108 protein-coding genes and 2 tRNA genes (2 of these 110 running past the window's edge) are annotated in these 114,363 nt (G+C 67.5%); 65 read left to right on the top strand and 45 right to left on the bottom strand.

The genetic code is table 11. The annotated features are described in order from the left end of the window. A protein-coding gene (locus tag ASD42_RS11980; RefSeq protein ID WP_063893589.1) for a hypothetical protein crosses the window boundary here: on the bottom strand, positions 1-364 show its 5' end (the start). 974 nt of this gene lie to the left of the window's left edge; the window shows 364 of its 1,338 coding nt (coding positions 1-364); its start codon is at positions 362-364; its stop codon lies beyond the left edge, outside the window. After that, on the bottom strand, positions 364-1,161 hold the full coding sequence (locus ASD42_RS11975) for a crotonase/enoyl-CoA hydratase family protein (protein WP_056814041.1): 798 nt from the start codon (positions 1,159-1,161) through the stop codon (positions 364-366). Before ASD42_RS11975 ends, ASD42_RS11980 begins: the two co-directional genes overlap by 1 nt. A 63-nt stretch (positions 1,162-1,224) precedes the next feature. Between ASD42_RS11975 and ASD42_RS11970 the strand changes: the two genes are divergently transcribed. The 4 genes from ASD42_RS11970 to ASD42_RS11955 all read left to right on the top strand — a co-directional run bounded on the left by ASD42_RS11970 (position 1,225) and on the right by ASD42_RS11955 (position 4,845). Continuing rightward, a complete protein-coding gene (locus ASD42_RS11970) occupies positions 1,225-1,830 on the top strand; it encodes a TetR/AcrR family transcriptional regulator (protein ID WP_056814038.1) in 606 nt (201 codons plus the stop codon). Positions 1,831-1,848: 18 nt separating this feature from the next. Next, positions 1,849-3,477, top strand: a complete 1,629-nt coding sequence (locus tag ASD42_RS11965) for an acyl-CoA dehydrogenase family protein (RefSeq protein WP_056814034.1) — start codon at positions 1,849-1,851, stop codon at positions 3,475-3,477. 49 nt (positions 3,478-3,526) lie between these two features. Continuing rightward, entirely contained in the window at positions 3,527-4,192 is a 666-nt protein-coding gene (locus tag ASD42_RS11960) for a nucleoside/nucleotide kinase family protein (protein ID WP_056814031.1), read from the top strand. Positions 4,193-4,269: 77 nt separating this feature from the next. Further along, positions 4,270-4,845, top strand: coding sequence for a potassium channel family protein (locus ASD42_RS11955; protein WP_084465421.1), 576 nt, complete (start codon positions 4,270-4,272; stop codon positions 4,843-4,845). Here ASD42_RS11955 and pgi read toward each other — a convergent pair. Further along, a complete protein-coding gene (pgi, locus tag ASD42_RS11950) occupies positions 4,814-6,457 on the bottom strand; it encodes a glucose-6-phosphate isomerase (RefSeq protein WP_056814028.1) in 1,644 nt (547 codons plus the stop codon). The genes ASD42_RS11955 and pgi overlap by 32 nt on opposite strands. Before the next feature lie 246 nt (positions 6,458-6,703). Between pgi and ASD42_RS11945 the strand changes: the two genes are divergently transcribed. After that, a complete protein-coding gene (locus tag ASD42_RS11945; RefSeq protein WP_056814026.1) occupies positions 6,704-8,161 on the top strand; it encodes an NAD-dependent succinate-semialdehyde dehydrogenase in 1,458 nt (485 codons plus the stop codon). 101 nt (positions 8,162-8,262) lie between these two features. On the opposite strand, the gene ASD42_RS11940 is transcribed toward ASD42_RS11945, so the two are convergent. Continuing rightward, on the bottom strand, positions 8,263-8,556 hold the full coding sequence (locus ASD42_RS11940; RefSeq protein ID WP_056816138.1) for a chorismate mutase: 294 nt from the start codon (positions 8,554-8,556) through the stop codon (positions 8,263-8,265). A 616-nt stretch (positions 8,557-9,172) separates the two neighbouring features. Between ASD42_RS11940 and ASD42_RS11935 the strand changes: the two genes are divergently transcribed. Then, complete coding sequence (locus ASD42_RS11935; protein WP_235569487.1) at positions 9,173-11,515, top strand: UvrD-helicase domain-containing protein; 2,343 nt, start codon at positions 9,173-9,175, stop codon at positions 11,513-11,515. Positions 11,516-11,529: 14 nt separating this feature from the next. On the opposite strand, the gene ASD42_RS11930 is transcribed toward ASD42_RS11935, so the two are convergent. Beyond that, positions 11,530-12,951, bottom strand: coding sequence for a DUF1731 domain-containing protein (locus ASD42_RS11930; protein WP_084787077.1), 1,422 nt, complete (start codon positions 12,949-12,951; stop codon positions 11,530-11,532). Between the two features lie 73 nt (positions 12,952-13,024). Beyond that, positions 13,025-14,065 carry a M23 family metallopeptidase gene (locus tag ASD42_RS11925; protein ID WP_056814023.1) on the bottom strand — a complete coding sequence of 347 codons (1,041 nt, stop codon included), beginning with the start codon at positions 14,063-14,065 and terminating at the stop codon, positions 13,025-13,027. Positions 14,066-14,582: 517 nt separating this feature from the next. Between ASD42_RS11925 and sucC the strand changes: the two genes are divergently transcribed. The 6 genes from sucC to purH all read left to right on the top strand — a co-directional run bounded on the left by sucC (position 14,583) and on the right by purH (position 21,813). Then, entirely contained in the window at positions 14,583-15,749 is a 1,167-nt protein-coding gene (gene sucC / locus ASD42_RS11920) for an ADP-forming succinate--CoA ligase subunit beta (RefSeq protein ID WP_056814020.1), read from the top strand. Positions 15,750-15,761: 12 nt separating this feature from the next. Further along, positions 15,762-16,679, top strand: a complete 918-nt coding sequence (gene sucD / locus ASD42_RS11915; RefSeq protein ID WP_056814017.1) for a succinate--CoA ligase subunit alpha — start codon at positions 15,762-15,764, stop codon at positions 16,677-16,679. 204 nt (positions 16,680-16,883) lie between these two features. Continuing rightward, entirely contained in the window at positions 16,884-17,909 is a 1,026-nt protein-coding gene (locus ASD42_RS11910; RefSeq protein WP_056814014.1) for a DUF5336 domain-containing protein, read from the top strand. 114 nt (positions 17,910-18,023) lie between these two features. After that, positions 18,024-19,538, top strand: coding sequence for a cell division protein PerM (locus tag ASD42_RS11905; protein WP_056814012.1), 1,515 nt, complete (start codon positions 18,024-18,026; stop codon positions 19,536-19,538). A 36-nt stretch (positions 19,539-19,574) separates the two neighbouring features. Continuing rightward, a complete protein-coding gene (gene purN / locus ASD42_RS11900; protein WP_056814009.1) occupies positions 19,575-20,255 on the top strand; it encodes a phosphoribosylglycinamide formyltransferase in 681 nt (226 codons plus the stop codon). Next, positions 20,248-21,813 (top strand): bifunctional phosphoribosylaminoimidazolecarboxamide formyltransferase/IMP cyclohydrolase, encoded by a 1,566-nt coding sequence (gene purH, locus ASD42_RS11895; protein ID WP_056814006.1) that lies wholly within the window; start codon positions 20,248-20,250, stop codon positions 21,811-21,813. Before purN ends, purH begins: the two co-directional genes overlap by 8 nt. A gap of 54 nt (positions 21,814-21,867) precedes the next feature. On the opposite strand, the gene ASD42_RS11890 is transcribed toward purH, so the two are convergent. After that, positions 21,868-22,311, bottom strand: a complete 444-nt coding sequence (locus tag ASD42_RS11890) for a hypothetical protein (RefSeq protein WP_235569386.1) — start codon at positions 22,309-22,311, stop codon at positions 21,868-21,870. A 169-nt stretch (positions 22,312-22,480) separates the two neighbouring features. On the opposite strand from ASD42_RS11890, the gene ASD42_RS11885 reads away from it, so the two are divergent. After that, complete coding sequence (locus ASD42_RS11885; RefSeq protein ID WP_056816130.1) at positions 22,481-23,038, top strand: LysM peptidoglycan-binding domain-containing protein; 558 nt, start codon at positions 22,481-22,483, stop codon at positions 23,036-23,038. Positions 23,039-23,243: 205 nt separating this feature from the next. On the opposite strand, the gene rpsR is transcribed toward ASD42_RS11885, so the two are convergent. Genes rpsR through rpmB form a run of 4 tightly spaced genes read right to left on the bottom strand, consistent with a single transcriptional unit; the run spans position 23,244 to position 24,259 of the window. Continuing rightward, positions 23,244-23,501 (bottom strand): 30S ribosomal protein S18, encoded by a 258-nt coding sequence (gene rpsR, locus ASD42_RS11880; protein WP_056814000.1) that lies wholly within the window; start codon positions 23,499-23,501, stop codon positions 23,244-23,246. A gap of 36 nt (positions 23,502-23,537) precedes the next feature. Next, complete coding sequence (gene rpsN, locus ASD42_RS11875) at positions 23,538-23,843, bottom strand: 30S ribosomal protein S14 (protein ID WP_056813996.1); 306 nt, start codon at positions 23,841-23,843, stop codon at positions 23,538-23,540. Next, a complete protein-coding gene (gene rpmG / locus ASD42_RS11870; protein ID WP_056813994.1) occupies positions 23,843-24,013 on the bottom strand; it encodes a 50S ribosomal protein L33 in 171 nt (56 codons plus the stop codon). Before rpmG ends, rpsN begins: the two co-directional genes overlap by 1 nt. A 9-nt stretch (positions 24,014-24,022) precedes the next feature. Beyond that, positions 24,023-24,259, bottom strand: a complete 237-nt coding sequence (rpmB, locus tag ASD42_RS11865; RefSeq protein WP_056813991.1) for a 50S ribosomal protein L28 — start codon at positions 24,257-24,259, stop codon at positions 24,023-24,025. A gap of 103 nt (positions 24,260-24,362) precedes the next feature. Between rpmB and mrf the strand changes: the two genes are divergently transcribed. From mrf to rpmF, 3 genes are read left to right on the top strand one after another with little or no spacing between them, the layout of a single operon-like run. Further along, entirely contained in the window at positions 24,363-25,667 is a 1,305-nt protein-coding gene (mrf, locus tag ASD42_RS11860; RefSeq protein WP_063893587.1) for a ribosome hibernation factor-recruiting GTPase MRF, read from the top strand. Beyond that, on the top strand, positions 25,664-25,930 hold the full coding sequence (locus ASD42_RS11855; protein ID WP_056813988.1) for a type B 50S ribosomal protein L31: 267 nt from the start codon (positions 25,664-25,666) through the stop codon (positions 25,928-25,930). Before mrf ends, ASD42_RS11855 begins: the two co-directional genes overlap by 4 nt. Positions 25,931-25,933: 3 nt before the next feature. Then, complete coding sequence (gene rpmF, locus ASD42_RS11850; protein WP_056813984.1) at positions 25,934-26,107, top strand: 50S ribosomal protein L32; 174 nt, start codon at positions 25,934-25,936, stop codon at positions 26,105-26,107. Positions 26,108-26,290: 183 nt separating this feature from the next. Here the strand turns inward: rpmF and ASD42_RS11845 are convergent, their stop codons facing one another. The 6 genes from ASD42_RS11845 to ASD42_RS11820 all read right to left on the bottom strand — a co-directional run bounded on the left by ASD42_RS11845 (position 26,291) and on the right by ASD42_RS11820 (position 31,991). Beyond that, the gene (locus tag ASD42_RS11845) at positions 26,291-26,515 is read right to left on the bottom strand and encodes a hypothetical protein (protein WP_056813982.1); all 225 of its coding nucleotides are present in this window, start codon (positions 26,513-26,515) and stop codon (positions 26,291-26,293) included. A 504-nt stretch (positions 26,516-27,019) separates the two neighbouring features. Next, complete coding sequence (locus ASD42_RS11840; RefSeq protein ID WP_056813980.1) at positions 27,020-27,796, bottom strand: MHYT domain-containing protein; 777 nt, start codon at positions 27,794-27,796, stop codon at positions 27,020-27,022. Next, on the bottom strand, positions 27,789-28,388 hold the full coding sequence (locus ASD42_RS11835) for a GTP-binding protein (protein WP_056813977.1): 600 nt from the start codon (positions 28,386-28,388) through the stop codon (positions 27,789-27,791). The genes ASD42_RS11840 and ASD42_RS11835 overlap by 8 nt, the downstream gene beginning before the upstream one ends. A gap of 4 nt (positions 28,389-28,392) precedes the next feature. Further along, positions 28,393-28,668, bottom strand: a complete 276-nt coding sequence (locus ASD42_RS11830) for a DUF742 domain-containing protein (protein WP_370585335.1) — start codon at positions 28,666-28,668, stop codon at positions 28,393-28,395. Positions 28,669-28,770: 102 nt separating this feature from the next. After that, the gene (locus tag ASD42_RS11825; protein ID WP_056813970.1) at positions 28,771-29,175 is read right to left on the bottom strand and encodes a roadblock/LC7 domain-containing protein; all 405 of its coding nucleotides are present in this window, start codon (positions 29,173-29,175) and stop codon (positions 28,771-28,773) included. Further along, a complete protein-coding gene (locus ASD42_RS11820; protein ID WP_056813967.1) occupies positions 29,172-31,991 on the bottom strand; it encodes an ATP-binding protein in 2,820 nt (939 codons plus the stop codon). Before ASD42_RS11820 ends, ASD42_RS11825 begins: the two co-directional genes overlap by 4 nt. Positions 31,992-32,282: 291 nt before the next feature. Between ASD42_RS11820 and ASD42_RS11815 the strand changes: the two genes are divergently transcribed. From ASD42_RS11815 to ASD42_RS11770, 9 genes are all read left to right on the top strand, one after another. Further along, positions 32,283-32,969, top strand: a complete 687-nt coding sequence (locus ASD42_RS11815) for a response regulator transcription factor (RefSeq protein ID WP_056813964.1) — start codon at positions 32,283-32,285, stop codon at positions 32,967-32,969. A gap of 9 nt (positions 32,970-32,978) precedes the next feature. Continuing rightward, positions 32,979-34,433, top strand: coding sequence for a sensor histidine kinase (locus ASD42_RS11810; protein ID WP_056813962.1), 1,455 nt, complete (start codon positions 32,979-32,981; stop codon positions 34,431-34,433). 92 nt (positions 34,434-34,525) lie between these two features. Further along, entirely contained in the window at positions 34,526-35,899 is a 1,374-nt protein-coding gene (locus tag ASD42_RS11800; RefSeq protein ID WP_235569385.1) for a S1C family serine protease, read from the top strand. Positions 35,900-35,946: 47 nt separating this feature from the next. Further along, a complete protein-coding gene (locus ASD42_RS11795; RefSeq protein ID WP_228537147.1) occupies positions 35,947-36,441 on the top strand; it encodes a MogA/MoaB family molybdenum cofactor biosynthesis protein in 495 nt (164 codons plus the stop codon). Continuing rightward, entirely contained in the window at positions 36,438-36,659 is a 222-nt protein-coding gene (locus tag ASD42_RS11790; RefSeq protein WP_056813948.1) for a hypothetical protein, read from the top strand. Before ASD42_RS11795 ends, ASD42_RS11790 begins: the two co-directional genes overlap by 4 nt. Positions 36,660-37,183: 524 nt before the next feature. Next, positions 37,184-37,864 carry an MspA family porin gene (locus tag ASD42_RS11785; protein ID WP_056813945.1) on the top strand — a complete coding sequence of 227 codons (681 nt, stop codon included), beginning with the start codon at positions 37,184-37,186 and terminating at the stop codon, positions 37,862-37,864. Between the two features lie 66 nt (positions 37,865-37,930). Further along, on the top strand, positions 37,931-38,590 hold the full coding sequence (locus ASD42_RS11780; RefSeq protein ID WP_056813942.1) for an MspA family porin: 660 nt from the start codon (positions 37,931-37,933) through the stop codon (positions 38,588-38,590). 340 nt (positions 38,591-38,930) lie between these two features. Next, complete coding sequence (locus ASD42_RS11775; protein ID WP_056813939.1) at positions 38,931-39,599, top strand: MspA family porin; 669 nt, start codon at positions 38,931-38,933, stop codon at positions 39,597-39,599. Positions 39,600-39,660: 61 nt separating this feature from the next. Then, positions 39,661-40,317 (top strand): MspA family porin, encoded by a 657-nt coding sequence (locus ASD42_RS11770; protein WP_056813937.1) that lies wholly within the window; start codon positions 39,661-39,663, stop codon positions 40,315-40,317. Between the two features lie 72 nt (positions 40,318-40,389). Here ASD42_RS11770 and mscL read toward each other — a convergent pair whose 3' ends face one another. The 4 genes from mscL to ASD42_RS11750 all read right to left on the bottom strand — a co-directional run bounded on the left by mscL (position 40,390) and on the right by ASD42_RS11750 (position 42,729). Beyond that, positions 40,390-40,836 carry a large conductance mechanosensitive channel protein MscL gene (gene mscL, locus ASD42_RS11765; RefSeq protein WP_056813934.1) on the bottom strand — a complete coding sequence of 149 codons (447 nt, stop codon included), beginning with the start codon at positions 40,834-40,836 and terminating at the stop codon, positions 40,390-40,392. Between the two features lie 148 nt (positions 40,837-40,984). Continuing rightward, a complete protein-coding gene (locus ASD42_RS11760; RefSeq protein WP_056816124.1) occupies positions 40,985-41,653 on the bottom strand; it encodes an SAF domain-containing protein in 669 nt (222 codons plus the stop codon). A 90-nt stretch (positions 41,654-41,743) separates the two neighbouring features. Next, positions 41,744-42,058 (bottom strand): FmdB family zinc ribbon protein, encoded by a 315-nt coding sequence (locus ASD42_RS11755; protein WP_056813931.1) that lies wholly within the window; start codon positions 42,056-42,058, stop codon positions 41,744-41,746. A 71-nt stretch (positions 42,059-42,129) separates the two neighbouring features. Further along, positions 42,130-42,729: a 5-formyltetrahydrofolate cyclo-ligase gene (locus tag ASD42_RS11750; protein ID WP_235569485.1), complete on the bottom strand. Its 600-nt coding sequence runs from the start codon at positions 42,727-42,729 to the stop codon at positions 42,130-42,132. Positions 42,730-42,883: 154 nt separating this feature from the next. Between ASD42_RS11750 and ASD42_RS11745 the strand changes: the two genes are divergently transcribed. The 6 genes from ASD42_RS11745 (at position 42,884) to ASD42_RS11720 (ending at position 49,195) form a co-directional block, all read left to right on the top strand. After that, positions 42,884-43,810 carry a UTP--glucose-1-phosphate uridylyltransferase gene (locus ASD42_RS11745; RefSeq protein WP_056816120.1) on the top strand — a complete coding sequence of 309 codons (927 nt, stop codon included), beginning with the start codon at positions 42,884-42,886 and terminating at the stop codon, positions 43,808-43,810. A 37-nt stretch (positions 43,811-43,847) separates the two neighbouring features. After that, on the top strand, positions 43,848-45,107 hold the full coding sequence (glp, locus tag ASD42_RS11740; protein WP_056813926.1) for a molybdotransferase-like divisome protein Glp: 1,260 nt from the start codon (positions 43,848-43,850) through the stop codon (positions 45,105-45,107). Between the two features lie 12 nt (positions 45,108-45,119). After that, the gene (locus ASD42_RS11735) at positions 45,120-45,770 is read left to right on the top strand and encodes a GNAT family N-acetyltransferase (protein WP_056816118.1); all 651 of its coding nucleotides are present in this window, start codon (positions 45,120-45,122) and stop codon (positions 45,768-45,770) included. 136 nt (positions 45,771-45,906) lie between these two features. Continuing rightward, the gene (gene sepX / locus ASD42_RS11730; RefSeq protein ID WP_063893635.1) at positions 45,907-46,914 is read left to right on the top strand and encodes a divisome protein SepX/GlpR; all 1,008 of its coding nucleotides are present in this window, start codon (positions 45,907-45,909) and stop codon (positions 46,912-46,914) included. 97 nt (positions 46,915-47,011) lie between these two features. Continuing rightward, a tRNA-Ala gene (locus tag ASD42_RS11725) sits at positions 47,012-47,084 on the top strand. Positions 47,085-47,605: 521 nt separating this feature from the next. Further along, on the top strand, positions 47,606-49,195 hold the full coding sequence (locus ASD42_RS11720) for a glycosyltransferase family 39 protein (protein WP_056813920.1): 1,590 nt from the start codon (positions 47,606-47,608) through the stop codon (positions 49,193-49,195). A 67-nt stretch (positions 49,196-49,262) separates the two neighbouring features. Here the strand turns inward: ASD42_RS11720 and ASD42_RS11715 are convergent, their stop codons facing one another. Beyond that, positions 49,263-50,747 carry an MDR family MFS transporter gene (locus ASD42_RS11715; protein WP_056813917.1) on the bottom strand — a complete coding sequence of 495 codons (1,485 nt, stop codon included), beginning with the start codon at positions 50,745-50,747 and terminating at the stop codon, positions 49,263-49,265. Between the two features lie 325 nt (positions 50,748-51,072). On the opposite strand from ASD42_RS11715, the gene ASD42_RS11710 reads away from it, so the two are divergent. Then, a complete protein-coding gene (locus tag ASD42_RS11710; RefSeq protein ID WP_235569384.1) occupies positions 51,073-51,999 on the top strand; it encodes an alpha/beta hydrolase in 927 nt (308 codons plus the stop codon). A gap of 327 nt (positions 52,000-52,326) precedes the next feature. On the opposite strand, the gene ASD42_RS11705 is transcribed toward ASD42_RS11710, so the two are convergent. Then, positions 52,327-54,612: a hypothetical protein gene (locus ASD42_RS11705; RefSeq protein ID WP_235569383.1), complete on the bottom strand. Its 2,286-nt coding sequence runs from the start codon at positions 54,610-54,612 to the stop codon at positions 52,327-52,329. Positions 54,613-54,802: 190 nt separating this feature from the next. Here ASD42_RS11705 and ASD42_RS11700 point away from each other — a divergent pair, with 190 nt between their 5' ends. The 7 genes from ASD42_RS11700 (at position 54,803) to ASD42_RS11670 (ending at position 62,829) form a co-directional block, all read left to right on the top strand. Beyond that, positions 54,803-55,246, top strand: a complete 444-nt coding sequence (locus tag ASD42_RS11700) for a GyrI-like domain-containing protein (protein ID WP_056813911.1) — start codon at positions 54,803-54,805, stop codon at positions 55,244-55,246. Continuing rightward, positions 55,243-55,683 (top strand): hypothetical protein, encoded by a 441-nt coding sequence (locus ASD42_RS11695; RefSeq protein ID WP_056813908.1) that lies wholly within the window; start codon positions 55,243-55,245, stop codon positions 55,681-55,683. Before ASD42_RS11700 ends, ASD42_RS11695 begins: the two co-directional genes overlap by 4 nt. 241 nt (positions 55,684-55,924) lie before the next feature. After that, entirely contained in the window at positions 55,925-56,605 is a 681-nt protein-coding gene (locus ASD42_RS11690; protein ID WP_156677428.1) for a hypothetical protein, read from the top strand. Beyond that, positions 56,602-58,731, top strand: a complete 2,130-nt coding sequence (locus ASD42_RS11685; protein WP_056813905.1) for an Rv1355c family protein — start codon at positions 56,602-56,604, stop codon at positions 58,729-58,731. The genes ASD42_RS11690 and ASD42_RS11685 overlap by 4 nt, the downstream gene beginning before the upstream one ends. A gap of 74 nt (positions 58,732-58,805) precedes the next feature. After that, the gene (locus ASD42_RS11680; protein WP_056816113.1) at positions 58,806-60,623 is read left to right on the top strand and encodes a putative bifunctional diguanylate cyclase/phosphodiesterase; all 1,818 of its coding nucleotides are present in this window, start codon (positions 58,806-58,808) and stop codon (positions 60,621-60,623) included. A gap of 9 nt (positions 60,624-60,632) precedes the next feature. Further along, positions 60,633-61,622 (top strand): GAF domain-containing protein, encoded by a 990-nt coding sequence (locus ASD42_RS11675; protein WP_056813902.1) that lies wholly within the window; start codon positions 60,633-60,635, stop codon positions 61,620-61,622. Between the two features lie 79 nt (positions 61,623-61,701). Beyond that, positions 61,702-62,829, top strand: coding sequence for a glycosyltransferase (locus ASD42_RS11670; RefSeq protein WP_056813899.1), 1,128 nt, complete (start codon positions 61,702-61,704; stop codon positions 62,827-62,829). A 16-nt stretch (positions 62,830-62,845) separates the two neighbouring features. On the opposite strand, the gene rsmI is transcribed toward ASD42_RS11670, so the two are convergent. After that, the gene (rsmI, locus tag ASD42_RS11665; RefSeq protein WP_268793516.1) at positions 62,846-63,676 is read right to left on the bottom strand and encodes a 16S rRNA (cytidine(1402)-2'-O)-methyltransferase; all 831 of its coding nucleotides are present in this window, start codon (positions 63,674-63,676) and stop codon (positions 62,846-62,848) included. Between the two features lie 191 nt (positions 63,677-63,867). Here rsmI and ASD42_RS11660 point away from each other — a divergent pair, with 191 nt between their 5' ends. Beyond that, complete coding sequence (locus ASD42_RS11660) at positions 63,868-65,472, top strand: dolichyl-phosphate-mannose--protein mannosyltransferase (protein WP_235569382.1); 1,605 nt, start codon at positions 63,868-63,870, stop codon at positions 65,470-65,472. Positions 65,473-65,595: 123 nt separating this feature from the next. On the opposite strand, the gene ASD42_RS11655 is transcribed toward ASD42_RS11660, so the two are convergent. Both ASD42_RS11655 and arcA read right to left on the bottom strand, forming a co-directional pair. Next, positions 65,596-65,964 (bottom strand): GntR family transcriptional regulator, encoded by a 369-nt coding sequence (locus tag ASD42_RS11655; protein WP_435830361.1) that lies wholly within the window; start codon positions 65,962-65,964, stop codon positions 65,596-65,598. Beyond that, on the bottom strand, positions 65,961-67,202 hold the full coding sequence (gene arcA, locus ASD42_RS11650) for an arginine deiminase (RefSeq protein WP_056813893.1): 1,242 nt from the start codon (positions 67,200-67,202) through the stop codon (positions 65,961-65,963). The genes ASD42_RS11655 and arcA overlap by 4 nt, the downstream gene beginning before the upstream one ends. Positions 67,203-67,355: 153 nt before the next feature. Between arcA and soxR the strand changes: the two genes are divergently transcribed. Both soxR and ASD42_RS11640 read left to right on the top strand, forming a co-directional pair. Beyond that, a complete protein-coding gene (soxR, locus tag ASD42_RS11645) occupies positions 67,356-67,841 on the top strand; it encodes a redox-sensitive transcriptional activator SoxR (RefSeq protein ID WP_056813892.1) in 486 nt (161 codons plus the stop codon). Between the two features lie 33 nt (positions 67,842-67,874). Further along, complete coding sequence (locus tag ASD42_RS11640; RefSeq protein ID WP_056813889.1) at positions 67,875-68,627, top strand: isocitrate lyase/PEP mutase family protein; 753 nt, start codon at positions 67,875-67,877, stop codon at positions 68,625-68,627. 54 nt (positions 68,628-68,681) lie between these two features. On the opposite strand, the gene metG is transcribed toward ASD42_RS11640, so the two are convergent. After that, the gene (gene metG / locus ASD42_RS11635) at positions 68,682-70,250 is read right to left on the bottom strand and encodes a methionine--tRNA ligase (RefSeq protein WP_056813886.1); all 1,569 of its coding nucleotides are present in this window, start codon (positions 70,248-70,250) and stop codon (positions 68,682-68,684) included. 1 nt (position 70,251) lies between these two features. Between metG and ASD42_RS11630 the strand changes: the two genes are divergently transcribed. The 5 genes from ASD42_RS11630 (at position 70,252) to rsmA (ending at position 75,919) form a co-directional block, all read left to right on the top strand. Beyond that, on the top strand, positions 70,252-71,106 hold the full coding sequence (locus ASD42_RS11630) for a TatD family hydrolase (protein WP_056813883.1): 855 nt from the start codon (positions 70,252-70,254) through the stop codon (positions 71,104-71,106). A 172-nt stretch (positions 71,107-71,278) separates the two neighbouring features. Next, positions 71,279-72,406, top strand: coding sequence for a resuscitation-promoting factor (locus ASD42_RS11625; protein ID WP_056813882.1), 1,128 nt, complete (start codon positions 71,279-71,281; stop codon positions 72,404-72,406). Between the two features lie 203 nt (positions 72,407-72,609). Further along, on the top strand, positions 72,610-73,761 hold the full coding sequence (locus ASD42_RS11620) for an alpha/beta fold hydrolase (RefSeq protein WP_056813879.1): 1,152 nt from the start codon (positions 72,610-72,612) through the stop codon (positions 73,759-73,761). Positions 73,762-73,845: 84 nt separating this feature from the next. Beyond that, a complete protein-coding gene (locus ASD42_RS11615; RefSeq protein WP_056813876.1) occupies positions 73,846-75,000 on the top strand; it encodes a lipase family protein in 1,155 nt (384 codons plus the stop codon). A 34-nt stretch (positions 75,001-75,034) separates the two neighbouring features. Continuing rightward, complete coding sequence (rsmA, locus tag ASD42_RS11610; protein WP_056813872.1) at positions 75,035-75,919, top strand: 16S rRNA (adenine(1518)-N(6)/adenine(1519)-N(6))-dimethyltransferase RsmA; 885 nt, start codon at positions 75,035-75,037, stop codon at positions 75,917-75,919. A gap of 280 nt (positions 75,920-76,199) precedes the next feature. Here rsmA and ASD42_RS11605 read toward each other — a convergent pair whose 3' ends face one another. Then, positions 76,200-76,406 (bottom strand): heavy-metal-associated domain-containing protein, encoded by a 207-nt coding sequence (locus ASD42_RS11605; RefSeq protein WP_056816104.1) that lies wholly within the window; start codon positions 76,404-76,406, stop codon positions 76,200-76,202. A gap of 151 nt (positions 76,407-76,557) precedes the next feature. On the opposite strand from ASD42_RS11605, the gene ASD42_RS11600 reads away from it, so the two are divergent. Next, a complete protein-coding gene (locus ASD42_RS11600; protein WP_056816101.1) occupies positions 76,558-77,493 on the top strand; it encodes a 4-(cytidine 5'-diphospho)-2-C-methyl-D-erythritol kinase in 936 nt (311 codons plus the stop codon). Positions 77,494-77,694: 201 nt separating this feature from the next. Continuing rightward, positions 77,695-79,485, top strand: coding sequence for an ABC-F family ATP-binding cassette domain-containing protein (locus ASD42_RS11595; protein ID WP_056813869.1), 1,791 nt, complete (start codon positions 77,695-77,697; stop codon positions 79,483-79,485). Here ASD42_RS11595 and ASD42_RS11590 read toward each other — a convergent pair. Further along, positions 79,482-80,327 (bottom strand): Abi-alpha family protein, encoded by an 846-nt coding sequence (locus tag ASD42_RS11590; RefSeq protein ID WP_056813868.1) that lies wholly within the window; start codon positions 80,325-80,327, stop codon positions 79,482-79,484. The two genes, ASD42_RS11595 and ASD42_RS11590, sit on opposite strands and share 4 nt — an antisense overlap. Next, positions 80,318-81,532, bottom strand: coding sequence for a hypothetical protein (locus tag ASD42_RS11585; RefSeq protein WP_235569380.1), 1,215 nt, complete (start codon positions 81,530-81,532; stop codon positions 80,318-80,320). The genes ASD42_RS11590 and ASD42_RS11585 overlap by 10 nt, the downstream gene beginning before the upstream one ends. 396 nt (positions 81,533-81,928) lie before the next feature. Between ASD42_RS11585 and ASD42_RS35235 the strand changes: the two genes are divergently transcribed. Together ASD42_RS35235 and ASD42_RS11575 are read left to right on the top strand one after the other, a co-directional pair. Beyond that, complete coding sequence (locus ASD42_RS35235; protein WP_082843540.1) at positions 81,929-82,801, top strand: Abi-alpha family protein; 873 nt, start codon at positions 81,929-81,931, stop codon at positions 82,799-82,801. 240 nt (positions 82,802-83,041) lie between these two features. Then, positions 83,042-83,608, top strand: a complete 567-nt coding sequence (locus ASD42_RS11575) for a nuclear transport factor 2 family protein (protein ID WP_082843539.1) — start codon at positions 83,042-83,044, stop codon at positions 83,606-83,608. A gap of 18 nt (positions 83,609-83,626) precedes the next feature. On the opposite strand, the gene ASD42_RS11570 is transcribed toward ASD42_RS11575, so the two are convergent. Then, a complete protein-coding gene (locus tag ASD42_RS11570) occupies positions 83,627-85,267 on the bottom strand; it encodes a peptide chain release factor 3 (RefSeq protein WP_131816979.1) in 1,641 nt (546 codons plus the stop codon). 482 nt (positions 85,268-85,749) lie between these two features. Here ASD42_RS11570 and ASD42_RS11565 point away from each other — a divergent pair, with 482 nt between their 5' ends. Next, positions 85,750-86,370: a 50S ribosomal protein L25/general stress protein Ctc gene (locus ASD42_RS11565; RefSeq protein WP_056813862.1), complete on the top strand. Its 621-nt coding sequence runs from the start codon at positions 85,750-85,752 to the stop codon at positions 86,368-86,370. Between the two features lie 23 nt (positions 86,371-86,393). After that, complete coding sequence (pth, locus tag ASD42_RS11560; RefSeq protein ID WP_056813859.1) at positions 86,394-86,972, top strand: aminoacyl-tRNA hydrolase; 579 nt, start codon at positions 86,394-86,396, stop codon at positions 86,970-86,972. A gap of 194 nt (positions 86,973-87,166) precedes the next feature. Here pth and ASD42_RS11555 read toward each other — a convergent pair whose 3' ends face one another. Next, positions 87,167-88,810: a fatty acyl-AMP ligase gene (locus ASD42_RS11555; protein WP_056813857.1), complete on the bottom strand. Its 1,644-nt coding sequence runs from the start codon at positions 88,808-88,810 to the stop codon at positions 87,167-87,169. A gap of 122 nt (positions 88,811-88,932) precedes the next feature. Next, positions 88,933-89,589, bottom strand: coding sequence for a lysophospholipid acyltransferase family protein (locus ASD42_RS11550; protein WP_056813855.1), 657 nt, complete (start codon positions 89,587-89,589; stop codon positions 88,933-88,935). 98 nt (positions 89,590-89,687) lie between these two features. On the opposite strand from ASD42_RS11550, the gene ASD42_RS11545 reads away from it, so the two are divergent. Beyond that, a complete protein-coding gene (locus ASD42_RS11545) occupies positions 89,688-90,248 on the top strand; it encodes a TetR/AcrR family transcriptional regulator (RefSeq protein WP_056813852.1) in 561 nt (186 codons plus the stop codon). On the opposite strand, the gene ASD42_RS11540 is transcribed toward ASD42_RS11545, so the two are convergent. Continuing rightward, positions 90,238-91,416, bottom strand: a complete 1,179-nt coding sequence (locus tag ASD42_RS11540) for an aminotransferase class V-fold PLP-dependent enzyme (protein ID WP_056813849.1) — start codon at positions 91,414-91,416, stop codon at positions 90,238-90,240. The genes ASD42_RS11545 and ASD42_RS11540 overlap by 11 nt on opposite strands. Before the next feature lie 122 nt (positions 91,417-91,538). Between ASD42_RS11540 and egtA the strand changes: the two genes are divergently transcribed. The 5 genes from egtA to ASD42_RS33765 all read left to right on the top strand — a co-directional run bounded on the left by egtA (position 91,539) and on the right by ASD42_RS33765 (position 96,940). Beyond that, on the top strand, positions 91,539-92,822 hold the full coding sequence (egtA, locus tag ASD42_RS11535; RefSeq protein WP_056816090.1) for an ergothioneine biosynthesis glutamate--cysteine ligase EgtA: 1,284 nt from the start codon (positions 91,539-91,541) through the stop codon (positions 92,820-92,822). Between the two features lie 82 nt (positions 92,823-92,904). Next, positions 92,905-94,239, top strand: a complete 1,335-nt coding sequence (gene egtB, locus ASD42_RS11530) for an ergothioneine biosynthesis protein EgtB (protein ID WP_056813846.1) — start codon at positions 92,905-92,907, stop codon at positions 94,237-94,239. Beyond that, positions 94,239-95,117 (top strand): class II glutamine amidotransferase, encoded by an 879-nt coding sequence (locus ASD42_RS11525; RefSeq protein ID WP_056813844.1) that lies wholly within the window; start codon positions 94,239-94,241, stop codon positions 95,115-95,117. The genes egtB and ASD42_RS11525 overlap by 1 nt, the downstream gene beginning before the upstream one ends. Then, positions 95,114-96,085, top strand: a complete 972-nt coding sequence (gene egtD, locus ASD42_RS11520) for an L-histidine N(alpha)-methyltransferase (protein ID WP_056813841.1) — start codon at positions 95,114-95,116, stop codon at positions 96,083-96,085. The genes ASD42_RS11525 and egtD overlap by 4 nt, the downstream gene beginning before the upstream one ends. Positions 96,086-96,193: 108 nt before the next feature. Then, on the top strand, positions 96,194-96,940 hold the full coding sequence (locus ASD42_RS33765; RefSeq protein ID WP_084465793.1) for an MmpS family transport accessory protein: 747 nt from the start codon (positions 96,194-96,196) through the stop codon (positions 96,938-96,940). On the opposite strand, the gene ASD42_RS34900 is transcribed toward ASD42_RS33765, so the two are convergent. From ASD42_RS34900 to ASD42_RS11485, 6 genes are all read right to left on the bottom strand, one after another. After that, complete coding sequence (locus tag ASD42_RS34900; protein ID WP_063915530.1) at positions 96,937-97,311, bottom strand: hypothetical protein; 375 nt, start codon at positions 97,309-97,311, stop codon at positions 96,937-96,939. The genes ASD42_RS33765 and ASD42_RS34900 overlap by 4 nt on opposite strands. 68 nt (positions 97,312-97,379) lie before the next feature. Then, positions 97,380-98,045 carry a DUF2461 domain-containing protein gene (locus ASD42_RS11505; protein ID WP_056813838.1) on the bottom strand — a complete coding sequence of 222 codons (666 nt, stop codon included), beginning with the start codon at positions 98,043-98,045 and terminating at the stop codon, positions 97,380-97,382. Between the two features lie 80 nt (positions 98,046-98,125). Further along, complete coding sequence (locus ASD42_RS34345) at positions 98,126-98,743, bottom strand: hypothetical protein (RefSeq protein WP_131816795.1); 618 nt, start codon at positions 98,741-98,743, stop codon at positions 98,126-98,128. A 211-nt stretch (positions 98,744-98,954) separates the two neighbouring features. Next, a complete protein-coding gene (locus ASD42_RS11495) occupies positions 98,955-99,935 on the bottom strand; it encodes a ribose-phosphate diphosphokinase (RefSeq protein WP_056813833.1) in 981 nt (326 codons plus the stop codon). After that, positions 99,932-101,422, bottom strand: a complete 1,491-nt coding sequence (gene glmU, locus ASD42_RS11490) for a bifunctional UDP-N-acetylglucosamine diphosphorylase/glucosamine-1-phosphate N-acetyltransferase GlmU (protein WP_056813831.1) — start codon at positions 101,420-101,422, stop codon at positions 99,932-99,934. The genes ASD42_RS11495 and glmU overlap by 4 nt, the downstream gene beginning before the upstream one ends. Positions 101,423-101,515: 93 nt before the next feature. Continuing rightward, positions 101,516-101,586, bottom strand: a tRNA-Gln gene (locus tag ASD42_RS11485). A 313-nt stretch (positions 101,587-101,899) separates the two neighbouring features. Between ASD42_RS11485 and ASD42_RS11480 the strand changes: the two genes are divergently transcribed. Next, the gene (locus tag ASD42_RS11480) at positions 101,900-102,538 is read left to right on the top strand and encodes a TetR/AcrR family transcriptional regulator (protein WP_194827177.1); all 639 of its coding nucleotides are present in this window, start codon (positions 101,900-101,902) and stop codon (positions 102,536-102,538) included. A 160-nt stretch (positions 102,539-102,698) separates the two neighbouring features. After that, positions 102,699-103,346, top strand: a complete 648-nt coding sequence (locus ASD42_RS11475) for a TetR/AcrR family transcriptional regulator (protein WP_056813825.1) — start codon at positions 102,699-102,701, stop codon at positions 103,344-103,346. A gap of 1 nt (position 103,347) precedes the next feature. Here ASD42_RS11475 and ASD42_RS11470 read toward each other — a convergent pair whose 3' ends face one another. Together ASD42_RS11470 and ASD42_RS11465 are read right to left on the bottom strand one after the other, a co-directional pair. Continuing rightward, a complete protein-coding gene (locus ASD42_RS11470) occupies positions 103,348-103,971 on the bottom strand; it encodes a TIGR03085 family metal-binding protein (protein ID WP_056813823.1) in 624 nt (207 codons plus the stop codon). Positions 103,972-104,029: 58 nt separating this feature from the next. Next, positions 104,030-105,289, bottom strand: coding sequence for a hypothetical protein (locus ASD42_RS11465; protein WP_156677427.1), 1,260 nt, complete (start codon positions 105,287-105,289; stop codon positions 104,030-104,032). Between the two features lie 219 nt (positions 105,290-105,508). Between ASD42_RS11465 and mfd the strand changes: the two genes are divergently transcribed. From mfd to ASD42_RS11445, 4 genes are all read left to right on the top strand, one after another. After that, positions 105,509-109,123, top strand: a complete 3,615-nt coding sequence (gene mfd, locus ASD42_RS11460; RefSeq protein WP_056813809.1) for a transcription-repair coupling factor — start codon at positions 105,509-105,511, stop codon at positions 109,121-109,123. Then, complete coding sequence (locus ASD42_RS11455) at positions 109,120-109,827, top strand: MazG family protein (protein WP_056813806.1); 708 nt, start codon at positions 109,120-109,122, stop codon at positions 109,825-109,827. The genes mfd and ASD42_RS11455 overlap by 4 nt, the downstream gene beginning before the upstream one ends. A 189-nt stretch (positions 109,828-110,016) precedes the next feature. Further along, complete coding sequence (locus ASD42_RS11450) at positions 110,017-110,502, top strand: hypothetical protein (protein ID WP_056813804.1); 486 nt, start codon at positions 110,017-110,019, stop codon at positions 110,500-110,502. A 38-nt stretch (positions 110,503-110,540) separates the two neighbouring features. After that, positions 110,541-111,116, top strand: a complete 576-nt coding sequence (locus ASD42_RS11445; protein ID WP_056813802.1) for a TerD family protein — start codon at positions 110,541-110,543, stop codon at positions 111,114-111,116. 49 nt (positions 111,117-111,165) lie between these two features. Here the strand turns inward: ASD42_RS11445 and ASD42_RS11440 are convergent, their stop codons facing one another. The 3 genes in view from ASD42_RS11440 to ASD42_RS11430 are tightly spaced (at most 37 nt apart) and all read right to left on the bottom strand, a layout consistent with a single transcriptional unit that may run on beyond the window. Beyond that, positions 111,166-112,557 (bottom strand): MATE family efflux transporter, encoded by a 1,392-nt coding sequence (locus tag ASD42_RS11440; RefSeq protein WP_056813800.1) that lies wholly within the window; start codon positions 112,555-112,557, stop codon positions 111,166-111,168. Positions 112,558-112,594: 37 nt separating this feature from the next. Continuing rightward, complete coding sequence (locus ASD42_RS11435; protein WP_056813798.1) at positions 112,595-113,629, bottom strand: PLP-dependent cysteine synthase family protein; 1,035 nt, start codon at positions 113,627-113,629, stop codon at positions 112,595-112,597. Positions 113,630-113,665: 36 nt separating this feature from the next. Further along, on the bottom strand, positions 113,666-114,363 hold the 3' portion of the coding sequence (locus tag ASD42_RS11430) for an alanine racemase (RefSeq protein ID WP_235569379.1). The gene runs 757 nt beyond the window's last position; the window shows 698 of its 1,455 coding nt (coding positions 758-1,455); its start codon lies off the right edge, out of view; its stop codon occupies positions 113,666-113,668.

The raw sequence follows: 114,363 nt of genomic DNA, 5'->3' as shown, positions 1-114,363 counted from the left end.
TGCCGAGTCCATCGGCCCAGGGCAGGATCGCGTTCTCGACGAGTGGCCCCACGCTGCTGGAAGTGCGGTCGTCCGGGCTCATCGGTGTTGTCGGCCAACCTGCTTCGGATGTCCCGACGGCGTTCGGGAGGAGGTCGAGAGCGTGCGCTCCGGTGTTGGGCTGCCAGGCGCGGCGGGCGCCGGGGACTCGCGGGTTGACGACTCTGCGACCCAACCAGCCGCGACGTAAGCGGTCGTGAATCGCTTGCAGGAGAGCGGGTTCCATCGCATCGGTGGTGCGCCAGAGCCCTTGGAGCGCGATGGGGGTGCCCATGCCGCGGTGGGTGCGCAGGAAGATCTCGTCGACGACCGTGAGACGGTCCATCAGCGGCGGTCTGCGCTACCGTGCCTGCCCTCACCCGCGGCGAAGCGGGCGGCGCCGTCGAGCGCACCGCCGGTCAGGGCGGTCAGGCCGTGCCGGAATTCGACGCGCAGCGCCTCTTCCTCGGTGTGGCCGTACTGGTCGTACAGGGCGGCGCGGTCGGTGCGCAGACATGTTTGGGGCAGCGCCGCGAGCTGGGCGGCCAGCTCCTCGGCGACGCGGCGGGCATCGCCGGTGGGCACGACCCGGGTGACCAGGCCCATCTGCAGTGCTTCGGGCGCGCTCACCGGGCGGCCGGTGAGGATCATGTCGAGTGCGCGACCTTCGCCGACGATGCGCGGCAGGCGCACGGTGCCGCCGTCGATCAGTGGGACGCCCCAGCGGCGGCAGAAGACGCCGAAAGTGGCGTCCTGCTCGGCAATGCGCAGATCGCACCACAGGGCCAGTTCGAGCCCGCCCGCCACGGCGTACCCGGAGACCGCCGCGATCACCGGCTTGGACAGGCGCAGCCGGGTCGGGCCCATCGGGCCGTCACCGTCCTCGGCGGCGTGATTGCTGTTCTCGGTGCCGAGGGCTTTGAGGTCGGCGCCGGAGCAGAAGGTGCCGTTCTCGCCCCACAGCACTGCCACCGAGGACGTGGGGTCGGCGTCGAAGGCGCGGAAGGCCTCCACCAGCGCGCGGGCGGTCGGGCCGTCCACCGCGTTGCGGGCCTGTGGGCGATCCAGGATCACCGTCGTGACCGGGCCTGCGTGCTCGACGCGCACGGAGGGTGGAGCCGGCTGACCGGTCGATGGTTCCATTCCTCGACCATACGGCCATGGCACCCTTGTGTGAAGAGGTGAATTAATGGTTCACTTCTTCACATGGTGTATCGCAGGACCCCGGCCGTGCAGGCCCGGCTCGACGCGCAACGGGCGCTGATCGTGCAGGGCGCCACCGGCGTGCTCTCGCGTGACGGGTTCGCCGGGTTGTCGATGGCCGCGGTCGCCGCCGAGGCGGGAATCGCGACCGGCACCGTGTACAAGCAGTTCGAGAACAAGGCCGAGTTGGTAGCGGCGGTGTTCGAGACGGTGGTCGCCCGCGAGGTCGACGCCGTGCGGGCCGCGGTGGCCGCCGGTGACGTGGTCGGGCGGGTCACCGCCGCGGTGGAGACCTTCGCCGGTCGTGCGCTGAAGAATCCGAAACTGGCCTATGTCCTGCTGGCCGAGCCCGTCGACCCCGCGGTCGACGCGCAACGGCTGGAATTCCGGCGCGCGTTCGCCGCGTCGTTCGAGACCGCTATCGCACACGGTGTCGCCGAAGGGCGTTTGCCCGCGCAGGACCCGAGCCTCACCGCCGCTGCCCTTGTCGGCGCGATCGGCGAGGTACTCGTCGGGCCGTTGGCGGCGGCTCCGCACGCCGAGACCGTCATTCCGGAATTGGTTGCTTTCGCCGTGCGCGCCCTTGGTGCGCGCCCGGAAACGTTGTAGTCGAAGGAGTTGCAGGACATGCCGACCCACGAAGTGTTCAACCAGGCGCCACCGCTGATCCCCTTCGACGGCGCGCGCAACCCCGCGCTGCTGGAAGGACTGCACCGCGAAGGGGCAGGCTGGGCCGAAGCGGAAGTGCGCGAACTCGGTGCGCTGGCAGGCGGTTTCGAGGCGCAGGAGTGGGGCAGGCTGGCCAACGAGTACCCGCCGGTGCTGCACACCCACGATCGGTGGGGTAATCGGGTCGACGAGGTGGAATTCCACCCGCACTGGCACGACCTGATGAAGGTCGCGGTGGCGCACGGCCTACACGGTTCGCCGTGGCTGGACGAGCGGTCGGGCGCGCACACCGCTCGCGCCGCCAAGTTCTTCACCTGGGGCGCCGCGGACGCCGGGCACATGTGCCCGATCTCGATGACCTACGCGGTGGTGCCCGCGTTGCGCCACAATCCCGAACTGGCCGCCCGCTTCGAGTCGCTACTCGGTTCACGCACCTACGATTTCGGCCTGCGCGAGCCGTCGACCAAGGCCGGGCTCATCGCGGGCATGTCGATGACGGAGAAGCAGGGCGGCTCCGACGTCCGGGCCAACACCACCACCGCCACACCACAACCCGATGGTTCGTACCGCATCGTCGGGCACAAGTGGTTCACCTCGGCGCCCATGTCGGACATGTTCCTCACCCTCGCCCAGGCCCCCGGTGGCCTGTCGTGTTTCCTGCTGCCGCGCGTGCTGCCCGACGGCACCCGCAACCCCATCCGCATCCAGCGACTGAAAGACAAGCTGGGCAACAAGTCCAACGCGTCCTCGGAGATCGAGTACGAGAACGCCACCGGCTGGCTCGTCGGCGCCGAGGGGGCAGGTGTGAAGACGATCATCGAGATGGTCAATATGACCCGCCTCGACTGTGTGATCGGCTCGGCCACCGGCATGCGGCTCGGCGCGGTGACCGCGATCCATCACGCCAGGCATCGAGAAGCGTTCGGCGCCAAGCTGATCGATCAGCCCGCGATGCGCAATGTGCTCGCCGACCTCGTCGTCGAATCGGATGCCGCGACCACGGTGATGATGCGACTGGCCGGCGCCACCGACCGCGCGGGCAGCGATCCGGCCGAAGCGGCGCTGCGCCGGATCGCACTCGCCATCACCAAATACTGGGTCTGCAAGCGTGCTCCCGCCCATGCCGCCGAAGCACTGGAATGTCTCGGCGGCAACGGATATGCCGAGGAATCGGGGATGCCGCGGCTGTACCGCGAGGCGCCGCTCATGTCGATCTGGGAGGGTTCGGGCAATGTGGCGGCGCTGGACGCTCTGCGCGCCATGGGACGTCAGCCCGAGACGGTCGAGGCGTACTTCGCCGAGGTCGGTCTCGCTCGTGGTGCCGATTCGCGCCTCGACGACGCGATCGACCGCGTCGGCAAGGAACTCACCGACCTGTCCGACATCGAATATCGCGCTCGACGCGTCGTGGAACTCATGGCACTGGTCCTGCAGGGCGCGCAGCTGGTGCGGCACGGACATCCCGCCGTCGCGGACGCCTTCTGTGCGACGCGACTCGGTGGTGATTGGGGCATCGCGTTCGGCACCCTGCCGGTCGGTGCGGACACCGGTGCGATCCTCGAACGCGGATTCGTCGACGTGCGCTGAGTCCGATGTGCTCACCGATATCCGGTGCGCTCGTCGGTAGGGTACCCAGGTGACCTGGGCGAGCGGGGTGCTGTCGGTGAGCGAACTGGCTCAACGGATTCCGACGCGCCGTGAGCGGTTCCTGCTCGGGATCGCCGGGCCGCCCGGCGCCGGGAAGTCGACACTGGCGCAGCGGCTGTGCGCCGAGTCGATCACGTCGGGGCGTCCTGCGGTGGTAGCGCCGATGGACGGCTACCACCTGCGAAATGAGGTGCTGCGGGCGCGGAACGCCCTGGCGCGCAAGGGTGAGCCGGATACCTTCGACGCGGGCGGGTTCGTCGCGGATCTGCGGTTGCTGCGGGAAACACCGGTCGGAGCGCCGGTGCCGTGGCCACTGTTCGATCGCGCGATCGACGAGCCGACCGACGGTGGCGTGGTCGTGTGTGACGAGCGGGTGATCATCGTCGAGGGCAACTACCTGCTGCTGACCGATGCCGAGACGCCGGGTTGGGCTGAGGTCCGCGGGCTGCTCGATGCGTGCTGGTACCTGGACGCGCCGCGTGGAGTGCTCACCGAACGACTCATGGACCGCCACACCGCCGGCGGGCGAACGCCGGATCAGGCACGGGAGAAGGTGACGGGGAGCGATCTGCGCAACGCCGATCTCATAGCAGCGAGTAGGGGCCGCGCTGACCACGTGTTGACCGCCGCGGGGCACGGCTACCGGGTGACCTGATCCGTTTCGAACGGGCTGCTCCGACCTGCTCGGCGCGTGTGCGCGGAAATCGGCGGCTTCGGGGCAATCATGGAGTGATGACGCGAGATCGGCGGTTCCCCCATCATGTGATGCGCAATGGTGCGGCGGCGTTTTGCTCGGTGTTGCTGTACTACAGCGTGCCAGTGGGTTGGGCGTTCGAGCTCGACGCGTGGCCGGGGCGGTTGCTGGGGGTGTGTCTGTTCCTGGCCGGGCTCGCGGGAATCGGCTGGCTGGTCTGGCGGCGGATCGATAACTACCTCAGGGCGCCGACCGCCATGGGTGCGCAGGTCGACGGATTACTGCTGCTCGTGTGCGTCGTCGGCGTGGTGTTCGCCCTGTTCTATTTCCGGTTGCAGCAGCTTCATCCGGATCAATTCGACGGGCTCGAAACCCGCACCGATGCGCTGTATTACACGCTCGCCACGCTCGGCACCGTCGGTTACGGCGATGTGCACGCCGCCGGTCAGGCGGCGCGGATCGCGACAATGGTGCAGATCGTGTTCGACCTGGTGGTGCTCGGCACCCTGCTCACCATCATCACTACCAGCGTGACCGGCCGGGTCCAAGCCGCGACTCGCGCCGCGCGGGAAGCGCGTGACGTCAGCGGCGGTGCGACCGATACCACTCGATGAGCTCGTCGGTCGACGAATCACCCACCGACACCGGCTTTTCCGGCTCGCTGAGCAACGGCATCAGGGCCAGCGCCTGCTGCTTACCCAGTTCGACGCCCCACTGGTCGAAGCTGTCGACGCCCCAGATGATGCCCTCTACGAACACCTGGTGCTCGTAGAGCGCGATCAGTTGCCCCAGCGCCGACGGTGTGAGCTCCGCTGCCAGGATCGTGGTGCTCGGCCGGTTGCCCGGCATCACCTTGTGCGGCACCAGTTCCGGGTCGGTGCCCTCGGCCCGGATCTCCTCGGCGGTCTTGCCGAAGGCCAGCACCTTCGACTGCGCGAACAGGTTGCTCATCAGGATGTCCTGCATGCTGCCGGTGCCGTCGCGGGTCGGCAGGTCGTCGGTGGACCTGGCGAAGCCGAGGAAGTCGGCGGGAATCAGGCGCGTGCCCTGATGCAGGAGTTGGTAGAAGGCGTGCTGGCCGTTGGTACCCGGCTCGCCCCAGAAGATCTCGCCGGTCGACGAGGTCACCGGAGTGCCGTCGGCGCGCACCGACTTACCGTTGGACTCCATCGTCAATTGCTGCAGATAGGCCGGGAATCGACCCAGGTCGTTCGAATAGGGCAGCACCACACGGGATTCGGCGCCGAAGAAATTCGAGTACCAGATGCCCAGCATCGCCAGCAGCACCGGCGCGTTCTCTTCCAGCGGTGCGGTCGCGAAATGCTTGTCTATGGCGTGCATTCCGCTGAGGAACTCCGCGAACTTCTCCTTGCCGATGGTCACCATCACCGAAAGGCCGATCGCCGAATCCACCGAATAGCGGCCGCCGACCCAATCCCAGAAACCGAACATGTGCGCGGTGTCGATTCCGAAGGCGGCCACCCGTTCCGCGTTCGTCGATACTGCGACGAAATGCTTGGCGACCGCTTCCTCGCCCAGCGCGGTGACCAGCCAGCGGCGCGCCGCGGTCGCGTTGGTGAGGGTTTCCAGCGTCGAAAAGGTCTTCGACGCGACGACGAACAGGGTGGTCGCCGGGTCGAGCCCGGCGAGCTTGGCGACCAGATCGGTGGGGTCGACGTTCGAGACGAAACGGGCGGCGATGCCCGCGTCGACATAGTGGCGCAGCGCGCGATAGACCATGTCCGGCCCCAGATCCGAGCCGCCGATGCCGATATTGACGATGGTCTCGATGCGTTTTCCGGTCGCGCCGAGCCACTCGCCCGAGCGCACCGAATCGGCGAATTCGCCCATCCGGTGCAGGACGTCGTGCACCTCGGCGTCGGCGTCGGTGCCGTCGATACACAGCTGGTCGCCGACCGGAAGGCGCAGCGCGATATGGCCGACAGCGCGGTCTTCGGAAGTATTGATGTGCTGACCCGAATACATCGCGTCGCGGCGCTGCGGCACACCGGCCGTGTGCGCGAGATCGATGAGCAGGCGCAGAGTTTCGCGGGTCACGCGATGTTTGCTGTAGTCGATGTGCAGGTCGGCCACCCGCAGCGTCAGTTCGCGGCCACGTGCCGGGTCCTCGGCGAACAGTTGCCGTAGATGCATCGGCGCAACGGTGCGGTGATTGCCGTGCAGTGCCTGCCAGGCCGCCGACGCGGTGATGTCGCTGCTGCTCACGACCCGAGGGTACCGCGTTATTTGCGCGCTGGCGCGCGGGTGTCCGCGGCCCCAAGGGGCCGCCGGTCAGGCACCGTTGCTTGCTCCTTCGTCGCCTACGCAACGGTGCCTGACCGGCGACCCGGCCGCGGACCGGCCACTTCGTGGCCGCCGCTCCCTAGGGGTCGCGGGTGTGGGGAGGGAAAGTGGTGATCGTCCGACTCGGTGTTCGGGTGTTGGCTGGGGCGGCGGGCTTAGGCTGGGCGCATGGTGTCTGAACGCGATGTACTCGAATTCGTACCCAAGGGGTTGTGGATCGGCTCCGGACCCGTCGAAGCCACCGGGGGTGGGACTTTCGACGTCCGCAATCCGGCCGACGGGACGGTGATCGCGCAGGTGGCGGACGCGACCCCCGAGGACGCGATGCGGGCGTTGGACGCGGCCGTCGCGGCGGGGGACTCCTGGGCCGCGACGCCGTCGCGGGAACGGGGCGAAATCCTGCGAACGGTGTTCGAGCAGCTGACCGCGCGGGCGGAGGAATTCGCGCTGTTGATGACGCTCGAGATGGGCAAGGCGCTCGCGGAGAGCCGCAATGAAGTCCGCTACGGCGCCGAGTTCTTCCGCTGGAACAGTGAAGAGGCGGTGCGGATTCACGGGCGGTATCTGAACGCGCCCTCGGGGACGGGGCGGATCATGGTCGCCAAGCAGCCGGTGGGGCCGTGCCTGGCGATCACGCCGTGGAATTTCCCCCTCGCCATGGGCACCCGCAAGATCGGGCCCGCGCTGGCGGCGGGCTGCACGATGATCGTCAAGCCCGCCTCGGCGACGCCGCTGACCATGCTGGCGCTGGCCAAGCTCTGCAGCGAAGCGGGCCTGCCCGACGGGGTGCTGTCGGTGGTCACGACGCAGCGTTCCGGGGCTGTCACGGGCCCGCTGATCGACGATCCCCGGCTGCGCAAGCTCACCTTCACCGGCTCCACCGAAGTCGGCAAGAAACTCGTTTCCGCGTCCGCGAACCGGTTGCTGCGCACGTCCATGGAATTGGGCGGCAACGCACCGTTCGTGGTGTTCGACGATGCCGATATCGACGCCGCCGTGGCCGGTGCGATGCAGGCGAAGCTGCGCAACGGCGGCGAAGCGTGCACCGCGGCCAACCGGTTCTACGTGCAGCGTGGTGTGGTCGCCGAGTTCACCGAGAAGTTCGTCGCCGCGATGGCCGACACCGTCGTGATGGGCCCCGGCACCGATTCCGCGACCACCCTCGGCCCGCTGGTGAGCGAGGACCAGCGCGAGATCGTGAGCGACCTGGTCGACGATGCTGTCTCCGTCGGCGCGCGGGTCCTGATCGGTGGCAAGGCCCCCAGCGGTCCGGGGTGGTACTACCCGGCCACGATCCTGGCCGATGTTCCGCCGACCGCCCGCATCCTGCGCGAGGAGGTCTTCGGCCCGGTGGCTCCGATCGTCGCCTTCGATACCGAGGACGAGGGCGTCGCGGCCGCCAACGACACCGAATACGGGCTGGTCAGCTACGTCTTCACCCGAGACCTCGATCGCGCGCTTCGGATCTCGGAGGCGATGGAAAGCGGCATGGTGGGCGTCAACCGTGGCGTCATCTCCGACCCGGCGGCCCCGTTCGGCGGGGTCAAGGAGTCGGGCTTCGGTCGGGAGGGCGGCACCGAGGGCATCGAGGAATACCTGAATACCAAATACATCGCCCTGACCTGAGCCGGGCCAAAAAATAACCGCCCCGGGGATGGTGTCGCACCCGGGGCGGCTTTTCGGAAGCGGCGAACTGGCTGGTCCGCCGCGAGGTCTGTGGTCTGGGGCTAGCGGCCGAGTCGGCCGCGGCCGAGGCGGAGCAGGAGCATGGCGAGGGTGTGGCCCTCCTGGCCGAGCTCACTGAAGCGCTCGAGCACCTTCATCTCACGGCTGTGGACCAGGCGCGTCCCGCCGGAAGCCATGCGGGTGCGGCCGATGATCCGGGAAATTTCGCTGCGGCGTTTGATCGCGGCGAGGATCGTGGCATCGAGCTGATCGATCTCGAGGCGGAGCTTGTCGATCTCGGCTTCGGACTGCGGCAAGGCCGAATCGGAGCCGGTGGTCGTAGCGGGGGTGCTCATCATTCATCTCCTCGTGTCAGAACTTGGATCGGTCAAACCGAACGGCCTGTTACCCGATCTGTTCCGTCACCCTGAAACTTTCCCGATGGGCGGTACATGATCCCCCGGGAGTACACACAAGTCGTACTCGCCGCCACGATATCGGATCGGCCTCCGATCCGGGCATGCGGAGAAGCGCTGACCATGTCGCCCAGTCTGCCATGGGGCGCTAGGTAGGCAAAACAGTTCAGTTTGTGAATTCGCTGAGAACGTTCACCAGCGCTGCTCGCGCCTACCTGGTCGAGTTCACCCGTAGTTTGCCGAGCTGCCGCCTGCCGGCCACCTCGGCGGCCGCAGTTCGCGGCTTGTCGGTGGCCGCCGGTAGCGTGGACAGACGATGGACATCACGGTCGCTCCCCACGCCTCAGCCACCGATCCCAGCGAACCGGCGCCCGCGCCGAGCGGTGCCGCGCTACCGCCTGCGGACGGTGGTGGAAGCGGTGCGTCCGCGCTGGCTCAGGCGGCGGCCAGGAACAGTGCCGAACAGTCCCAGCGCCGCCAGGAGCGCGAACAACAGCGCGCCGAGGAGATCGAGCGATTGCTCGACGGGCTCAACCCGCCCCAGCGTGCCGCGGTGATGCACGCGGGGTCCCCGCTGCTGATCGTGGCGGGCGCGGGCTCGGGCAAGACCGCGGTGCTCACCCGTCGAATCGCGTATCTGCTCGCGGCGCGGGGTGTGCGCACCGGCGAGATCCTGGCCATCACCTTCACCAACAAGGCCGCCGCCGAGATGCGTGAACGCGTCGCCGGGCTGGTCGGTCCGCGCGCGACCAGCATGTGGGTGTCGACCTTCCATTCCAGCTGCGTGCGCATTCTGCGGATGCAGGCGGCGCTGCTGCCCGGCTTGAATTCGAATTTCTCGATCTACGACGCGGATGATTCGCGGCGTTTGCTGACGATGATCAGCCGCGATTTCGAGATCGACACGAAGAAGTATTCCGCGCGGTTGCTGTCGACGGCCATTTCGAATCTGAAGAACGAACTGATCGGTCCGGAAAAGGCCGCCGCCGATGCCGAAGCCGACGACACCGAACTGCCCGCTCTGGTCGCCAGGGTCTACGCCGAGTACCAGCGGCGGTTGCGCACAGCCAACGCGATGGACTTCGATGATCTGATCGGCGAGACCGTGGCGCTGCTGCAGAACCATCCGCAGGTGGCCGAGTACTACCGGCGCCGGTTCCGGCATGTGCTGGTCGACGAGTACCAGGACACCAACCACGCCCAGTATGTGCTCGTGCGTGAGTTGGTCGGGCATCACAGCGAGTCGGAGGAACAGGCGGTCGAGCCGAGCGAGTTGTGCGTGGTCGGTGACGCCGACCAGTCGATCTACGCGTTCCGTGGCGCCACGATCCGCAACATCGAGGAATTCGAACGCGACTTCCCGGATGCGGAAACCATTCTGCTGGAGCAGAACTACCGCTCCACCCAGCACATTCTGTCCGCCGCCAACGCGGTGATCTCGCGTAACGAGGGCAGGCGCGAGAAGAAACTGTGGACCGATTCCGGCGAGGGTGAACTGATCACCGGCTACGTCGCCGACAACGAACACGACGAAGCCTCCTTCGTCGCCAAGGAAATCGACCGGCTCGTCGACACGGGCGATGCCAACTACGGCGACGTGGCGGTGTTCTATCGCACCAACAACAATTCGCGTGCGCTGGAAGAGATCTTCATCCGAATGGGCCTGCCGTACAAGGTCGTCGGTGGTGTGCGGTTCTACGAGCGCAAAGAAGTGCGTGACGTGGTGGCATACCTGCGCGTGCTGGAGAATCCCGAGGACGCGGTGAGTGTGCGCCGCATTCTCAATACTCCCCGTCGCGGGATCGGCGATCGGGCGGAGGCGTGCGTGGCGGTGCACGCCGAACAGCGCGGTATCGGTTTCGCCGCGGCGCTGCGTGACGCTGCCGATGGCAAGGTCGCGTTGCTGAATACCCGTGCGCAGCGGGCCATCGCGGGATTCCTCGATCTGCTCGACGAGATTCGGGTGGCGGGCAAGCGAGCCGACAGCGACTATCCCGATGTGGGGAACGTGGTCGAGGCGGTGCTCGACCGCACCGGATATCGCGGCGAACTGGAAGCCTCCGACGATCCGCAAGACGGCGCCCGGCTCGATAACCTCAACGAATTGGTCAGCGTCGCACGCGAATTCAGTTCCGAGGCGTTCAACAATGCCGAGGCGGCGCGCGAGGAAGGGCTGGTGCCGGAGGCGGGCGACGGTGAGCCAGAGCCGGGATCGCTGGCGGCTTTCCTCGAGCGGGTGTCCTTGGTCGCCGATACCGATCAGATCCCGGACGAGGGCACGGGTGTGGTCACCATGATGACGCTGCACACGGCCAAGGGGCTGGAATTCCCGGTGGTGTTCGTCACCGGTTGGGAGGACGGGCAGTTCCCGCACATGCGGGCGCTGGGTGATCCGAACGAGCTCGCCGAGGAACGCCGGTTGGCCTATGTGGGGATCACGCGGGCGCGGCAGCGGCTCTATCTTTCGCGCGCGGTGGTGCGGTCGGGGTGGGGGCAGCCGGTGTCCAACCCGGAATCGCGTTTCCTGCAGGAGATTCCGCAGCATCTGCTGGATTGGCGCAGGCTGGAGCCGGTGATCTCGCCGGTGCAGCGGGGGCGGCGTCGGGGTGAGGACAGCGGCTTCGATCGAGACTGGACCAGTGGGAACGGGTGGGATCAGCGGCCCGGCGTGCGTGGGGGATCCGGCGAGCGAAGGCCGGCGCCGGGCGGTGCGGTGAAGCGCAACAACACGGAGTTGGTGCTGGCCGTGGGCGATCGGGTCACCGACGACAAGTACGGGTTGGGGCGGGTTGTCGCGGCCGATGGTGTGGGTCCGTTGGCTACGGTGACCATCGACTTCGGGTCCGCTGGCAAGATCCGGCTGATTCCGCAGTTCAGTCGGACCATTGTGAAGTTGTGAGGTGGTCGGGCAACCTAACGGTCGAGCTCCCGGACGGCACGCGGAATACGCGGTGAGGCGGAACCGAGCAGGTCTGTCAGGGCTTCGTCGAGGGTGGGGTAGCGGAACTCGAAGCCTGCCTTGTGGAGGACTTCGGAGGTGGCGTGGCGGCCGGTGAGGCCGAGGGCCGGGTCGGTGCGCAGGGCTACCGCGCCTATCTTCAGGATCGCCGAGGGGGTGGGGGGTGATGAGGGACGGTGCAGGATTCGGCGGAGAGTGGCCATGAGTTCGGCGTTGCGGACCGGGAATTCGGTGGCGGCGACGACGATGCCGTCGGGGAGGGCGACGGTGGGGTCGAGGCCGAGGCAGGTTCGGACGATGGCCAGCCAGTCCTCGATGTGGATCCAGCTGAACCACTGATCGCCGGGGCCGACGCGGCCGCCGAGACCGGCCTTGGTGAGCTGGCCGAGGCGTTTGAGGGCGGGGGCGTCGGGGGCGAGAACGATGGAGGTGCGCAGCACCGTCCAGTGGTCGGCGCGCGCGGGATCGAACGCCTCCTCCCACGGCTGGGCCACGCCGGTCATCTGCGGGAGCCCGACCGGGAGGGGAGTTGTTTCGGTGCACCGGGTTTCGCCCGCGTCCGACCAGATGGCCGTGGTGCTGGCTTGCACCCAGTAGTCGACGGGGGTGTCGCGCAGGCCCGCGGCGGCGACCAGAGCGGCGGTGGAATCGACTCGGCTGGAGCGCAATTCGGCGATATTGCGTTCGGTCGGCCTGCAGTCGACCAGCTTTCCGGCGAGGTTGATCACCGCGAGCCGACCGGGTTCGCGCAGTTCGGCCGACCAGGAGCCGAGCGAGCGGCCGTCCCATTCGGTCTGGCGGAACGGGAGATCGGGGTTGCGGCGGCGGGTCAGCAGGGTGACGCGCTGTCCGCGGCAGGTCAGATCGGCGGCGATCTGGAGTCCGAGTGCGCCGGTGCCGCCCGCGATGACGACATTCAGCGCGCTGTCGACGGGGGCGAGTCCGGCCAACCGGGCCAGGCGCGAGAAGTTCACGCGCGCATCGGTTTCGATGAAGGGGCGAACGACGGTGCGCGCCGCACCGGCGGAGGGGCCGGTGAAGCGGAGTTCCTGGGTGATCTCGGTGCCACCGTCGCGGGGCGTCAGCCGCCAGGTGAGATGCATGGCGCCCGCGGGTTCGGGCTGCTCGATCCCGAGCTCACGATTCGGTTCGAAGGTGGTGACAGTGAACGCTTTTGCGAACCGCCTGTGGATCCGGGCCGAGACGTTCCCGTTGGGCAGATAATCGCCGGTGGCCCCGACAGCGAGCGGCGAGTGCATCCGCACCGATCGCACTCCGGGATTCCACTCCGGCCACTGCTCGAGATCCCCGAGCACACCCCACACCAATTCCGGTGCGAGCCCGATGAACTGCGTGTACTTCGTCGTACCAGCCATACCGCAACGCTAACCCCGCCCCTGACAGAGCGGAAGCGTGCTACTGGTCACGTAGAAGCGACTTCACGCCACGTCAGTCGCGCTGGGAGCCCAGGCTGATGCCGCGGGTGGCGAGCCAGGGGACCGGGTCGATCTTGTCGGTGCCGTTGAGCCAGACCTCGAAGTGGCAGTGCGGGCCGGTGGAGAAGCCGCGGTTGCCCATGGTGGCGATCTGGTCGCCCGCCATCACGCGCTCGCCCTGCGAGACGGTGGCGGTGTCGATGTGGCCGTAGATGGTGACGGTGCCGTCGTCGTGCAGGACGCGGACCCACATGCCGAAACCGGAGGCCGGGCCCGCTTCGATGATGGTGCCGTCGGCGACCGCGTAGATCGGGGTGCCGATCGGGCCGGCGACGTCGATGCCGAGGTGCTGGACGCCCCAGCGGGCGCCGAAGCCGGAGGTGTAGTTGCCCGAGGTGAACTTGGTGAACAGGGGCCGCAGCTTGGCGGATTCCTGGGCGGCGAGGTCTTCGGCGAACTTGGCGCCCTTGGCGAGGATGTCGTCGAAATGGCTCTTGTCGGCGACGGCGGTGGCGTCGAGTACCTGCGGCGAAGCGCCGGTGCCAGGGTCGCCGACGTCGGCGGTGCTCATCGACTGGGCGGCGATCTCGTGGACCTGGCCCGCTGCCTCGTAATCGATGCCGTGTGCGGGCTGGCCCGGATCGGCCATTGCCGCCTGACCCGCGGCGACAACAGCGCCCGCGGCGACGGCGATGACCGCGGCGCGGCCCTTCAGCGCGGCGGGCGGTGCGGGGACGCGGTGTGCGCCGCCGCGACGTTCGGCGCGGCGCGGCGCGGGGCGCTCTTCCGCGGTGGTCTCTTCGGCCACGGGCGCCCAGTCGGCGCTGTACGTGCCGGTGTCATAGGACTCGTCCGCGGTCCATTCGTCCTCGGCGGGCGTCCATGCCGCGTCGTCGGACCAGGTGTTCTGGTCGCGCCACGCATCGTCGGTCTGCGGCCATGCGGCGGCGGGGGCTCGACGGGCCTGCGGATGCGACGTGTATTCGTCGGCATACCGGTAACGGCGGTCGGAGCTGGTGCGATTTTCGACTGGAAGGGTGGAGCGGTGGTTCATCGGCCGTACCGAATCGCCAGCTGTTCCAAGCGAGTACTGAAGTACCTCAAGCTTGTCGTCCTCCTCAGTCCTGACTTGCCAGTCGTGACCTGGTTGTCGTGACCTGGTTGTGACTTCGACCGCATTGACGGTAACGAAGCGATTGCAGAGTGGCAAGCGCTGGTCGAAAACCTACACCTGTGTGTGACATTCGTCACCGTAACGCGGAGGAATAACTCACCGTTTTCCGGCATCTCGGGTGAGGTCTGTCGACGACATAACGTAGTAGATGCCGGGGTGTCCGGGCTTTAGGTGGCCCTACCTGCCAAGGCACTGGCAAACGGCGGAAAACTACTCGCCAGTAGCCTTGGCCAGCGGTTTTCCGGGGCTCCCGTTATGGGTCGTGACCTGCGCCACTTACTATGAACGTGGTCGTTTAGCCCTCCCCGTGACTAGCTACAGTCCGATCCGACCCGCTACCGACGTCGGGCCGCCAACAAAGACGTTGTCATAGCAACGCAGACGAGACGGTGAGTACATGGATCTCTTCGAATATCAGGCGAAGGAGCTCTTCGTTAAGCACGGAGTGCCTTCGTCCGAGGGTCGTGTTTGCGACACGGCTGAAGAAGCACGCGCCATTGCCGAGGAAATCGGCAAGCCTGTGATGGTCAAGGCGCAGGTCAAGGTGGGCGGCCGCGGCAAGGCTGGCGGCGTCAAGTACGCGGCCACTCCGGACGACGCGTTCACGCACGCGCAGAACATCCTCGGCCTCGACATCAAGGGCCACATCGTCAAGAAGCTTCTGGTCGCCGAGGCCAAGGACATCGCGGAGGAGTACTACATCTCCTTCCTGCTCGACCGTTCCAACCGCACCTACCTGGCCATGTGTTCGGTCGAGGGCGGCATGGAGATCGAAGAGGTCGCGGAGAAGACTCCCGAGCGTCTCGCCAAGATCGCCGTCGACGCCGTCAAGGGTGTCGACCTGGCCTTCGCCCGTGAGATCGCGGAGAAGGGGCACCTGCCCGCCGACGTGCTCGACGCCGCGGCCGTGACCATCCAGAAGCTGTGGGAGGTCTTCATCAACGAAGACACCACCCTGGTCGAGGTCAACCCGCTGGTGCGCACCCCCACCGACGAGATCCTCGCCCTCGACGGCAAGGTCACCCTGGACGAGAACGCCGAGTACCGGCATCCCGACCACCTCGAGTTCGCCGACGTCGACGCGACCGACCCGCTCGAGCTCAAGGCCAAGGAAAACGACCTCAACTACGTCAAGCTCGACGGTGAGGTCGGCATCATCGGCAACGGCGCCGGTCTGGTCATGTCGACCCTGGACGTCGTCGCCTACGCCGGTGAGAACCACGGCGGCGTGAAGCCGGCCAACTTCCTCGACATCGGCGGCGGCGCCTCGGCTGCCGTGATGGCCGCTGGTCTGGACGTCATCCTGGGCGACGCGCAGGTCAAGAGTGTGTTCGTCAACGTGTTCGGTGGCATCACCGCGTGCGACGCGGTCGCCAACGGCATCGTCGGCGCGCTCGAGGTGCTCGGTGCCGCGGCCACCAAGCCGCTGGTCGTTCGCCTGGACGGCAACAACGTCGAAGAGGGTCGTCGCATCCTCGCCGAGGCCAACCACCCGCTGGTGACGCTGGCCCAGACCATGGACGAAGGCGCCGACAAGGCTGCCGAACTCGCCGCAGCCAAGTAAGGAACCGTAAACATGTCCATCTTCCTGAACAAGGACAACAAGGTCATCGTCCAGGGCATCACCGGCGGCGAGGGCACCAAGCACACCGCGCTGATGCTGAAGGCGGGCACCAACGTCGTCGGCGGCGTGAACGCGCGCAAGGCCGGGACCACGGTCAAGCACACCGATAAAGACGGCAACGAGATCGAGCTGCCCGTGTTCGCCTCCGTCGCCGAGGCGATCGAGAAGACCGGCGCCGACACCTCCATCGCGTTCGTGCCGCCCGCCTTCTCCAAGGACGCCATCATCGAGGCCATCGACGCGGAGATCCCGCTGCTCGTGGTCATCACCGAGGGCATCCCGGTGCAGGACTCCGCCTACGCGTGGGCCTACAACGTCGAAAAGGGCGAGAAGACCCGCATCATCGGCCCGAACTGCCCCGGCATCATCACCCCCGGCGAGGCGCTGGTCGGCATCACCCCGAACAACATCACCGGCAAGGGCCCGATCGGCCTGGTGTCGAAGTCGGGCACCCTGACCTACCAGATGATGTACGAGCTGCGTGATTTCGGTTTCTCGACCGCGATCGGCATCGGCGGCGACCCGGTTATCGGCACCACCCACATCGACGCCATCGAGGCGTTCGAGAAGGACCCCGAGACCAAGATCATCGTCATGATCGGCGAGATCGGTGGCGACGCCGAAGAGCGTGCGGCCGCCTACATCAAGGCCAACGTGACCAAGCCGGTCGTCGGCTACGTCGCCGGTTTCACCGCGCCCGAGGGCAAGACCATGGGCCACGCCGGCGCCATCGTCTCCAGTGGTGGCGGTACCGCGCAGGCCAAGCAGGACGCGCTCGAGGCCGCAGGCGTGAAGGTCGGCAAGACGCCGTCCGCCACCGCCGCGCTCGCTCGCGAGATCTTGGAGAAGGCGTCTATCGCTTCTGCGTGATCTGAAATCTCACACTGTCGAAGGCCGCTTTCAGGTTTAACCTGGGCGGCCTTCGTCGATTCATCCACAGGTAGTGGTTTATCCACAGCCTGCATCGGTTGGTGATGACCGGGGCCGTGGCGTGCAGTAGCGTCAGGTATCGGATCAGGCACCAGTCAGTTCGACGCGACCGATGCGCACGACTCGACAAGGAGACGACGAGACATGTCATACCCGACCGGGGGCTCCGGGTACAACGCACCCGTGACACCCGCCGCGCCCCAGGGCCCGAGTACCGGAGCCGCCGCGGCTGCGCCATCGACCGCGACCGGTTCGGAAGGCAAAGGGCTGCCGTTCATTCTGACCGCGGCCGCAGCCGGACTCGGCGTCGTCACCTTCCTCCTCGGCTTCGCACCCTATGTCGGCTTCACCGCGCTGCGTGAGACCTCGACCGGCAGCATGTTCGAGTCCAGCAACGGCGCGATCGCGACGCTCATCCTGGCCGCTGCCTTGCTGGCCGGGCTGTCGTTGCTGCCCAAGCAGAATGTCCTCGGTGTCGCCGCCGCACTCGCGGTGGCCTCGTTCCTCGGTGTCGTCGTCTCGCTGATCAGTGTGGGCGAAGGCGTGGAACTGCAGTGGGGCGCGTTCGTCGTCGCCGCGTTCTCGTTCGTCGTCGCTGTGTTGCTGGTGCTGGCACTGCTGTTCGGGCTGGGGATCATCAAGGTGCCCGCGCCGAAACCGGCTCAGCCGCAACAGCAGCCGGGCCAGTACGGCCAGTACGGTCAGCAGGGTTACGGCCAGCAGGGCTACGGCCAGACCGGCGGCCAGCAGTACGGTCAGACCGGTTACGGCCAGGCCCAGACCGGTGGCCAGTACCCGACGCAGTCGCCGTCGCCGTACGGCCAGCAGAGCCAGCCGTCGGTCCCGCAGGCGCAGCAGCCGTCCTACGGCCAGCCGGGTCAGCAGGCCTACGGTCAGCCGCAGCAGTCGCCGTACGGCCAGCAGTACGGTGCCCCGCAGCCGCAGCAGCAGCCCTCGCCGTATGGTTCGGCGCCGCAGGCACAGCCTCGTCCCGACGAGAGCGCGACGCAGACCTTCGGTGGGCAGCAGCAGGGCCAGCCGTTCGGTGCGCCGACCTATGGTGCGCAGCCGTCGTCGCCGGGTCAGCCGCAGCCGTTCGGTGGCGAGCAGACCGCCGATCCGGCAGCCGACGCGACTACCGCGTTCCGTCCGAACGACGACAACAAGTAGAACCGACGGCTGCCGCACGGTGGTTCAGGTTCGATCGCGAGCCCACAGGTACGCCTGTGGGCTCGCGGCGCGCCTGACCCCCGGCCGCCGAGGAAGCTGCCACGCTGAATTGTCATGAGCTCCCGTAACGCCCTCGTGCGCCGGACCTCCGGGTCACGCGGCACCGGGGAGACAGTCACCGCACCACCGTCCGGGCCCGAGCCCGGTTGGTGGTCGCTCTCGCCCGAGCGGGCGCGAACCCTGCTGTTGGTCGCGGCGAGGCCGACGATCACCGCCTTGGCGGCGACGGTGCTGCTCGTACTCGTGGTCATGCTCACCACCGGCACCGATCTCACCAGTGCGCCCGCCGCGGTCGCCGCTACGTGGCTTGCCGCCCACCAGGTTCCGCTCACGGTCGGCAGGACAACGCTCGGCCTGCTCCCGCTGGTACCGACGGCCGTGCTGGTCTGGCTGGCCGCGCGCGAATGCGCGCGTGCGGTCCCGAACCGGCCGACCCCCGTCGAGCTGGGCTGGCTGACCGGTGCGGTGCTGGCCGGACCGCTGCTGATGACGGCCGTCTGTCTGGCCGTCACCGGCGACGCCGCGGGCGTCACGCCACTGGAGTCGGCCGGTCCGATCGCGGCCTTCGGCTGGGTGCTCGTGCTGTATCTGGTCGCGGCCGCCGCAGGCATCGGCAGTCGGGCGTGGAGTTCGCTCTGCGCGCTGGTGCCGATCGAGATCCCGGAATGGGCGGTCCTCGGCGCCCGCGCCGCGCGTCGCACCGTGCTCCGCATGCTCGGCTGCGCCGCTCTGGCCACCGTGATCTCCTTCTTCGTCCATCTGTCCCGGCTCGACGGCGCCTTCCAGCAGGCCCACAATGTCACCGATGTGCTGGGGATGACGTTGTTGTCCCTGCTCTACCTGCCGAATGTGGTGATCGGCGCGGCGGGGATCCTCAGCGGTGCCGCGGTGCTGTTCGGCGCCGGGTCGGTGGGTCTGTTCGGGGTCACCGGCGGACACATGCCGGTGCTGCCCGCGCTGATTCCCGTGCCGGAGGGGCCCGCGTCCGGGTGGTGGGCGGCGCTGCTGCTCGTCCCGCTCGGTGTGGGTGTGCTCGGCGGGATCGAACTCGGCCGTACCAGCGACGATCGGCCCGGCGCGCCGTGGGCGACCCTCACCTGCGCCGCGCTGTCCACGCTGACGTTCCTGGTGCTCGCGATCCTCGGCAGCGGTCAGCTCGGCGCCGTCGGGTGGGTCGGCGTCGATCTGCTGATGCTGGTCGTGCTGATGGTCACCTGGTTCGGGTTCGGCGGCTTCGTGGGCATGGTGTTCGCCCGCCGCTTCCTCGCGCCCGCCGCGCCGACCGAGGTCTACGACGAATACGACGCCGACGACTACGAGGACGACGACTACTACGACGAGGACGAGTACGACTACGAGGACGACGAGGACGCCGACGACGACGAGGACGCTGTCGAATACGACGATCCCGCAGTCGAAGTCGACGGCGAACTGGTCGAAGACTTCGATGACGACGTCGAAGTGAGCATCGCCGCACCCGGCTCGACCGACGAGCCGACCGACGACATCGTCGACGTCGAAGTGGTCGAGTCGGACCTGCCGGACGGTGACGAGACCCCCGGTCGCTAAGCTCGACCCGGCGCCTATCGCCATCGCCGCCGCCCGATCACACGCAGGAGTAGAGCGCTGACGTCCTCGTTTGCCCCGTGGAAGCCCGCCAGAACACCGGCCACCGTCGTCGTTCTGGCTTCGGGCACCGGCTCGCTGCTCAACGCACTGCTGGCCGCCGCACGCGAGCCCGGCTACCCGGCGCAGATCGTCGCTGTCGGCGTCGACCGGGACTGCCAGGCCACCACCCACGCCGATGCGGCGGGGGTGCCGCACTTCAAGGTGGGGCTCAAAGATTTTCCGGATCGCGAAGCCTGGAACGTCGCCCTCACCGAGGCCGTCGACGCGCACAAGCCCGATCTGGTGGTCCTCGCGGGCTTCATGAAAATCCTCGGCCCCGCGTTCATGGAACGCTTCGGCGGCCGTCTCATCAACACCCATCCCGCGCTGCTGCCGTCGTTCCCCGGCGCGCACGGGGTGCGTGACGCGCTCGCCTACGGCGTGAAGGTCACCGGCTGCACCGTGCACCTGGTCGACGCGGGCGTCGATACCGGCCCGATCCTCGCGCAGGAGACGGTCGCGGTGGTGCCCGGCGACGACGAGGACACGTTGCAGGAGCGCATCAAGGTTGTCGAGCGACGGTTACTGGCGGAGGTCATCGCCGCCGTCGCGACGCGAGGCATTGTCTCCGACGGACGAAAGGCAGAAATACCAGTGAGCGAGCACGCCGGTGAGTGAACGTAAGGCGATCCAGAGGGCGCTGGTGAGCGTCTACGACAAGACCGGGCTCATCGAGCTCGCCACCGGCCTGCACGCGGCCGGTGTGGAGCTGGTGTCGACCGGGTCGACCGCGGGCAAGATCGCCGAGGCCGGGATTCCGGTCACCAAGGTCGAGGATCTGACCGGTTTCCCGGAGACCCTCGACGGCCGGGTCAAGACGCTGCACCCCCGTGTGCACGCGGGCATCCTGGCCGACACCCGTCGCGCCGAGCATGTCGATCAGCTCGTCGAGCTCGGTGTCGAGGCGTTCCAGCTGGTGGTGGTGAACCTGTACCCGTTCACCCAGACCGTGGCCAGTGGCGCGAGCGTCGACGAGTGCGTCGAGCAGATCGACATCGGTGGACCGTCAATGGTGCGTGCCGCGGCGAAGAATCACCCGTCCGTGGGTGTGGTCGTCGACGTCACCGACTACGACGACGTGCTCGCCGCGGTGAAGTCCGGCGGGTTCACCCTCGCCGAGCGGACCGCGCTGGCCGCCAAGGCCTTCCAGCACACCGCGAGCTACGACGTGGCCGTCGCGAGCTGGATGGGCTCGGTCGCCGTGCCCGCCGTCGCCGAGGAGACCGAGCAGTTCCCCGGCTGGGTCGCCGGTTCGTGGGAGCGCGCCGCGGTGCTGCGCTACGGCGAGAACCCGCACCAGGCCGCCGCGCTGTACACCAGCAACGACGGCACGGTCGGGATCGCGCAGGCCGAGCAGCTGCACGGCAAGGACATGTCGTACAACAACTACACCGACGGTGACGCCGCCTGGCGTGCCGCGTTCGACTTCGACGAGCCCGCGGTAGCGGTGATCAAGCACGCCAACCCGTGTGGCATCGCCGTGGCAGGCGATATCGCCGAGGCGCATCGCAAGGCCCACGCCACCGACCCGGTCAGCGCCTACGGCGGCGTGATCGCGGCCAACCGTGAGGTCAGCGTCGAGATGGCCGAGCAGGTCGCCGAGATCTTCACCGAGGTCATCATCGCTCCGGGCTACGCGCCCGGTGCCGTGGAAGTGTTGCAGCGCAAGAAGAATGTGCGCGTGCTGGTGGCCGAGGCGCCGCAGCGCAAGGGTGTCGAGCTGCGTCCGATCAGCGGCGGTGCGCTGCTGCAGGACCGCGACGTCCTCGACGCCGCGGGCGACGATCCGGTGAACTGGACTCTCGCGGCGGGCGACCCGGCCGACGTCACCACCCTCGCCGACCTCGAATTCGCTTGGCGCGCCTGCCGTTCGGTGAAGTCGAACGCGATCCTGCTCGCCGAGGACGGCGCCGCTGTCGGCGTCGGCATGGGGCAGGTCAACCGCGTGGACTCCTGCAAGCTCGCCGTCGAGCGCGCGGGCGAGCGCGCGAAGGGCTCCGTCGCCGCCTCCGACGCCTTCTTCCCGTTCTCGGACGGGCCGGAGATCCTGGTGGCCGCGGGCGTTCGCGCGATCGTGCAGCCGGGCGGTTCGATTCGCGACAAGGACACCATCGAACTCTGCAAGCAAGCAGGCGTCACGCTGTACCTGACAGGCGCTCGCCACTTCGCTCACTGAGTCGACACCCGAACGGGTGCCGCGCCGAATCCTCGGCGCGGCACCCGTTTTCGGCTATCCGGCGTCGAGTACCTCGCGGGTGCCCAGTGGGGAGCTCAGGGGGATTGCCAAGCTGGCGAAGACGGCGTTCATGGTGCACATCTTGTTCACGGAATCCGCTCGCGTCCCGGAGCGCAGCGCGACGGTGACCGCCTCGGGAGTTTCGGTGACGGTGGCGTCCACGGCGTAGCACTCGGGGTTGCCGGTCTGGAAGTTGACGCTGATCGAGTTGTCGCTCAGTCGATTCCAGGATGAGAAGGGAATCGGATGCGGGTTGACGAGGGTGGGATCCGCGGTGAAGGGCAGGCCTAGGCCGGGATTCGGAACCTCGGGTCGGCTGTTGGTGGTCGACGTATCCGGTTGGGGCACAGCCTCCTCCGAGGAACCGCAGGCGGTGAGGGGTGCGATCAGCACGGCCACGGCCGCCGCCGCGACGGTGTAGCGCGACATCGTTCTCATGCTGCCAACCCTAGACGGCACCGCCCTACTGTGAACTTTCCGCGAACCCTGCGCATAACCCCTCCGTTTCCCCGCCGCGGCGACTAGATTCGGGTGCGATGCGACATTGTGGCAATCGGTCGGCATCTACTGTTGTGCTCTGCAATTGGCGATCTTCGAAAGGAACAACGTGGCCGACACGCTGCGCGTAGGCGAAGAACTTGGTCTGGGTCAGTCCCTGACCGGCGGTGCGTACACCCTGACTCTGCAGCCGGACGGCAACCTGGTGCTGAGTGAGCCCGACGGCAACGTCGTCTGGGCCGCCATGACGCATGGGCAGGACGCGCAGCGCGCGGCTCTGCAGCACGACGGCGACCTCGTCGTCTACAGCGGTGGCGGCGCGCGGATCTGGGCGACCGACACCAGTGGGAAGAACGTCGAGAAGCTGGTCGTGCAGCCCGACCGCAACGTCGTGCTCTACGGCACCGACGGTTCGGTCGCGTGGTCCACCGCCACCAACACCGACAACCCGCTGCCCGCGCCCGAGCCGGTCGCCGCCGCTCCGATCGCCGAAGAGGTTCCGCCGCCGCCGGCCGCGCAGACCTACACGGTCGAGTCGGGCGATACCCTGTGGGCCATCTCCGAGCGCTTCTACGGTGACGGCAACCGCTACCACGAGATCGCCGCGGCCTCTGGTATCGACAACCCGGATCTCATCAACGCCGGTCAGGTCCTGACCATCCCGTAATTTTGGCGGCCGGGGCCGCGTGTTCGCGGCCCCGAGGGGCCACCGGTCAGGTGCCGCGGCATGCTCCTTCGTCGCGTACGCCGCGGCACCTGACCGGCGACCCGGCCGCGAAAGGGTCGGTCGTAAGACTCCCTTTGTGGTTATTGAGTTCTCGAACAAGGGTGGCCCCGGAGCTGTTGCTCCGGGGCCACTTTCGCGTTCACGGCTACTTGGTCGTGGTGAACGGCAGCAGCGCCATCTCGCGCGCGTTCTTCACCGCGACGGCGACCTGACGCTGCTGGCGCGGGGTCAGGCCGGTGACGCGGCGGCTGCGGATCTTGCCGCGATCGGAGATGAAGGTGCGCAGCAGGTTGACGTCTTTGTAGTCGACGTACTCGATGCCCGCGGTGATCAGCGGATTCTTCTTCGGCTTGCGGCCCTGATCGGCCCGGGCCTTCTTGGACGGTGCTCGCTTCACTGCCATGGGATATTCCTTCTCACGAATCAGTTTGGGGAGTCTCTACCAGCTCGATTTGTGGACCCCCGGAAGCTCGCCCCGGTGGGCCATCTCGCGCACACGAACACGGGAGAGGCCGAATTTGCGGAGATAGCCGCGTGGGCGGCCGTCAGCAGCGTCCCGATTGCGCAATCGTACCGGACTGGCATTGCGTGGCTGGTTGCGCAGTTCGGCCTGTGCGGCGGCGCGCTCGGGCTCGCCGGTGCTGGGCTTGCGGATGATCTCCTTGAGCTCGGCGCGACGGGCGGCGAACCGTTCGACGATCTCGCGCCGCTGCTCGTTGCGGGCGATCTTGGACTTCTTCGCCATCAGCGCTCCTCGCGGAAATCGACGTGGCGGCGCACGACGGGGTCGTATTTGCGCAGGACCAGCCGGTCGGGGTCGTTACGGCGGTTCTTGCGGGTGACGTAGGTGAAGCCGGTATCGGCGGTGGACTTCAGCTTGACGATCGGCCGGATATCGGTCGATTTCGAGGCCATGTTCAGCTCCTAGATCTTGTCCCCGCGAGCGCGGATGCGGGCCACCACAGCCTCGATCCCGTCGCGGTCGATGGTCTTGATGCCCTTGGTGGAGACCGTCAGCGTGACGCGGCGGCCCTCGCTGGGCAGGTAGTAGGTCTTGTGCTGGATGTTGGGGTTCCAGCGTCGGCTGGTGCGCCGGTGCGAGTGCGAGACGGCTTTTCCGAAGCCGGGCTTGCGACCGGTGACCTGGCAGTGGGCCGACATGCGACCTCCTTCCATGGTTATGACAACCATTTTCGACAACGATTATTCCGCACTGTACAGTCGCCGTGAAGTAAATGAAAATCATTGTCGAAAGGGGTATCGGGTGCTTGACCAGTCGGACCGGAGAACGCCCGTGGTGCTGCTGGCCGGCTTCTCGGGACCCGCCATGGGCGGCGTCGAACACATCGCGAAAACGTTGAGCGCGGACGCGGGCACCGTGGTGGTGCATCACGACCTCGCCGAACTCCGTGAAGGCGTGGTGCGCCGCACGGTGCGCACCGCGGGCAACGTGAGCACCACGGTGCTCGAACTCGCGCACGGGTGCGTGTCGTGCACGCTGCGCGCCGATCTGCTGCCGATGCTGTGCACGCTCGCCACACGCGACCATGTCGAACGCATCGTGCTCGCGCTGGATCCCGGCATCGAGGCCGAGGCGCTGTGTCACGCGATCGAGAATGTCGTGGTGACCGGAGTCGCCGACCGCGTCGACGGGCCTGCCGGGCGTTCCGTGCGAATCGAGGCCGTACTCACCTGCCTCGACGGGCAGCAGTGGCTGGCCGACGCGACCGGTGACGAGGTGCTGGCCGATCGGGGCCTGGCTTCCGCCGACGACGAGCGCACCGTGGCGCAGGTGGCGGTCGGGCAGGTCGACTTCGCCGACGCGCTGGTGGTCCTCGCCGCGGGAGTCGACGCGCTCGATCGCGAACGACTCGGGGCGGTCCTCGACCGACTGGCGCCCGCGGCGCCGATCGCCTGGCTAGACGAATTACCCGGCTTCGACGCGATGGAGATCGGCGCCTTGCTGACCCGCGTGCCCGCCGATTCGCGCCGAGGCCGGATCTTCGACGCGCACGCGCCGTTGCTGCGCGGACAGCCGCCGCTGAGCACCGACTGTGGTGTCTCGATCGTCGAATTCGCCGCCCGCAGGCCGTTTCATCCCCAGCGGCTGCACGAGGCGCTCGACGTTCTGCTCGACGGCGTTGTCACTGCCCGCGGCCGGGTCTGGCTGGCGACCCAACCCGATCACGTGGTGTGGCTCGAGTCGGCGGGCGGCGGCCTGCGCGTCGGCGGGGCAGGGCGCTGGCTGGCGGCGATGAGTGCCGAGGAGCAGGCCGTCGTCGACGCTGATCGACGAGCGATGGCCGCGCTGGGCTGGGACGAGCGGTTCGGCGATCGTGATGTGTCGCTGGTGATCCTGGCCCACGACGCGGACCCCGTCGAGATCCGCCATGCCCTGCACTGGGCGCTGGTCGAGGACGACGAGCTGATGCTCGTCGAGCGGGCCCCGGAACGAGTCGCGTTGTGGGAGGACCCCTTCGGCGACTGGCACGAAGATCCCTGCGCCGACCCCACCGAGGCAACGGCTTCGGCGAGCGAGCGTACCAATCCGAGAGGAGAAACAGCATGAAAGCGGGCATCCATCCCGATTACCACCCTGTCGTGTTCGAGGACGCGAGCACCGGGAAACAGTTCCTGACCAGGTCGACCGCGAACAGCGACCGGACGATCGAATGGGCCGATGGGAACACCTATCCGCTCATGACCGTCGACGTGACGTCGGATTCGCACCCGTTCTGGACGGGCACCGCCCGCAACCTCGACACCCAGGGCCGGGTCGAGAAGTTCGAGCGCAAGTACGGAAAGCGCTCGCGCGCAGGCAAGGAAGGCTGAGTCATGGCGGTTCCCAAGCGGAGGATGTCGCGCTCCAACACGCGAAGCAGGCGCTCGCAGTGGAAAGCGGAAGTGCCACAACTGGTCCCGGTGACGGTGGCAGGTGTCGAATACCGAGTGCCGCGCCGAATCGTCAACGCCGTACGCAAGGGCATGATCGACCCCGCCCGGCTCTGAAAAAGAGATACGACAACGCCTGTCGGGAACCCGGCAGGCGTTGTCGTAATCAGCTCTACCGCTCTGGGTTTGCGGCCCGCCTCGGATCCGAGGGGCGAGACGTAACGGCGAAGCCGCAGTATCGCCCCTCGGATCCGAGGCAACCGGGGGCCGCAAACCCCGCGGCGCCAGCCGCTAAATAATTCAGCCTTCGCGTTCGGCGAGTGCCACCAGGGCCGCGGCGAGCTGGAAGAACTTGTTGTTGCCGAGGTCGGCGATGGTCTTGATCTTCAGCGCCTCGAGCAGCTGCTTGTCGTGCGCCTCGGTGAGGCCGGCCAGCGCCGACGGGGGAGCGGCGAGAATGTCGGCGAGCGTCTTGTTCTCGAATTCCTTGTCGAGGACTTTGTCGAGCACCACGTTGACGGCCATGCGAACTCCTTCGTACGAACCTTGGATGTGCCGGGCGAGACGAATGCGCCCTTCAGCGACCATAACTCGGTTGGCGCATCGTGTGGTGAGCTTCCGAGGGGTCGGCGGTTCGTTCCGCGCGCCCACCTGTCCAGGGGTCTTACCCCGACACTGTTGTGCCTGTTCACAGCCTTGCCGGAGGGGGTGGGGCAACTGCCCCGTTAACGGTGTGATGCGCGCCACTTGGCGCGGACCCACCGAAGGGCTTGCGGAACATTTGCTGAGAATCGAATTACCAACTCCTGGTTTGTTTCTCGCCACAAGAAAATTCCCGAACCACTGATGCGGAGTCCCTCACGGGTATGTACTCTCGTGCACGAGGGCGGGTTCTCCGAGTTAGGGGAACCCGCTCATCGCCACTTCAGGGGCGGTTTTCGCGGTAGTTCACCGCAGGTCGCGAGGGCTTCGATCAGCGGGGCGGAAGACCGGAAAGATTCCGACAAACCGGACGTTAGCTGGTTGGCCTCAGCGGGCCGGAACGGGCTGGCGTGCCTGGGCCGCGACGTCGCGCCGATCCGGCGCCACCAGCACCGCGGTGATCGGCACCGTCAGGCCGAGCGCACCGATCACGAACATCGGGAACACCAGGTCGAACAGCGGCAACCCGTCCGGTGTCCGGACAGCTGGATCGATCGAGAACTTCAGTGCGGCGAGGGCCGTGTAGTACACCGCGGCGACGCCTAGGGCGAACAGCACCGACACCAACACCCGCACCGGTACCCGCCGGACCACCTGGGCCACCCACAGCGTGGCGGTGCACAGCGCCATCGACACCAGTACCGACAACCCGACGAGGCCGAGCGACTCCTCGACGGTGCCCTGCACGGCGAGCGCGTCGAGGGTCAGGTAGGTCGACAGTCCGACGCTCAATCCCATCGTCAGTCCGCCGATGATCAGCCGCGGCACCTGTGTGGTCCGGCCGCTGATCAGCAATCCGGCGAGCACGCCGACCACCGCGATGGCCAGCGCCGCCGCACCGAGCGCGACGTTGTACCGCACGGTGCTGTTGTTCACCCGCATCGCGAGCAGCGCGACCGAATTCGCCAGCCACAGCCCGACCCCGCCGAGCGAGACCGCGGCCATCGTCAGCCAGATCAGCCGGAACCGGATCGAGTACTTCGCGTGCCGGATGCAGGCGAACGACACCAGCGCACCGAGCGCCGAAAGATCCAATGCGAGCCACGCGATACCGGTGCCGTGCGCGAAGGTTTCGGCACCGGTCGCGGCGAGCACATCAAGCACGCCTGCCCGCTCCTTCGAACTGCTGCGGCTCGAGTTGGGCAATGGCGTATTCGGTCACCGCCGCCAGTGCCTGACGGACCTCGACGGCGTTGCGCGCATCGATGTCGACGATCGGGATGCCCTCGCGCACCGAGAGCGCTTCGCGCAGTTCGGCGATGGGGAAGCGGGGAGCGTTGGGGAAGCGGTTCACCGCGATCAGGAACGGCAGTCCGCGCGCCTCGAAGAAGTCCACGGCGGCGAAACTGTCTTCGAGCCTGCGGGTATCGATCAGCACCACCGCGCCGATGGCGCCACGGATCAGGTCGTCCCACATGAACCAGAAGCGTTTCTGGCCCGGCGTGCCGAACAGGTAGAGCACCAGGTTTCCGGGCAGCACGATGCGGCCGAAGTCCATGGCCACGGTGGTGGTTTCTTTTTCCGGCGTCTCGGCGAGGTCGTCGATGCCATCGGAGAAATGGGTCACCATCGCCTCGGTGCGCAGCGGCACGATCTCCGACACCGCACCGACGAAAGTCGTTTTACCGGCGCCGAATCCGCCGGCCACAACGATCTTGGTCGACGCAACGCGTTGTTCTGTTGCCGGCGGGCGCATGCCATCAGAGGCCACGGAGTCCACGCAAAGTCCTCTCCATCAGTGATCGGCGTTCGTCGTAGCTCGCCTGTTCGGTCAGCGTCGAATGCACTCGAAGAATCCCGCCCACTACGAGATCGCCGATCATCACCCGGACCATACCCAGTGGGCGTCCAAGGTATGCGGCAATCTCGACGACAGAAAGCCGATGTGTGGCAAGACGCACGATTTCGATCCGCAAATCGCCTGCGGACCAGTCGTTGTGCGCTGTATAAGAGACCGTCTCGACGACTGCTTCCAAGGGCAGCGCTATCGCGGGCTCGGTGCGGCCTGAAGTCAGGGCATAGGGCCTGACTCGCGTCGTCGGCCGGTGATCGGATCCGTAAGGGCTCGACATCTCACCTCAGCCGGCGGAGCGGGCGGTGGCGGTAACCGCCGAGCCCACCCGGTCGACGAGCAACGCCATCTCGTAGCCGATACGGCCGATGTCGTGGCTCTTGTTGGCGAGAACGGCCAGGTGCGAACCGTTTCCGACGCTCATCACCAGCAGGTATCCACGCTGCATCTCCACGATCGACTGCATCACCTTGCCGCCGTCGAACAGGTGCGCCGCACCCATCGACAGGCTCGCCAGACCGGCGGTGACCGCGGCCAATTGCTCGGCGCGGTCCGCAGGTAGATGGGGACTGGTCGCCTGGAGCAGTCCGTCGGCCGAGACGAGCACCGCGTGCGAGACGCCGGGTACGTCGCGGGTGAAGCGGGCGACCAACCAGTTCAGATTCTCGTCTGTGGGGTGCGCGTTGCTCATTCGAGGCCTCCGTCGTTGTGCTGGATCTCGGCACGGCCGCTGCGGACGCCGCTGAGATGTCGGGTCAGGTTGTTGCGGATCTCCTCGGGGTCGCGATCGCCCGCTTCCTCCGCGGGGGTGAGCCCACCGGGGACGAGCTGAGCGCCCGGCTTGCGGATCGGCAGGCCGCCGCTCGTTCGCGAGGACGTGGGCGGGTGGTCCGCCTCGGCGGCGGCCGTCCAGCCCGCGTCGCCGGGGGCGCTCCACGACGCGCCGTTGCCACTGTCGGATTCGGCAGCGGCGGAAGCCGGTTCGACGAGCCACTCCGAGACCATCCGCTGGTAGATCGGGGTCGGTGCCGGGCCGGAAACAGGCTGCAAGCGAGTGCTCGTCGTCGGCAACGGGTCGGTGTCGATGGATCGCGACACCGGCTTCGGCTCGGGTTCCGGCTCCGGCTCGGGGTCTGGCTCCGGCTTCGGTGGCGCGGCGGGTGCGGACTGAGCGGCGAGCTCGGCCAGCGCGCTCGCGGGCACGCGCTGCGGCAGGCCGAAGGGCAGCGAGTCGGTGACCGTGGGCGGATCGGTGGGCACCGGGAGATCGTCGGAGTCGTGATCGTGCTCGGCCCACATGCCTACCGGTGTCGCGTCGTCGTCGGGGTCGACGCCGACCGGTTCCGGTGGGGGCGCCGGTACCGCGGCCGGAATGCGTTGTGGAAGGCCGACATTGGTGAGCGAGGAGTTGGGCGTGCCGACGCCGTTGGTCGGGACGAGCGGACTCGGACCCGACGGCGTGAATATCGCGGGCCCGGGCAGCGGAGAGGCGGGCAGGTCGAGATCGGTCACCGCGTCCAGCGAGACCAAGGGGCGCGGCCCGGTCGGCATGATCGGATTCGGCCCGGTGATATCGGCCGGAGTCAGTGCGTACGGGCCGATTCCGGCGGGCATGATCGGGTTCGGCCCGGTGGGCGGGCCCGACGACACCGGCGGCGACGGCGCGACGAGCGCGCTGGGCAGATGCACGCTGGCGGTGATGCCGGGCTGCGGCGCGGCACCGCTGGTACGGCGCAGGCTCACGGTGATGGTGTGGCGCTTGGCGAGCCTGCCGACCACGAAAAGACCCATGCGGCGGGCGGTTTCGATGGTGACTTCACCACCGGAGGCGAGTCGGTCGTTGGTCGTCTGCAGATCGTCGGCCGACATGCCGAGGCCGCGGTCGGTGATCTCGATCAGATAGCCGCTGTCGACCGCCCGGCCGACGATGACCGCCACCGACGTGCTCGGCGGGGAGTAGCGCAGCGCGTTGTCGATGAGCTCGGCGAGCAGGTGCTCGATATCGACCGCGGACTCACCGGCGACGACACCGTCGGGCACATTGCCGATCTCGACGCGCTGGTAGTCCTCGACCTGCGAGACCGCGCTCCACAGCATGTCCGACAGCGGCACCGGCGGCAGGTGGCCGCGGCGCAGCACGGTGCCCGCGAGCACGAGCAGGTTGTCGCCGTTGCGGCGCATGCGGGTGGCGAGGTGGTCGAGGCGGAACAGGGTCTGCAGGCGCGAGGGGTTGTCCTCGTCGTGCTCGAGTTCCTCGATGAGCGCGAGCTGCTGCTCCACCAGCGACTGGCTGCGCCGCGACAGCGTCTCGAACATGTTGCCGATCTGCAGGCGGAGGCGCGCCTGGTCGCCTGCCAGATTCAGGGCCTGCTCGTGGATCTCGTCGACGGCACGGGCCAGCTGACCGATCTCGTCGGTGGAATGCACACCCACCGGCGTGATCTCCGGCGTCGCCCCGCCGCTGCGGACCACGGCCAGCTCGTCGGGCAGCTTCACGTGCGCCACTTCGAGCGCGTCGCGACGCAGCCTGCGCACCGGCACCACCAGGGTGCGGGCCACGGCGAGCGCGAGCGCGAGCCCGGCCAGCAGCATGCCGAGCACCAGGGTGGTCTCGCGCAGGGCGCCGGTCTGGGCCGTGGCGGTATTGCTGTCGAGGGTGTGGTCGATGTTGTCGAGCAGCGCGGAGATGGTCGAGGCGTAGGTGTCGGCGCTGACCTGCAGCGTATTGAGCACCGCCGCGTTGGTGGTCGGGTCGCCGTTGTTCTGGCTGAACACGCTGATCCGGGTCTGCACCGCGTCGAGCAGCGCCGCCTGGCTGCCCGCGTGATCGGGCAGGATCATCCCGTAGGTCTTGATCATGTTCGCTTCGGAGCCGAGCTCGACGAGCATCTTCGCCCGCGCGCTCTGGCTGCGACCCGATTCGGGCGAGACGACCAGGGTGCGTTCGCGGGTGAGCACCCGGCGGGCCTGGTGCAGCGCGGTCAGCTGCAGGAAGTAGCGCTGCACGATGAAGTCCTCGACCTGGGGGGTCTTGGACAGCGCGTTGCCGATCCGTTCGCCGATCTCGTCGGTCTGCTCACCGACCATCGCGGGGGAGCCGCCGCGCACGGTATTGCGCAGGGTGGCGCCGGTGGTGGTGGCCGCGGTGAGTTCACTGGCGACGCCGGCGTCGATGCGGGCCGAGCGCAGCGCGCTCTGCACCTCGGCGAGCGCCTGGTCGTAGTTGGTGAGCGCGGCGTCGGTCTGCGGGTCGGCGATCGCACCCCAGTTGGCTGTCGCGGCCACGGCGAGTTGTTCGGTCGCGGTGGCGAATTTGACGACGGGTCGGATGACGGTGGCCTGTTCGGTCGCCGCGCCGAGTTGCGTCATCGTTTGCAGTTCGTTGTTGATCCGCAGCACGGCGAAGGTGGTCGCGAGCATCACCGGCAGCACCAGCACCACACCGACCTTGCGCGTTACCGACCAGTTGGACAGGCTGAATTGCCAGGAGCGCGATGCAGGTTCCATCCGCGTGCGTTGCCTCTGCTTCCACGTGTGACCCCGGCCCGCGCGGGGAGGTCGCGGAGCGATGCGAGCGCAGAACCAACTGGAGGTCTTCTTTTACCGCAGGAAAGATACCGTGCCGAGTGGGCAACGGCAATCCGGGCCACGCGGTCTGTAATTCGCCGAATATGCGCTGACACAACGACGATTCGTTGAGGTTTGTCAAGACCTACAACATACATCGCCTAGAACACGACGTTCGGCGCGCCGAGCCCTCTCAGTACGTTCTCAGTCGGTCACGGCAAACTACAGCACATGCGCATTCTGGTAGTCGACGACGATCGCGCGGTGCGGGAATCACTGCGCCGGTCTCTGAGCTTCAACGGCTACACCGTCGACCTGGCCGTCGACGGTCTGGACGCCCTGGAGAAAGTGACCGCAGCCAGGCCCGATGCGCTGGTTCTCGACGTCATGATGCCGCGCCTGGACGGCCTGGAAGTATGCCGGCGGCTACGCAGTACGGGCGACGATCTGCCGATTCTCGTTTTGACCGCGCGCGATTCGGTGTCCGAACGCGTGGCCGGGCTCGACGCGGGTGCCGACGATTATTTGCCGAAACCTTTCGCGTTGGAGGAATTGCTGGCGCGTTTACGGGCGTTGCTGCGTCGGCGAACGCCCGATCCTGGTGAAGCGTCGGAGGCGATGGTGTTCGCTGACTTGTCGCTGGATCCGGTCACCCGTGAGGTTTCGCGCGGCGAACGCGGGATCAGTCTGACGCGCACCGAGTTCTCGTTGCTCGAGATGTTGATGGCCAATCCGCGCCGGGTACTCACTCGCGGCCGAATCCTCGAAGAGGTCTGGGGCTACGATTTTCCGACCTCCGGCAACGCGCTGGAGGTCTATATCGGCTATTTGCGCCGCAAGACCGAGGCCGATGGCGAGGAGCGACTGATCCATACCGTGCGCGGCGTCGGTTACGTGCTGCGCGAGACCCCTCCGTAGGCGGGCGGCATGGCACCCAAGGAACCCGCGGTCGCCGTTCTCGGCAGGCCGCTGGACGCGAGCGAGATGCGTCCGCCGACCCCGCTGACCCGTTCGGTGTCGCTACGCTGGCGGGTGACGCTGCTGGCGGCGTCGGTGGTGCTGATCGCCGTCGCGGTGACCTCCATCGCCGCCTACGCGATGGTGGCGCGCGCGCTGTACGCCGATGTCGACGCCCAGCTGGAGGCCCGTGCGGCCACCATGATCAACAACAACTTCGAGACCGCCGGATTCCAGTCGATCGTGCTGGCCGGGCTGTTCTCCAACGATGTCGGCGTCGCGCTGATCTATGCCGGTCACAAGCCGTATATGCCGCCCCAGCAGACGATTCCGCCGGTCGGCGCCCAGGAGCTCGCCGTGGCCGACGGCAAGATCAACTCCTCGCTGCGCACCGTCGGCGACCAGCGGGTGCTCGCCGCGCGCACCCACAGCGGCGCGACGCTGATCATCTCGCAGAAGCTCTATCGCACCCGCGAGGTACTCGATCAGCTGGCCTGGCTGCTGTTCGTGGTCGGCGCGTGCGGTGTGGTGCTGGCCGCCGCGGCCGGAACCGCGGTGGGCCGCACCGGTCTGCGCCCGATCGCCCGCCTCACCGCGGCGACCGAGCGCGTGGCCCGCACCGACGACCTGACGCCGATCCCGGTGACCGGTGACGACGAATTGGCCAGGCTCACCGAGAGTTTCAACACGATGCTGCGCGCGCTGACCGAGTCACGCGACCGGCAGCGCCGGCTCGTGGCCGACGCCGGTCACGAGCTGCGGACCCCGCTCACCTCGCTGCGCACCAATATGGAGTTGCTCATCGCCTCGGGCAGGCCGGGTGCGCCCCGGCTGCCGGACGAGGACATGGCCGAATTGCGCGCCGATGTGGTCGCCCAGATCGGCGAACTGTCGACACTGGTCGGCGACCTGGTCGATCTGGCCCGTGAGGACGCTCCCGAAACCGTGTACGAGCGGGTGGATCTCGGCGAGGTGGCCGAGCGTGCGCTCGAGCGTGCGCGACGAAGGCGGGTGGGGATCACCTTCGTTGCCGATCTGGCCCCGTGGTTCGTCTACGGGCACGAGGCGGGCCTGGAACGTGCCGTCCTCAACGTCCTCGACAACGCGGCCAAGTGGAGTCCGCCCGACGCGGTCGTGCGCATCACCATGCGCCCGGCCGGTCCCGGTCTGCTCGAACTGGCCGTCGGCGACGCGGGCCCCGGTATCCCCACCGACGAACGCGAACTGGTCTTCGAACGCTTCTACCGCACGACCGCCTCGCGTTCGATGCCCGGATCCGGGCTCGGGCTCGCGATCGTCAAGCAGGTGGTGACCAAACACGGCGGCACCATCGCGGTGGACACCTCCGATCGTGGCGGCGCTCTGGTGCGCATCGTGTTGCCCGGGGAGGCGCCGACCGTGCTCGACGAGTCCGGCGCCGAGTGATCGGCGGAGTCACGGCGAACTGATAGTCCGATCTCAGGCGCCTCTCAGTAGCCGTCAGGAAGCTGGTCTGCAAGCGTGAGGAGACAGACACCATGACCGACGATCCCCAGCGGCACCCTGCTGACCGCCCTGCCGAGACCGGTGGGCAACCGGATCAGCCTCCGTTCGGTGGGCACCAGGGCGAGCAGCCGCCCTACGGCGGCGAAGCGGCCCACATGAGCCAGGCTCCCTATGGCGGGCCCTACGGCAACCCCGCGCCTTACGGCGGCCCCACGCCGTTCGGTCACCAGCATCCGCAGGGTGCTCCGGCGCCGCACGGCGTGGCGCCGCAGGCGTTCGGCCCCGCGCCGACTCCGCAGCGAAAGCCGTTGCGGCTCGGCCTGATCGCCGGAGCGACCGCCTTGGCGCTGGTCAGCGGTGGTGTCGGTGGGGTTGTCGGCGTGCTCGCCACCGACTCGAATTCCGCACCGGTGACCAACGCGCTCGAGGCGCCCAAGCCCGCGGTGAACAATGTCGCCAACGCGCCCGCCGGGTCCACTCAGGCGGTGGCGCAGCGGGTATTGCCCAGTGTCGTGATGATCAAGGTCGCGGGTAGCCGCGCGTCCGGAGAAGGTTCCGGGGTCGTGCTGTCCACGGACGGGCTGATTCTCACCAACAACCACGTCGCCGCGGGAGCGGGCGCCTCGGCGAAGATGGAAGTGGTGTTCAGCGACGGCAGCACCGCGCCGGCCACCATGATCGGCGCGGATCCGGTGTCGGATCTGGCTGTCATCAAGGTCAGCGGCAAGACCGGGCTCACGCCGATCGAGTTGGGTACCTCCGACGGGCTGGCGGTCGGCCAGCCCGTGATCGCCATCGGCTCGCCCCTTGGCCTGGCGGGCACCGTCACCACCGGCATCGTCTCCGCCCTCAACCGTCCGGTCTCGACCAGCGGTGAGGGAACCCCGAGCCAGGTGAACCCGGTGATCGACGCGATCCAGACCGACGCGGCGATCAACCCGGGCAATTCCGGCGGTGCGCTGGTCGACGGGCAGGGCAAGCTGATCGGCATCAACACCGCCATCGCCAGCCTCGGCGGCGAGGCGGCGGGCGGCGCCCAGAGCGGTTCGATCGGTCTCGGCTTCGCGATCCCGGTGGATCAGGCACGCCGGGTCGCCGACGAACTGATCAAGACCGGCCACGCCACCTACGCCCAGATCGGCATCAAACTGCGCCCGCAGGACACCGCCGCGCGCGTACTCGAGGCCACCCCCGACGGCCCTGCCGCCAAGGCGGGCATCCCGGCGGGCGCGGTCATCACCCGCCTCGACGACCGTCCCATCGACTCGGGCGACGCGCTGATCGCCGCCGTCCGCTCGCACCAGCCAGGAGACAAGGTGAAGGTGACTTACACCGACGAACAGGGCGGCAATGCCAAGACCGCCGAGGTCACGCTCACCGCCGCGGCGGCCGAAGGCGGCCGATGATGCGTTCGAACGCAAACCTGTCGTGCGTAAGCGCTACGGTGATGACCATGGACATCGATGCTCCCGTGGCAGGGCGCGCACTGGTTGTTGTCGTCGACGATCGGACGGCTCATGGCGGCGTGGATTCACTCGGCCCACTCGTCACCGAATTGCTCAACGAGGCCGGGTTCCTCGTCGACGCCTCGGTGACGGTCCAGGCCGAGGAGGTCGAGATCCGCAACGCTCTCAACACCGCGGTGATCGGCGGTGTCGACCTGGTGATCTCGGTCGGCGGCACCGGCATGTCGCCGCGCGATATCACCCCCGAGGCCACGACCCAGGTGCTCGACCGCGAACTGCCCGGTATCACCGAGGCGCTGCGCGCGTCGGGTCGCGTGGCGGGCTCGCTCGACGCCGGTCTGTCGCGTGGCGTCGCGGGCATCTCCGGCAGCACCCTGGTGGTGAACCTGCCCGGTACCCGTGCGTCGGTCCGCGACGGCATGGCCACCCTCGGCCCACTGGCCAGCAAGGTGATCGGCGAACTGTCCGGTCTGGACGAATGACATCCGATCCGCGCGACGCGGTTCCCGGCCCCGATGATCAGGGCCGGGAACCCGCGTCGGCGGACGAGCTCCGGCGCAAAGCCGCCGAGGCGGCGCGGCTGGCGAGGATCTTCGGCGATGTGCTGCCCGAGACCACCGGTGACGAGCGCGGCGACCGATCACGCGACTCCGGCGCGGACGAATGGTTACGGTCCCAGGTTCCCCCGCATCACGGGTGATCGGCCCGTTATCTACGTAGCCGCTACGTAATAGACGGTATCGGAATAGCCTATTTCAGCGCGAACGGGCACCGCCGACAAATACTCGAGACCACGCGAAAGCGTGGTCTTTTGTCGTTGGAAGGCCCGAATCGTTGCCCATGGCTATCTCCTGTCAAGGCGCCATGACAGGAGCCTTCGAGACTGCATCAATGCACGTCAAAGCATGTGGCGATGTACGAATGTGTGCCGCGCTTCACAGTGAAATTTACGAACTCTTTCGTTGCCATATCCGTGGAACGGCGTTTAATGTTCGCCATTGAGCCACCAACTATCGGTCCCCGCAGTACTCCCACTTCTGTGCGTTGAACTACCCGGTGGAGCCCTGGCTCGGGTTCGCCACACCGGCCCCGGCCGTATCGTCGAAATAACAGTTAGTTACGTAACGGCAACAAAGGGGCGACACACTGATCTGGGCCCTGTGAGGTCCACTTGTCCGGCTTCGAAAGTCGAGGTCGGCTGTTAGACACCTGATGAGGGGAAGTATGAGCGAGAACCGCACCACCGGTGTGCGCCGTGGCGTCCGTGCCGCGGGCGTCGGCGCTGCCGCGGCCGCCGTGGCCTTGGGCCTGCTGTCGACCGGTGCCGCCAATGCCGACACCTTCGTGCCGTTGCCGGACGGCCAGAAGGTCAGCCCTGCTGGCGTGACCATCACCCGCACCCATGAGTCCGCGCTGATCTCGCCGTCGCTGTCCGCCAATGGCGCGGGTCGCGTCGTGTGGGTCTCGGGCACCGCGGTCGCCGAGGTCAACGAGACCCCCGAGGGCGAGGTCGGCCCGTGGAACGGCCCGACCGGCCGCCCCGGTTCCAACAATTCCTCCACCCACGGCGCCTCCCAGCTGAACACCGGCTACATCGTCGGTTGCCAGGTGAGCATCGCCGATGACGCGATCGGCGCCGGCCTGTCCGGTGGCCTGAGCACCGGCGGCGTGACCGCCGGTGGCTCGATCGGCGTGAACCTGGGCCCGGGCGAGGTCAAGTTCGTGCAGATCAGCTCGAAGGACATCCTGAAGGCCGGTACGTACGCGATCGATTACCAGGACGCGGAAATCGAGATCCAGGGCTGCGCCGGCTACGCGCAGGCTCGGGCCTACACCGTGGTCGAGATCATCGGCGACCACTACTCGAAGACCACCCTGTACGGCATGCCGTTCAGCATCGGCTGACGTCTTTCGATCCGGCACGAATCTTCTTCTCGCTTCGGCGAACTCAATCCTCGAGGGACAAATCCTATGATCAACCGTAAGTTCATGGCGAAGGTGGCGGGCGTCAGCGCTGCGGCCACCGTGGCCGTCGGCCTGTTCTCGACGGGCGCGGCCAATGCCGATACCTTCGTTCCGCTGCCGGGTGGCCACATCACCAAGACGCTGTCCGACGGCACCGTGGTCGACATCGCCCTGGTCGGCGAGTCGGCCAACATCAACCCGTCGCTGGGTTCCACCCCGGTCCACCGCAACGCGTGGGTTTCGGGTAGCGCTCAGGTCTCCGTCTCCGACGGCGGCTCCGGCAAGATCTTCCCCGGCTACACCGTGGGTTGCCAGGTCAACATCGCGGGCGGCGGCGTCTCCGGCGGCGGCGACCTCGGCAGCGACTGGGAGGGCAACGTCGACGCGGGCGTGACCTCCGGCGGCGAGCTCTCGCTCGGCCCCGGCCAGTCGAAGTCGTTCTACGTCCTCGACCTCGAAAAGGCCGACGACTTCGGTTCGGAGTCGCACGGCAAGTCGAACAAGTTCAAGGACGGCTCGGGCTCGGTGACCTGGTCCGACGAGACCATCGGCCTGACCGGCTGCGGCGGCTACGCGCAGGCGCGCGCCTTCGTCTCCGTCGAGGTCGAGACCGACAACGTCATCTCCTGGGTGACCCTGTGGGGCGCTCCGTTCAGCCTCGGCTGATCTGTTCGCATCCCGCACTCGAAACGGGCCGGTCGCTCTGCGACCGGCCCGTTTTGTGTGCGCGAACTCCAGTAGCACTGGACATTACGAGTCAGTCTCACTATGTTGAACCCGAATCGACTGCTCTTGCAGTCGAAGTCACTTGCGTTTTCGTTCGCCGATCGGCTGAGCTCGCGCCGATCCGGTGACCAACAGCTTCTCGATCCACCTCCCGGCAGGGCGCATCTGTCCTGTTGCCAGCGGTGCATGTCCTGGTGACACACCCCAGCTGGGTCCGGGCGCAACACAGATATCGACCTCGATGGTCGAGGTCGGATTTGCGTATACCTCGAGGGGAAGAATGAGCGAGAACCGCACCAACCGCGGGCGTCGCGGCGCTTGGAGCGTAGGCGCCGCCGTGGCCGTGACGATCGGCCTGTTGTCTGCCGGTGCTGCCGATGCGGACACCGTCGTACCGTTGCCGGACGGCCAGAAGGCGGGCCCCGGCGTCACTTTGAGTCGTACCGGTGAGCGTGCCGTGATCTCCCCGTCGCTGGCCGCCAACGGCGCCGGTCGCGTCGTGTGGGTGTCAGGCAATGCCCGCGCCGATGTGCAGGTCACGCCGGAGGGCGAGGTCGGGCCGTACAACGGTCCGACGAACCGTTCCGGCTCCAATAATTCTTCGACGCATGGTGCGTCACAGCTGAATACGGGTTACATCGTCGGTTGCCAGGTGAGCATCGGCGACGAGGCGATCGCGGCCGGGTTGGCCGGTGGGGTATCGACCCTCGGCGCCTCGGCCGGTGGTGCGATCGGCCTTCACCTCGGCCCCGGGCAGGTCGCCTTCGTGCAGATCGATGCCAAGGACATTCTGAAGCCCGGCGTCTATTCGGTGGAGTACCAAGACGCGGAGATCGATATCCAAGGGTGCGCGGGCTACGCGCAGGCCCGGTCCTACTCGGTGGTCGAGATCATCGGCGACCATTACTCCAAGACCACGCTGTACGGCGCGCCGTTCAGCATCGGCTGATCATCGGCCGAATCGAAACTCTTTCTCGTTCACACGAATTCACCCTCGAGGGGTCACAGTGATGATCAACCGTAAGAGCATGGCGCGCGCAGCCGGATTCATGGCGGCGGCGACTATGGCATCGGGTTTGCTGTTCACGGGTGCGGCCGATGCCGACACCGTCGTTCCGCTGCCGGGTGGCCACATCACCAAGACGCTGTCCGACGGCACTGTCGTCGACATCAGCCTGGTCGGCGAGTCCGCCAATATCAATCCGTCCATGGGGTCCACTCCAGCGCATCGCAACGCATGGGTTTCCGGTAGTGCGCAGGTCTCGGTTTCCGGTGACGGCGGTGGCAAGATCTTCCCCGGTTACACCGTGGGTTGCCAGGTCAATATCGCCGGTGGTGACGCGCTCGGCGACGGTGGAGCGGAGGTCGTCGAGGGTCTGGGCTTCGGCGAGGTGAACACCGGCGGCGAGCTCACCGTCGGCCCCGGCCAGGCGAAGTCCTTCTACGTCCTCGATCTCGAAATGCCCGACGACTACGGCAATGAATCCCACAAGACCCGCAATGCCTTCAAGGGCGGGTCGGGCTCGGTGACCTGGGCCGACGAGACCATCGGCCTGTCCGGCTGCGGTGGTTACGCCCAGGCTCGTTCGTTCGTGAGCGTCGAGGTGGAAACCGACAACGTCATCAGCTGGGTGACCCTCTGGGGTGCGCCGTTCAGCCTCGGCTGAGCAATCACCAGGTATGAACTCGGGTCCCGCTCACCAGGTGAGCGGGACCCGATGCGTTGTGGGAGTGCCGGATCAGTAGGTTTTCTTACCGTCGGTATCCGACGCCGGTTCGGCCAGGTAGCTGTGCTTGCCGTTCGAGCGGCTGTGCTGTTCGGCGAGCAGGTCTCGGATCTGGATGAGCAATTCGTTTTCGCTGAGTTGCTCGTCGGCCGCGGAGAAACGCTTCTGCGCCCTGGTCGCGGGCACCACCAGGACGAAGTAGAGGATCAGCGCGACCAGCACGAAGTTGATCGCCGCGGTGATGATCGGCCCGATTTCGATGAAGGTGGCCGGTTTGTCCGCGATGAGCTGGAAGCCGAGCCCCATCTCGTTCGATCCGCCGAACACCGCGAGCAGCGGATTGATGATCCCCGTGGTGAACGCGGTGACGATCGCGACGAACGCCGTGCCGATGACGACAGCGACCGCCAGGTCGACCACATTGCCGCGGAGTAGGAAATCCCTGAAACCTTTGAGCATTGCCGATGTCTCCTTCGTACAGGAGCCGGCCCGGGGCGCTGCGCTCCATATCGAATGTTGCGAAACGGTCTGCTTGGTTCCTATCTGATGCTAACGAGACTTCGGGCAAATTTCTCGCGAACTTACCCGTGGGCGACAGAGGTGGCGGTCAGTGGAAGACGACAGTCAGTGCTGTCCGCAGTGACGCGCCGGCGACGGCGGTGGCGTATTCGGTGTCCAGTGCGAGCAGGACCACCCGTTCCGCCCCGCGCCGATCGCCCGTCGCGGTGACGAGCACGACCGCGGCATCGGTGGCCAGCGTCCGCGCGGGTTTGCTCGCCCCGGGCCCGCCCGCGTCCTCGACCCCGACGACATCGACTCGATCGCCCGCCCGCAACACATCAGCCACCGCGGCATCGGCCAATCGAATCGGCACGATCCGTGCATCGGCGCTACCCGCGGCCGCAGCGGCCAGCCGTGGCCCGACGACGCGCAGATCGGTGAAGGTTTCCCCGGCGTGCATGGCGCCGGTCAGTGTCGCGCCGAGCAGGGGAGCGGTATCGGCGACCGAACCTGTTGGCAGCGAACGGGATTCGTGTTGATCGACACGCAGATCGTCGGCGGCGAGCAGCCGGCCGGGTGCGAGATCGCGGGCAGCGACAACAACCGCGACCCTCGTGCCACCGGGATCACCACGCACGAACAGCACCACGGCAGCCACGGCGAGAACAGCGGCGGCGATACGTCGGGCGAGCAGCGCGTCGGCCCAGGCCGGACGGTTACCGAGGGCGAAGCGCCAGGAACTGCCACGTCCCAGATCGGCGAGACTGCGAGTCATGGCGAAAGCGTAGAACCGCGGCACGGCGGGAAACCCGCCGAAAGCCCCGCCTGTGGATAACTACGGGGCTGTGGACAACTGTGGAAAAGATCAGCTGGCGGCGGCCGGAGTGGAGCTGGTGGACGCGCTCGACGACGAATCGCCGTTGCTGCCGGACCCGTTGGTGCTCGACCCGTTGCTGCCGCTCTCGGACGAGGTCTTCGCCGGTTCGCTCGCGGTGGACGCGCCGCCACGGCTGTCGGTGCGGTAGAAACCGCTGCCCTTGAACACGATGCCGACCGAGTTGAACAGCTTGCGCAGCTTCCCGGAGCACTGCGGGCATTCCGTCAGTGTGTCGTCGGAGAAGGACTGAACGATGTCGAAGCGGTTGTCACACTCGGTGCACGCATACGAATAAGTTGGCACAGGATCCTCCGCAAGTCTCTCGTCGATCTAGCACTCTACCGCCGACACTGCCAACGTCGCGAATCGCCGTTTCATTCCGGCGAAACGGGGAGGTCGCGGCCCAGCTGTTGCAGCCCGCCACCTGGGGTGAGTACCCAACCCATCCGCCGATCGTGCGGTTCCTCGGGAAGCAGGTCGACCAGCTCATTATCCCGTACAACGGCGATGAGGCGCACGTCAGCGCGGACAGCGCCGAGCGTCCGGTCGTAATACCCGGCACCACGCCCGAGCCGGACGCCGCGTCGATCCACCGCGAGGGCGGGAACCAGGATCGTTGTGGCGTCGGCCACCACGGCGGGTGCCAGCGTCTCGGTGGCCGGTTCGAGCAGGCCGTAGCGGGCCTTGCGCAGCGAATCCGCGCCCTCGTAGCGCGCCCAGCTCAGCGGGCCGGGCTCGCCGGTCACCGGCAGCAACACCGTGGCGCCGCGCGCGCGCAGCACGTCGAGCATGCGCAGATCGCCGGGTTCGCCGCGGATGGGCACGTAGGCGCACACGACGTCATCGGGCCCGGCCAAGCGGGCTGCCGAGGAAGCGAGCGCGGCCGCGTCGACGGCGTGTTCGGTGGGCTCCACTTGTGCGCGAGTGGCCAGGATCTCGCCGCGCCACGCATATTTGGTGCGCTCACCGGGCATCTCCACAGCGACCACCATAGTCTGCACAGGCGCGCAGCGATCCGAAGTCTTTTGCGCACGGCCGGAGCGAAGGCGGAGGTACGCCTAAGCTCTTGCCGACGCCGGATCGTCGCGAGGAGGCGATCGGACGGCACTGAATGGATAGGGTATGCGCATGACAGACAAGACTTCCGGTTTCCGCACTGCGGTGGTACCCGCGGCCGGACTCGGGACGCGGTTTCTGCCTGCCACCAAGACGGTGCCCAAGGAGTTGCTGCCGGTGGTCGACACCCCCGGCATCGAGCTGGTCGCGGCCGAGGCCGCCGAATCCGGCGCCGACCGGCTGGTGATCGTCACCTCGCCGGGCAAGGACGGCGTCGTGGCCCACTTCGTCGAGGACCTGGTGTTGGAGAGCACCCTGGCCGAGCGCGGGAAGTTCGCGCTGCTGGAGAAGGTTCGCAAGGCCCCGGCGCTGCTCGACGTGACATCGGTCGTCCAGGAGGAGCCGCTCGGGCTCGGCCACGCGGTCGCCCAGGCCGAAGCCGTCCTCGACGACGACGAATTGGCCATCGCCGTCCTGCTGCCCGACGATCTGGTGCTGCCGTGTGGCGTGCTCGAGACGATGAGCCGGGTCCGCCGCGAGCGTGGCGGCTCCGTGCTGTGCGCCATCGATGTGCCGAAATCGCAGGTCAGCGCCTACGGTGTCTTCGACGTCGAGGAATGCGCCGACGGAGCCGAGACCGACGTGTTGCGCGTCAAGGGCATGGTCGAGAAGCCCGATCTCGCCGACGCGCCGTCGACCCTGGCCGCCGCCGGCCGCTATCTGCTCGACCGGGTGATCTTCGACGCACTGCGCCGGATCGAGCCGGGCGCCGGCGGGGAACTGCAGCTCACCGACGCCATCGCCCTGCTGATCGCCGAGGGCCACCCGGTACACGTGGTGGTCCACCGTGGGTCGCGCCACGACTTGGGCAACCCGGGCGGTTATCTTCGAGCTGCTGTGGATTTCGCCCTCGAGCGGGACGAATACGGCCCGCAACTGCGCGAGTGGCTGAAGTTCCGGCTCAGTCCGGAGTGGGATCCACAGTCGCCCGTCGCCTAAACGCGGTCAGGTACACCGCCATAGATTCAGGAGCTCGATGCGCTCGGTTGAGGATCAGCTGATCAAGGTCACCGCGGCTGCGGTCGCACCCCGGCCGGTCCGGGTGGCGATTTCCGAAGCCCAGGGTTTGCTGTGCGCGGAAGACGTCGTCACCGAACGGCCGCTGCCAGGCTTCGATCAGGCCGCCATCGACGGGTACGCGGTGCGCAGCGTCGACGTCACCGCCGCGGGCACCGATGTGCGCGACGAGGAGGGTGAGCTGATCGACCTCACCCTGCCGGTGGTCGGCGAGGTGGTGGCCGGTTCACGCCAGCCCATCCGATTGCAGCCGCGCCAGACCGTCCGGGTCGATACCGGCGCGCCGCTGCCGACCCTGGCCGACGCGGTGCTACCGGTGGAGTTCACCGACGGTGGGCGGGCCAGGATCAAGGTTTTCGAGCCGGTTCGCTCGGGCGACTACGTCCGCCGCATCGGTGACGACGTGCAGCCCGGTGACGTGGCTGTCCGGGCGGGCACGATCATCGGCGCGGCCCAGGTGGGCCTGCTCGCCGCGGTCGGCCAGGACAAGGTGCTGGTGCATCCGCGCCCGCGCCTTTCGGTGATCTCCATCGGTGGCGAGCTGATCGACATCGACCGCACGCCCGGTCCCGGCCAGGTCTACGACGTGAACTCCTATGCCCTGGCGGCGGCCGCGCGCGACGCGGGCGCCGATGTGAACCGGGTCGGCATCGTCAGCGCCGATCCGCGCCGACTGCGTGACGTGGTCGAAGGGCAGCTGGTGCGCTCGGAGGTCGTGGTGATCGCGGGTGCGGTCGGCGGCTGGGCCTCGGATCAGGTGCGCGAGGCGCTCGACGGCCTCGGCGAGCTCGAGGTCGACCGGGTGGCGATGCACCCGGGTTCCGTGCAGGGTTTCGGCCGGCTCGGGCGCGACGAGGTGCCCACCTTCCTGCTGCCCGCGAATCCGGTGAGCGCCTTGGTGGTGTTCGAGGTGATGGTCCGTCCGCTGATCCGGATCGCGCTCGGCCGCCGTCAGCCGATGCGTCGAATCGTGAGCGCGCGCACCATCACTCCCATCACCTCGATGCCGGGCCGCAAGGGTTACCTGCGCGCGCAACTGCTGCGCGACGAGACGACCGGCGACTACCTGGTGCAGCCGCTCGGCAACGGCAACGCGGGCTCCTCGCATCTGCTGGTGTCCCTCGCCGAGGCCAACAGCCTGATCGTGGTGGAACCCGACGACACCGATTTCCGCACCGGTGACGAAGTGCAAGTCGCGTTCTTGGCGCAGCGCGGCTGAAAAATGGAATCCATGAACGTATTCCGGGCCGGACAGCATCCCGGCTGGCCCGCCCGGCTCGGTCCGGTAATGGTGGCGGGCGGCAAGGTGACCCTGCGACCGGTGCGTTTTCGTGATGCCGCCGCGTGGAGCCGGATCCGGCTGCGCGACCGCGACCACCTCGAGCGCTGGGAACCGACCGGGCGCGGCAGTTGGGAGGCGCGCAATCACGCGTCGAACTGGCCGTCGCTGTGGACGAGCCTGAAGGCCGAGGCCCGGCGCGGGGCGATGATCCCGCTGGTCATCGAGGTCGACGGGCAGTTCAGCGGTCAGTTGACCATCGGCAACGTCGTTCGTGGTGCGCTGCGCTCGGGCTGGATCGGGTACTGGGTGGCCAAGGATCTCGGCGGTCAGGGGGTGGCGACCGCCGCGCTCGCGCTCGGCCTCGACCACTGCTTCGGCCCGGTCGGCCTGCATCGCGTCGAGGCGACCGTGCGGCCGGAAAATCTTGCCAGCCAGGCGGTTCTGCGCAATGTCGGCTTCCGGGAAGAGGGCCTGCTGCGCCGCTACCTCGATGTCGACGGTGCCTGGCGTGATCACCTACTGGTCGGTCTGACAGTCGAAGAGGTTATGGGCACTGTGGTAGATCGCCTGGTCAGGGAGGGTCGAGCGGCGCTGCCGTGAAATTTCTGTTACTCATGTGGCAGGTGTGCACGGCGCGCCTGCCACACGGGCGCGTCTGCCCGAATTAACCTACGGACGTCAGTGGTGCGTCCACAGAGGGACAACACGTAGGTGGGGACGGGAGGTGATGACCGCGATGCCGAATTCGATCCTGTGGATCGGACTGGTGGTGCTGTGGGTCTTCGTCCTGTTCCCGATCCTGGCGGACCGGCATCCCCGGATCCGCCGCACCACCGATGCCGCGCTCGCCACACGCGTGCTGCACCGTGGCGGGGCCGAACGACGGATCCGCATCGGCGCGGCGGGCGGTCACGAGAGTGACCCCGATTACCGACCCCGTGTGCTTCGCAAGCGCTCCCACCGAACTGATTCGGAGGATCGGATGACGACCGAAGAGCCCGTCACCGAAGATGACGACGAAAAGTTGACCCCCGCAGTCGAACTCGAGGCCGCCGAAGCCGAGGTGGACCACGACGACCTCGGAGAGCCCACCGCGACAGCCGATCCCGACGACGACGAAACAGAAGATGCCGCGGCGCAGCCGGTCTCGGCGGAAGCCGACGAGGACCCATTCGTCGCCGCGCGCATCCCACCCGCGCCCCCGGCCCGACTCGACGACCTCGTCGTCGAGGACGCCGAATTCGACGATGACGACGACTTCACCCCGTCGCGTCGCGGTCGCGGCGGCTACGACCCCGAGGCCGACGCGATCGCCCGCGCCGCCCGCTACAGCTTTCGCCAGCGCGCGGTCATGGGCCTGATCGTCGGCCTGATCCTGTTCGCCGCGTTCGGACTGCTGCTCAACTCGATGTTCTGGTGGGCGTGCGGGCTGTCGGCGGCGGTGCTCACGGGCTATCTCGCCTACCTGCGTAAGCAGGTCCACCTGGAGGAGGAGATCCGCCGCAGGCGCGCGGCCCGCCTCACCCGTGGCAAGCGCCAGGAAGCCGCTGAAGCCACTCCGGAGGCGGCTACCACCCGGCGCACCATGGACCGCGACACCGCACGCGCCCTGCGCCGTCGCTCCACTCTGCTCGACACCGACGACGAGGACCCGAGGTTCGAGTTCCTCGAAATCTTCGATCCGGCCACTTCTCGCGCACTCCGCAACCGGGTCGAAGACCTCGGTCAAGCCGTCGGCGAGTAACTGGTGCAACCACGCAAATCAGCAGGTCAGAGTACCGATTCGGTATCGGGGCGCAACCCCTGATACAGTGTCACAGCGCGGTTCGCCAGAGCCGCACGGGGCTATAGCGCAGTTGGTAGCGCGTCTCGTTCGCATCGAGAAGGTCAGGGGTTCGATTCCCCTTAGCTCCACCCCCAGAAGGGCCCGGTCACCGACCGGGCCCTTTCTCTGTTCCTGGCGAACATCCGCCGCCCCTCCGCCGTGGCGCGCACTCTAGGCGCGATACGAATAGATCGCATGCCCCCAATAGTTATGGCACGATACATTGATGAATATTTACTGGTGAGTAATAGTAGTTTTCATTCCCGGTGTCGGTATATGCAGAATTTCATTGTGAAAGCTTCATTTTGCTGTACAGCACTGGATTCAACTTATTCGCAAACTATATAAACCGTAATATCGGTCACGTTAGTAACGCTGACCAAGTGGTAGCCGATAGACCGAAAATGGCTATTACTGTGCAGGTCAATGCATTTGCGGACCCTGCTGAATGGCAGTAACGTTCCGGTAAATCACATGATCCGCGCAGGACCGCGAGCGCTCGCTCACCAAGTTCGCTGCCGGGGAGGAATCGTTTCACCAGCGAACAGATGTGACGTCACCATCGGGAGGGGCGTCGAACGCGTCTGTTGGAAAGCATCAGAGGCAGTTCATGACAGCGGTCATCGAGGTTCGTTCCGAGCCCGAAGAAATACCGAATACCCATCCGTCGTTCGCGTATCGTGGCGTCGCGCTGATCGCTTCGATCGCCGCGATCGCGCTGACGGCAACGGCGGGCCGTTACGACTACTTCGGTGACGAGCTCTATTTCCTCTCCGCCGGTCGGCGACTCGACTACACCTATGCCGATCAGGGCGTGGTGGTGCCGATGTTCGCGTGGATCGCCGACCAGTTCGCACCGGGATCGGTGACGGCCCTGCGCTTCCCGGCTGTCCTGATGTGCGTGGGTGCCGTAGTCGTGGCGGCACTGATCGCCTACGAACTGCGGGGCAGCCACCGCGTTCAGATGCTCGCCGCGGCCGCGTACGCGTTGTCGGGACTGGCGGCCAATCAGGTCGTGCTGAGCACGTTCTCCTTCGATGCCACCTTCACGGCCGTGATCACCTGGCTGTTCATTCGCTGGGTTCGCACGCGCCAGGACTGGCTGATCGTCGTAGCCGGACTGGTCGCCGCCCTTGATATGCAGGTGAAGTGGATGATCCCCATCGTCTGGGCGTGCCTGGGCACGGCGGTCATCCTGTGCGGTCCCCGCGACATCCTGCGCCGCCCCGCGCTGTGGGTGGCGACCGGCATTCTCGCTTCGTCCCTGATCCCGATTCTTTACTGGCAGTCACAACACAATTGGCCACAGCTGGCAATGGGTGCGGTCATCGGAGCCGAGCAGGACGCCACCGGTTACGGTCCGGTGGGATTTCTTCCGCAGTTTCCCATCTTGGCCGGCATCCTGGGCACATTGTTGCTCGCTATCGGACTCTGGGCGGCCTTCGAGCAGGAGTCGCTGCGCCCGTATCGATTTATCGCGGTGGCACTTGTGATCATGACCGCGTTTGTCATGTTCACGCATGGACGGCCTTATTATCCGGGCGGTCTCTTTCCCGCGATGTTCGCCTTCGGCGCCGTCGGCCTCTGGCAGTACGACCGGAAACGGTGGATGAATGTGGCGCTGGTTCCGATCGCCGGCATCTCGGTGCTGACGACCATCGTGACACTCACGGTGATACCCCTCGCGCCCAGTTGGCGCACACAAGCCGAGGACGCGATCGACCTCGGACTCCGAACGGCATTCTTCGGAAACACCAATTGGTCATTGATGGTTTCCGCGGTCAACGACGGCTACCGCACGCTGACGCCTGCGGAAAAGGCTGACGCCGTCATCGTCGCGCAGGGCTATCCGCAGGCAGGTGCGGTCGAACAGTTCGGCAGGCAGTACGGCTTGCCCGACACGTACAGCCCGAGCCGTGGCTTCGGCTTCTTCGGCCCGCCACCGGACTCGGCGACGTCGGTGGTCTACGTCGGGCTCGACACCGCCGAACACGAACTGCGCACCCGTTTCACCGAGGTGGAGCGCGTAGTCCACCTCGACGATCCCATGGGTATCCCGGGCATCGACCGCATGACCGCCGTCTGGGTCTGCAAGGGTCCGAAGCAGCAGTGGTCGACCATGTGGGATTCCATGACCACGCTGTATTTCGATCTCGGCCTCTGGCGAGACGGTCGGACCACCACCCGACCCACGCACTGAGCGAGGACGACACAAACGAACCCCCGGTCGCGAAGGCGGCCGGGGGTTCGTCGTTGGATCCGGGAGGTCAGTTCTTGACCAGCTCCGGCTCGTCCGCCTCGTCCTGCACGGGTGCGGCGTGCGGGTCGGTCGCCGCGCGGTTCGGCAGCAGGACCGCCATGGCGATCACGACCAGGGCCAGGGTGGCCGAGATCAGGAAGGCCAGGCGCATGCCGTCGAGGGTGGCGACGGCCGCCGGGGTGCCCTCTTCGATGAGCGAGGTGCTGCGGGCCGACATGACGGTGACCACCAGTGCGGTACCGAAGGCCGCCGCCACCTGCTGGATGGTGCCCAGCATCGAGCTGCCGTGCGAGTACAGGTGCATCGGCAGTGCGCCCAGGCCCAGGGTGAACACCGGAGTGAACGTCGCGGCCAGCGACACCATCAGCAGGATGTGCAGGCCGAGCAGCTGCCAGTACGGCATGTCCATCGAGATCTGGGTGAAACCGGCCAGCGAGGCCGCGATGCCGATCGAGCCGGGGATCACCAGCAGGCGTCCACCGAACTTGTCGAACAGCTTGCCGACGGTCGGGCCGAGCAGACCCATCGCCAGACCACCCGGCATCACCAGCAGGCCGGTCTCCAGCGGGCTCAGACCGCGCAGGTTCTGCAGGTACAGCGGCAGCAGGATCATCGAGCCCATCATCGCCAGGAACGCGATCGACATCAGGACCAGTGCCTTGGTGTAGGTGCCCTGCAGCAGGACGCGCAGATCCAGCAGCGGGGTTCCGTTGCGCTGCAGGCTGATCTGACGCAGCGCGAACGCCGCGATCAGCGCGACGCCGGCGGCGGTGATCAGTGCCGCGGTGGCGTAGCTGTCACCGTGGAACTTGCTCAGCCCGAACACCAATCCGCCGAAGCCGAGAGCCGCCAGCGCCACGCTGGGGAGGTCGAGCGTGCCTGGCTGCGGCTCGCCGACGTTCTCCAGCTGACGCAGACCCAGCCAGGTGACCAGACCGGCGATCGGCAGCATCACCACGAACAGCAGCCGCCACGAGTCGATGCCGGGGATGTCGATCTGCAGGATCAGGCCGGAGATGACCGGGCCCATCGCGGGCGCCACCGAGATGGCCAGGGTGACGTTGCCCATCACGCGACCACGGTCCCGCTCCGCCACGACGGTCATCAGTGTGGTCATCAGCAGCGGCATCATCACCGCGGTGCCGCCTGCCTGGATGACGCGGCCGACCAGCAGCACCGCGAACGTCGGCGCGAGCGCCGAGATCACGGTGCCCGCGATGAACACGCCCATCGCGGCCGCGTAGGCCTGCCTGGTCGTGACCCGCTGCAGGAACCAGCCGGTGGTGGGAATGATCGCGGCCATCGTGAGCATGAACGCGGTGGAGACCCACTGCGCGGCGACCTCGGTGACGTGGAGATCGCTCATCAACCGCGGAATCGCGTTGATCATGATGGTTTCGTTGAGGATGACGACGAAGGTCGCGAGCACCAGCACGCGGATGACGGTCGGTGTCTTGCCCTTCGTCGTCGGCGTGGATAGATCGGCTGGCATCGGGGTAACCTCCGGAGGACATGGGGTACGGCGGGGCGTGAGCTGTGGCCCGATGCCGAGTCGACGACGTCCCGGCACCACAAGAGAGAAGACGGATTCCGTCGGTCCAACTCATCGGGCGCCGGTCAGTATTCCGGGCGGGTACGACACAAATCACCTGGTTTTCCGGATTCGCGTCAGCGCGAATGGATCGAAAGTCGCAGGTCCCGGGGATATCGAAGCTAATCTCGGGCGGGATGGTGAGCCTGGTCACTGCCCGATTTCGACCTACGGCGCGCCGGTGTGTTCCCGGAGTGGCGCCCGAAATGCGGGGTATACCGATGAGGTGACTGCATCGAGAACGTGGCTTGCTGTGGTGTGCGCGATTGTTGCCGCTCTCGGGGGCGCGAAGGCATCGGCTGATCCGGGGGCCTATGTGGCGGGCGAGGCGCCGCTGGGTGGCAGGTCCGCGCAGATCGATGTGTACTCGCCCGCGATGGGGCGGGTCATCCAGAACAAGGTGATCAAGGCGGCGGGGGCAGGGGCGCCGACGTTGTATCTGCTCACCGGGGCCGGTGGTGGGGCGGACGGGATCTCGTGGTGGGACAACACCGACGTACGCACCTTCTTCGCCGACAAGTTCGTGAATGTGGTGATGCCGGTCGGCGGCGCGTACACGCTGTACACCGATTGGATCTCCGATGATCCCGGGGTGGGCCGGGTGCGGTGGGAGACCTATCTGACGCAGGAGTTACCCGGGGTGATCGACGGCGCGCTCGAGACGAGTGGGCGCAATGCCATCGCCGGTGTGTCGATGAGCGCGTCCTCGGCCCTGGATCTCGCGATTCGGAGTGGTTCGCGGTTTTCCGCGGTGGCGGCGCTGAGTGGTTGCCCGTGGGCGTCGGATCCGATGGGGATCGCGATGGCCAGCGCGCAGGCGGTGCGTGGCGGTGGGAATCCGGGGAATATGTGGGGGCTGCCCGGTGGGCCGGGGTGGCAGGAGCACGACGTCTTCGCCAACGCGGGGCGGCTCGCGGGGAAGGCTGTTTTCCTGTCCGCGGCGACGGGGGTTCCGGGTGCGCAGGACCGGGGTTTGCCGATGCCGCCGATCGAGGCCCTCGCGGGGGCGTGCACGGCTGCTTTCGCGGGGCGGTTGGGGCAGTTGGGGATTCCGGCTGTGCATGTGCATCGGCCGAGCGGGTCGCATACGTGGGGGCAGTTCCAGGCTGACTTGCATGAGGCTTGGCCGCATTTGGCTGCCGCTATCGGGTGAGAAGTAGTCCCGGACGGTTTGACGCTGTGTTTTTGGCGCGCTGGCGCGCGCGTGTCCGCGGCCCTGAGGGGCCGCCGGTCAGGCACCGGTGCTTGCTCCTTCGTCGCCTACGCACCGGCGCCTGACCGGNTTGGCGCGCTGGCGCGCGCGTGTCCGCGGCCCTGAGGGGCCGCCGGTCAGGCACCGGTGCTTGCTCCTTCGTCGCCTACGCACCGGCGCCTGACCGGCGACCCGGCCGCGGACCGGCCACTTCGTGGCCGTCCCTCCCTAGGGGTCGGGAGTGCGGTGGGTGGGTTCCTAGGGGGGCGGGAGTGATGGGGTGGGTTCCTAGGGGGCGGGAGTGCTGGGGGTGGGTTGTTGAAGACAGGGATCGGCTGGGGTGGGCTGAGTGGGGGATGGGTTCGGTGGGGGGGGTAACACGGTGACCAGTTGGGGGGTCGGGGGATTGCTCGAGGGGTGGGGTTCGGGGGTTTCGGGTGGGTTGTGCCGGCGGGTGCGGCGGAAAAACCACTGCAGGGTCGCGATGCCGATCAGGGCCAGCAGGGCGGTGGTGAGGCTGATGGACAGGCCGGGTGGGCGCCAGGTGACGGTGAGGGTCGCGTTGCGGGTACCGGGGGGAATGTCCACCGCGACGAAGGTTCCCGCGACGGCTCGGATGGGGATTTCGCTGTTGCCGAGGGTGGCTGTGTAGCCGGGCCAGGCCAGGCGGGACAACACGATTCGGCCGCCGGTCCCGGACGAGACGGTGGCGCGGTTGGTGAGGCCGGCTTCGGGCATCACGCTGGCGTGGACGCCGGATTCATGGGCGATCAGGTCGCCGGGGGACGGTAGTGGGTTCAGTCGTTCCAGTACCCAGATCTGGTGTTCGTGACCGGGGTAGTGGACGAACTTCCAGCCCGCGGGGACCGGGTCGTTTCCCGCGTTCGGATACTGACTGCGCTGCAGGACGATGCGATCCAGCCGCATCAAATCGACGATCGGTGTGTCAGTCGACGGTTCGACAGCGAAGACCCGCTTGTACGCGTCGGGGCAGGTGCCGCCGTCCCATGCCATGCACAGCAAGCCGGCGAAGGCCGCGTGCCCCACGGGGGTGTACCCGTTCACGTATTGCAGCCCCAGGTTCTTGGCGTAGCTGCCCAGTGCGATGGAGCCGTAAGTGCCTGCGAGCGTTCGCTCTTCGTCGCGCACCATGATCCGGTCCGCCAATTGCAGTGTGCGCCCGCCGAAATCGGGGAACGCGGCGGTCATGTCCGAGCGCTGCTCGGGGAATCCGTACGACATCGGGGTCCGCGGCGCGGACGCCACCTGGACGAAGGCGATCGGGAACGTCGCGACAATCGTCAACGCCGCCGCGGCGGCGATCCCGCGCGTGCGGGCCAACCACACCACTGCGGCCCCGAGACCGAGCACCACGAACACCGCGAGGGCATGCCGTTCGACGAGTTTCGGTGCGGCGGAGAACGATCGGATGAACAGCAACGCGATCAGCGCGCCCGCCGCCGCGTAACGCCGCCGCGACGACGAGAAATCCCCGTAGCGACTGATCAGCACACACACCAGCACCAGCAACGCGATCGCGAGCATCGGCAACACCCGCGCCGGCCACCGCAATGGACCGATCGCGCCCGGCCCGGCCGTCCACATCAGGGTCGCCACCGCGAACAGCGCGATCCCGCTCCAGGACGCGGCGGCGCGCGCGGCGGCCTTCCAGTCGATGAACGCGAGCGCGGGAATCACGAACCACGCGATGTAGACCATCGGTAGCGGCTGCACATGCCCCCACCACGCGGTGAACGCGGGCACGGTGCTCGGCAGGCTGGCATTGAGCGATTCCGACCACGGCACGGTCAGGAACGGGTCGTTGTGGATGGTGGAGACGTCACCGCGCCAGGTGGCCTGCGAGGACAGCAGGATCGGCAGATTCGCGATCATCGACGCGAGCACCGCGAGGCCGGACGCGGTGAGCAGGCGCAATACCGGCGCCCACCGACGCTGGTGCAGGTACTCGCCCGCGGCGACCGTCGCGATCATCAGCCCGGATTCGACTGCGGGAAAGGCGTATTGGATGGTCAGCGCGAGGTACAGGAACACGAACAGCGGAATCGGTCCGGTCCGCCCTCGGGCGTAGAGCACCGCGGAGGCCCACGCGTGCACCAGCCAGGCGGTGCCGGTCTGCGAGGTGAACCAGCTGGCTTCGTCGAAGAACAGGAACCAGCCGCTGAACGGAAACGCCACTCCGGCGACCGCGGCCCATGGTGCGCGGGCGCCGTAGGCCAGGCAGATGCGAAAGACGCCGAGCGCGGCGATCGCCGAGAACACGAATTTCACGGTGGTCGCGTACAGCGCGAGATTGTCGAAGGAGGGCGCCAGCACGTACACCAGCAACTGCGCGGGGTTGTAGAGTCCGGCCTCTTCGAGGCTGTAATTGCCCGCCATCCATTCCCACGGCACCATCGCCGGGAATCTGCCCGCCCGCAATTCGGTACCGAGCAACTGCCACATCGGCACGTATTGCGCCTCGGTGTCGTCGGTGTAGAAGTGCCGCGAATCCCCCAGCAGCACAGCGAGATATCCGACCAGCACGGCCGCGATGACGACACCGGCCCAACCCACGACTTGTTTTCGCGGTTCCAGCGCCGCGCGTACCCACACGAGCGCGGGAGCTTAGGGCATGGAGATGAATCGAACAATAGCGCCAGGCGTCCATTCGGCGGTGGTGGACATTTGTCCAGCTCAGATATGGTTAGGGTGGGGTTTGATAGCATTGCGCAACCCGAGCAGGACCCTTCGAGAGAGTCATCAATTGCAGTTCGAAATCGTCGAGCGGGACGAGACCTGGGTGGCCGGTCTTCCGGTTCGCAGTCCCAAACGCGCACTCGGTGAGCTGCGCGACCGTGACCTCGAAGCGGCATGGTCGGCGGTCTTGCATCAGGATCTCGGCGGGCCACTGGCCAGCGCCTACACCGATTACACCGGCGAGTTGAGCACCTACAACACCCAGATCGTGGGTTATCAGTGTGAATCACTCGACCAGGTGACTCGTGGACATCTGGCGGCTCGGCTGCCGCGCGGCGCGTACGCGCGCTTCTCCTCGGTCGGTAATTTCCCGCAGGTGATGACGGATCTGTGGACCCAGATCGCCTACGCCGAGGAGCACAACCAGATCAAGCGCACCTTCACCGGCGATTTCGAGTGCTACCCGCACGCCTACAAGATCGACCTGTACCTGGCGGTCGACCCGCGATGACCTATTCGATCGTGGTCCGTGGCGCGGCGCTGTACGGCGGCCTGGCCGTACCCCGGGTGCATCCGAGCTTCAAAGTGAGCAACAGCGATCTGATCGAGTTCCTCAAGGACCGACTGCGCGACCGGCCCGGCGCCGGCGAACCGCTGCACACGGTCTACGTCCCCGATCCGGCGGGAAATTGGAACGCGCTGGTCGCGCGCGAATACGCGACTCCGGCCGACGTGCCGGTGGGCGATCTCATGCTGCGCGTTCCCAAGGGCATCTACGCCCGTTTCGCGCCCAACGGTGACTATCACGACCCGGTGGAAGACGTGTGGGCCCAGGTCGACGACGCGACGGCGTCGGCCGAGATCTCCCGCGCCTACCGCGAGGAGATCGAAGTGTGGCACGGCCCCGACACGGTGGAACTGTTCGTGTCGATCACTGTCGATAGCTGAAAGTTAGCCGAATTCGAACCGATCGGTCTTGACTCGTTCACCTTTCGCACATTCACCCGTTCTGACCTGGGATTATTTCAACTGGCTCAGAAGGTTTCCGGAAAATTAGCCACTCGTATGGTGGATTCCTTCGTAATGACGGATACTGCGTAGGAAATCTTTGGCTGGTCGGACTAAGCCGACGTGGGTGTAGGTACGGAGTTGTATGAGGGTGTCGGCTCACACCGGCTCGGATGACCGGGTGGTTGGTGCGAATGCGGGCGGGTTGCGGTACCTCGACAGCAGTTCTGGATGTCATGTCCGCATCTGTTCCCCTCGGGAAGATCCGGCGCTGTGGAATCAGTACCTCGAGGGTGCGCTGAATGGTTACCGGCACTACGGAGTTCAGGACGCGCTCGACGTCGAATCGCTCGCCGACGGCAGTTCGACAACGGTATTCCTTGCCGCGATCGACCCCGACGGCTCGGTGGTGGCCGGATTGCGCGCTCATGGGCCACACGCGAGCGCCGATGACATCCCCGGATTCCGCCCGTGGCTCGGTACTCCAGGCGAGGCCGCCTTGCGTGCGTCTGTCGAAGCCAAGGTGCCGAGCGGGGTCGTGGAATCCAAGGGTGGGTGGTCCACGCGGTCGGTCCCGCGCAGGCCGGAACTCGGCGCGTTGGTGGCCCGCGGCGTCGTGCACGTCACCTGGTTGCTCGACGTGCGGTACGGCTTCGGTGTGAGCCCCCTGCACCAGCTCGATTCCTATCGATCGAGTGGAGCGCGACCCGATCCCGGCATTCCCGCAGTGTCCTACCCGGACGAGCGGTACACCACCGTGCCGGTGTGGTGGGACCTGTCCGATCTCTCGGCGGCGACGCCGGCACAGCTGGAGCTGATCGATGCCGAACGTGCGCAGCTACTCGAAGCGCGACGCTCATGATTCGAGATCTCGTGCCTGCCGACATCTTTCGACCGTTGGTGCTCGATGACGCTGTCCCTGCCGACGCGGCCGAGTTGGCCCGCATACGGGAATTCCCCGGAGTCGCGGTTATCGATCTGCGTCCCGCGATGCGATCGGAGCTGGCCCGGCTCAAAGCCGCACCCGAGGCGGATCCGGCAGATGATCGCTGGGTGTACTACCCGTGGCGGTCCTCGCTGGTCGCCATCGTCGGCGCTCCCGCGTTTCGCGCGATTCGGCAGGACCGTAACCGGAACAAGGTGACGATCGTCGAGCAGCGAGAGCTTCGCGGGCAGGCGGTCGGCGTCATCGGACAGAGCGCGGGGCACGAGATCGCCTACGTCATCGCGCTGGAGGGCACCTGTGGACTGCTGCGGATCGCCGACTTCGACACCGTCGAACTGTCGAATCTGAATCGCATTCCCGGTGGTCTGTTCGACATCGGGCTCAACAAGTGCGTGGTCACCGGGCGCAGGATCGCCGAACTCGATCCATACCTGCCTGTCGAGATCTTTCCGGCGGGCGTCGACGAGTCCTCGATAGACGAATTTTTGACCGGCCTGTCGGTGGTGGTCGAGGTGTGCGATTCCCTCGACGTGAAGCTCGCCGCGCGCGAGGCGGCGAGGCGCCACCGCATTCCGGTGCTGATGGAGACCAACGACCGAGGTCTGTTCGATGTCGAGCGATTCGATCTCGAACCTGATCGGCCGCCCTTCCACGGTCTGCTCGGCGAGACGATGGAGTCCGACCTGCGCGGATTATCGAACAGGGACAAGGCCCCGCATGTGATGCGGATTCTCGATCCGAATCAGCTCTCGGCACGACTAGCCGCCAGCCTCACCGAAATCGACGAGACGGTGACCACCTGGCCCCAGCTCGGCAGCGATGTCGGGCTCGGCGCGGCGATCATCGCCACCGCGGTGCGCCGGATCGGCCTCGACCAGGCGCTGCCGTCCGGTCGAATTCGCATCGACTTGGAGCGGGAGCTCGACGGACTCTGCGAACCCGATCGCGGTGACCGGATATTCACCGCCGACGCACCGCTCGTCGAGTCCGATGAGCCGCATACGCCGATCGCGCGCATTCTGCACAGCATCGAGCGCGCACCGTCGGGCGGGAATGCGCAACCGTGGGCGGTGCATGTCGACGGCTCCGTCGTGCACCTCGCTGTCGACCCGGCACGCACTTCCGGGATGGATATCGGATTCCGGGGCAGTGCGGTAGCTCTCGGTGCCGCCCTTTACAACGCCCGCGTAGCCGCCGCAGCTCAGGGTTTGCTGGGAACGCATGAGATCGTGCTCGGTGGTACGGCTCCGGTCTCCGCTCTCCTGCGGCTCGGTGCGCGCGCTGACCCAGAATTGGCCGCCGATTACCCGGGGATGCTCACGCGCGCCACCAATCGGCACCTCGGCGACGGTCGCCCTTTGGATCCGGAAGTGCTTGACGCACTGTCTGTTTCGGCTGCAGCCGAAGGTTCGATCGTGCACGGGCTCGTCGATCGCGCGGCGCTCGGCGAGGTCGCGGAACTGCTCGCCGAATCCGACCGCGTCCGCTACCTGACGCCCCGATTACACGCGGAGATGTTCGGTGAATTGCGCTGGCCCGCCGACGATTTACGTACGGGCCTCGATCTGCGAACCATGGAGCTGGCTGCCGACGAGCAGGCCAAGTTGGATATCGGCGCACGCGCCGATGTGATGGCCTACCTGCGGGATTGGTCCGGTGGTGTGGCACTGGGTGACTACGCGCACCAGCGCATTTCGTCCGGGTCCGCGCTGATCGCGATCACCTGCCCGGCCGGAATCGCCGCCGATCTGACCGACTATGTGCGCGGCGGTTCTGCCGTGGAGCGCGTATGGATTGCCGCGCAGAAGCTGGGCCTCGCGGTGCAGCCGATGTCGCCGGTTTTCCTCTACGCCCGTGACGACAACGATTTGCGCAACGTATCGGCAGGATTCACAGATACACTGGCCTCGATCAACAAACGGTTCTCCGCACTGATGGGAATTCCCGGGCACGAGACGGTCACGGCAGTATTACGACTGAGCTATGCGCCCGCGCCGACAGTACGGAGCGCCAGGCTCCCGGTACTCGGTCCAGGGAACTGACAGATAGCACGATCGGAGAAACGGTGCCTCGGCGAAACCTCGACTCGTTGGTGACGCAGGTCGCCTCGGAGTTGATGGGTGTCGACGCCACGACCATGGTCGCAGCCAGTGAACGCGTTCTCGCGAGCCTGGTTGACTACTTCGACGTGGAGTTCGCCTACCTGCGCCACACCGTTCGCGAGCTGCGCCAGACGGTGCTGATCGCCGAGTGGCCGCGCCGACCGTACGTGCCCGAGCCTGACCCGCTACGCGTCATCGAGTTCGCCGAGGCCGATTCGCTGTTTCTGGCCAGCGAGAACGCCGTCGAACCAATCCTCGTCAGCCGTGGTGACGAGTACCCCGACTACCAGGAAATGATCCGGCAGAGCACCGGTATGCCCTCGATGGTGACCGCGTGCGTTCCCCTGGTCTCCCGTGGGGTGTCCACTGGCGCGCTCGGCTTCGTCCGGCGCGGAGACCGTGCGTGGACCACCCGTGAGGTCAATGTGCTCAAGGCCATCGCCGCCTTGTTCGCGCAGTTACAGGCCAGGGTGGAAGCCGAGGACCGGCTGCGTTACATCGCCTCACACGACGATCTCACCGGCCTGGCGAATCGGCGCGCGTTGCTCGAGCACATGGAGGAACGGCTCGCGCCGGGCAACCAAGGTCCGGTCGCGACCTTCTTCCTCGATCTCGATCGACTCAAAGCACTCAACGACTTCCTCGGGCACAACGCCGGCGACAATTTCATTCGCACGCTCGCGGCCCGATTGCGCAAGAACTTCGCGCCAGAGGACATGATCGCGCGCCTCGGCGGTGACGAGTTCGTCATCGTGCCTGCCAAGACTATGGACGCGGTGGCCGCCGAACTGGAAGCGAACAGGATCCAGGAGCTGGTCGGACGCCGGGTCTCGGTCGGGCAGGAGTCGGTGAGCCGCGGGGTCAGCGTCGGCGTCGCACTCGGTGTGCCCGGTGAGACGACGGTGTCGGACGTGTTGCGTCGTGCCGACCACGCGTTGCTCTCGGCGAAATCCGGCGGTGGCAACGGCATCGCGGTGTTCACCGATGCCATGCGGGTCCAGTTCGAGTTACAGGACGACGTCGAGGTCAACCTGCGCAGCGCGGTGTCCGACGGATCGATGGTGCTGCACTATCAGCCCGAGGTCGACCTGCGCACCGGACGGATCGTGGCACTGGAAGCGCTGGTGCGCTGGCAGCATCCGACCCGAGGGCTGTTGCCACCGGGTGCGTTCGTGGCCGTGGCCGAGGCCACCAACCTGGCGGGCGAGCTCGGCCGGTGGGTGATCCGTTCGGCCTGTTCGCAATTTGCCGATTGGCGCCGCCGTGGGCTTGCCGCCAACGTGGTGATCCGGATCAATGTGTCGCCGGTCCAGCTGGTCAGCGCCGATTTCGTCGAGCGCATCGAGGACATTCTTCGCCTGTACGGCATCGATGGCAGCTCGGTCTGCCTGGAAATCACCGAACACGTCGTTGTGCAGGATCTGGTGCGAACCCGGCTCACCCTGCGCGGCCTCAAACGAATGGGCGTACAGATCGCCATCGACGATTTCGGTACCGGCTACAGCTCGCTCTCGCACCTCAAGGCGCTGCCCGTCGACGCCGTGAAAATCGATCGCGGTTTCGTGCAGCGCCTCGGTGACAGCGACGATGATTTGGCGATCGTGAAGTCGATCATCGGATTGGCCGGGTCGTTCGGCCTCGGCGTGGTCGGCGAGGGTGTGGAGACGCCGATGGCGGCCAGAACGCTGGTCGGCCTCGGCTGTTACCGCGCGCAGGGGTTCCTCATCGCCCGCCCGATGCCGGGCGAGGAAGTGGAATCGCACCTGCGTGAGGGCCGTATCCCGCTCGACCTCGACCTGCCGCGGGCTGGCCGCGGCGTGGCGTCGAGCTGAATCGCGGCGATGCCGACCGACGATTGGCTTCTGGTGGAGACCCTCGTTCCCGGTGGTGAACCGACGGTGGTTGCCGCGGGCGTGCACCCGAGGCATTGGTCCGGGCTCGGCTCGCTGCGTCGCGTTCTCGGCCCGTCCCGAGCAGGGATCGCGGAGGAGGCGGTGCGGCATTGCCAGGCGGGCGCAGGACCTCGACACGTGGTCGAGGCGGACACGGTGGTCGTGACCGAGCCGGTTCAGTGCGCTTTCGGCGGCGTCCACGGGGTGCGACTGTGGGCCGGGGCCGCCGATGCCCCGATCCCGCCACCGCGGCGGGTCGCCGCGTGGGATTGGGACGCCGACACCGAACTCGCCCATCACGGCCCGGGTTTGGAGGAACTCGTCTTCGCCAGGGATCCCGAGCAGGTGCGGGTGATCCGCACCCCGCCCGAAGCGTTCGGTCGGATGGCGCGCTTCGACGGGCGCATCGATTACTTCACGATGGTCGCGCAGCTCGACGACGGTGGACAGTGGCAGGGCGAGGTCGACATGGTCGGCGACGACGACGAGGTCCGCCACTTCCAGATGATCACCAGGGCGGTGCCCGCACACCGCCGGATCAGCGCGCTGATGCACGCGATTCCAGAGCTCGACACGGCACGGCCCGCCGCCGATCCCGACGCGGCCATGCTGCGCGCCGTCTCGCAGTGCAGCGGCGTCGGCGTCGGCATCATCGAGTTGACCAGCGCGCTGATCTACGAATGGGCCGGTCCACCGCTGCCGCCGCTGGATCGCTGGCTGGTGGAGCGCCCCACCATCGACCTCGACGATCTCGCCGTGCTGCGGACCGCCTGCCACGACCTGGCCCGCGCCCCCGGCACCGCCAGGCAGCTGTCGCTGCGGCTGCGGTTCGCCAACGGGGATTGGATGACGGCGCGGGCCGAATTGGTTGCCATGGGTGTGGGGCACGGGCTGCTGCGGGTGTGGTCAGCCGGTGACGGTTCGCCCGACGACCACTGAGCCGCATCTTTCGACGCTGTTCACCTCCCGTTCCTCGGGCGGGAGCCGTAGGTAACCCGCGCGGCGCGACGATCGGCGGGTGCGCATCGTGCAGCTAGCCAATTTCTATGGCCCGCGATCGGGTGGGTTGCGCACTGCCCTGCACCACCTTGGTGAGGGATATGTGGCAGCGGGGCACGAGGTGGTGCTGATCGTGCCGGGGTCGCGTCGTTCGGAAGAGGTGCTGCCCACGGGCGCGCTGCGAATTACCTTGCCCGCATTGGGGATTCCGTGGACCGGTGGTTATCGGGCGGCTGACCCGCGACGGGTGGCCGATGTGCTGTCCGGGTTGTCGCCGGATGTACTCGAGGTGTCGGACCGGCTCACGCTGCGTGGATTCGGTCGGTGGGCGGGGCGTCGTGGGGTAGCGAGCGTGATGATCTCGCACGAGCGCCTCGACCGGCTGCTCGGCCAGTTCCTGCCAGGGCCCGCCGCGCGCTGCTGCGCCGATGTGGCCAATCGGCGCACGGCCGCCGAATACGACATGGTCGTGTGTACCACTGATTTCGCGCGCGAGGAGTTCCTGCGGATCGGTGCGCCGAACGTGGAACTGGTGCCGCTCGGCGTCGACCTCGACCTGTTCAGTCCACGCCGCCGTGACCTCGGCCTGCGTGCCGCTCTCGGGGTCGACGGACATCCGATGCTGGTGCACTGCGGACGACTGTCGGTGGAGAAGCGCGTGGACCGCAGCATCGAGGCGGTCGGCGCCCTGCACCGGGCCGGGGTACCCGCCCGGCTGGTCGTCGCGGGTGACGGTCCTCGCCGCGAATCACTCGAACGCCGCGCCCGCACCCTGCCGGCCCTCCCCGGTGGTGAACCGGCGGTCCACTTCACCGGCTTCATCAACGAGCGCGCGATGGTGGCGAAACTCCTTGCCACCGCGGATGTTTCCTTGGCGCCCGGCCCGCACGAAACCTTCGGCCTCGCGGCCCTGGAAGCATTGGCCGCGGGCACCCCGGTAGTGGCCAGCCGTTCCTCCGCGCTCGCCGACATCGTCACCGCCGAATGCGGAGCCATCGCCGCGGACCGACCCCGGGCTTTCGCCCGAGCCGTCACCGACGTCCTGGCCATGCCGACCTCCGGCCGCCGCCTAGCCGCCCGCTCCCGTGCCGAACAGTTCGGCTGGCCGCGCGCGGTCGCGGGGATGCTCGCGGTGCTGGGGCGCTGAGGCCCCGGCGGCGTGGTCAGGCTTCGGCGGACCGGGCGGCCAGGACGGCGTCGTAGAGCTCGCGACGGGAGGCGCCTCGGCCCGCCGAGACTTCGGCGCAGGCGTCCTTGAGCCGCATTCCACCGGCCACCAATGTCTCGACCTCGTCGACCAATTCGGCGGGTTCGGCCGAAACCGGTTGGGAGCCTTCGAGAACCACGGTGATCTCGCCGCGGGCCCCGTCGGCGGCCCAGGCGGCCAGTTCACCGAGGGTGCCGCGCACGACTTCCTCATAGGTCTTGGTGAGTTCGCGGCAGATGGCGGCACGGCGGTCGGGGCCGAGGACGGTGACCGCGTCGGTCATGCACTCGGCGAGGCGGTGCGGGGCTTCGAAGAAGACGATGGCCCGTTGTTCGGAGGCCAAGGTGCGCAGCCACTCTCGGCGCTGACCGCCCTTACGCGGGGCGAAGCCGTCGAAACAGAAGCGTTCCACCGGCAGACCGGACAGGGCCAACGCGGTGGTGACCGCGGAGGGGCCGGGTAGGCAGGTGACCGGCAGATCGCGTTCGACGGCGGCGGCGACCAGGCGGTAGCCGGGGTCGCTCACCGACGGCATGCCCGCGTCGGTCACCAGCAGGACTGTCAGGCCGCTCGCGATATCGTCGAGCAGGGCGGGGATGCGGGCGGTTTCCACATGGTCGTAGAAGCTCACGACGCGGCCGGTGATCTCGACGCCGAGCGACTTCGCGAGTGATTTCGTGCGGCGGGTGTCCTCGGCGGCGACCACGTCGGCCGAACCGAGCGCGTCGCGCAGTCGCTGCGACGCGTCGCCGATATCGCCCATGGGGGTTGCCGCTAAGACCAACACAGTGTTGTCCCGCCTCTCCGGTATTTTGGGGCCGCAGGCGATCAGTACGGCGAGCGGTGCGTGCGATGAGCAGATGGCGCCCGATCCATTCTGTCAGGCGAGCGCGCGGGCCCTGTGCGCGCGTAGGTGGGGAAACGAGGGGGCGCAGTGTCGGGTCGGACTTCGGTGGGCGTACCGCCTACGATCGGGGCGTGATCCCGGTGACCGATGAGCGCGCGATGCCCCCGTCGCGTCCGGTGTCGGCGTTGGTGAGTCCCGCGCCGCTGCGCCCGGCCGCCGATTTCGGCCCGCTCGACACCGCGCGTGGCTGGCTGGTCACCGCGGTGCTCACCTTCATCGCCGCGCTGACCAGGTTCGCCAACCTGAACTATCCGACCGATGCGCGCACCCCCGTCTTCGACGAGAAGCACTACGCCCCACAGGCCTGGCAGATGGTCACCGGCGGCGGTGTGGAGGACAACCCCGCCTACGGCCTGGTGGTACACCCACCCGTCGGCAAACAGTTCATCGCCATCAGCGAGGCGATCTTCGGCTACAACGCGTGGGGCTGGCGCGGCACCGCGGCGCTGGCGGGCACGATCCTGGTGCTGCTCGTAGTGCGGATCGTGCGCCGGATGGCACGGTCCACGTTGATCGGCGCGTTCGCGGGAGTGCTGCTCATCGCCGAGGGGCTGACCTTCGTCTCCTCCCGTATCGGCATGCTCGACATCTTCATGTCGTTGCTGGTCACCGCAGCTTTCGGCTGTCTGATAGTCGACCGCGACGAAGTCCGCGAGCGCATGGCTCGCGCGGATCTGGCAGGCCGGGTCGGCGTCTCGGATTGGGGCCCGCGACTCGGCGTGCGCTGGTGGCGGTTCGGCGCGGGAGTGTTGCTCGGGCTGGCGTGCGGCACCAAATGGTCGGGCATCTACTACATCATGTTCTTCGGCCTGCTGAGCGTGGCCTTCGACGTGAGCGCCCGCCGCGCGTACGGGGTGCGCAGGCCGTGGCTCGGCACGATGATCCGCGACGTGGGGCCCGCGCTGTACGCGCTGGTGGTGATTCCGCTGGTGGTCTATCTGTCCTCGTACTGGGCGTGGTTCGCCAGCGAGAACGGAGTGTTCCGGTACGCGGTGGGCAATCAGGTCGGCAGCGGCGGCCCGTTCGCGTTCCTGCCCGACGCGCTGCGCTCGCTCTGGTACTACCAGGGCGAGACCCTCGACTTCCATTCCAGCCTCACCAATTCGGCGGGCAACCACCATCCGTGGGAATCCAAGCCGTGGACCTGGCCCATGGGCCTGCGCCCGATGCTCTACTACTACGCCGACGGCACGGTCACCGGTTGCGGCGAAGCGCAGTGTGTGAAGGCCGTGATGGCCGTCGGCACGCCCGCGCTGTGGTGGCTGGCGCTGCCCCTGATCGGCTGGATGGCGTGGCGTTCGATCGTGCGCCGCGACTGGCGCTACGCGGCGGTGCTGGTGGGCTACGGCGCCGGGCTGGTGCCGTGGTTCCTGACGCTGGACCGGCAGATGTACTTCTTCTACGCGGTGGTGCTCGCACCGTTCCTGGTGATGGGGATGGCGCTGGCGCTCGGTGACATCCTCGGATCGGCGCGGCCCGCGGGGCTACCGCGTAGTCCCACGGGCACCTATCTGCCCGCCCCGGTGAACGAGCGCTACGCCCTCGGCTTGCTGATCGTGAGCATCTATCTGGGCTTGGTGATCGCCAACTTCGTCTGGCTGTGGCCGATCCTCACAGGTCAAGCGATCACGCCGCAGAACTGGCAGGACCACCTCTGGCTGCCGAGCTGGCGGTAGGGCGCCTCCGCCTCTCCGGGTATTCAGGCCGGACTCAGGTTGTTGTCCAGTGTGGACGCGACCGGCGGGATCAGGTCGCGGAGTCAGCCCGTGCCCGGTGAGTTACCCATGTTCGGGCGTCGTTCAGGTGTTCAGTACTCGATGGACGAGATCTAGGGCGTCTGCGTCGTCCAGGCCGAGTCGTCGGGTGGTCGTGACATAGTCGACGGCGGCGCGGCTGGCTATGTCGCGGGTCGGGTCGCCGGAGGAGGCGATGAAAGAGCCCTGGCGGCCACGGGTTTCGAGGACGCCGTCGGCTTCCAGCTCACGGTAGGCGCGGGCGACGGTGTTGGGGGCGATGCCGAGGTCGGCGGCCAGCGCGCGGACCGTGGGAATCTTGGTGCCCGCGGTGAGCGTGCCCGCGCGGACCTGGTCGATCACGGCCGTGCGTAACTGCTCGTAGGGCGGCTGGGTGGAATCAGTGGACAGCTCGACGTGGAACACGGTGCTCACACCTCGTCTCGGGACAGCGGGCAGGACATGCAGCGGGGGCCGCCGCGGCCGGAGCCCAACTCCGAGCCGCTGATGGTGACGACCTCGATACCCGCCTCGGTCAGGCGCGAGTTGGTCATCTCGTTGCGTTCGTAGGCCACGACCACCCCTGGCTCGAGGGCGAGGGTGTTGTTGCCGTCGTCCCACTGTTCGCGTTCGGCGTCGGGTCCATCGCGGCCGGTGTCGATCACGCGCAGCTTCGGGATGCCCATCGCCTTGGCGGCGGCGGGCAGGAAGGGTTCGGGTCCGCTGATGCTGATGCGTTCGAGGTCACCGCGTCCGGAGAAGCCGTCCTCGCGGCGGATCGTGAACGCCTCCAGCGATTTCCGCACGCCGGGGTACATCACCACCGCGTCGGTGTCGACCATGGTGCAGACGGTGTCCAGATGCATGGTCGCCCGATTCTGCGCGATCGGCACCACCAGGACGGTGTGCGCGAGATCGTCGTCGAACAGGCTGCGCGCCAACGCTTCCGCGCCCGCGGGCGTGGTCCTCTCGCCGACGCCCACGGCGACAACGCCTTTGGCGAGCAGCAGCACATCGCCGCCCTCGATCGGCGCGGTATGCGATTCGTAGGCCCGTCGCACGCCGAGGAAGCGCGGATGGAACGCGTAGACGAGATCGGTGATGGAGGTCTCGCGGCTGCGGGCGGGCAGCGCCAGCGAGGTGATCGCGACCTTCGGGCCGATCCAGAACGAGGAGTCGCGGGTGAACAGCAGATTCGGCAGCGGATCGATGACGAAGTCGCTGCCGTGGTGCATGCGCCGCACCAGCGACGCGGCGTCGGGGCCGAACGGCAGCTCGTCGAAGGTCATCCCGGCCATCAGGATGTCGGCGAGCGCGGAGGCGTCGAATTTGCGCAGTTCGGCGGCGAGCTGGTCGGCCAGGCCGTGGCCGAGCCTGCGGGCGTGGACCGCCGCCGAGATGCCCTGGATCCTGGCTGCTCCACTGGCGCTGAGGGTTTCGGTCAGCAGATCTGCCAACAACAGCACTTCTACGCCGCGGTCGCGCAGTACGGTGGCGAAGGCGTCGTGTTCGGCTTGTGCGCGTTCGACCCAGGGGATTCCGTCGAAAAGCAGCTGGTCGTTGTTGCTCGGGGTGAGGCGGCGTAGTTCTGCGCCGGGGCGGTGCAGCAGCACCGTCCGTAGCTGGCCGACCTCGGAGGTGACGGTCAGGCGCGAGTCGGGGGCGGTTCCCATTGGCAAACCGTAATGCGAGGACGGCGTGTCTGCGAGCCGCAACGCGCTGGGTTCGGCCACGGTGTGCTCGCCTCTGACACGTGTTCCGCCCATTTTTCGTACACGACACGAATACCTGAAGTATTGTTTAGGTGGTAGTGGGAGGAGCTATAGATGACGATGGCCGATTGGCAAACGAAGGAGCTGACCCCCGGGCAGCTTTCCGATCGTAGTGGAGTTGCAGTGTCCGCGTTGCACTTCTACGAACGCGAAGGTCTCATATCGAGCCGTCGAACCAGTGGCAATCAACGTCGATATTCTCGCGAGACATTGCGTCGGGTCGCCTTCATTCGCATCTCGCAGCGGGTGGGGATCCCGCTCAGCGAGATCCGTTCGGCACTGGATCGTCTCCCCGAGGGACGCACGCCCACCCGTCGCGACTGGGAGACCCTGTCGACCACGTGGCGCGAAGATCTCGACGATCGCATCACCCAGCTGGTGCGCCTACGCGACAACCTGACCGGCTGCATCGGCTGTGGCTGTCTCTCGCTCGGCTCGTGCAAGCTCGTCAACGAGCACGACCGACTCGGCGCGGAGGGCCCCGGTGCGCGCGTGCTCGATGTCCAGCTGAACTGCCCGCCCAAATCCGGCTGCGTCTAGCTCTTGTCGGATGCCTGGGGCATCATCGCGGGTATGACTTCTCTGGATGCCAAGGCGAAGACTCTGCTCGAACTGCACCGTCCGGGAAATCCGGTGGTGCTGCCGACGGTGTGGGACGCGTGGTCGGCGAATGTCGCTGTAGCCGCTGGTTTTTCGGGATTGACCATGGGCAGCCATCCGGTCGCCGACTCGATCGGGCGCGCCGACGGCGAGGGCATGAGCTTCGATGAGCTCCTCGCCCGCGTCACCCAGGTCACCGGATCCGTCGAGCTCCCGGTCTCGGTCGACATCGAATCCGGCTACGGACTCGAACCGCTGCAGCTCATCGACGGCCTGCTCGCCGCGGGCGCCGTCGGCCTCAATATCGAGGACACGGTCCACAGCGAAGGCAAGCGCCTGCGATCGCCCGTCGAACACGCCGACCTGGTCCGTGGTCTGCGCGAAGCCGCCGACGCGGCGGGCGTGCATGTCGTGGTCAACGCCCGCACCGACCTGTTCCTGCGTCAAGACGGCGACGAGGCCGACCGCCTCGACCGCGCCATCGCCCGGCTGACTCTGGCCGCCGAAGCGGGCGCCGACGTTCTCTATCCCGTGGGCAAGCACGCCGACGCCGACCTGCGCAGGCTCACCACCGATCTGCCGTTGCCGGTCAACGCGATCGGCCAGCCGGGCGCACCGGCCAAGGACTACTTCGCCGAACTCGGCGTAGCCCGTATCAGCTTCGGCCCGTTCCTGCAGGCCGCGCTGGGCGCCGAAGCGACCAACCTGCTGGCCGCCTGGAAATAAGGCCCGGGCTCTAGGTGGCGCACGGCGAAAGGCCGTGCGCCACAGCTCGTTCGACTATTCCTTGGGCTCGATGTAGCGCGGGAAGACCGGTTCCGGCGCGGGCAGGTCGAGACCCGGGGCCAGGGGCGTGGCGATATCGGCGAAGGTGCGGCCTTCCTGGGCGAGCAGGTCCAGGATCTTGGCCGCGGAGCCGGGCATCACCGGCTGGACCAGGATGGCGACGATGCGGACCACCTCGAGGGTGACGTAGAGGACCGTCGCCATGCGGGCCAGGTCTTCTTCGGTGCCCGACTTGCGCAGTGCCCAGGGGGCATTGGCGGAGAAGTAGCGGTTGGTTTCGCCGAGGGTGAGCCAGATGGCTTCCAGGGCGAGGTGCATCTGCTGGACGTCGAACTCGGCGCGGCACTTGGCGAGCAGCCCATTCGCGCGGTCGAGCAGCGCACGGTCTTCGTCGGTGAACTCGCCGGGCGTGGGGGACTTGGCGTCGCAGTTCTTGTTGACCATGGTCAGGCTGCGCTGGACCAGGTTGCCGAACTCGTTGGCCAGGTCGCTGTTGATCCGGCCCGCGATGGCGTCGTTGCTGTAGCTGCCGTCCTGGCCGTAGGAGATCTCGCGCAGCAGGAAGAAACGCACCTGGTCGAGGCCGTAGGTGGACACCAGCGAGAGCGGGTCGACGACATTGCCCGTCGACTTCGACATCTTCTCGCCCTTGTTGTACAGGAACCCGTGCACGAACACCCGGTCCGGCAGCGCGATCCCGGCCGACATCAGGAACGCGGGCCAGTACACCGTGTGGAAGCGGGTGATGTCCTTGCCGATGATGTGCAGGTTCGCCGGCCAGAACTTCTCGAACGCGGCGGAGTCGGTGTTCGGAAAGCCGACGCCCGTCAGGTAATTGGTGAGCGCGTCGACCCACACGTACATCACGTGGTCGGGCTCGCCGGGGACCGGAACGCCCCAGTCGAAGGTGGTGCGCGAGATCGACAGATCCTTCAGACCGGCCTTGACGTAGCTGACGATCTCGTTGCGCCGGGTCGAGGGCGCGATGAACTCGGGGCGCTCCTCGTAGAGGGCGAGCAGCTTGTCCTGGTACTGCGAGAGCTTGAAGAAGTAGTTCGACTCCTCGGTCCAGGTGACCGGGGTCTTGGTCTCGGTGGACTCGCGGGTGCCGTCGGCGAGGAGGGTGGTCTCGTCCTCGTTGTAGAAGGCCTCGTCGCGCACCGAGTACCAACCCGAGTAGTTGTCGAGGTAGATGTCGCCATTGGCGAGCATCCGTTCCCAGATGGCGACGCTCGCGGCCATGTGGTCGTCATCGGTGGTGCGGATGAAGCGGTCGAACGAGATGTCGAGCGCCTTGTCCATCGACTCGAAGACGTCGGAATTGCGGGCCGCGAGCTCCTGCACCGGGATGCCTTCGGTGACGGCGGTCTGCTGCATCTTCTGACCGTGCTCGTCGGTGCCGGTCATGAAGAACACGTCGTAACCGTCGAGTCGCTTGAAGCGGGCGATCGCGTCGGTGGAGATGTACTCGTACGCGTGGCCCATATGCGGCACACCGTTCGGGTACGCGATGGCCGTCGTGACGTAGAAGGCGGGCGCCTCGGCGCCTCCGGCTGCACTCATGATGCCCATTACTGTAATCCGGGTGGCAAATACGAATCGTCCGGCTCCGCCTGTTCCGACGCCGCTCGCGCCCCTGATCGATGCCCACACCCACCTCGATGCCTGTGGCGCAACCGATGCCGCGTCGACCACGGCCATCGTGGACCGCGCCGCCTCGGCCGGTGTGGGGCACGTGGTGACCGTGGCCGACGATCTCGCGGCCGCGCAGTGGGCCGTGCGGGCGGCGCAGTGGGATCCGCGGGTGTACGCCGCCGTCGCGTTGCATCCCACTCGGGCCAACGCCCTCGACGACACGGCGAAGGCCGAGCTCGAGCACCTCGCCGCCGACCCGCGCGTGGTCGCGGTCGGTGAGACCGGCCTCGACTACTACTGGCCGGGCAAGCTCGACGGCTGCGCCGATGTCGAAACCCAGATCGAGGGTTTCCGCTGGCACATCGACCTGGCCAAACGCGTGCGCAAACCGCTGATGATCCACAACCGCGAAGCCGACCACGACCTGCTCACGGTGCTGCTCGACGAGGGCGCGCCGGACACGGTGATCTTCCACTGCTTCTCCTCCGACGCCACGATGGCCGAGGCCTGCGTGGCGGAGGGGTACGTGCTGAGCTTCTCCGGCACCGTGAGTTTCAAGAACGCGCACGAACTTCGAGAGGCCGCCAAGCTGGTGCCCGACGACCAGATCCTGGTGGAGACCGACGCGCCGTATCTGACCCCGCACCCGTATCGCGGTGCGCCGAACGAGTCGTACTGCTTGCCGTACACCGTCCGCGCGCTGGCCGAAGTGCGCGAACAGGACCCGCAGGCGCTGGCCGAGATCACCACCGCCAACGCGCGCAGGCTGTATCGGATTCGGTAGTCCGTTTCGTCTGTTCGGCAGGGGGCTGGACATTAAACGTGAGTCGGCTCACATTCGTGCGCTCACGTTGTTATCTACCAGCGCTGTCTATATCGAATTGTGATCTACGATCCCGCTGTTCGGGCGGCCTGGTGTTGTCTACCGCGCACCTCGTCGTTATCGTCCTGTAATCATGTCAGCTTTTGCGCGGATCAACTCGTCACGTTCACCGCTGCTGTTCGCAGCGGTGGCGGCCATGCTGCTGATTCTTCTCGTCGGCGCCTCGCTGGCGATCGTGAACCACAAGACGGTGGCGCTGGTCATCGACGGCGAACGGACCGAGCTCTCGACGATGTCGCGCGATGTGCGCGCCATTCTGGCCGACGCGGGCTACGAGATCGGCGAACACGACGAGGTGATTCCCGCCGCGGGCGCCAAGGTCGGCGACGGCGCCACGATCACTTTCAATCGTGGCCGCGAGATCACGGTCACCGTCGACGGTGTCGAGCGCATGGTGTGGACCACCGGCACCACCGCGGGCGACGCGCTCGCGTCGATGCAGATCCCGTCCGACACCCACGTGTTGCCGTCCCGCACCGAGAAGCTGCCTCTCGCCGGCGCGGCGCTGAGCGTGTACACCCCGCGCAATATCTCGCTGGTCGACGGCGGCGCCGCCCCGATCGATCTGCGCCTCGCCGCCGCGACCATCGGTGAATTCCTCACTGCCGCAGGCGTTCCGTTGAAGGACGAGGACTTCACCGAGCCCGCCGCGACGACGCCGCTCGCCGAGGGCATGCGAGTCGTCGTCACGCGCCAGCACACCGAACAGCGCACCGAAACCCTGCCCCTGGATCCCGTCGAAACGGTGATCGAGGACGTGACCATGAACATGAGCCGCACCGTGGTCGAGAACCCGGGCATGCCCGGTCTGCACGAGGCGACGTTCGCGGTGCGGATGGTCAACGGTGCCGAAGCCTCACGCGTGCAGGTGAATTCGAATGTGATCACGCCCGCGCAGCCCAAGACGATTCGTAAGGGCGCCAAGCCGGGCACCGAGGTGCCGCCGGTGCGCGACGGCGCTGTGTGGGACGCGCTGGCCAAGTGCGAGTCGACGGGGAACTGGGCGATCAACACCGGCAACGGCTACTACGGCGGCATCCAGTTCGATCAGAGCACGTGGGAACGGCAGGGCGGGTTGAAGTACGCGCCGCGCGCCGACCTGGCGAGTCGGGAAGAGCAGATCGCGATCGCCGAGGTGACGCGGGCACGGCAGGGCTGGGGCGCGTGGCCTGCTTGCACCGGACGCTTGGGAATCAGCTGATTTCGCAAGAACATGGGTAACTCCCCAGCCACCTCCCATCCGGTGCGCACCTGACGCAAGGCCGAGAACTAGCAATCGAGCTCCCGGACGGCACGCTGAATACCCGGAGAGGCGGAACCGCCGGTACAGTGCTCTCGTTTCGCCGGGTCTGCTGTGCTCGTGCGGTGGGGTCGGGTCGTTGAACGAGTCGACGGGTGGTTGGGATGTCTACGGTTTCGGCCTGGTGGCGTGCGATTGCCACGGTGGTGCTGTCGGCGGGGGTCGGGGTGTGCGCGCCGGTGACGGTGGCGCACGCGAACGCGCCGGGAACGGTGATCGCGGTTGTTCCGCAGGGCGACGGGTTCCATGGAATGTCGGGGGCCCAGGTCATCGACTACTGGACACGGGGCGTGGGCGGTGTGCCGCAGCCCGCGAGTGGCGCGCTGTATCTGCCGACCGGGGTCGCGCCCGCGGGTGGTTGGCCGGTCGCCACCTACGACCACGGGACCACAGGACTGGGCGCGGGCTGTGGCGGGCAGTCGGATCCGGCGGGTGCGCCGTGGCCGCAAGCGCAAGCGGGCCAGGACGTTTTCCTGCGGCATCTGGTGTCGAACGGGTTCGCTGTCGTCGCGCCGGATTATCTGGGTCTCGGCCGGTTCGACACCGGTCCGCATCCGTACCTCGGGATCGACACCGAGGCCACTGCCACGATCGATATGCTCCGGGCCGCGCATGCCGTGCGTGATGATCTGTCGCCGGTCTGGGTGGCGACGGGAATGTCGCAGGGTGGGCAGGCCGCGCTCGGCACCGCGCATCGGCAGGTGAGTTACGCGCCGGAGCTGGACTTCCGCGGCACCATCGCGATCGACCCGGAGTCGGACGTGGAGAAGGTGGCCACGCTGCTCGGGCCGGGCAACCCCGATCGCCTCAGCGGCGGAATCCTGGGGTTCTCGGCCAGCATCCTGGCCGGACTGCGAGCCGCTCGCCCGGACGCGCAGGTCGACAGCTACCTGAGCCCGCTCGGCCGCCAGGTCGTCGACGAGATCGGCGCCCTGTGCTCCGACGCCATCGACGACCGGGTCGCCGATCTCACGCTGGGCGAGATGCTCAGCCGCTCGCTCGGAGACGAGCCGTTGCGCTCGGTGATGGCCGACTACATGACCGTCCCGACCAGTGGGTACGACGCGCCGATCCTGCTGCTGGTCAACGCCACCGACCGCACGGTGCCCTCGCCGCTCCACGCGGCGCTGGCCGCGCAGTTCACCGCGGGCGGCGTGGACTACACACCGGTGGTCGGGACAGGCAGTCACTGCGAGCTGAATCCGGCGATGTGGGCCGCGATCGACGAGTTCTTGGGTCGGGTCGTCGCGGGTTAAGGGTTCTCTGTCATTCGGGGTCCCGACGATCGTTGATCTGTACACTCGTCCAAAATCTTGATCGCCTGGTAGAGAGACCGAACTGTGCTGAAGAACCCGATTCGGGCGACCGTTGTCGCCGCGCTGGCCGCGAGCGCTGTCACGGCCGCCGGCTTCACCCCGGCAACGGCCGAGACCCCCGGTTCACTCATCTCGGTGCAGGCCGAGCCCGCGGGCTGGCACGGGCTCGACAGGGGCTCCTCGGTCGAATACTGGATGACCGACTCGGCGGGCGCCCAGCGCCCGGCCAGCGGCGCGATGTTCCTCCCCGAAGGCGAAGCCCCGGCCGGTGGTTGGCCGATCGTGGCCTATGCCCACGGTACTTCCGGCTCCGGCCCGGGGTGCGGCGGTCAGGCCGACCCGGAGCTCGCGCCGCTGCCGCTGCACCGCGCGTCCGAGGACCGGCTGATCAAGCGGTTCGTCGACCAGGGCTTCGCCGTGGTCACCCCCGACTACCTCGGCCTCGGCCGCTTCGACACCGGCCCGCACCCGTATCTGGAAGTGCGCAGCGAGGCGACCGCGACGATCGACCTGGTTCGCGCGGCTCGTGCCGCCAGCCCTGAACTGTCGCGGACCTGGACCGCGGCGGGCACCTCCCAGGGCGGTCACGCGGCGCTGAGCGCGGCGCACGTGCAGGCCGAATACGCTCCCGAGTTGGACTTCCGCGGTACCGCCGCCATCGACGCCGCCTCCGATGTGGAGAAGATCCTGCCGTTGCTCGGGCCGGACATCCCCTCGGCACCCGGACTTTCGGGCACCACGTCGTTCGTCGTCAGCATCCTGGCCGGGCTGCGCGCCACGCACCCGGAACTCGATGTGGACTCCTATCTGACGGAGCGCGGCAAGGCGCTCGTCGACGACGCGGGCACCCAGTGCCTCGACGAGATTCTCGTCGCGACCAAGGGCGTGACCTCGGCCGATTTCCTGGCGCGCCCGCTCGCCCCGCTGCGTGAGCCGCTCGCGGCCTACATGATGCTGCCGACCAGCGGCTACGACGCCCCGATCCTGCTGACGATGAACGTCACCGACACGGTCGTGCCGTCCCCACTGCACGCGGCGCTGGTCGCCCAGCTCGCGGCCAACGGCGTCGATCAGCAGGTGGTCACCGGCACCGGCCAGCACGGCTCGGTCTCGCCCGAGCAGCTCGCCGCCATCGACGGTTTCCTCGCGCGCGTCAACGCCGCCCCGACACAGCGCTGAGCTGCCTCATCGGCGAGGTTGGTAGGTTCTAGCGGTGTCCGAACCAGAGAATTCCGCTCGAGGTAGCCGTGCCGCACTGCTCGGTCCCGTCGAGGTCCGGACGCTGGCCGAACGTTTCGGCGTCCGACCCACCAAGCAACTCGGACAGAACTTCGTGCACGACGGCAATACCGTGCGTCGCATCGTGTCCGCGGCCGGTGTCGGTGCGGGCGACACCGTGCTCGAGGTCGGTCCCGGTCTCGGCTCGCTGACGTTGGCGCTGCTCGACGTGGTCGATCAGGTGGTCGCCGTCGAAATCGACCCCGTGCTGGCCAACTACCTGCCCGAAACCGTCGCCGATCGCGCGCCCGGTCTGGTCGAGCGTCTGCGGGTGGTCGAGGCCGACGCGCTGCGGGTGCGCCCGGAGCAGTTGCCCGCCGTGCCGACCGCGCTGGTGGCGAACCTGCCGTACAACGTGGCCGTGCCCGTGCTGTTGCACCTGCTCGCGACGTTGCCGAGCATCATGGTGTCGCTGGTGATGGTCCAGGCCGAGGTGGCCGACCGGCTGGCCGCCGAGCCCGGTAATCGGGTGTACGGGGTGCCGAGCGTCAAGGCGGGTTTCTTCGGCAAGGTTCGTCGCGCGGGTCATGTGGGGACGCAGGTCTTCTGGCCGGTGCCGCGGGTCGAATCGGGGCTGGTGCGCATCGACCGCTATGTCGAACCACCGTGGCCGATGGACGAGGCGCATCGCCGCCGGGTGTTCGAGGTGATCGACGCGGCGTTCGCGCAGCGGCGAAAGACCTTGCGGGCAGCGCTGTCCGGATGGGCGGGCTCGCCCGTCGAAGCCGAGCGCAGGCTCGTCGCCGCGGGTATCGATCCGACGGCACGGGGGGAGACCCTCGAAACCGCGGCGTTCGTCCGGTTGGCGGCGACGACTTAGGTCCGCGAATCGTGGTTTCTCGCAGGGGAACCCGCAGTACACCGGCCGTTCATCGACATGGGTCGGGCGGTCCCTGTGAAAGCACTTGTGGATAACCTGTTTTCGCCGTGTCCGGAGTTGATCATGGTCGGCGGGTGGCGTTCCCGGTCGCACCCCGGAATTCGTGTCTCACCACGTCTGGGGATGGATGTGGATGACATTGTGGATGATTCGTCGGGCTGCGCGACAGGGGTGAACCGCCGGTGAACGGCTGGTCAGCCGTGCACCGGCGGCGCGGAAATCAGGCGCTGAGCGCGTAGCCCGCTTCGTCCACCGCGGCGGCCACCTCGGTATCGGCCAGTTCGCCCGCGCTGTCCACGCGAACGACACCGCTGGCGAGGTCGACATCCACACTGGTGACGCCGTCGATCTTGCCGATCTCCTGCTTGACCGAGCTCGCGCAATGTCCGCAGGTCATCCCCGTGACGGTGTAAGTGGTGGTGGCCATGGCCGACTCCTTCGCTTCGAACATACGGTCCAGGGGTATGTCCCCGACACGGACGAACATACCCCCCATGGGTACCTTGCGCAACCCCTTGTTCGAGCGGCGGGTGTTCGACGTGCGTACTAGTCGGCCGAACCTATTACGCTTGGTGATCGTGCTGTCAGTTGTGCCCAGCCCGGTCGTCGTGCGAGCTCCGTCGAAGGTGAACCTGCATCTCGGAGTCGCTGATCTGCGTCCGGATGGATACCACGACCTGACCACCGTCTTCCAGGCATTGTCCCTCGCCGACGACCTCCGCTTGGCCCCGTCGGCCTCGCTCGCCGTGCGGGTCACCGGCGAAGGCGCCGCCGAGGTGCCCACCGACCGCACCAACCTGGTCTGGAAGGCCGCGGTCCGCCTGGCGCACCTGGCAGGCCGTGCCCCGCTGGTCGAGATCGCCATCACCAAGGGCATCCCGGTGGCCGGTGGCATGGCGGGCGGTAGTGCCGACGCGGCCGCGACCCTGGTCGGGCTGAACGAGCTGTGGGACCTCGGCCTGACCCGCGACGAACTGTCCACGATCGCCGCCGAACTCGGCAGCGACGTCCCGTTCGCGCTGCACGGCGGCACCGCGCTGGGCACCGGTCGCGGCGAACGCCTGCTTCCGGTGCTGTCGCGCAATACCTTTCACTGGGTCCTCGCGTTGGCCAAGGAGGGCCTGTCCACCCCTTCGGTCTTCCGTGAACTCGACCGCCTCCGCGCCGAAGGTGAGCCGCCGCGTCTCGGCGACCCCCAGAAACTCATGCAGGCACTGGCCGCGGGCGACCCGCACACCCTCGCGCCGCTGCTCGGCAACGACCTGCAGGCCGCGGCCCTCTCGCTGAAACCGGAACTGCGCCGCACCCTGCGCGCGGGCGTCGGCGCGGGCGCGTTGGCCGGCCTGGTCTCGGGTTCGGGCCCCACCTGCGCCTTCCTCTGCGAATCCGAGGAAGTCGCGATCGGTGTCGCCGCCGAACTGGCGGGCGCGGGCGTGTGCCGCAGCGTGCGCACCGCGAGTGGACCGGTTTCGGGAGCGCGTGTGCTCGACAGTGAGACGCAGCCCAACCGCTGACGGACACGGCCGCCGCGGCAGGGGCCAGAGCGGCCAACGGCCGGTCCTCTATGATCACAGGCAACAGATCTTGTATGGACATGGGTAACTTCGCCGGGGACGGGCCCACTGATCCAGCAATCCAACGTAGGCCGCCGACGCACCGCCTCCCCGCGCCTGAGTCTGGCCAGAAGTCGCGGGGAGGCGGAACAGGCTACATCTATGTCCAACCTGATCAACCTGGAACAGGTCTCCAAGAGCTTCGGCGTCAAGCCGCTGCTGGATGACGTCTCCCTCGGAATTCACGCGGGGGAACGGATCGGGGTGGTGGGCCTCAACGGTGGCGGTAAGACCACGCTGCTCGAGGTCCTGACCGGACTGGAACCGCCCGACAAGGGCCGGGTGAGCCGGGTGGGTGGGCTGCGGATGGCCGTGGTCACCCAGCGTGGCGTGCTGCCGGAGGGCGCGAGCATCGGTTCGATCGTGTTCGCCGGGCTCTCCGATGATCTGTCCACCGTCGACATCGCCGACCATCAATGGGCCGCCGATTCGCGCGTGCGCTCGATCCTCGAGGGCATCGGCATCGCCGATCTCGGGCTCGACACCCTGGTCACCAACCTCTCCGGTGGCGAACGCCGCCGCGTCGCCCTGGCCGCGGCGCTGGTGCGCGACCTGGACCTGCTGGTCCTCGACGAGCCGACCAACCACCTCGACATCGAGGGGGTGCAGTGGCTGGCCGAACACCTGGTCGCCCGACGCACCGCACTCGTCGTCGTCACCCACGATCGCTGGTTCCTCGACACCGTCGCCAACCGCACCTGGGAGGTCGTCGGCGGCAAGGTGGAGGTCTACGAGGGCGGCTACGGCGACTGGATCTTCGCCCGCGCCGAACGCGCGCGTCAGGCCGACGCCTCGGAATCGCGTCGGCAGAACCTGGCCCGCAAGGAACTGGCCTGGCTGCGCCGCGGCGCCAAGGCCCGCACCTCCAAGCCGCGCTACCGCGTCGAGGCCGCCGAGGCGCTGATCGCCGATGTGCCCGCGCCGCGCGACTCGGTCTCGCTGGCCGCGTTCGCGCGCAAGCGCCTCGGCCGCGTGGTGATCGAACTCGAAGATGTCGCGCTCGCCACCCCCGACGGTCGTGTGCTGGTCGACGACCTCACCTGGCGACTCGCGCCGGGCGAGCGGGTCGGTTTGGTCGGTGTCAACGGGTCGGGCAAGACCACGTTGTTGCGCGCGCTGGCCGGGGAGACCGAACCCGCCAAGGGCAAGCGGATCCAGGGCCAGACCGTGCAGATCGGCTGGTTGCGTCAGGAACTCGACGACCTGCCCACCGATATGCGGGTGCTCGAGGCCGTGCAGCAGGTCGCGCAGCGAATCATGCTCGGCGACAAGGAGATCTCGGCCGGCCAGCTCGCCGAACGGCTCGGGTTCACCCCGGCCCGCCAGCGCACCCCGGTCGGCGACCTGTCCGGTGGTGAACGCCGTCGCCTGCAACTGACCCGCATTCTGATGGCCGAACCGAACGTCCTGCTGCTCGACGAGCCGACCAACGACCTCGACATCGACACCCTGCAGCAGCTCGAAGACCTGCTCGACAACTGGGCGGGCACGCTGGTGGTCATCAGCCACGACCGCTACCTGGTCGAGCGCATCTGCGACTCCACCTGGGCCCTGTTCGGCGACGGCAAACTCACCAACCTGCCCGGTGGCATCGACTCCTACCTCGCCAAGCGCGCCGCCATGGCGGGCAACGCCAAGCCGCTCACCGCGAAGACCGGTGGCACCTCGACGGATTCGTCCGATCGCCGCGCCGCCCGCAAGGAGCTGTCGAAGGTCGAACGCAGTATCGCCAAGCTCGACGAGCGCGAACAGAAACTCCACAAGGCGCTGGCCGACGCCGCGACGGATCCCGACAAGCTGATCAAGCTGGGAGCCGAACTCAAGGAAGTCGTCGCCGAAAAGGAAGCAGCGGAAGAACGCTGGATGGAACTGGCGGAGCTCGGCGAGAGCTAGGTCGCGGTCTCGCGACCGTCGTTGATCACGACGGGTAAACAGGTCTGGACGAAGTCGGCGCCGAATTCGGTGAGCAGGATGCTGCGGTAGGTCACCTTCGTGCCGAAACCGGGGCGCCGCAACGCTTCCCGCACCTGCTCCTGGGCCTCGATGACCTGGTAGCGGTGCGGGTTGCCGACGGGGTCGCGGGTGTACTCGATGAGCCCGAGCCTGCGCAGGTTGGGCAGGTATTGCGGCACCCGGTTCGGAAACCGCAGGCCCGCATGCTCACCCAGCATGGTGAGTCCGCTGATCAACCGCTCGCCACCGAACGCCCGCTGACGGCCGGTGCGCACATCGATGGCCGGTTGCGGCCCGTCGACGTGCAGGAATCGCAGAATCCGTGCCTCGTCCGGCGTGATCTCGGCGAGGATGCCGGGATAGGCCGGATGGGTGTCGGGCTGTGCGGCATGCGTGCTGGCGGACAGGCGAAGCAGTTCGGCGCCCTGCTCGCGCAGGGTCGGCGCGCCGTCGTCACCGCGGTGGTCGGCGCCCGTCGGCAGGCCGAGCGCGTGCCGAAGCCGGTCGCGTACTGCGGTTTCCGCTTCGGCGAGCACCTCGTTGGGCGGGTTGCCCGCCATGCTGCCGCGCACCACCGTGACGGTCACCCCGAGCGCGGTGTCCAGGGTCCACAGCGTCATCCCCGAGGCCGCGGTCAACGCGACCCGTGCCACGCCGGTCGCCGCGCGAACGGTGCGCACCGGTGAGACAGGCAGCAGGCCACGCTTGTCGCCTGATGCCTCTAGCGGCGGTACCGGTCGTCGCACCATGTCGGTGGACGGGGTCCCGTCGTCTACATCCATGTCGTCGCTACTCCTGTTCCGAAGACCAGGATGTGAGCGTATCCGGCAAGCAGTCCCAGCACACCGCCATGGACGAAAAGTAACCATTCGTCCTGTTTGATCGCCGAGCGCAGCATGTCCACGAAGTCATGGGGCGAAAGTGCGGACATTTGCCGGGCGATGTAATCGTTGACCTGCCTGCTCTGCTGAGCGTTGAACGCCGGGTCGGCGAACGCCATCGGCGCGATCGTCATGGCCTGCGTGGTGAGAGTTGTTTGCAGCGTGTCGTACTCGCGGCTGCCGAGCATGAATTTCACCGCAGGCCGCGCGGGCCCGAGCGCACGGTCGGCGGCCGGGCGCAGGGTGTCCTCCAGCATCTGCAGGGTGCGGTCCGAGCGCGGGCCGTTGAGCAGTTCGTCGCCGATATTGGCCACGGTGACGACCTCGGTGGACACCAATGCCGCGTACCCCGCGGTGATTTCGGGCTGGCGCTTGATCAGCAGACCCTGCCGCCACGGGCACCACCACTTCGGCGTGGCGGGCGCGAAGATCATATTGATCCCGATCCAGTTCACCACCCAGCCGATGATGATCCCGCCGACCGGCAGCACGACCAGTGCCGAGAGCCCGGTGGTGTGCAGCACCAGCACCAGTAGCAGCCCGCAGGGCGCGCCGAAGTAGAAGCCGAAATTCTGCATGAACCGCAGCTCCTTGGCGCCGAGCACCTGGAACAGCTGGTTGAGCAATTGCGGTCGGGCCTGGAAGTAGCGGATCACCATCTGCTTCACGTCGAGCAGCTGGTCGATATTGGCGCCGAGCTCCATGGTGAGATCGCGCAGGATCTCGGGCAGTTGCGAGCGCACCCGCTGATGGATCATCTCCCTGACCTGAACGGGCAGGTTGTACCAGAGCTGCGGGTGTTCGCGGCGCAGGATCACCTCGACGATGTCGCGGATCTGCGCGTCGGCCACCTCGGCCAGATGTTCGGCCAGCTTCTCCGGGTCGAGCTCGCGATAGAAGTCGGCGACGCTGCCCAGCTTGGACAGCCCCTTGTCGACCGCGATGCTGGCCATCTTGTCGGCGCGCGAGGGCACGATGCCCTGCCAGCCGATCCGGCCGTCATAGCTGAGCAGCGGCAATACCTGGATCCGCTTGGGCAGAAAAGGGAAGACCGCGCGCAAACCGGGCAGTCGGACTCCATGGAATTGAATCGGCTGGAACAGCATGAGAATGCCGGACCAGTTGGTTATGTAGCCGATAATTCCTGTGAAAAGAGGAATGGTCACAATTTCTAGCAGGAGTGTCGGGTGTAACCCGAACACACTCTCCAACACGACACGCCCTCCTGCCGATACCCGGTGACCACCGCCTCACCGAGAACCAAAATTTATCACCCCCGCGGCGAGGTGACCCTACTGTGAGTTGAGGAACTGGGTCCATTCGTCGTGCGTCAGACCACAGGGTAGTGTCTGAGACATCAGTCACAGAACCTGTCCCGAATGCCGTACTCACCCTTGCAAGTCGGAACAATGACCACCACCACATTTGGTGACAGCCCACAAACTTGCGCACAGGGGGCGCGGTGGCAGGACTGTTCACATGGCGAGACTTCGGAGTAGGACGTGACAGACGACAGGACCGGACAGGACCTGGCCCGTGCCGGTACCCGCGCCGTCGAGCGCAGCTCGGATGTCGAGCAGCGACAGATCAGTAATGAGGCACGGTTGATCCGTGGCGTTTTCCGCGCCGCCGGATTGGCCGCCGGTACCGCCGTGCGCGGCAGCCAGTGGGCTGTGGGCACCACCTACGAGGTCACCAAGGAACTGGCGCAGGCGGCGCTGGACGGCGAATCCTCCGCCGATATCGCCGAGCGCACCGGCAATGCCCTGCGCTCCATCGCCCGCAGCGCACTCGGCGTCACCGAGGGGTCGGTGCGCGAGATCGTCAGCTATGTGCCGACGCCCAACGGGGCATCGCAGCAGGCCATCACGGTCGGCCCGTACCTGCAGTCGGCCACCACCGATGACCTGCGGCGACGCGGCGACGCGTTGCTGGCCCGCTCGGCCGACGTGTACTTCACCGAGGACGTGCACCCGGCCTACGACCGCATTCTCGACGAGGTCGCTCCCGACGAGGCCCGCATCCTGCGGTTCATGGCCCTCAACGGTCCGCAACCTTCCGTCGACGTGCGTACCAACCGACCGCTCGGCATCGGCTCGGAGCTGGTGCAGGGCGATCTGACCTCGGTCCCCGAGCAGGCGGGCGTGCGCTACCCGGACCGCTCACGGTCCTACCTGATCAACCTCAACCGACTCGGTCTCACGCTCACCTCCGACGATCCGGTCGTGCTGAGCCGGTACATGGTGCTGGAAGTGCAGCCCGTCGTGGAGCAGGCGCTCAAGAAGGCGGGCCGTGCGCCCAAGATCGTGCGCAAGAGCCTTCGCCTCTCGGAATTCGGTGAGGATTTCTGCCGCACCTGCTTCACCATCGGGTAGCCCAGACAGCCGGGACGGCAGGCGCCGGAGGTCACACTCCGGTGTCAGCAGTGATAGCGATCTGATACAGAACGCGCGGCGAGCCGTTTCCGGTGGGATCGTGGAGAGATGGAGCAGGGTCCGGAATCTCCGAACGTGCACGTCGACGAACCTGTCGCGGCCGCGTGGACAGGCCCTACGCCGTTACTGCCCGGAGATGACACGCCGTTGGTCGCCGGGTCGAACTCGGGGGAGGCATGGATGGCGTCAGAGCAGCTGGACGACGACGAACAGCCCGTACCGATCGAGCGCCCGCCGGATCACCCCGACGACCTCATCGCGATCAGCAGGCTGAAGTACCGCTACCTGCGCAGCCTCGACACCAAGTCGTGGGACGAGTTCGCCGACACGATGATCCCCGAGGCCACCGCCACCTACAGCGAATACCTCCAGTTCGAGTCCCGCGAGGCCTTCCTGGCCTTCCTGCGCAACACCCTGGGGCCGCACGTGATCACCGAGCACCGCTGCGACCACCCCGAGGTCGATGTCGACGGTGACACCGCCAGCGGTACGTGGTACCTGGCCGACACGGTGATCATCCCCGAACACAACATGTGCCTGCGCGGCGCCGCGTTCTACACCGACAGCTATGTGCGCTGCGACGACGGACATTGGCGTATCTCGCACACCGGATACGAGCGCACCTACGAGGTGGTGCTCTCGCTCAGCGACCTGCCGAGCCTGCGTCTCACCGCGAGCCGCTGGGGAATGATCGCGCAGGAGAATCACATCTCCTCGGTGGAACGCAATCCGGGACCGGCCGCGTAGCGGCCGACCCAGACAGCCCTAGTCCGCGGTCGCGACCAGCGGTTCCAGCGTGAGCTTCGGGTGTTCCTTCTCGATGTACTGCAGCCGCCACTTGTCGCTGAACAGCGCCAGGATCACGCCGTCGGTGCGGGTGAACACCTCGACGCCGCGCTGGCGATCCAGCTCGGGCGCCGACTCCGCGTCGGTGCGCCGGGCCAGCGTGAAGGGGAGGAAGTCCAGCTGCGTCTCGACGTTGAACTCGCCCTGCATCCGGGCGGTGACGACCTCGAACTGCATCGGACCGACCGCGGCGAGCACCGGGGTGGCGTCACCGCGGGCGTCGTTGCGCAGCACCTGCACCACGCCCTCGGAATCGAGCTGGTCGATGGCCTTGCGGAACTGCTTGTACTTGCCCGCGCTCTGCGCGCGCAGCGTCGCGAAATGTTCGGGCGCGAAGCTCGGGATCGGCGGGTACTCCACCTTCTTCTCGACGAACAGCGTGTGGCCCGGTGCGAGCGCGGTGGCGTTGACCAGGCCGACCACATCGCCGGGATAGGCGGTGTCGACCGTGGTGCGCTCGCGGCCGAAGACCGTCAGCGCGTACTTGGTGGCGAACGGGCGACCGGTCTGCGCGTGAGTCACCACCATGCCGCGTTCGAACTCCCCGGACACGATCCGCATGAACGCCAGCCGGTCGCGGTGGGCGGTATCCATCCCCGCCTGCACCTTGAACACCACCGCGCTGAACGGGTCACCGGTCGTGCGTTCCTTGCCCGTCACATCGGCACGCGAGCCGGGCGCGGGCGCCAGTTCCACCAGCGTCTCCAGCAGTTGGCGCACACCGAAATTCAGCATGGCCGAGGCGTAGATCACCGGCGAGGTCTGGCCTGCCAGGAACATCTCCTGATCGTGGTCCTGTCCGGTCGCCGAGAGCAGTTCGCTCTCCTCGGCCGCGGTCGTCCACGCCTCGCCCTCGCGCGCTTCGGCCTCGGTGGAATTCAGGTATTCCTCGGGGGCGATGGTCGCGCCACCGGCGGTGCGGGTGAAGTGGATGTACTCGCTCGCCTCGCCCTCGGGCCCACGGCGCAGCAGGCCACGGAAATCGCCCGCGATGCCGACCGGCAGGAACAGGGGAGTGGGCGTGAGGCCGATCCGCTCGCTGATCTCGTCGAGCAATTCCAGCGGGGCCTGACCCGGTCGGTCCCATTTGTTGATGACGGTGATCACCGGGATGCCGCGGTGGCGACACACCTGGAACAGCTTGAGCGTCTGCGGTTCCAGGCCCTTGGCCGCGTCGATCAGCATCACCGCGGCGTCGACGGCCGTGAGCACCCGGTAGGTGTCCTCGGAGAAATCGGAGTGGCCTGGGGTGTCGACCAGGTTGATCACATTGTCGATATCGGATCCGGCGGCCCGGTAGTTGAACTGCAGCGCGGTCGAACTCACGGAGATACCGCGCGCCTTCTCCATCTCCATCCAGTCCGACACCGTCGACTTGCGACCGGCCTTACCGTGGATCGCGCCCGCCTCGGAAATCATCCGCGCGTGCAGCGCCAGTGCTTCGGTGAGCGTCGACTTACCCGCGTCGGGGTGCGAGATCACGGCGAACGTGCGCCGGCGGGCCACCTCGGCGGGCAACCCGCGTGGGGTGGGGGCGACGTTCTCTCCGGACTCGGACAAAGGGGAGCCTTTCGGTGGGGGCAGCCTTTCCAGGGTACGAGGGGCTGAAGGGGTGGTCACAGGGGGGATCAATTGTTCGGTAGTCCCAGGAGGTTTGACGCTGTGTTTTTGGAGCGCTGGCGCGCTCGAGTCGCGGCCCCTGGGGGTCGCCGGTTAGCCACCGGGGCTTGCTCCTTCGTCGCGTACGCCCCGGCGGCTAACCGGCGACCCGGCCGCGACCGGCCACTTTGTGCCCGCTGCTCCCTATGGGTCGCAGGTGCGGGGTTCGGAGTGCGGTCATGGCGGTTTTAGATCGCGGATTGCTATGCGGTATGGTTGGCGGGTTGTCTCGGCGAGGGTGAGTGCCCGTTTGGTGCGCACACCGTGATCGACGCGGCTCGGCTGAGTTTGTTTGGGCCGTCCTCGTTCGTTCTTTCGTCCGACGAGTAGACCTTGACCCCGGAGTTGGGTCACCCATGACCAGCCGTAGGAGCGCATTCAGTATGTCCGACGCCAATCTGATCGAAGCCGCCGTCCGCACCGAATTCGGTAAGGGCGCCGCTCGCCGTACCCGTCGCGACGGCAACGTGCCCGCCGTGCTGTACGGCCACCACGCCGAGCCGCAGCACCTGTCGCTGAACGCCAAGGCGTTCGCCGCGATCCTGCGTCTGCACGGCACCAACGCCATCCTGAACCTGCAGATCGACGGCCAGCCGCAGCTGGCGATGACCAAGTCGGTCGTCGTCCACCCGATCCGTCGCTACATCGAGCACGCCGACCTGCTGATCGTCAAGCGTGGCGAGCGCGTCACCACCGACGTCAACGTCGTGGTCGTCGGCGATGCCGTCTCCGGCGCCCTGATCACCCAGGAGCTCAACACCCTGTCGATCGAGGCCGACGCGATGAACCTGCCCGAGACCATCGAGGTCTCGGTCGACGGCATCGCCCCCGGCACCCAGATCCTGGCCGGCACCATCGCGCTGCCCGAGGGCGTCACCCTGGCCGGTGACCCGGAAGCGCTGATCGTCAACGTGATCGAGGCGCCGTCCGCCTCGCAGATGGACGACGAGGGTGAAGCCGCCGCCGAGACCGAGACCGCGGAGACCGCTCCCGAGTCCGAGTAAGACCGCGCACTACGATTCGGGCAATGACCGAATCTTCCGGGCCCGCGCTCGTAGTCGGACTGGGTAACCCCGGCCCCGAATACGAGCGCACCCGCCACAATGTGGGCTTCCTGGTCGCCGATGTGCTCGCCGAGCGCATCGGCGGCCGTTTTGCCGTGCACAAGAAGTCCGGTGCCGACCTGCTCCAGGCGCGACTGGACGGACGCCAGATCCTCCTCGCGAAGCCGCGCACCTACATGAACCTGTCCGGGCGGCCGGTCGCCGCGCTGGCGAAGTTCTTCTCGGTGCCGGTGGACCAGGTGATCGTGGTCCACGACGAGCTGGATCTGCCGTTCGGGACGCTCAAGCTCAAGCAGGGCGGTGGCGAAGGTGGACACAACGGATTGCGGTCGATCTCGCAGGCGTTGACCACCAAGGAGTACCTGCGGACCAGGATCGGGATCGGACGTCCGCCCGGTCGGCAGGATCCGGCCGATTACGTGCTCAAGCCCTTCGCCGCGCCGGAGCGCAAAGAGGTTCCGGTGATCGTGGAGCAGGCCGCCGACGCGGTGGAGCTGTTGTTGAAGGTCGGGCTGGAAGCGGCCCAGAACAACCTGCACTGAATTATCGGAGCGCTGGCGCGCTCGAGTCGCGGCCCCGAGGGGCCGCCGGTTAGCCACCGGGGCTTGCTCCTTCGTCGCCTACGCCCCGGCGGCTAACCGGCGACCCGGCCACGACCGGCCACTTCGTGGCCGCCGCTCCCTAGGGGTCGCGGGTGCGGGGCCGGGTGTGTGGTCGTGGCGGATCCAGGGTTGGTCTACCGCAAATGCACCGCGGTGTCGGCGCGGCGGAGTTTGCCCGAGGAGGTCTTCGGGAGGGCTCCCGGTCCGAGGACGGCTACCGTGCGGGGGCGCGCGCCCACCTCGGCGAAGACCTCGTGGACGATCTCTCGCTCGATGCGTTTCACCTCGTCGGGGTCTTGGTAGTCGTTGGATTCGACCACTACCGCGAAGCTTTCGCGTTTCTCACCGGCGTCCAGACGCACCGCTACCGCGTTGCCGGGGCGGACTCCCGATACCCGCAAGGCGGCTCGTTCGATGTCGGTGGGGTAGATATTGCGGCCGCCCATGATGATGACGTCCTTCATGCGCCCGCACACCACCATCAGGCCGTCTTCGGTGAAGTAGCCGATGTCACCGGTGTCGAGCCAGCCGTCGGCATCCTGGGCGGGACGGAAGCCGTCGACGGTGACATAGCCCGAAGTGACCGCGGGCCCGCGCAATTCGATGACGCCGACCGAGCGAACCGGCAGCGGCTGCCGTTCGGCGTCGACGACGCGGCCCTCCAGGTCGTCGACCAGGTGCCCCAACGTCGGCAGCCTGCGCGGGGTGCCGTGGTGGCCGTCCTCGGCGACCGGCACCGCCTTGCCGACGGCCTCGAGCAGGTCGGCGTCGATCACGTCGAGCACCTGCCCGTAGCCGGGGTCGGGGATCGATACGGCCAGGGTGGTCTCGGCCATGCCGTAGACCGGCGTGAGCGCCATCGGGTTGAGCCCGAACTGTTGTCCCGCCGCCGCGAGGGCGGTCATGGTGTCGGGGTCGACCGGTTCGGCGCCGTTCCACATGTAGCGCACGCTCGACAGATCCATCGTGCCGGGCTCGGCCTGCCGCAGTCGCCGTGCCAGCAGGGAGTACGCGAAATTCGGCGCGGCGGTGACGGTGCCGCGATACTTGTCGATCAGCTCGGCCCACAGCAGCGGCCTGGCCAGGAAGTCCAGCGGTGTCACGCACACCACCTCGGCGCCGAATTGCATGGGCACGCTGAGGAAGCCCACCATGCCCATGTCGTGGAACAGCGGCAGCCAGCTGATCATCACGTCGTCGTCGGTCTGGAACTTGACCCGGTTGAACATCGCGTACGCGTTGACGTAGAAGTTGCCGTGGGTTATTCGCACCGCTTTGGGCGATCCGGTCGACCCGGAGGTCAACTGTTGCAGGGCGATATCGCTCTCCGAGGTGGGCACCGGATCGGTATCCGGGCCACCGTGCAGGTCTTCGATCCGCACCACGGCGATCCCGCGTTCCCGCAACACCGGTTCGGCGGCGGCGAACGGGGCGCCGAGAACCACAGCCTTCGCGTCGATCATGCGCAGCACCGTTTCGGTGTCGCGCACCCAGACCTCCAGGTCGGTGCGCGGCGTCGGCTGGTGCAACATCGTGATCGAAGCGCCGCGCATCCAGATGGCTTGGCAGGCAGGCGCGATGTCGACGGGCAGACCGGCCAGCACGCCGACAGCGTCGCCGTGCCCGATCCCGGCGGCCGCGAGACCACCCGCCATTCGCCGTGCCTGCCTATGGATTTCCCCCCAGGTCTGCCGCAGTGGTGCCTCCGGCTCTCCGGTGACCAGTCCCTTCGGGCTGGTCAGCGCTGTGCCAAACATTTCGTCGGTGAACCTGCTCAACGTCGGTCTCCCTTTACGCCAACGATCGGTTACGGCCGTGCTTTGCACTCCCAACAAGAAATCCCGCCCCGCCCCGCGCGTGTTAACCCGGGCTGACACCCCAGCACCCCTGCTGTTGCGCCCTAGCCAGCGAAGGTGGCTGCGTAGCGGTTTACATATGGTCTACCCGATAACGTGGCAATTTCCCGCATCAGCAGGTCTGTTGCCGCTCTGACCTGGGCGTGATGAACTGCTGCGGGATAGTGCCTCGCGGGGTGGACGGTGATGCGTACCTTGGTGAAACGCAACAGTTTCCGACCGCGAGGATTCATGCGATCGGTACCGTCCAGGACCACGGGCACCACCGGCGCCCCGGTGGCCATGGCAACGCGCAGCGCCCCGGTTCGACCACGATAGACCCTGCCATCCCGTGACCGTGTGCCCTCCGGGTGAATTGCCCAGGCGCCGCCGCCGTCGAGGATCGCGGTGGCCGCCGCGAGCGCGCCTGCGGCCGCGTCGCCGCCGGTTCGGTCCACCGGTACCTGGCCCGCGGCCGAGAAGAACCAGCGCTTGCATCGCCCCCGCAGCCCCGCGCCGGTGAAGTACTCCTGCTTCGCGAGGAAGGTGAGTGGCCGGGGGATCACCAGGGCCAGGTAGAGCGAGTCGATGAAGGCCAGGTGGTTGGCCGCGATGATCACCGGGCCGGTGCGGGGAATGTGTTCGAGTCCTTCGACGTGCGGGCGCCCGAGCAGGCGCAGCGCCGGGCCGATGAGGACGTATTTGCACAACAGGTACCACATGGGCAGCCCTTCAGTAGACAGTGTCTACTGAAGACTAGTAGACACTGTCTACGCATGCGACGGCGAACGCCGCCGAGCTGGTGTGCAGAATTGCCGGTATGCCTGAATCGTTGCGCGAGCGCCTGATCGACGTCGGCGTCGATCTGCTCGAGACCGACGGCGTCGGCGCACTCGGGCTGCGCGCGATCGCGCGGGCCGCCGGCGTCTCGCACGGCGCGCCGCGGCGGTGGTTTCCCACCCACGCGGCCCTGCTCGCGGCGATCGCGGCCCGCGGATTCGGGGAGCTGATCGAGCGGTTCGCGGTCCTCGCCACGATCGATGACCCGCGCGAACGATTGCGTCGGATGGCGGTCGACTACGTGGATTTCGCGGTGTCGCGGCCCGAGATGTTCACGCTGATGTTTCGCCACGATCTGTTGGAGGGTTCGGGCGAGAACCTGCGGGCGACGACACAGCCGCTGTACGGGCAGGTGGTCGAACTGGTCGCGGCGGTGGCGGGGGAGTCGGCGCCGCAGCGCGCACTGGCCCTGTGGACCAATGTGCACGGTCTGGCGACGATCGCCGTCAACCGGACGCTGGAAATCGTTGCCCCCGATCAGGACCCGCGGGTGCTCGCGGACCGGATCGTCCGCGAGCACCTCGCGAGGCTCAGCGGCTGAGGTCGGCCAGCGTCGTGACGAAGCGGTCGAGATCCTCCGGGCTGACGAAGCAGTGCGGAGAGGCTCGCAGGACGGCGGGCAGGGTGCGCTCCGACATGTCGAGCAGGGTGGAGCCCGCGCGGCTGACGGTAACGGTGATCGCGCGCTCGGCCAGGCGGTCGCGCAGCTGGTCGGGGTCGTGGCCGTCGACGGTGAACGACACGATGCCGCTGTGCTCGGTACCCAGGTCGCGCACGGTCACGCCGGGCAGCTCGGGCAGCTTCTTGCGCAGGTACTCGGCGCGGTTCGCGACGGCCGCGTAGACCTCGTCGGGGCCTTGTTCGAGCAGGTAGTCGACGGCCGCGCCGAGGCCGAGACGGGCGGCTACGCCGCATTCCCAGAACTCGAAACGGGACGCGTCGTCGGCGAGGCGATACTCGCCGGGGCTCACCCACTCGGCACTGTGCAGGTCGAGGCGGGCCGGTTCCATCGTTCGCGCCAATTCGGCACGGACATAGAGGAACCCGGTGCCGCGGGGCCCGCGCAGCCATTTGCGGCCGGTGCTCGACATGGCGTCGACCCCGAGTTCGGTGACGTCGATGGGCAGCTGGCCGGTCGACTGGCAGGCGTCGAGCAGCACCAGCGCACCGGCTTCGTGGGCGATCCTGGTCGCCTCGGCGACCGGGTTCACGAGGCCGCCGTTGGTCGGTGCGTGCTGGAGCGACACCAGTCGCACGCGCTCGTCGAGCATGTCGGCGAGTGCGGTGGTGTCGAGGCGTCCGGTGTCGTCGCTGGGAATACGCTCGACCACGGCCCCGGTGCGCTTCGCGCGCTGTAGCGCGGCGATCGCGTTGCTGGCGTAGTCGGCGCCGGAGATCAGGATGCGGTCGCCGGGACGCAGGGGTACCGAGTAGGCGAAATCGGTCCATGACCGGGAGGCGCTGTCGCTGAGGGCGATGGTGTCGGGGGTGGCGCCGATGAGGGTGGCGATCGAGGTCTTCACCTTGGCGAGGTCGTCGAGGCGTTCGTTAGCCGCGCGGTAGCCACCGATCTCGGCTTCGCGGTGTAAATGGGCGATCATGGTGTCGATGACGATCTTCGGCGGCAGAGACGATCCAGCGCTGTCGAGGAAGACCTGACCGGTGGAAAGTCCTGAGGTGGCGGCTCTGATCGCGGCGAGGTCAAGCATGGTGACGACGATAGCGCCCCGAGTCGTTGGCCTTTTCGACACTTTCCCTGTCGGTGGTGCTCGCTACTCTGGAATGAGCGAAACGCAGGTTCCCCGGCAGCACACAGCACGTGGAGGTTGGCATGGCGGTCACTCTGGAACGCTCATCGTGGCCCGATTACGCCCCCGACCAGGGCGAAATGTCGTCCAGGGTGGCTGCGGAGGCCTATGTCGGCGGCGTGTGTTTCAAGCTCGGACCACCTGCGCTGATCGGCGCCGAACTGGAGTGGCTCACCGCGGGGCCCACCGGTTCACGCCCCACGCTCGACCAGCTGGCAGCGGCCCTCGGGCCGCACGCACCGACCTCCATCGCCCCGGCCTCGGCCGCGGTTCCCCTGCCGGGGGGGAGCCTGGTCACCCTCGAACCCGGTGGTCAGATCGAACTTTCCAGCGCACCGTTCGCCGATCCGGCAGCGCTGACGCAGCATCTGCGCGCTGACGCGGCCCGTTTGCGGGACCTGCTCGCCGCCCGAGAGATCAGCATCTTCGCCGCCGCCGCCGATGCGGGCCGTCCCGCCGAGCGACTGCTCCGACTACCCCGCTACGCGGCGATGGAACGTCGTTTCGACGGCGTCGGCCCCTTCGGCACGCTGATGATGTGCAATACCGCCGCCACCCAGGTCAGTGTGGACGCGGGCGCCGATACCGCCGAGATACGGGCCCGCTGGACCGCCCTCTACGCGCTCGGCCCCACCCTGATCGCCGCCTTCGCCTGCTCACCGCGCCTGCACGGCGTCCCGCCGGGCGACTGGGCCTCCCAGCGCATGCGTACCTGGTTGCGCCTCGACCCGTCCCGCGCCAGACCCCCGGTGGCCGACTGGGCCGATCCGATCACCTCCTACGCGCACTGGGCCCTCGACGTGCCACTGCTGTGCGTGCGCTGTGCCGATGAGGACGCCGACTGGTTCCCGCCTCCCGGCGCCACCTTCGCCGACTGGCTGTCGGGCGCCCTCGACGACGAAGTCGGCCGCCGCCCCACCCGCGCCGACCTGGACTACCACCTGACCACGCTGTTCCCTCCGGTCCGACCGTCCGGTCACCTCGAGGTGCGCTACCTCGACACCCAACCCGGCGAAGCGTGGACCACTCCGATCCACCTGTTCGATGCCCTGCTGTCGACCCCCGCCGTCGTCGCCGAGGCGACCGCTCTCGCCGCGCCCACCGCGGGGGAGTGGTTGACGTCGGCCCGCTGTGGATTGCTCGAGCCGCAATTGCGCCGCGCGGCGGTGGATGTGTTCGACCTGGCCGCCGCTCATGCGCGAACCCCCGAGGCCGCCGCGGAACTGGCAGCCTCGGCCCGCCGATGTAGGTCCGGTCGCAGTCCGCTCGCCGAGGTCGACTCCGCGCGCAACGGCTCGTCGCGATGACCTCACGGCTGATCGTCCGTCGCGGGCGAGCCGCTGCCCTTCTGTCCGAAGTCGTTGTCGACCAGTCTGTTTCGGAGCTCTCGTGAGTCTTTCTGTCCCCGCCGACCACAGTGACCGCGACCGCACGCGCGCCCGGATCGCCGAGGTCCTCTCGCGTGCTCGCCGCCGCACCGCCACGCTCATCGACAGCGTGGACGAGGCCGATCTCGTCGCGCAGCATTCGCCGCTGATGTCACCGCTGGTCTGGGATCTGGCACATATCGGGAATCAGGAAGAACTGTGGCTGGTGCGCGATGTCGGTGGGCGCGAGGCGGTGCGCGCCGATATCGATGAGATCTACGACGCGTTCAAGCACGCCAGGGTCAATCGTCCGGCGCTGCCGCTGTTGGATCCCGAGCAGGCGCGCGGTTACGTCGGCTCGGTGCGCGAAAAGGTCCTCGATGTCCTCGATTCCAGTGATTTGGTCGGTACTGCGCTGGTGGACAACGGTTTCGTCTTCGGCATGATCGCCCAGCACGAACAGCAGCACGACGAGACCATGCTGGCCACCCACCAATTGCGGATCGGCGCGCCGGTGCTCTCGGCCCCGCCCGCGCCGGTCGCGCGGATTAGGGTCGGCGGCGAGATCGTCATTCCCGCAGGCGAATTCCTGATGGGTACGTCGGCCGATCCGTGGGCGCTGGACAACGAACGCCCAGCCCATCCGGTGCAGGTCGACGGGTTCGCGATCGATGTCGCACCGGTGACCAACGGGCAGTTCCTCGCCTTCATCGACGACGGCGGCTACGACCGGGCCGACCTCTGGTCGGAGCGCGGCTGGGCGCACCGCCAGGAGGCGGGCTTGGTCGCGCCGCAGTTCTGGGAGCGCGACGGTGACGGATGGACGCGCACAGCGTTCGGCGTCCGCACCCCGCTGCGGCTCGATCAGCCGGTCGTGCACGTGTGCTGGTTCGAAGCCGAGGCCTTCGCTCGCTGGGCCGGAAAGCGACTGCCCACCGAGGCCGAGTGGGAGAAAGCGGCGCGCTTCGATCCGGAAACCGGAGCGTCGCGGCGCTATCCGTGGGGCGAGGAGCAACCGGACGCCGGCCTGGCCAACCTCGGTCAGCAACACCTCGAACCCGCCGAGGTCGGCGCCTACCCGGCCGGCGCGTCGGCCACCGGCGTGCACCAGCTCATCGGCGATGTCTGGGAATGGTGCTCTTCGGGTTTCGAGGCCTACCCCGGCTTCCGCGCGTTCCCCTACCGCGAGTACTCCGAGGTCTTCTTCGGCGGCGACTACCGCATCCTGCGCGGCGGCTCCTTCGGTACCGACGAGGTCGCCTGCCGCGCCACCTTCCGCAACTGGGACCACCCGATCCGCCGACAGATCTTCGCCGGTTTCCGCCTAGCCAGAGACCTGCGCGAGGACGAACGCTGATGTGTAGACACCTCGGTTACGTCGGCCCACCGGTGGGCGTCGGCGAGCTGGTGATGCGCGGCCCGCACTCGCTGTTCGCCCAGTCCTGGGCCCCTGCCGATATGCGCGCGGGCGGCACCATCAACGCCGACGGCTTCGGCGTCGCCTGGTGGCGCCGAGCCGATATCGGCGTCGAAGCCGCCCGTGACGCCGTTGCCCGCTACCGCAACCAGGCCCCGATCTGGACCGATCCCGCTGTCGCCGAGGTCCTCGGCCAACTCGAATCCCGCTCGGTGATCGCCGCTGTTCGCTCGGCCACCGTCGGCATGCCGGTGGAGCGCTCCGCCTGCGCCCCCTTCACCGACGAACACTGGGCCTTCAGTCACAACGGCGTCATCCCCGACTGGCGAACAACCCTCGTGGCCGTACTCGCCGACATCGACGAAGTATTCGCCACCGCGACGCCCGCCGTTGTAGCTCGACCCGCTTCCCCTGCAACATCATTCGGCTCGCCCGCAGTGCTGCTGCACGCTGAGGCGTTCACCGACTCCGCCGCACTATGGGTGCTGCTGCGAGGTCTACTCCGGGCGATCACCCCGGAGGGGCCGATCACCTCTCCGGCTGAGGCCGTGCAACTGCTGGTCGCGCTCATCCTGCGCCATCAGCCGACAGCTCGGCTGAACCTGTTGCTCGGCAACGGCGCTGCGCTGTGGGCCACCACCTGCTGGCATTCGCTGTCGGTGCTCGTCGCCGACGACCACACCGTGTTGTCCTCCGAACCCTACGACGCCGACCCGCGCTGGCAATCCGTCACCGACCGCCAGTTGGTCGTCGCCACGCCCGGCCACTGCACCATCACCGCTCTCGAACTCCCCGCCACCGAAAGGGTCCGTTCATGACCGCGCCGCTGCTGGACATCCACCTCACCGACGACGATCTCACCGCGGCCTTGCGCACCGACGCCCGCACCGGTCTGACCGCCGATCCGAAGTCCCTGCCGCCCAAGTGGTTCTACGACGCACGCGGCAGCGAACTCTTCGAGCAGATCACCGGACTTCCCGAGTACTACCCGACCCGCACCGAGCGAGCCCTCCTCGAGCGGGTCGTCGGCGAGATCGCCGCGGCGGCCAATGCCGAGGTGCTGGTGGAGCTCGGCTCCGGCTCGGCCGCTAAGACCCGTCTGCTGCTGGACGCCCTCACCGCTGAAGGCTCGCTGAAAACCTATGTTCCGCAGGATGTCTCGGCCTCGGCGCTGCGCGGTGCGGCCGCCGAGATCGCGACCGAGTACCCGAACCTGTCCGTGCACGGAGTGGTCAGCGACTTCACCGACACCCTGCACAACCTGCCCCGGGGCGGTCGCCGCATGATCGCCTTCCTCGGCGGCACCATCGGCAACCTGGTCCCCGCCGAGCGCGCCGAATTCCTGGCAGGCATCAACGAGGTCCTCGAACCCGGCGAACTGCTCCTGCTCGGCGCGGGCCTGGTCATCGACCCCGCGATCCTGGTCCCCGCTTATGACGACGCCGCGGGCGTCACCGCGGAATTCAATCGCAATGTCCTACACGTCCTCAACAGCCGACTCGACGCCGACTTCGTCCCCGAGAAATTCGATCACGTCGCCATCTGGGACGCCGAGAACGAATGGATCGAAATGCGCCTGCGCGCCACCGAAGCGATGAAAGCCACCGTCGCCGGACTCGACCTGACCGTCGATTTCGCGGCAGGCGAGGAAATGCGGACCGAGATCTCCGCCAAATTCCGCCCCGAATCCCTCGCCGCCGAACTCGACAAAGCCGGCTTCACCCCCGCCCACACCTGGACCGACCCCGACAACCGGTTCATCCTGGCCCTGGCCGAACGCCGCTGATCAGGGGGTCGGCGGCTCTTCCGACCGAAAGGACCCGCGCAGTAAGATCAACATGTGACCCAGGTCTCACTCGTGTAGTGGGCCACGTCGCCGAGCAAAGGAGCTCACATGTCGGATCGACCTGGTCAGCAGCCTCCTGGATCGTCGCCGGACCCGCACGATCAGCACCCTTCCGGTGAACAGCCATCGGGCCCTCCGCCGTCGGGAGACCAGCCGCCCGGCTATGAGCGGTACGGGCAGCAGCCGTACGGGCAGCAGCCGTACGGGCAGCAGCCGTATGAGCAGCAGCCATACGGGCAGCAGCCGTACGGACAACAGCCTTACGGGCAACAGCCGTACGGACAACAGCCGTATGGGCAGCAGCCCTACGGGCAGCCGCAAGGTTGGCAGCAACAGGGTGGTCCGCCGTACCAGCAGGGCGGCTATCCGCAAGGTGGCTACCCGCCGCCCAAGAAGCGCAAGGTCTGGCCATGGGTTCTCGGTGCCGTCCTACTGGTGTTCCTGGTCGGACTCGGCGCGTGCATCGCCATCATCGGGACTGCGGTGAACGAGGTCGACAACGAGATCAATCGCGCGGTGAACGTGACCTATCAGGTCGACGGAACCGGCCAGGCGAGTTCGATCACCTACTCCGGTCGCAATATGGACATCGCGCAGGACACCGACGCCGCTTTGCCCTGGACGAAGGAGGTCAGCATCGACGGGATCTTCAAAACCGTCACTCTCACCGCCTCGGCCGACGCCGACGGTGGCGATGTCACCTGCAGGATCCTCGTCGGCGACGAGGTGCTCGCCGAGCAAACGGCCAGCGGGCCGTATGCCAGCGTGTCGTGCACCGGCGACGCGGGGAGTTAGAGGTCGAGTTCGTCGGCGAGGTATTCGCCGCTGGTGAGGTTCTCGTCGCCCTCGAGGGCCTTTTCGGTGCCTTCCTCGCCGTTGACGGCGTCGTCGTCGAAGAGGTCGCCGTCGACTTTGTCGTCGCCGCGTACTCCCATCGCGACTTCCTCGGCGGGGCGTTCGTCCTGTGCCAACGCCTCGCGGCGGGACCCGCTCTCGGTGTACTCCTCGGACATTTCCTCGTTGATGCCGAGGAAGCCGTCGGCTTCGGCTTCGTGGTTGCGGATCACGTGGTCCGCGGGTGGGTCCTCCACATAGCGCTCGTATTCGACGATGTCGTCGGCTTGATCGTCATCGCCCATGTCCATGTCCAACGGTTCACGGCTCATGGTTTCCAGTATCGGCCTCCGAGAGCCGTGGCGTCACGAGGCACGCTCGGGCCGGTCGGTCACTGCTACTACGGGCGCCTGCCGCTCGTGTCCTCCGGGACGCCCTCCAGGACGGCGGCAAACCACTCGACCAGCGGCCGGAGGTCGTTCCACGCGCGGCGGATCTCGGTGGCCGCGGCCGGGGTGGTGAGCCAGTCCGGCGCGCCGAACTCACGGTGCAGGGTCAGCGACTTGTGGCGTAGCAGGTCGATGCGTGGATGGTCGACGGCATAGCCTCTCGGCTTGGTTTTGAGCTTGTCGCCGCCGACGGTGAAACCGGCTGCCGTCGTCGCGGCCAGGATCTTCTCGAGTTCCGCGCCGCGCACCTCGTCGTCGATCGTGGCCCGCAAGACCGCCAAGGCCGTGGGCGAGGGCCGGAAGCAGCCCCCGGCGACGAACAGCCCCGCCGCCCCGATCTGCACGTACCAACCGACGCCGGGCGACACCGCCGCCACCGCACCCTGGTGCGTTTTGTAGGGCAGCTTGTCGGCCGAGAACCGGACATCACGGTAGGGCCGAAAGATCTTGGCCTGTCCGAATTCCGCCGCCAGTTCGGCGGCGAGCGCGGTCATCGGGGCCCGCACGGCGTCGTCGTAGATGTGTTTGTGCGCGTTCCAGAAAGCCTTCGAATTGTCGGCCTCGAGGTCTTCGTAGAAGTCGAGTCCGGTGAGCGGGAATCCGGTGAAAGCATCCATCGGTGCGGCGTTTCTCAGTTCTGTTCGGGGGAGCAGGCCTGATCGGTCAGGTTACCGCTACCAGTATCGCGCGCCACGGCTCAGATACCGCCGATCATCGCCACGAACACGACGACGGCCAGCGCGGCCAGCGCCGCGATCGCACCGTTGACGATGGCGGCCCACTTGCCCATTTCCTCGCCCTTGGCATGCCCGACCAGCCCGAGTGCGATGCCCGTCGGCGCGGTGATCAGCACCGGCAGCCCACACAACGCCAACCCGCCGAACACCGACGCGGCGGCACAGCAAAAACTGAAGATCGACCACAGCGGCGTGTTGTCCCTGTACCCGTACCCAGGCTGCGGCGGATACGGCTGATACGGCGCAACGCCATACGGTCCCGGGACCGGCGCGGGATAACCCGGCGCCGGATTGCCGTAAACGGGATAACCAGCGGCGGGATAACCAGGAGCGGGAAAAACCGGCGGAGGCGGCGGATACGGCGGCATCTCGACAGCCGGATCCGGATTCGCGATCCCACCCCATGGCTGTGCGGCGGGCGGCGGTGGATACGGCGCAGCATCGCGAGGGGTCACCGGACCGGCGATCCCACCCCACGGCTCCCCGCCCGACGAATCAGACACCTCCGGCGCGTCCTGCACCCGAGGCACACCTCGATCCTTACCGAGCTCGACCCGCCGCTCCGGCTCAGTCCCCATGCCGCCCCCGTCCCGTCCCGAAATACAGGACCACCATGCACCAAAGACCAGCCGGTGCGCCATTGTCCGAGGACAAGCGCACCGACTGATCTCGGGAGAACATGGGTAACTCACCGGGCACGAGCTAACTCACCACCCCGAAAAAGCTTGCCGCGTCCCTAACTCACCCCACGCCTCAGTCCGGCCAAAAGACGCGGGGAGGCGGAACAGCTCAAGCGTTGCCGTTGAACAGGCCGGTGACCGAGCCGTTCTCGAAGACCTCGCGAATGGTGCGGGCCAGCAGCGGCGCGATCGACAGCACGGTCAGCGTCGGGAACTTCTTGTCCTCGCTGATCGGCAGCGTGTTGGTGATGACGACTTCCCTGGCGCCACAGTTGGCGAGGCGCTCGGCGGCCGGATCGCTGAGCACACCGTGGGTGGCCGCGATGATCACGTCGCCCGCGCCCGCTTCCTTGAGCACCTTCACCGCACCGGCGATGGTGCCACCGGTGTCGATCATGTCGTCGATCAGCACGCAGGTGCGGCCTTCGACGTCACCGACGACGCGGTTGGACTTCACCTGGTTGGGCACCAGCGGGTCGCGGGTCTTGTGGATGAACGCCAGCGGCGTGCCGCCGAGCGCGTCGGCCCACTTCTCGGCGACCTTCACGCGGCCCGCGTCGGGGGAGACCACCGCGAGATTGTCCGAGGGGTAGTTGGTGCGGATGTAGTCCGACAGCTGCACCAGCGCGTGCATGTGATCGACGGGGCCGTCGAAGAAGCCCTGGATCTGGTCGGTGTGTAGGTCGACGCTGATGATGCGATCGGCGCCCGCGGTCTTGAGCAGGTCGGCGACCAGGCGGGCCGAGATCGGCTCGCGGCCGCGGTGCTTCTTGTCCTGGCGCGCGTACGGGTAGAACGGCAGCACCGCGGTGATCCGCTTGGCCGAGCCGCGCTTGAGCGCGTCGATCATGATGAGCTGTTCCATCAGCCACTGGTTGAGCGGCGCGGGGAAGCTCTGCAGCACGAAGGCGTCGGAACCGCGGACCGACTCCTCGAACCGGACGAAGATCTCGCCGTTGGCGAAGTCACGCGCGGTCTGCGGAGTGATGTCGACGTCGAGTTCCTTGGCGACCTGTTCGGCAAGCTCAGGATGTGACCGGCCTGCGAAGAGCATCAAGTTCTTCTGATTGTCGATCGAGAACGCGGTCACTGCTGGTTGCCATCCTTTTGCTCGATTGTCTTCGAAGACGTCTCGTCTGCCGCGATGGCTTCCGCCGCCGCGCGCGCCGCAGCGGTTCCTGGACGGTAGCGCTGCACCCAGTTGTCGATAGTGCGCTGTGGCCCACCCGACACAGCAAGTGCACCCGGTGGAACGCTTCTGCGCAGTACAGTACCCGCACCCGTATAGGCGCCGTCACCCACGGTGACCGGCGCGATGAACATGGTGTCGCTACCGGTCCGCACATGGGAACCGACCACAGTGTGGTGCTTGTTCACCCCGTCGTAGTTCACAAAAACGCTGGAAGCGCCGATGTTGCTGTGCTCGCCGATGGTCGCGTCGCCGACGTAGGTCAGGTGCGGCACCTTCGAGTGCGCGCCGATCGAGGCGTTCTTGGTCTCGACGAAAGCGCCGAGCTTGCCTTCCTCGCCGACGACCGTGCCCGGCCGCAGATAACTGAACGGTCCGATGGTGGCGCCCTCGCCGATCTCGGCGCGCTCACCGTGGGTGCGGATCACGCTCGCGCCCTCGCCGACGGATACATCGGTGAGCGTGGTGTCCGGCCCGATCTCGGCGTCCTCGCCGATCTGGGTCTCGCCGAAGAGCTGGGTACCCGGCCGCAGCACGGCGTCGCGTCCGATCCGCACGCTCGCGTCGACCCAGGTCGTCGTGGGGTCGATGATGGTGACGCCCGCACGCATGTGGCGCTCGAGAATGTAGCGATTGAGGGTGGCGCCGGCCTGGGACAGTTGCACCCGGTCGTTCACGCCGGTGACCTTGTTCGAGTCGACCAGCCGCGCGCCGTGCACCGGTCGACCGGCCTCGCGGGCCAGTCGGAGCACGTCGGTGAGGTAGAGCTCGTGCTGGGCGTTGGCGGTCGACAGCCGGCCGATCATGGTGCGCAGCACCGACGCGTCGAACGCGTAGACGCCGGAGTTGACCTCTTTGATCTTGGCCTGTTCGGGGGTCGCGTCGGCGTGCTCGACGATCTCGGCGAGCTGGCCGTCGTCGTCGCGCACGATCCGGCCGTAGCCGTTGGCGTCCTCGGGCACGAAGGTCAGGACCGTCACGGCGGGCCGCTCGGCATAGCTGCGATGCTCGTCGAGCAGCGCGGAGAGGGTGTGTCCGTCGAGCAGTGGCACATCGGCCGAAGTGACGAGAAGGTCGCCGTCGAAGTCCGCCGGGATCGAACCCAGTGCGCACTGCACCGCGTGGCCGGTTCCGAGCTGCTGCTCCTGCACCGCGCACACGATCTCGCGGCCGAGTTCTTTACCCACGTCCGCCACGGCGGCTCCGACCTTCTCGCGGTCGTGCCCGACGACGGTGATCAGGTGGGTCGGATCGATCTCGGCGGCGGCGTGCAGCGCGTGCGAGAGCATCGACCGGCCTGCTAACGGGTGCAGCACTTTCGGAGTCTTCGACCGCATTCGCGTCCCAGCACCTGCTGCGAGAACGACGACGGCGGTCTGCGGTGGCATGGATCTCCCTCGGCTGCCTGTCAGCGAGTGTGCTGTGGCGGGTTCGGTCGGTAGATGGTGCGGGCCGACGATACGTCACTGTGTCCGTGTGTGCTCCGCCGCCAGGACTCGAACCTGAACTATCTGAACCAAAATCAGAGGTGCTGCCATTACACTACGGCGGATCGCCACACCAGTGGGCCGTCGAGGCCCACCACTGTGCTACGGCACGCCAGTGATCCTCGCACACGATCCCGCCCCCGGGCGAATCTTGTGTACGCCTGTCGCGCACCGCCTCGCGGCGCGTTGTTAGCCTTCTGGAACGTTCGTACAGATTTCGCGAGTATATGGGTTACTCCTCGGGGGCGCCCAAAACTTCGACCGCGCACATCCGTCGGTCCGGTGCGGTAGTGGAGGAGCACGTGAAGACCGGCAACAGGCACGGAGAGGCGGGGGAGTATGTCTTCCAGTGAGCCGGGTCGCGCTACCAGGCCGAGGATGACCGGAACACAGCGCAGGCAGCAGTTGATCGAGATCGGTCGCGCGTTGTTCGCGGAGCGGGGGTATGACGCGACATCGATCGAGGAGATCGCGCAGCGCGCGCAGGTGTCCAAGCCGGTCGTCTACGAGCATTTCGGCGGCAAGGAAGGTCTCTACGCGGTGGTCGTCGATCGCGAGATGTCGATGCTGCTGGAGATGATCACCTCCTCGCTCACCCAGAACCGCTCGCGGGTGCGATTGGAGCAGGTCGCGCTGGCTCTGCTCACCTACATCGAGGAACGGACCGACGGGTTTCGGATCCTGGTCCGCGATCAGCCCGCGGCCAGCTCCGACGGTCGCTACTCGAGCCTGCTCAACGAGGCGGTCAACCAGGTCGCGCATCTGCTCGCCAGCGATTTCGGCCGCCGTGACCTCGATACCAGCCTCGCTCCGCTCTACGCCCAAGCCCTGGTCGGCATGGTGTCGACCACCGCCACCTGGTGGCTCGACGAGCGAACCCCGCCCAAAGAGGTGGTCGCGGCCCACCTGGTCAACTTGTGTTGGAACGGTTTGAGTCATTTGGAAGCCGAACCGGGGCTCAGCTCCGAATGGAATACGGGGACTACACCAACCATCGGTGGGGTAACCGGACGTTAGCGCACGCTGTGTGGACCGAATCCATGATTCGGCTGCCACTTTGGCGCCTGGTGGTACGGTTCACCCATCCTTTTGGGTGCTGCCGGGCGGTATGTCGATCAAATTTCGGGATGTCGGTCTACTTCAGGATGGCTGGATTATTGGATGACAGGCGGATCTGATGGCTAGGCAAGCACGCGCGGAGATCACCCGCGACTCCGTCCTTGCTGGCGCTGCCGATGTCTTTCTCCGTTTGGGCTACGCCAACGCGAGCCTCAGCGAAATCATCGCGCAGTCCAATGTGACCAAGGGCGCCTTGTACTTTCACTTCGGCTCCAAGGAGGAGCTGGCCAGGGCGGTGGTCGATCAGGGCAACGAACGCCTGATCGGATCGTGTCAGGGCTTCTTCGATTCCCGGGTGCCCGCGCTGGAAGCCGGTATCGGGATCACCTATGTGGTGGCCGATCTATCGATGAACGATCCGATGGTGGGGGCGATGCTCAAGCTCACCCATCAGATCGGTGACTATCGCGGCGCGCAGGGCGACAACATCGCCAAGACCTGGGGTGAGACCTACCGGCTGCTGTCGGAACGGGCCATCGCCCAGGGCGATCTGATCGCCGACCTCGATCCCGATGTGGTCGGCGTGCTGCTGCAGGAATTGACCGCGGGCGTGCACATCGTCGCGGTCGGCACCGAGACGATGGATCAGATGGCGGCGCGGATGGAGCGGGCCTGGTATTTCCTGCTGCCCTCGCTGGTGCCGCCGGAGAAGCTGTCGTACTTCCGGGAATTCGCCGCGCGCAGGCTGCGCCGCTACGTCGTCTAGTTCACACGCTGCGGTCGGTGCCGAGTACTGCCCGCACGTCGGCGTCGGCACCGGTCGGTGTGATCCGGACTTCGTCGCGGCCGAAGGCGTGCAGCAGGAGTTCCAACGGCGGGCCGGTGAGCACCACTTCGGCGCCGTCGCCACGATGCGCCGTGATCCTGGCACCCTGCGGCGTCGCGAGGACGACCGGGACCGGCGACTTGCGGTAGGCCGCACGGGCGACGGTGCGCAGGGTCTTCCAGAGGCGCTCTTCGTCGCTCTCCGCCAATTGCCTTGGCTCCCAGCCCGGTTCGGACCGGCGCACGTCTTCGTGGTGGACGAACATCTCGCTGAGGTTGGCCACCGCGTCGACCGGGCGTAGCGGCGACCACCACGGCGGGCCGGTGCGGACCAGCTCGAGCAGTTCGGCGAACGGGCGCTGTGCGATCTGCGCCTGCTTCGCCGCCAGGTACCCGGCCATCGGCCGGAACATGATGCCGATCGAAGCGTCGGGCCTGCGTTCCCGGACCACCAGGTGGGCGGCGAGGTCGTGCACCGTCCAGGTGCCGCACAGGGTCGGCGCGGCAGGGCCGGCCTCGGTCATCGTTTCCACGAGGGCGTGGCGTTCACGTCGAGCCAGACTCACGCCTCGACCATACGCGCGTCGGCGTTCACCCCCGCGCGATCCCACCCAGCGGTGTGTTTCAGCCGCCGTTCATCCACTGTCGCTTCAGGTTCCAATGGTTGGCCCACCACGCCTGTTCCGCCGCGGGGTCCGAGCCCGCCGCCGGGGGCGGCGATTCTCCCGGGAACAGCCCCTGCGGACCCGGAGGGCCGACCTTTGCCGGTGTCGGAGGGGCGCTCGGCGCGGCCGCTTCCGGTGAGCTCGGTGGCGCGGAGGAGTCTGTGGGGCCGTCCTCGGGTGCTGGAACCCGAGTGGGCGGTTTCGGACCACGAGGCGCGGTCGGGGCCGTCGCAGCCGACGGCGGCGCTGGCGCGGCGGCCGAGGGTACGTCGGGGTCAGGCGCAGCTGCCAGTGGTGGAGCGGGCTGAGCCGGTGGTTGTGGCGAGGTCGGCAGCGGGGCCTCGACGGTTGTCGGCGTCGAGGATGGCGAAGGGCTGGTCGTGTCCAGGGAACCCGCGTTCGTGGTCGGGGTGTTGTCGTCCAGTACCTGTGCGACCGCGAATCCGGACACGCCGAGGAAAGCCGCGAGCGCCGCCGCGGTCAGCAGTAGCCGCTTGGGGCGCCGAGGCGCGCGCGGAGGTTCGGCGGATTGCTGTCGCACCTGGTCGGCGGCGATCAGCGCGGCTCCGCGCGCTGTTGCCTCGGCGAAGTCGGGCACGAGGACTACGCGCGCGGTGAGTGCGTAGCGCAAGGCGCCCGCGATCTCGGGATCGGCCGCCGATGAACCACAGAGGGCCACCGCGCCGGGATGCGTCGAAATCGACTCCAGCATCGATCGCACGTGAGCGATCGCCTCGGTCATCGCGTCGGCATCGAACGCTTCCACCGGACCGTCGAGCGAGGTGCCGTCGGCGAATCCGGTGGTCCAGGTGTCCGACGCCAGGATCTGCCGACGATCCGGCCCGACCACCACGGCGGTCGCGGTGCGATCGGCGAGGTTAAGCAGCACCACGGTCTCGAGCTCGGCGAGTTCGGGCATGTCGCCGACCAGCGCGAACAGTGCCGATCGGGTCGAAACCAGCGACGATGCCCGCCACTGTCCGTCCGCCAGCTGCGACACGATCCGGTGCCGGTCCTCCGCCGAGTGATAGGCCACGGCAACGTCGGCGACGACCGGCGACGACTCGGCGAGCGCGTCGAGCACGCCGACGATCGAGCCCCCGTCTGCCACCCGCTGCTCGACTGCCTGTAGGACCTCGGGCCGTTTCCCCGGTGCGTTGGACAGGAGCACCCCCCGGACGACAGTGCGTTCCGCTGATATTCCGACCGTGGTCGTCATGAATCACCTACTCGATAGACGTATAGCTTTCGGAGGTTCGTGGCGAATGCGTTCTGCGACTGGTCGAAATCCCTTCTGTGATGTCTCTCACAGGTCGCCTACCGCCCCCGAGGCAGCGCGCACTCCGGGGTCAGCCGCAGGCCGACCCCCTGGAATCACTCATCTAGACTTCGAGACGGCTACCTCGCCTATCCCGTCTGCGCATTACAGGAGCGAACAATGTCCTCCCTTCGTCCTCCGCTCGCCGGTCTGGCCGAAGTGGTCGCGGGTGACGCCGCGCTGCGGACGGTCACCGACCTGGTCGGCAAGTCCGGGGTGGAATTGGTCGCACCGTCGGCCGTACGGCCGTTCGTCGCCGCGACGATCGCCGACCAGCGCCCCCTGGTGGTGGTGACCGCGACCGGTCGTGAGGCCGACGATCTGACCGTGGAACTCACCGAGATGATCGGCCCGTCGGTAGCCATGTTCCCGTCCTGGGAGACCCTGCCGCACGAACGTCTCTCGCCCGGTCCCGACACGGTGGGCCGCAGGCTGGAGGTACTGCGCAGGCTGGCTCATCCCGAAGACTCCGTCTACCCCGATCCGCTCCGGGTCGTGGTCACCACGGTGCGTTCGCTGATGCAGCCGATGACCGCCGGGCTCGGCGACATCGAACCGGTCGTACTGCGCGTCGGCGGCGAATACGATTTCGACGAATTGCTCGCTCGCCTGGTCGAATTCGCGTACACCCGCGTCGACATGGTCGGCAAGCGCGGTGAGTTCGCGGTACGCGGCGGCATCCTCGATCTGTTCGCGCCGACCGCGGATCATCCGGTGCGCGTGGAGTTCTGGGGCGACGAGGTCAGCGAGATCCGTCCGTTCTCGGTCGCCGATCAGCGCTCGCTCACCGAGAACACGGTCGAGTTGGTCGTCGCGTCGCCGTGTCGCGAGCTGCTGCTCACCACGCCGGTACGCGAACGCGCCGCCGCGGTCGCCGCCGACAACGAGGCCGACGCCTCCCTGGTCGAGATGCTGGACAAGATCGCCGACGGCATCCCCGTCGACGGCATGGAGGCTCTGCTGCCGGTCCTGGCGCCGGGCAAGCTCAGCCTGCTCACCGAGGCACTGCCCGCGGGCACCCAGTTGCTGCTGTGCGACCCGGAGAAGATCCGGACCCGCGCAGCCGATCTCGTGCGCACCGGCGAGGAATTCCTCGAAGCGTCGTGGACCGCGGCCTCGTTCGGTAGCGACGCGCCGCTGGGCGCCAACGGCCTCGACCTGGCCGCCTCCGGCTACCGCAGCCTGCCCGAATTACACACCAGCGCAGACGAACTCGGCCTGCCCTGGTGGACGCTGAGTCCGCTCAGCTCCGGCGATCCGATCGAGGTGAACCTGCCGGTATCCGCCGGGCCGACCGCCCGCGGCTCCGAGGAACTGGTCGCCACCATCTTCGCGTCGCTGCGCGCGCACGTCGCCACCGGCGGCCGCGCGGTCGTGGTGGTCACCGGCCACGGCACCGCGCACCGCGTGCTGGAGCGGCTCGGCGAGGCCGAGGTGCCCGCCGCCCTGCTGCCCGCCGGTGCGGCACCGGAGTCGGGCGTGGTCGGGGTGCTGTGTGGTTCGCTGCACGACGGCCTGATCTTCGACGACGCCGGTCTGGTGGTCGTGGCCGAGTCCGACCTCACCGGCAACCGGGTCACCGCGCCCACCGAGGGCAAGCGATTGCCCGCCAAGCGCCGCAACCAGGTCGACCCGCTCGCCCTCACCTCGGGCGACATGGTGGTGCACGACCAGCACGGCATCGGCCGGTTCGTCGAGATGATCGAGCGCACCATCGGCGGCGCGCGGCGCGAGTACCTGGTCATCGAATACGCGCCGAGCAAGCGCGGCCAGCCCGGCGACCGGTTGTTCGTGCCGATGGAATCGCTGGACCAGCTCTCCCGCTATGTCGGTGGCGAACTGCCGAGCCTGTCCAAGCTCGGCGGCTCCGACTGGGCGAACACGAAACGTAAGGCGCGCAAGGCTGTTCGCGAGATCGCCGGCGAGCTGGTGCAGCTCTACGCCGCGCGCCAGGCCGCGCCGGGTCACGCCTTCGGCCCGGATACGCCGTGGCAGCAGGAGATGGAGGACGCGTTCGCGTTCACCGAGACCGTCGACCAGATGACCGCCATCACCGACGTGAAGTCGGACATGGAGAAGGCGGTGCCGATGGACCGCGTGGTCTGCGGCGATGTCGGTTACGGCAAGACCGAGATCGCCGTGCGCGCCGCGTTCAAGGCGGTGCAGGACGGCAAACAGGTCACCGTGCTCGTGCCGACCACCCTGCTCGCTCAGCAGCATCTGCAGACCTTCACCGAACGTGTCGCGGGCTTCCCGGTGACGGTGCGTGGTCTGTCGCGGTTCACCGATGCCGCCGATTCCAAGGAGATCCTGGCCGGGATGGCCGACGGCTCGGTCGATATCGTGGTCGGCACGCACCGGTTGCTGCAGACCGGTGTGCGCTGGAAGGACCTCGGCCTGGTGGTGGTCGACGAGGAGCAGCGCTTCGGTGTGGAGCACAAGGAACACATCAAGGCGCTGCGCACCCACGTCGACGTGCTCACCATGTCGGCCACCCCGATCCCGCGCACCCTGGAGATGAGCCTGGCGGGCATCCGCGAGATGTCGACCATCCTCACCCCGCCCGAGGAACGGCACCCGGTGCTCACCTATGTGGGCGCCTACAACGACAAGCAGGTCACCGCCGCCATCCGCCGTGAGCTGATGCGTGACGGCCAGGTCTTCTACGTGCACAACCGGGTGTCCTCGATCGACAAGGCCGCCAAGAAGATTCGCGATCTGGTGCCGGAGGCGCGCGTCGTCGTGGCGCACGGTCAGATGAACGAGGACCAGCTAGAGAAGACCGTGCAGGGATTCTGGGAGCGCGAGTACGACGTGCTGGTCTGCACCACCATCATCGAGACCGGCCTCGACATCTCCAACGCGAACACGTTGATCGTGGAACGTGCCGACTCCCTAGGGCTTTCGCAGCTGCACCAGCTGCGTGGTCGCGTCGGTCGTTCCCGGGAGCGCGGCTACGCGTACTTCCTGTATCCGCCGGAGAAGCCGCTCACCGAGACCGCCTACGACCGCTTGGCCACCATCGCGCAGAACTCCGATCTCGGGGCGGGTATGGCCGTGGCGATGAAGGACCTCGAGATCCGTGGCGCGGGCAATGTGCTGGGCGCCGAACAGTCCGGTCACGTCGCCGGCGTGGGCTTCGATCTGTATGTGCGACTGGTCGGTGAGGCGGTGGAGGCCTACCGCGCGGCCGCCGACGGCAAGCCGATCGTCACCGAGGAGAACAAGGAGGTGCGTATCGATCTGCCCGTCGACGCGCACATCCCGCCCGACTACATCGCCAGCGACCGCCTGCGGCTGGAGGGCTACCGCAAACTCGCCTCCGCCCAGGACGATACGGCCCTGGCGGCGGTGATCGAAGAGCTCGTCGACCGCTACGGCCCGCTGCCGGTGGAGGTCGGTCGACTGGTGGCGGTGGCCAGACTGCGCCTGCTCGCGCGCGAGTACGACGTGTCCGAGATCGTGGTCACCGGTTCTTCGCTCAAGATCGCTCCGCTGAATCTGCCCGACTCCAAACAACTTCGGCTCAAGCGGATCTACCCCGCCGCCAACTATCGTCCGGCCAGCGGTCTGATCACCCTGCCGCTGCCGCGGATCACCGACAGCGTCGGCGCCGACCGGGTGCGTGACGTGGCAGTGCTGCAGTTCGTCGCCGATCTACTGCTGGTCCTCGACGGCAAACCCCAGGGAATGGTGGATCTCTCGGTTCCGACGGAAGCCGCGGCCGCCCGATGAGCCCGGAGACCTCCCAGGAGCAGGCCGATACCGCAGTGGTCGCCGCGGGACTGTCCGACGCCGTCGAGGTGATGGACCGCCTCTGGCATTTCGGCGGCTGGGAACGCACCCAGACCCACGATTCCCTGCGGCCCTACCTCCTCGAGGAGACCTACGAACTCCTCGACGCCATCCAGGCGGGCGATGCCGAAACCATCAAGGAAGAACTCGGCGACCTCCTGCTACAGGTGCTGTTCCACTCCCGAATCGCCGAACACGCGGGCGAATTCACCGTCGACGACGTCGCGGCGACCCTGGTCGGCAAGCTCGTCCACCGCAGCCCCTACCTCACCGACGCCGATTTCTCCTCGGGGGCCTCGGTGGACGACAAGATCGCGGCGCAGGAAAAGGCTTGGGAGGAGCGCAAATCCGCGGAGAAATCCCGTCGCTCCTGCCTCGACGGCATAGCGATGGCCCAACCCGCCCTCGCTCTCGCAGAGAAGATCCGCACCCGCAGTGCCGCCGCGGGCCTGCCCGCCGACCTCGTCCCTGACTCCCTGCGCGTAGTCGAGCTCGGCGGCCCCGACTCGGCCGAGGAACGCCTGCGCACAGCGTCCATCGACTTCGCCACCGCGATCCGGGCCGCCGAGGACGCCGCCGAAGCCGAACGAGGCACCCGCTCGCCGCTCACCAGCCGGGATTGGCACACCTTCTGGCCGCGCTGAGCACCATCCGCTACCGATCAGCTACCGGTCGATCGTGGGTTCGGGGAACGGTATCAGCGTCTGAGACGTTGCTGAGATCTTGTGGACAATCATGCGCGCACCAGCGGGCAAGGGCCGCACCGCTTTAGAATCGAGGCAGCTCGTCGTTCGCGGCGGGGCAGGGGTCCGGCGATCGTCGAGGTGAGGCTGATGGGTACAGAGGTAGATTCGGCAAGGCAGGACGTGGCGTCCGACCATCCTGAGCTGGACGTGTTGCCGGTATGGCCGCAGGAAACCATCGCGGTACTGGTGACCACCGATCCGGGGCCGCACGCGATCCCGGTCTCCTGGCCGGTGCGCGCGGGCGACCGGCGGATTCTCCTCAGTCTGAAGTCCGATCGTGGGTCGCTGGCGCGGTTGCGGGCGCGGCCGGAGGTGGCGTTGCTGATCCTCGGCGGCGGCAATGTGGCGTTGTGCGCGCGCGGACGGGCGACGGTCCTCGCCGAGCAGATGCCGTCGGCGCAGGACTACACCGCGGTGCAGCTGGACGTGGATGTGATCGACGACCATCGGCAGTCCGCGTTCGCCGTCGACCGCGGCATCCAGCGCACCGTTCTCGACGACACCGAATTGCGAGCGCTCGAGGGTCGGGTCGAGACCCTGCGAACGTGGATCGACGCCGGACCCACAGCGTAAGTTCCTCTACGGCACACCATCTGGACAGAAGGGTTCTCATGAGCGTCACACTCGCCAAAGGCGGCAATGTCTCGCTGTCGAAGCAGACCGACAACCTCACCAAGGTGGCGGTCGGGCTAGGTTGGGACGTGCGCACCACCACCGGTGCCGACCACGACCTCGACGCCAGCGCGCTGGCCACCGGGACGAATTTGAAGGTGCTCTCGGATCAGCACTTCATCTTCTACAACAACCTGCGCTCGCCGGAAGGCACCATCGAGCACACCGGTGACAACCTGACCGGCGAGGGGGAGGGCGACGACGAGATCATCAACGTCGACCTGGCCGCCACCCCGCCGACGATCACCAACATCTTCTTCCCCGTCTCGATCCATGACGCCCAGGCCCGCGGCCAGTCGTTCGGCCAGATCCGCAACGCCTACATCCGCGTCACCGACGCGAACACCGGCGTGGAGCTGGCGCGCTACGACCTGTCCGAGGACGCGTCCACCGAGACCGCGATGGTCTTCGGCGAGCTCTACCGCCACAACAACGAGTGGAAGTTCCGCGCGGTCGGCCAGGGTTACGCCTCGGGCCTGGCGGGCATCGCTCGCGACTACGGCGTGAATCTCTGACGAACCACGACAAAGGCGGGCGACGCGAGGTCGCCCGCCTTTGTCGTGCTCATCGTGACTGGGTGACGGGCACGCGCCGTGGCGGCGTCATGCTGACCTGATCGAGCAGCGCGAAGTACTTGCGCAGCATCAGCACCGCGGTGGTGGCCAAGCCTGCCGTCAGACCCCACCACACGCCCGCCGCGCCCAGATGCAGCGGGAACGCGAGCAGCAGTGCCGAGGGCAGACCGACGCCCCAGTAGCCGACCAGCGACAGCCGGAAGCCCGCGGACGTCTCCTTCAGACCGCGCAGCAGCCCGGTGCCGATGTTCTGGGCGGCGTCGAAGAACTGCAGCACGATGCCGATGAGCAGCAGGGTGTGCGCGATGGCGATCGTGTCGGTGTCGGTGGTGTCGAGGAAAGGCGCCAGAATGATGTCCGGGGCCAGCACGTAGACGACACCGGTGACGATCGCGATCACCGCGGCCATCCGCAACGCCAACCAGGCCAGCGCCCTCGCACGGGCGAACTCCTCGCGCGAGACAGCGTCGCTGACCAGGATCGACGCACCGTGCGACAGCCCGATCGCCATCTGGAACACGATGTAGATGATCTGGTAGACGACATTGTGCGCGGCCAGCGCGGCGGGCCCGAAACTGCCCATCACCAACGCGAGCACCGAGAACATGCCCGCTTCCGAACCGTAGGTGAGCGCGATCGGGGTGCCCAGGCGCAGTTCCTCGCGCACCGTCGCCCAGCACACCGGCCACGGCGTCGACGGCAGCGTGCGGCCGAGTTGTTCGTCGTGGCGCACCATCGCCCAGAACACCCCGAAGGTGATCAGGAAGACCAGCGAGGTCGCGATGCCCACACCTGTCAGACCCATCACCGGAATACCCGCCCAGCCGTGGATGAAGGCCAGCGCGAGCACCAGGTTCAGCGCCACCGAGCCGAGCGTGACCAGCAGCAACGCCTGTGGGCGCTGCATGCCGACGGTGTACTGCCGCAACACCTGGAACCACAGACACGGCAGTAATCCGGGCGCGAGCGCGATCATCATCGGCCGGGCCAGTTCGAGCACCGCCGCGTCCTGACCGAGCCAGGGCAACACCCAGCCGAGCCCGATCAACAGGGCCCCACCGAGCAGGCCGGCGAGAGTCGCGATGACGAACGCGGCCCGCACCACCGCACGCACTTTGGCGTCGGCCGAACCGCCACGCTTGCCTGCCGCGCCGAGCGCGCCCGCGATCTGATTCCCGGTGCCGGTGATCAGCCCGACGCACATGGTGCGGATCTGGTTGAACAGCACCAGCGCCAGCCCGCCCGCGGCGACCTCGCGCACGCCGAGCGTGCCCATCAGCGCGAGGTTGGTCGTCGAGACCGCGATCTGCGCCAGTTGGGTGAGCGCGATCGGCGTCGCCAGCCTGGCCAGCGCGCTGCTATCGGTCGCCGTGCCCTTCACCCACCCGCTCCGTGGTTCGTCTCGCGCGCGTTCGCGCTCACCTGACCTCCATCAATTCGTCCTGATGCCGCAGCGGCGAATAGCGGCGCAGCAGCGTGGTCACTTCGGCTTCGGCGGCGGAGTCGAGCAGGTCGCGCGCGCTCATCCAGTCGTCGTCGAACACGGTGTCGAGATATTTCTCGCCACCATCACACACGATGGTCACCACGGTGGACCCGGCCGGGAACTCCTCCAGCCGCGCCAAGGCATTGTGCACCGAACCGCCCGCCGAACCGCCGATCAACAGACCGTGTGTCCTCGCGACGGCGCGGGTGGTGGCGAAGGCATCGACATCGCTGACCTTCACGCCTTCGTCGAGCAGCGCGTAGTCGACGGCGGTGCCGATGGTCGCCCCGGGCGGGGTGCCGGTGCCCGACTGCCAGTACGGCCCGCCCTCGCCGCCGAAGGCGATGGATCCGACCGGCTCGATCCCGATCACCCTGGCGGGCTTGCCGAGGTCGCGCAGGCGGGTGGCGGTGCCGAACAGCGAACCGCCGGTGCCGACCGCAGAGAGCAGGATGTCGACCCGCTCGACGTCTTCCAGCAATTCCTCGGCGACGGCGTAGTAGCCGACGGCGTTGGCGTCGTTGTTGTGCTGTTCGGTGAAGTACGCGTCGTCACGGGCGGCCGCCATGGCCTCGGCGAGGTCTTCCCGCGCCGAGGTGGCGAGCTCGTCGTCACCGTCGTCGGCGACGAAGACCAGGTCGGTGCCCATTGCTTGCATCGCGCGCAACTTGTCCTTACAGGCGTGGTTGTCGACCACAGCGGTGAACCGATAGCCGCGTTCGGCCGCGACCACCGCCAAGCCGAGTCCGGTGTTGCCGGACGTCGACTCGATGATATGCCCGCCATCGCGCAGCAAACCTCGCCGCTCCGCGTCGAGCACCATCGATCGAGCCATTCTGATCTTGGCGGCGCCGGTCGGATTGAACTGTTCGAGCTTGAGTAACAACCGGGTACCGGCGTCGGTGACGGCGAGTTCGAACAGGGGGGTGCGGCCGATCAGGTCCGTCACGCGCGTGACGAGAGCCATGGGGTGTTCCTCCATCGGATTGAGAGCTCGGGTGGATCAGCGGGCTGTGCTGTCCAGACTCCAGCGTGGTCGGTCGGCGCCCACGCGCAGCACCACCTTGGGCGGGAGCGGGAGTTCGTGGAAGGGGGATTCGTTGGAATCCATCTGATACCCGGCGGTGTTCGGGTAAACGAGCAGGTCGCCGGTGCGTGCGCGGCGGGGGAGCGGGATGCGCCGTCTGCTCAACAGGTCGGACTCCAGACAGGTGGTGGCGCCGACGCAGGTGGGGGTGAGCCGGCCGGGGCCTTGCGGCCACAGCACGGGATCGGGGAGGTATTCGCTGTCGAACCACTGCTCGGACAGGCTGAGACTGGTGCCGTCGACGGTGAGGATGTCGTACGGGTTTCCTTGCGTGGTTCGGGTTTTCACGCCTTGGACCCGGAAGACGGAACTGCCCGCGCGGTCGAGGAGCGCCCGGCCGGGCTCGATCGCCAGTCGTATTCCGTTGTCGCGCAGCAGGCCGGTGAGATCGTTGTGGGTGAGGACGGCTTCGAGCATGGCCCCGCCGGGAACCGGGAAGTGGTAGGGGTAGAAGTCGCCGGGTGGGCTCGCGTGGAACCAGTTGTCGCTGACGTTGTTCCGGAACTCGGCCCACGCCGACGCATCGAGATAGTCGACGCCGAAGCCGCCGCCGATCGAGATCGTATCCGCGAGATGACCGTTCGCCCGTGCGCGCCTGCAGTGCCCGACCAGCG

Source organism: Nocardia sp. Root136 (assembly GCF_001427185.1).
Classification (GTDB): Bacteria; Actinomycetota; Actinomycetes; order Mycobacteriales; family Mycobacteriaceae; genus Nocardia; species Nocardia salmonicida.
This window is presented reverse-complemented; position numbering and strand designations above follow the sequence as displayed.

Excerpts from the sequence above, each read along its gene's own strand:
- ASD42_RS11975 (WP_056814041.1), bottom strand. The coding sequence starts at position 1,161 with ATGGAACCATCGACCGGTCAGCCGGCTCCACCCTCCGTGCGCGTCGAG.
- ASD42_RS11970 (WP_056814038.1), top strand. The coding sequence starts at position 1,225 with ATGGTGTATCGCAGGACCCCGGCCGTGCAGGCCCGGCTCGACGCGCAA.
- ASD42_RS11965 (WP_056814034.1), top strand. The coding sequence starts at position 1,849 with ATGCCGACCCACGAAGTGTTCAACCAGGCGCCACCGCTGATCCCCTTC.
- ASD42_RS11955 (WP_084465421.1), top strand. The coding sequence starts at position 4,270 with ATGACGCGAGATCGGCGGTTCCCCCATCATGTGATGCGCAATGGTGCG.
- ASD42_RS11945 (WP_056814026.1), top strand. The coding sequence starts at position 6,704 with ATGGTGTCTGAACGCGATGTACTCGAATTCGTACCCAAGGGGTTGTGG.
- ASD42_RS11940 (WP_056816138.1), bottom strand. The coding sequence starts at position 8,556 with ATGAGCACCCCCGCTACGACCACCGGCTCCGATTCGGCCTTGCCGCAG.
- ASD42_RS11935 (WP_235569487.1), top strand. The coding sequence starts at position 9,173 with ATGCACGCGGGGTCCCCGCTGCTGATCGTGGCGGGCGCGGGCTCGGGC.
- ASD42_RS11930 (WP_084787077.1), bottom strand. The coding sequence starts at position 12,951 with ATGGCTGGTACGACGAAGTACACGCAGTTCATCGGGCTCGCACCGGAA.
- ASD42_RS11925 (WP_056814023.1), bottom strand. The coding sequence starts at position 14,065 with ATGAACCACCGCTCCACCCTTCCAGTCGAAAATCGCACCAGCTCCGAC.
- sucC (WP_056814020.1), top strand. The coding sequence starts at position 14,583 with ATGGATCTCTTCGAATATCAGGCGAAGGAGCTCTTCGTTAAGCACGGA.
- sucD (WP_056814017.1), top strand. The coding sequence starts at position 15,762 with ATGTCCATCTTCCTGAACAAGGACAACAAGGTCATCGTCCAGGGCATC.
- ASD42_RS11910 (WP_056814014.1), top strand. The coding sequence starts at position 16,884 with ATGTCATACCCGACCGGGGGCTCCGGGTACAACGCACCCGTGACACCC.
- ASD42_RS11905 (WP_056814012.1), top strand. The coding sequence starts at position 18,024 with ATGAGCTCCCGTAACGCCCTCGTGCGCCGGACCTCCGGGTCACGCGGC.
- ASD42_RS11890 (WP_235569386.1), bottom strand. The coding sequence starts at position 22,311 with ATGAGAACGATGTCGCGCTACACCGTCGCGGCGGCGGCCGTGGCCGTG.
- rpsR (WP_056814000.1), bottom strand. The coding sequence starts at position 23,501 with ATGGCAGTGAAGCGAGCACCGTCCAAGAAGGCCCGGGCCGATCAGGGC.
- rpsN (WP_056813996.1), bottom strand. The coding sequence starts at position 23,843 with ATGGCGAAGAAGTCCAAGATCGCCCGCAACGAGCAGCGGCGCGAGATC.
- rpmG (WP_056813994.1), bottom strand. The coding sequence starts at position 24,013 with ATGGCCTCGAAATCGACCGATATCCGGCCGATCGTCAAGCTGAAGTCC.
- rpmB (WP_056813991.1), bottom strand. The coding sequence starts at position 24,259 with ATGTCGGCCCACTGCCAGGTCACCGGTCGCAAGCCCGGCTTCGGAAAA.
- ASD42_RS11855 (WP_056813988.1), top strand. The coding sequence starts at position 25,664 with ATGAAAGCGGGCATCCATCCCGATTACCACCCTGTCGTGTTCGAGGAC.
- rpmF (WP_056813984.1), top strand. The coding sequence starts at position 25,934 with ATGGCGGTTCCCAAGCGGAGGATGTCGCGCTCCAACACGCGAAGCAGG.
- ASD42_RS11845 (WP_056813982.1), bottom strand. The coding sequence starts at position 26,515 with ATGGCCGTCAACGTGGTGCTCGACAAAGTCCTCGACAAGGAATTCGAG.
- ASD42_RS11835 (WP_056813977.1), bottom strand. The coding sequence starts at position 28,388 with ATGCGCCCGCCGGCAACAGAACAACGCGTTGCGTCGACCAAGATCGTT.
- ASD42_RS11825 (WP_056813970.1), bottom strand. The coding sequence starts at position 29,175 with ATGAGCAACGCGCACCCCACAGACGAGAATCTGAACTGGTTGGTCGCC.
- ASD42_RS11820 (WP_056813967.1), bottom strand. The coding sequence starts at position 31,991 with ATGGAACCTGCATCGCGCTCCTGGCAATTCAGCCTGTCCAACTGGTCG.
- ASD42_RS11815 (WP_056813964.1), top strand. The coding sequence starts at position 32,283 with ATGCGCATTCTGGTAGTCGACGACGATCGCGCGGTGCGGGAATCACTG.
- ASD42_RS11810 (WP_056813962.1), top strand. The coding sequence starts at position 32,979 with ATGGCACCCAAGGAACCCGCGGTCGCCGTTCTCGGCAGGCCGCTGGAC.
- ASD42_RS11800 (WP_235569385.1), top strand. The coding sequence starts at position 34,526 with ATGACCGACGATCCCCAGCGGCACCCTGCTGACCGCCCTGCCGAGACC.
- ASD42_RS11795 (WP_228537147.1), top strand. The coding sequence starts at position 35,947 with ATGGACATCGATGCTCCCGTGGCAGGGCGCGCACTGGTTGTTGTCGTC.
- ASD42_RS11790 (WP_056813948.1), top strand. The coding sequence starts at position 36,438 with ATGACATCCGATCCGCGCGACGCGGTTCCCGGCCCCGATGATCAGGGC.
- ASD42_RS11785 (WP_056813945.1), top strand. The coding sequence starts at position 37,184 with ATGAGCGAGAACCGCACCACCGGTGTGCGCCGTGGCGTCCGTGCCGCG.
- ASD42_RS11780 (WP_056813942.1), top strand. The coding sequence starts at position 37,931 with ATGATCAACCGTAAGTTCATGGCGAAGGTGGCGGGCGTCAGCGCTGCG.
- ASD42_RS11775 (WP_056813939.1), top strand. The coding sequence starts at position 38,931 with ATGAGCGAGAACCGCACCAACCGCGGGCGTCGCGGCGCTTGGAGCGTA.
- ASD42_RS11770 (WP_056813937.1), top strand. The coding sequence starts at position 39,661 with ATGATCAACCGTAAGAGCATGGCGCGCGCAGCCGGATTCATGGCGGCG.
- mscL (WP_056813934.1), bottom strand. The coding sequence starts at position 40,836 with ATGCTCAAAGGTTTCAGGGATTTCCTACTCCGCGGCAATGTGGTCGAC.
- ASD42_RS11760 (WP_056816124.1), bottom strand. The coding sequence starts at position 41,653 with ATGACTCGCAGTCTCGCCGATCTGGGACGTGGCAGTTCCTGGCGCTTC.
- ASD42_RS11750 (WP_235569485.1), bottom strand. The coding sequence starts at position 42,729 with ATGCCCGGTGAGCGCACCAAATATGCGTGGCGCGGCGAGATCCTGGCC.
- ASD42_RS11745 (WP_056816120.1), top strand. The coding sequence starts at position 42,884 with ATGACAGACAAGACTTCCGGTTTCCGCACTGCGGTGGTACCCGCGGCC.
- glp (WP_056813926.1), top strand. The coding sequence starts at position 43,848 with ATGCGCTCGGTTGAGGATCAGCTGATCAAGGTCACCGCGGCTGCGGTC.
- ASD42_RS11735 (WP_056816118.1), top strand. The coding sequence starts at position 45,120 with ATGAACGTATTCCGGGCCGGACAGCATCCCGGCTGGCCCGCCCGGCTC.
- sepX (WP_063893635.1), top strand. The coding sequence starts at position 45,907 with ATGCCGAATTCGATCCTGTGGATCGGACTGGTGGTGCTGTGGGTCTTC.
- ASD42_RS11720 (WP_056813920.1), top strand. The coding sequence starts at position 47,606 with ATGACAGCGGTCATCGAGGTTCGTTCCGAGCCCGAAGAAATACCGAAT.
- ASD42_RS11715 (WP_056813917.1), bottom strand. The coding sequence starts at position 50,747 with ATGCCAGCCGATCTATCCACGCCGACGACGAAGGGCAAGACACCGACC.
- ASD42_RS11695 (WP_056813908.1), top strand. The coding sequence starts at position 55,243 with ATGACCTATTCGATCGTGGTCCGTGGCGCGGCGCTGTACGGCGGCCTG.
- ASD42_RS11685 (WP_056813905.1), top strand. The coding sequence starts at position 56,602 with ATGATTCGAGATCTCGTGCCTGCCGACATCTTTCGACCGTTGGTGCTC.
- ASD42_RS11680 (WP_056816113.1), top strand. The coding sequence starts at position 58,806 with ATGGGTGTCGACGCCACGACCATGGTCGCAGCCAGTGAACGCGTTCTC.
- ASD42_RS11675 (WP_056813902.1), top strand. The coding sequence starts at position 60,633 with ATGCCGACCGACGATTGGCTTCTGGTGGAGACCCTCGTTCCCGGTGGT.
- arcA (WP_056813893.1), bottom strand. The coding sequence starts at position 67,202 with ATGGGAACCGCCCCCGACTCGCGCCTGACCGTCACCTCCGAGGTCGGC.
- soxR (WP_056813892.1), top strand. The coding sequence starts at position 67,356 with ATGACGATGGCCGATTGGCAAACGAAGGAGCTGACCCCCGGGCAGCTT.
- ASD42_RS11640 (WP_056813889.1), top strand. The coding sequence starts at position 67,875 with ATGACTTCTCTGGATGCCAAGGCGAAGACTCTGCTCGAACTGCACCGT.
- metG (WP_056813886.1), bottom strand. The coding sequence starts at position 70,250 with ATGAGTGCAGCCGGAGGCGCCGAGGCGCCCGCCTTCTACGTCACGACG.
- ASD42_RS11630 (WP_056813883.1), top strand. The coding sequence starts at position 70,252 with ATGCCCATTACTGTAATCCGGGTGGCAAATACGAATCGTCCGGCTCCG.
- ASD42_RS11625 (WP_056813882.1), top strand. The coding sequence starts at position 71,279 with ATGTCAGCTTTTGCGCGGATCAACTCGTCACGTTCACCGCTGCTGTTC.
- ASD42_RS11620 (WP_056813879.1), top strand. The coding sequence starts at position 72,610 with ATGTCTACGGTTTCGGCCTGGTGGCGTGCGATTGCCACGGTGGTGCTG.
- ASD42_RS11605 (WP_056816104.1), bottom strand. The coding sequence starts at position 76,406 with ATGGCCACCACCACTTACACCGTCACGGGGATGACCTGCGGACATTGC.
- ASD42_RS11595 (WP_056813869.1), top strand. The coding sequence starts at position 77,695 with ATGTCCAACCTGATCAACCTGGAACAGGTCTCCAAGAGCTTCGGCGTC.
- ASD42_RS11590 (WP_056813868.1), bottom strand. The coding sequence starts at position 80,327 with ATGGATGTAGACGACGGGACCCCGTCCACCGACATGGTGCGACGACCG.
- ASD42_RS11585 (WP_235569380.1), bottom strand. The coding sequence starts at position 81,532 with ATGCTGTTCCAGCCGATTCAATTCCATGGAGTCCGACTGCCCGGTTTG.
- ASD42_RS11575 (WP_082843539.1), top strand. The coding sequence starts at position 83,042 with ATGGCGTCAGAGCAGCTGGACGACGACGAACAGCCCGTACCGATCGAG.
- ASD42_RS11565 (WP_056813862.1), top strand. The coding sequence starts at position 85,750 with ATGTCCGACGCCAATCTGATCGAAGCCGCCGTCCGCACCGAATTCGGT.
- pth (WP_056813859.1), top strand. The coding sequence starts at position 86,394 with ATGACCGAATCTTCCGGGCCCGCGCTCGTAGTCGGACTGGGTAACCCC.
- ASD42_RS11550 (WP_056813855.1), bottom strand. The coding sequence starts at position 89,589 with ATGTGGTACCTGTTGTGCAAATACGTCCTCATCGGCCCGGCGCTGCGC.
- ASD42_RS11545 (WP_056813852.1), top strand. The coding sequence starts at position 89,688 with ATGCCTGAATCGTTGCGCGAGCGCCTGATCGACGTCGGCGTCGATCTG.
- ASD42_RS11540 (WP_056813849.1), bottom strand. The coding sequence starts at position 91,416 with ATGCTTGACCTCGCCGCGATCAGAGCCGCCACCTCAGGACTTTCCACC.
- egtA (WP_056816090.1), top strand. The coding sequence starts at position 91,539 with ATGGCGGTCACTCTGGAACGCTCATCGTGGCCCGATTACGCCCCCGAC.
- ASD42_RS11525 (WP_056813844.1), top strand. The coding sequence starts at position 94,239 with ATGTGTAGACACCTCGGTTACGTCGGCCCACCGGTGGGCGTCGGCGAG.
- egtD (WP_056813841.1), top strand. The coding sequence starts at position 95,114 with ATGACCGCGCCGCTGCTGGACATCCACCTCACCGACGACGATCTCACC.
- ASD42_RS33765 (WP_084465793.1), top strand. The coding sequence starts at position 96,194 with ATGTCGGATCGACCTGGTCAGCAGCCTCCTGGATCGTCGCCGGACCCG.
- ASD42_RS34900 (WP_063915530.1), bottom strand. The coding sequence starts at position 97,311 with ATGAGCCGTGAACCGTTGGACATGGACATGGGCGATGACGATCAAGCC.
- ASD42_RS11505 (WP_056813838.1), bottom strand. The coding sequence starts at position 98,045 with ATGGATGCTTTCACCGGATTCCCGCTCACCGGACTCGACTTCTACGAA.
- ASD42_RS34345 (WP_131816795.1), bottom strand. The coding sequence starts at position 98,743 with ATGGGGACTGAGCCGGAGCGGCGGGTCGAGCTCGGTAAGGATCGAGGT.
- glmU (WP_056813831.1), bottom strand. The coding sequence starts at position 101,422 with ATGCCACCGCAGACCGCCGTCGTCGTTCTCGCAGCAGGTGCTGGGACG.
- ASD42_RS11480 (WP_194827177.1), top strand. The coding sequence starts at position 101,900 with ATGACCGGAACACAGCGCAGGCAGCAGTTGATCGAGATCGGTCGCGCG.
- ASD42_RS11475 (WP_056813825.1), top strand. The coding sequence starts at position 102,699 with ATGGCTAGGCAAGCACGCGCGGAGATCACCCGCGACTCCGTCCTTGCT.
- ASD42_RS11465 (WP_156677427.1), bottom strand. The coding sequence starts at position 105,289 with ATGACGACCACGGTCGGAATATCAGCGGAACGCACTGTCGTCCGGGGG.
- mfd (WP_056813809.1), top strand. The coding sequence starts at position 105,509 with ATGTCCTCCCTTCGTCCTCCGCTCGCCGGTCTGGCCGAAGTGGTCGCG.
- ASD42_RS11455 (WP_056813806.1), top strand. The coding sequence starts at position 109,120 with ATGAGCCCGGAGACCTCCCAGGAGCAGGCCGATACCGCAGTGGTCGCC.
- ASD42_RS11450 (WP_056813804.1), top strand. The coding sequence starts at position 110,017 with ATGGGTACAGAGGTAGATTCGGCAAGGCAGGACGTGGCGTCCGACCAT.
- ASD42_RS11445 (WP_056813802.1), top strand. The coding sequence starts at position 110,541 with ATGAGCGTCACACTCGCCAAAGGCGGCAATGTCTCGCTGTCGAAGCAG.
- ASD42_RS11435 (WP_056813798.1), bottom strand. The coding sequence starts at position 113,629 with ATGGCTCTCGTCACGCGCGTGACGGACCTGATCGGCCGCACCCCCCTG.